We start from the raw sequence: 111,498 nt of genomic DNA on the forward strand, positions 1-111,498 counted from the left end.
GCGCTGGTCGGCGCGATCATCCAGATCGCGTTCGTGATCTGGGCCGGCCAGAACTTCGACCGCACCGTCCAGAACGCGGTGCGCGGCCTGTTCACCGGCCAGTTCCAGATCGCCAACAGCGGGACGACCAGCGCGGCGGTCCTGCTGCAGAAGCTCAACGACGCGATGTGCGGAACCGGCGCCAACCGGGCCTTCACGTTGTTCGACTGCTCGAGCGTGAAGATCGACGTGTCGCTGGCGAGCTCGTTCGCGGCCGGGTCGAGCGCGACGCCGATGAACGCCACCACGAGGACCTGGAACAACGGCTTCGGGACGAGCTACGCCTGCGCGAAGCCGGGATCGATCGTCGTCGTCACCGCGGCCGTGAAGGTGCCGGTGTTCTTCAGCCTGCTCGACCTCGCCCAGATGAGCTTCGCCGACGGGACGCATCTGCTGCAGTCCACGGCCGTGTTCCGCACCGAGCCGTACCAGACCACCGCCTCGACCGGATGCTGAGGGCCGGGATGGTGCGGTGTTCCCCTCTTCATAGCTCAGGCGCGTCCGAGCGGGCCTTCGCCCGGTTCGCACGCGCGTCCGGCGGCGTCTCCGCGATCGAGTTCGCGTTGATCCTGCCCGTGCTGCTCGCGATCTTCGTGGGCCTTTCGGAGTACGCCCACGCGGTCGACAACTGGCGGAAGGTCACGCAGCTCGCCCGGACGGTGTCCGACCTGACTGCGCAGGGCGACGCCCAGAACCCGATCGACGCGTCGCTGATGCGCGACATCCTCGCCACCTCGACCCTGGTGCTGAAGCCGTTCGACGCCAGCGGCGTGAAGATCGTGGTGAGCGCGATGGCGGTCGACCTCACGAACCTCAACCTGATCCCGCGGGTCTGTTCCAGCACCGCCAACGCCAACGCGTCGCCCCGCGCCACGGGCGCCGCCTCCGACCTCACCGTGCCGACCGGATTCCGCACCAACGGGGTCCGCTACGTCCTCACCGAGGTGAGCATGCCCTACACGCCGATGCTCGGCTCGGCGCTGGTCAAGCTCGTCAACGGCGCCACGAGCACGATCACGCTCAAATCCAGCATGCCCTGGCCGGCGCGCGGCGGGCAGCCCGCCAAATCCACCTACACCGAAGTCTGGATGCCGGGAGGCGCAGCATGCCCGTGACCCCGGCCCGCTCGACACCTCGAAGGATCTCGATGCGCCGACATCTCGGCCGCTTCGCGCGGCAGCGCGACGGCAACGTCGTCCTGCTGTTCGGGCTGCTCGCGCTGCCGCTCCTCGGCTTCACCGGCGCCGCGATCGATTACGGCTTCGCCACCTACATGGAGACCAAGCTCCAGGCCGCGACCGACGCCACCGCCCTCGCTTTGTGCCAGACGCCGATGGCGACGACGAACCTGGCTCTCCAGGCCCAGGCCGTCGCGATGATGACGGGCTACATGGGCGCGACCGGCCTCACGGTCGACCCGCTGGCGGTGACGGCGAACCCGCGCCAGATCACCCTGACCACGCACATGGTCTCGCCGGTCTTCTACAGCCGCATCACGGGCGTGACGGCCCCGCGCCCGGGCGGGTCGGCGCGCTGCGCCACCCCGGTGCCCAAGACCTTCGAGATTGCCCTGGTGCTCGACAACACCGGCTCGATGGCGGAATCGAGCGGCGGCCAGAGCAAGCTCCAGGCGGTGCAGACGGCGGCGACGAACTTCGTCAACTACGTCTACACGAACACCGCTTTCGCGACGGGAACCAAGATCTCGATCGTACCGTTCGCGGCCTCGGTCGCCTTGAATCCCACGGCCTACCGCTACGCGACCTGGATCGATCAGAACGCAAGATCCTCCTACCATTGGGACAACGTGCTTTCCCCGGCGGGGTCCGGTTTCACCAACCGTTTCGATATCTTCACCAAATTGCAGGCCGCTTATTCCGGTTGGGGTTGGGGCGGGTGCTTGGAGACCTTGCCCTATCCGCTGAACGTGCAGGATGGCGCGCCATCGAGCTCGAATGCCGATTCCTACTACGTCCCGATGTTCGCGCCCGATGAGCCGGGCAATGGCGGTACCGGCTATCGCGACTACAATGGCAGTCGCAGCTACAACAGCTACATCGACGACTCGACGTCGAGCTCATCCTGTCAGAGCCAGTCCAATGCGTCGTTCTTCGATACGGAGGGTCGGGCATGCAAGTACGTCAGCCCGAAGAACGCCTCGCCGACGAATTCCAATTCCTCAACGAAGGTGCCGAACGGGCCGAACTTCGGCTGTACGACGCAGCCGCTCCAACGCCTGACCAGCGACACCTCGGTGCTGAAGACGACGATCAGCGGCATGACCGCCCTCGGCTCGACGAACATTCACGAGGGCATGATGTGGGGGTGGCGTACGCTGTCTCCGATCAGCGTCTTCGCGGACGGCGCCGCTTACTCGTCGAGCACCGTCAACAAGATCATCATCCTGATGACGGACGGCGCGAACAGCTGGGCGACGAATGGGTCCTCCTCCAACGGCTCGCTGTACTTCGCTGCCGGCTACGTCAAAAACGTCGACGGCACCGGACCGGCATCGAGGCTCGTCCCGGGCACGCCGACCGTGAACGATGCCGACAGCGCACGCGATGCCGTCGACGCGTTGACCGCGTCGGCTTGCAGGAACGCGAAAGCCACGGGCATCTCGATCTACACGATCGGTTTCAGCGTCCCGTCGGATCCCATCGATCCGCAGGGCCTGAAGTTGTTGAGCGACTGCGCGACGACGGCGTCCCAATCGTTCGTCGCCAACGATTCGAACAGCCTCATCTCGGCCTTCAACCAGATCGCGGCCAGCATCGGCACGCTGCGGCTCACCCAGTAGTCACGAGGCGCCCGAGGGCGACAGCGCGTGGATCGGACCGAGCGCGCATTGCTGGATCAGCAGCGCAACCAGGCCCGACCAGCCGGTTTGATGCGAGGCGCCGAGGCCCCGGCCCGTGTCGCCGTGGTAGTACTCGTAGCAGAGCACGTGGTCGCGGAAATGCGGGTCCTCCTGCTCCAGCCTGCTCGTCGCCTGGAACGGGCGCGTCCCGTCCGGCCCGCGGGTCGAGAGCCCGATCATGCGGTTCGCCAGCTCGTCGGCGATCTCCTGCAGCGACAGGAAGGTCCCTGAGCCGGTCGGGGCCTCGACCCGGAAGTCGGGCCCGTAATAGCGGTGGAACCGGCGCAGGCCGTCGATCAGCAGGTAGTTGATCGGCAGCCAGATCGGCCCGCGCCAGTTCGAGTTCCCGCCGAACAGCCGCGTCCGCGACTCGGCCGGCTCGTAGGGCAGGGTCAGGTCGGCCCCGTCCCAGACGAAGTGGAACGGCGTGCGCTCGTAGACCTTGGAGACGCCGCGGATACCGTGCGGCGACAGGAACTCGCCTTCGTCGAGCATCCGCCGCAGCAGCGCCTTGAGGCGATGGCCGCGCAGCAGCGACAGCAGGGCCGTGCCGCCTTCGCCCGGCTCCTGCCAGCGCGAGACCAGGGATGCGAGGTCGGGCCGGTTCTCCAGGAAGAAGCGCAGCCGCTTCTGCAGCCCGGGCAGCTTCACCAGGTCGGTCTCGCGCAGCACGGCGACCGCGCAGATCGGGATCAACCCGACGAGGGTGCGGGCGCGGATCGGGATGCGCTCGCCGCCCGGCGTCTCGATCACGTCGTAGAAGAACTGGTCAGCCTCGTCCCAGAGGCCGCCCCTGCGCGCGGCGGCATCGGCGATCAGCAGGAAATGCTCGAAGAACTTTTCCGCCATGTCCTCGTAGGCGGGATCGCGCAGCGCAAGCTCCACCGCAATCCGCATCAGCTCGAGCGCGTTCATCGCCATCCAGGCGGTCGCGTCCGACTGCGTCAGCGCCCCGCCCGCGATCGGCTTCGAGCGGTCGAACAGGCCGATGTTGTCGAGCCCGAGGAAGCCGCCCTGGAACAGGTTGCGCCCGGATGCGTCCTTGCGGTTCACCCACCAGGTGAAATTCATCGTCAGCTTGTTGAACACCCGGAGCAGGAAGTCGTGGTCCGGCCGCCCGGTCAGCGCCTGGTCGAGGGAGAACACCCGCCACGCGGCGAAGGCGTGCAGCGGCGGATTGGCATCGGAGAAGTTCCACTCGTAGGCCGGCACCTCGGCATTGGGGTGGCCGTAGGCGTCGTCGAGCAGCAGCAGGATCTGCCCCTTGGCGAAATAGGGGTCGATCGTCGCGAAGACGAGGCTCTGGAGCGCGAGGTCCCAGGAGGCGAACCACGGGTATTCCCAGGCATCCGGCATCGAGATGATGTCGTGCGCCCGCACGTGGCGCCAATCGGCGTTGCGGCCGGCCTTGCGCGTCTCGGGCGGGGCCGGCTGGGCCGGGTCGCCGTCGAGCCACTCGCGCACGTCGTAATGGTAGAGCTGCTTCGACCACAGCATCCCGGCCAGGGCCTGGCGCTGGACCGCCCGGCGGTCGGCATCCGCGATGTCGGCCTGCAACGCGGCGTAGAATGCGTCGGCCTCGGCGATGCGGGCGGAAAACACCGCGTCGAAGTCGGCGAAGGCGTCGCCGGACGCCTCCGCGATGCGGAAGCGCAGGCGCACGCTTTGCTCGCCGCCCGGCGCGATGGTCAGCCGGTGCACGCCGGCGCATTTGGTGCCGGACCGGTCAGGATTGACCGCGTCCATCTCCCCGTCGACCACGCGACGGCCGATTCCGTCCTTCGGGTATCCGGATTGCGGCGCGCCGAACAGGCGGTGGGCGTTGGTCTCGTTCTCGCAGAACAGCCATTCCGGTGCCCCGTCGGCATGGAGCCGCATCGCCGGCATGGCATGGTGGACGGCGAGCACGGTGCCGTCGGCGGCGAGCCGCAGGTCGGGGCGCGGGCCGTTCGCCCACGACCACGTGTTGCGCGAGAACAGCTGCGGCAGCAGCGCCAGCGTCGCTTCATCCGGGCCGCGGTTGATCGCGGTCACCCGCATCAGCACGTCGTCGGGCCCCGCCTTGGCGTACTCGATGGTGACGTCGCAGTAGCGGCCCGCGTCGAACAGGCCGGTATCGATCAGCTCGAACTCGCGGTCGTCGAGGCCGCGGCGCGCGTTCTCCTCGGTCAGGCGAGAATACGGAAACGCGTCGTGCGGGTACTTGTACAGCATCCGCATGTAAGCGTGGGTCGGGACGCCGTCGAGGTAGTAGTACAGCTCCTTGACGTCTTCGCCGTGATTGCCCTCGGCATTGGTCAGGCCGAATAGGCGTTCCTTGAGGATCGGGTCGCGGCCGTTCCATAGGGCGAGCGACAGGCACCAGTTCAGGTCCTTGTCGGCGAAGCCGCCGATGCCGTCCTCGCCCCAGCGATAGGCGCGCGAGCGGGCATGGTCGTGGGGCAGGTAGTCCCAGGCCTCGCCGTCGGCGCTGTAATCCTCCCGCACCGTGCCCCATTGCCGATCGCTGAGATACGGCCCCCACAGGCGCCAGGCGGGGTCGGTCCGCGTCTCGGCGAGGCGGCGCCCCTCGACGGTCTCGAAGATGCGCGGCGGCCGATGGGTGTGGGACACGTCGAAAATCCCTCGCTTCACGTTCGTCGGATCGAGCCGGACCTGCGGACCGCGCGCAGGTCGGAGCGGTTTCATGGGCGGCGCCGTCCTGCAAGGCTCGCGCCCCACATCGGAGGCGGGGGCTGGTCACGCCGCGTGCGCTGGTTCACACCGCGTCCGGTCATCCGCGCAGCCTGATGGAGCAACCCGGTTTGGACACGGCATCCCTCGCCCCGCACGCCCACCAAGTCCTCGAGGACGCGACGCTGCCGGAATGGCCGAACCATTATCGCGGCAAGGTGCGCGACAACTACGACCTGCCGGACGGGCGCCGCATCCTGATCAGCAGCGACCGGATCAGCGCCTTCGATCGGGCGCTCGCCGCGATCCCCTTCAAGGGCCAGGTGCTGACGCAGACCGCCCGCTACTGGTTCGAGGCGACCGCCGACCTCTGCCCGAACCACGTCCTCGCCTATCCCGACCCGAACGTGCTCGTCGGGCAACGCCTCGACATCCTGCCGGTGGAGATCGTGGTGCGGGGCTACCTCGCCGGCAGCACTGCGACCTCGATCTTGACGCAGTACAAGGCCGGCGCGCGCACGATGTACGGCCATACCCTGCCGGACGGGATGCGCCCGAACGAGCGGCTGCCGCAGGCGATCATCACCCCGACCACCAAGGCCGCCGACGGTGCCCATGACGCGCCGCTGACTGCCGACGCGATCCTGGGCCAGGGCCTGCTCACGCCGGCGCAGTGGCGGACCGTGTCGGAGACGGCGCTCGCGCTGTTCGCCCGCGGCCAGGACCTCGCGGCGCGGCGCGGGCTGATCCTCGCCGACACCAAGTACGAGTTCGGCACCGACGCCGACGGCCGCATCGTGCTCGCCGACGAGATCCATACCCCCGACAGCAGCCGCTACTGGTTCGCGAAGACCTATCCCGAGCGCTTCGCCGCCGGCGCGGCCCCGGAGAGCTTCGACAAGGATTTCGTCCGCAACTGGGTGGTGGCGCGCTGCGACCCCTACAACGACCCGATCCCGGAAATCCCGGCCGAGATCGTGCTGGAGACGGCGGCCGTCTACATCAACGCCTACGAGACGATCACCGGCGCCACGTTCACCCTGCCGGACCAGGCCGAGGTGCCGCTCGACCGCATCCGCCGGAACCTGAAGGCGTATCTGACTTAAGAGGTCGGATCGAACCGGAAGGTCGGGTGCGTTTCCCCCCCGCAAAGGAGGGAGGGAAGACCGCGCCGCCATCACGCCGAGATCACGATCTTCGCGGTCAGCCCGCGGCTGCGAAGCGCGTTGCGGCAATCGACGACGATCCGCGCGCTCCCGCAGATCGCGGGGTAATCGACCGCGTCGTGGTCGGTCACGATCAGCACGGCGTCGAACGATGCCGGCGTCCCGTCCGTCAGCGCGACCGATCTCGCGCCCTGTAGCGTCCTGTATTCCCGCGTCGCGGGAACCGCGGGCACGAACGGATCGTGGTAGGCGACCCGCGCGCCGCGCGCCTCCAGCATCGACCAGAGCCTGAGCGCCGGGCTCTCGCGGATGTCGGAGATGTTCTTCTTGTAGGCCAGGCCGACGATCAGGATCCGGCTGCCCGACAGGCCGCGTCCGGCGTGGGTGTCGAGCGCGCGGATCAGCTTGTCGAGCACGAAGCCCGGCATCTGCTGGTTGATTTCGCCGGCGAGCTCGATGAACTTCGTCGCGATCCCGAACTCGCGCGCCTTCCACGTGAGGTAGAACGGATCGATCGGGATGCAGTGCCCGCCGAGGCCGGGGCCCGGATAGAACGGGGTGAAGCCGAACGGCTTGGTCTTGGCCGCCTCGATGACCTCCCAGACATCGATCCCCATCGCGTCGAAGATCACCTTCAGCTCGTTGACTAGGGCGATGTTGACGGCGCGGAAGATGTTCTCCGTCAGCTTCGTCGCCTCCGCCGTCGCGGTGGACGACACCATCACCGTGCGGGCGACGAACGGCGCATAGAGCGCCTCGGCGAGCCGCGCCGCCGCGGGGCCGTCGCCGCCGACGATCTTCGGGATCGTCGCGGTGCTGAAGGCGCGGTTGCCGGGATCCTCGCGCTCGGGCGAGAAGGCGAGGAAGAAGTCCGATCCGCTGCGATAGCCGGTGAGCGCCTCGAGCAGCGGTCGCACGACCTGATCGGTCGTTCCCGGCCAGGTGGTGGATTCGAGCACGACCAGCTGCCCCGGCCGCAAGCGCTTCGCGATCTCCTGCGTGGTCGTGCGCACAAACGACAGGTCGGGCTCGCGCTGCCGGGTGAGCGGCGTCGGAACGCAGATCAGGATCGCGTCGACCTGCGCCAGGTTGTCGAAATCGGTCGTGGCGCGGAAGCGGCCGCTTCCCGCCATCGCCGCCACCGCCGGCGCCGGAATGTGCTCAAGATAGGTCTCGCCGCGCATCAGCATCGCCGGCTTGTCGGCGTCGATGTCGAAGCCGACGACGGCGAAGCCGGCCTCCGTCGCCGCGAGGCAGAGCGGCAGGCCGACATAGCCGAGCCCGACGACCCCGATGGTGGCGGCGCAGCGCTCGAAGCGCGCGGCGATCGCGTCGATCGAGACGTGGGGGCCGGCGGCTGGGTCTTCGGTCATCGCATGCGTTCCAGCGCCGGGCTCGTCGCAGCGGCCCGGCGATCGTGTCTTACCCGGTCCGCGGCCTCAGGCCAGGGCGTCGGCATCCGCAGGGCGGTTTTCCTGACGTACAGATGGCAATGCCCTTGCCGGTCTTGACCCGTCTTGGCGCCTATGAGTTATGGCCCCCATTCGAGAGTAGAGGCGGCCATGGCAGAAGATCACACCATCACGAAGGCACTTGCGGAAATCAGCCAGCGCCGTGATCTCCTTCAGGCCGAGTACGAGCGGATCGGGACCGAGCTGGCAAAGCTGCAGATGGCCGAGGGGGCGCTGCGGTCGATCGTCGACAACACGCCGCTCGACGCCGCCGTGTCGCTCGGCGATGGCCCGGCCCGAAGGAGCACCGAGCGCGTCGCGACGCCCGGCCAGACCTCGACGCGCGGCCCGCGCGGGCCCCGGGCGAACTCGGCGAAGGGCCGGCTCCGCGCCCTCCTGGAAAGCGCCGGCCCGCAGGGCCTGTCCACCGCCCAGATCGCGCAGCGCCTGCCCGACGTCGCGCCGGCCACGCTGAACGCTTACCTCAGCACCATGGCCTCGGGCGGCGAGGCGATCCGCCGGGGCGACTTCATCAGCATCGCCAAGGCGACGTCCGCCGACGCGGATGCGGAGGCCGATGCGGAACTCGAGAACGAGGACGCGTCCGAGGACGAGGCGGCTTCGGAGACCGACGAAGCGACCGCCGAGAGCTGAGAACGCGCAGCCCGCCATCGTGCCGGTCGCTGGCCGACGCACCGGCGGGTGACGGTCGCCGCGGTCGGCCGATCCGCGCTTCGTCGCGCAGGCCGCCCTGTCCCGGCCGGCGAAGGTCGCCGTCGCGATCAGACCCCGCCCTCCGACGGAGCGTCCGGGCTCTGCCGGTTCGCGGCGCCCGCCGCCGGCAGGGCGATCGCCACGCGCAGGCCGGGCGCGTTGTCCTCCAGCGTCAGGCGCCCCTGATGCAGGCGCACGACGGCGGCGACGAGGCTCAGGCCCAGGCCGAAGCCCGGTGCCGATCGGGCGTCCTCCAGGCGCACGAAGCGGTCGAGGACGCGCCCGCGCTCGGCTTCCGGGATGCCCGGGCCGCGATCGGCCACCGTGACGACGATCTCCGCACCGATCCGCGACGCCGCCATCACGATCCCGCCCGGCGACCCGCCGCGGGCCTCGGCGCCGTACTTGATCGCGTTGTCCAGGAGGTTGGCGAGCGCCTGCCCCGCCAGCTCGCGGTTGCCGTCGACGATCAGGCCGTCCGGCGCCGACACGTCGAGGCGCTGGCCGCGCTCCTCGGCCAGCGCCTCGTAGAGCTCGCCGATCGCCCGCACGGACGGTCCGAGATCGAACGGCGCCATCATCTCGCGGGCGTTGCCCGCCTCGAGCCGCGCGATCATCAGGAGCGCGTTGAACACCCGGATCAGGCCGTCGCTGTCCTCGATCACCCCGTCCAGCGCCGCGCGCAGGGCGTCCGGCGAGCGCTCGCCGCGAAGCGCCTCGTCCGCGCGGTTGCGCAGGCGCGTCAGCGGCGTCTTCAAGTCGTGGGCGATGTTGTCGGAGACCTCCCGCAGGCCGCGCATCAGCTCGCCGATCCGCTCCAGCATCAGGTTCAGATTCTGGGCGAGGCGATCGAGCTCGTCGCCGTTGCCCGCGACCGGCAGGCGGCGGCCGAGATCGCCCGCCATGATGGTGCCGGCGGTCTCGGTCATCGCGTCGACCCGCTTGAGGACCCGGCCGGCGACCACCCAGCCGCCGATCACGCCGAGCAGCACCACGACCGCGAGCGAGGTGCCGAAGGTGCTGGCGATCACCCCGCGCAGGCGGTCGCGCTCCTCGACGTCGCGGCCGACGAGCAGCCGGAAGCCGCCGGGCAGCGTGAAGATGCGCACGATCGCGCGATGGGTCTCGCGCCCTTGCGTCTCGCGGCTGCGGCCGTAGACGGTCTCCGCCTGTCCCGGCGTCGCCAGCACGCTCGCGGGCAGGTCGCCGACGTTGCCGACCACGTGGTCGCCGTTGGCCGTGGTCACGAGGTAGAGCGAGGCGCCGGGCTCGGCCGCCCTTCGCTCGACCGCGGAGATCAGCCGGCGCAGGCCGCCGCCGTTGTACTGCTCGGCGAGCCCGTTGATCTCGGCGTCGATCGTCGAGACGATCTGGTCGTCGAGGACGCGACGGGCGCTCCAGGCGATGGTGCCGAGCGCCACCCCGGCGCAGGCTGCGAACACGACGAGGTACGCGATCGACAGCTTGAACGCCGTCGTCCGGAACAGCTTCTGGATGCGGACGAAGGCGCTGTCCGGGGTCGGGACGTGCGGCGTCACGGGACGAGGATGCCGGCGATCGCGCGGGCTCGATCCGTCCTCGCGGGCATCATGATGGCGGCCGCGCCTCGTCGGCGCGCAGGATGTAGCCGGCGCCGCGGATCGTGTGGATCATCGGCGTGCCGAAACCCTTGTCGAGCTTGGCCCTGAGGCGCGAGACGTGCACGTCGATGACGTTGGTCTGCGGGTCGAAGTGATAGTCCCAGACGTGCTCCAGGAGCATGGTCCGGGTCACGACCTGGCCGGCATGGCGCATCAGGTACTCCAGCAGCCGGAACTCGCGCGGCTGCAGGGCGACGTCCTGGCCCGCCCGCGTCACCCGGTGGGAGAGCCGGTCGAGCTCGAGGTCGCCGACGCGGTAGGCGGTCGCCTCGGCGCTCGCGGCGGACGAGCCGCCGCGCCGGGCCAACACCTCGACGCGGGCGAGCAGCTCCGAGAAGGCGTAGGGCTTCGGCAGGTAGTCGTCGCCGCCGGCGCGCAGGCCCTTCACCCGGTCGTCCACCTGCCCCAGCGCCGACAGGATCAGCACCGGCGTCGTCACCCTCTGCTCGCGCAGGGAGCGGATCAGCGAAAGCCCGTCGAGCTTCGGCAGCATCCGGTCGACGATCAGCACGTCGTAGGCGCCGTCGCAGGCGAGGCCGTAGCCGTCGAGGCCGTCGGTCGCGTGGTCGGCGAGGTGCCCGGCCTCCCGGAACGCCTTGACGAGGTAGGAGACCGCCTCGCGATCGTCCTCGATGATCAGGAGCCGCATGGGTTCGGTCCATAGCGCGGACCGGGACGGGGCGGAATGGGCTTGGACGGTCACGGTCGGGCTGCCCTCCATCATTCGGTCGTCCGCATCCTGCACCCGCCCGGATGACCGGGAGATCGCGAGAAGATGACCGTTCGGACAGGTTCGCCCGCCACGCGTTGCAGCCATGCCGGGAATGGCGGGATCGGATCGCAACCATGCGGCTTGTCCTGCCGCGCACGCCGTCGCCACGCCGACGATCCACCGACGGACCCGGGCCAGGCGACGGCGCAGGACCCATCGCATCCACTGACAGGCCGCATGAACGACATCTCACGCCGTACCCTGATCGCCGCCGGCACCGCGCTCGCCGCCGGCGGTGCCCGCGCCGCCGAAGGGCCGATGCCCGAGCGCGACGGCAAGGGGGCGGACATCCTCGGGCCGCGCAACCCCGCCCGCGAGGCCGAGGATCCCTACACCGTGGCGCCGCCCGCCACCGACCACGGCACGATGCCGAACCTGAAATGGTCGTTCGCCGACAGCCACATGCGCCTGGAGGAGGGCGGCTGGGCCCGGCAGACCACGGTGCGCGAGCTGCCGATCTCGAAGGCGATGGCGGGCGTGAACATGCGCCTGAAGGCCAACGCTGTGCGTGAGATGCATTGGCACAAGGAGGCCGAGTGGTCCTACATGATCAAGGGCCGTGCCCGGATCACCGCCATCGATCCGGACGGGCGGACCTTCGCGGACGACGTCGGCGAGGGCGACCTGTGGTACTTCCCCTCCGGCATCCCGCACTCGATCCAGGCGCTGGAATCCGACGTCGACGGCTGCGAGTTCCTGCTGGTGTTCGACGATGGCGGCTTCTCGGAAGACTCGACCTTCCTGATCACCGACTGGCTGGCGCACACCCCGAAGGAGGTGCTCGCCAAGAACTTCGGCCTGCCGGAAAGCGCCTTCGCGAACATCCCCGAGCGCGAGCTCTACATCTTCCCCGGCCCGAAGCCCGGCCCGCTGGCGGGCGACCGAATGGGGGGCGCCGGCCCGATCCCGAAGTCGTTCAGCCACCGGATGCTGGCGCAGGAGCCGATCCGCACGAAGGGCGGAACGGTGCGGATCACCGATTCGACCAACTTCCCGGCCTCGGAGACGATCGCCGCGGCGCTGGTCGAGCTCGAACCCGGCGCGATGCGGGAATTGCACTGGCACCCGAACGGCGACGAGTGGCAGTACTACCTCTCCGGCAAGGGGCGGATGACGGTGTTCGGCTCGGAGTCGAAGGCGCGGACCTTCGACTACCAGGGCGGCGACGTCGGCTACGTGCCGTTCGCCATGGGCCACTACATCGAGAACACCGGCGACACGCCGCTGACCTTCCTCGAGATGTTCAAGAGCCCGCGCTACGCCGACCTGTCCCTGCGCCAGTGGATGGCGCTGACGCCGCACGCGCTCGTCCAGGCCCACACCAAGCTCGATCCGAAGCTGATCGACGGGCTGTCGGCGAAGAAGGGCCCCGTGGTGCCGCTCTGAAGCGGCGCCCCTACACGTCGTTGCCGAGCCGGGCCGAACGGCCCGGCGTCGGGGCCGGAGCCGGGGGGTTCTGCTGGGCGACGCTCGGCGGCGCGTCCTGGCCGCGGCCGGGCACGACGACGAGGCGCTGGACCTCGCCGCGCAGGTAGGCCTGCAGGAAGGCCTGGTAGTCCTTGAACGACACGCAGCCGTTCGAGGCCCCTGTCGGCCCCAGCATGTAGGTGTGGGCGAGGAGCCCGACCCGGCCGTAGACCGCGGCGGTGCCGCCGACCGGCGTGAGCCGGATCGCGCGGACGCCGTGGAACAGGTCCTCGCGCTCGGTGAGGTCGTAGGTGCCGGGCGGCGTCGCCCCCCGCATTCGCACGTGGACGTTGCGCGGGTCGTCCATCATCTCGCCAAGGCCGGAATGCGCCTCGAGCTTGGTGCCGTTGGGCAGCGTCACGATCCGCGCGCTGATGTCGTAGATCGCGACCGCCGCCGGGTCGGGGTTGGCCGGGGGCACGATCCGCTGGCGCGGCAGGTTCGCGGGGGAGGGCGTCTCCAGCGCGGCATAGGCCAACGCCGGCGTCGCGGTGCGCTCGATGCCGAAGAACTTCTCCAAAAAATTGCGATCGTCGGGGGCGGGCGCCGGGATCTCCGCCGTCCGGCTGCGGCGGGACGCCTGCCGGTCGGCGCGGCGGGTCGTCTCGGGACCGATCGGGCGCCGGAACTCCGGCGGCCGCGGCACCGGCAGCGGCACGGTCTGCGCCAGCAGGTTGGGCTCGGCAGCAGGCGGCGCGCCCGGAGGCGGCGCGTCCTGCGGGACCGGCTCCTGCTGCGCGAACGGGGTCGCCGGCTCCGGCGGCGCCTGCGGGCGCTCGGCGGACCAGTCGGGGAACGCTTCGAGCAGGGCCTCCCGCCACCGCGCGCGGGCTTCCGCTCCGAGCGTCGGCGCCGGGTCCTGAGCGACCGCGCCGGGCACGGCGCCGGCCGAGGCGACGAGGGGGTCCGATGTCGGTGCGGTGCGCAGGCCGCCGAGGACGACGCTTCCCGAGACGAGGGCGGCGACGGCTGCGACCGAGGCCGCCCTCAGCGCGACTCGGCGCAGGCTCGCGCTCGACCGAAACCGTTGCGCCTGTGGGCTGGAGGAGGGATCTTCGACCATGTGGGCACCGCCTGTTTCCAAACGGATGCCGTCGATCCGATCCCGCGACTGCCGGACGTATCCGTGCAAGCGGGCCGATCCGCACCCTCCCGGCCCGATCGGCCGAGCGGTGAGATGGATGAGCCCGCCCGGTTTTTGTGGGGCGGCTTTATGGTTAACCGGCGACGAATCGTGGCCGTTCTCGGCCGGGGTTCGTCGCCGTGGCGGCCTGTCCGATCGCCGAGGTCAGTCCCCGTCGATCTGCCGGCCCATCAGGGCGATGGCGCGCTGGTACACCGAGGCGGCGTTCCAGCCCTGGAGCGCGGCGAAGTTGGGCTCGCCGGGCTGGTATCCGGCGCCGGCCTGCCAGCCGTGACCCTTCAGGAAGTTCGCCGTCGAGCTGAGCGCCGCGCCGACGTTGTTGAGGTCGCCGGTGCCGTAGGTCAGCACGTTCTTCGGCAGGAACTGGGTATGCCCGACCTCGCCGTGGGCCGCGCCGCGCGTGGCGGACGTGATCAGGCCGCGGTCGACCAGGGTGAGGGCCGCGTAGAGCTGGTCGGTGAAGTAGGCCGAGCGGCGGCAATCGTAGGCCAGCGTCGCCACCGCGGACAGCGTGTTGACGTTGCCGCGCACCGCGCCGAACCCGGTCTCCATGCCCCAGATCGCCAGCAGCGGGCCGGGGGGAACGCCGTAGCGCTGCTCGATCTGCGCGAACAGCGCCGCGTTCTGGCGCTTGAGCGCCCGCCCGCGCGACACGATGGTGGTGGCGCCGCGCTTGGCTAGGAACTGATCGAGCGAGAGCTTGAAGCTCTTCTGGCCGCGGTCGGCCGAGATGGTCGGCGTCGAGTAGGAGGTCTCCTGCAGGGCGGCGAGGCTCGCGGCGCTCGCCCGGCCGCGGGCTTCCTCGGCGAACTGGGTCTTCCAGGCCTCGAAGCCGCTCGCCGAGTTGCCGCACTGGGCCGCCTCGGCGCCGCCGGCGAAACAGGCGAGCGCCACCGCGGCAACGGCCGCCAGGGAGGCGCGGCGCTTGGGGTCGGTCACGGAGATCTCCATCGACAGTCGATTGGGTTGGGGGTTGGGTCGGGCTGGGAAACGCGGCACGGTTCGGCCAGAACGGCGCGGTGCCGCCTTCCTGCGGTCTGGCTCGCTATGTAGCGGGCGTTGCAGCCGGACATAACCCCGCGCCCGCCACCGAGGACAAGTTCATGAAGGTTGTTGCAGATCTGTGCATCGTGCCGATGGGCGTCGGCCCCTCGGTCTCGCCCTACGTCCGCGAGATCAAGACGATCCTGGAGACGAGCGGGCTCGACGCCGAGATGCATGCCAACGGTACCAACATCGAGGGCGAGCTCGCCGACATCTGCCGGCTGATCGAGCTGTGCGAGGAGCGGCTGAGCCAGATCGGCGTGCAGCGCGTGTTCTACACGATGGCGTTCTCGTCGCGCCGGGACAAGGCGCAATCGATGGCCGACAAGCTGACCGCGGTCTCGTAGCGCTCGGAGATCCCCACCGCGCGCGGCAACCGGGCCGGCTCAGAGATAGTGGCGGAACACCGTCTGGCCGACCGTCGACTCGTGCTCCGCCGACAGCAGGTCGGCGAGGCAGCGATAGGCCAGCAGCAGGCCGGTCGCGAGGGCGGCCAATGCCAGGAGGAGCGGGTTGGCGAGCGGCGTGACGGCGAAGGCCAGGGCCACGAGGACGACGGGAAGACGCAGGAGCCGGGTCGCGATGGTCATCTGTGCTGCCTCGCCGTCGTCGGGTCATCGAACGCACCCACGGTAGGCGCCGCGGGTTGCACGAATGTTTCCTGCGCCCGACGCAGCCGCTTCGGGGTGCTCCAGCGCACCTCGGCCCTCCGAAGCCGGAAATTTCGTGCCGATGCGCCGGCCCGACGAGCCCTCGTCGGGCCGGCGCATCGGCAGGATGCCATCGCGACGGCTCGGCCAGTCGTCGGCGTCGCTGTTGCTGCCCGCCCCGCCGAGACGTTGTGGATTGCCGGTATGATGCGAGACAAACGCCACGGTCGAGCGACGCTCGAGACCGAGGGCGCCGTGCCCCGGGAGACGGCGAAAAACCGAAAGTCAGCGGTCCGTGGCGGAGGGAGCGGGATTCGAACCCGCGATACCGTTTCCGGTATACACACTTTCCAGGCGTGCGCCTTCAACCACTCGGCCACCCCTCCGTGCCCGGCAAGCGTCGGCGCCGCGCATCGCGCGGGCGGCGGACGGTTCGACCGGGTGGCGTGCTGTACCCGCCGCGTCGCCCGGGTGCAAGCGGCTTAACCGCTGCGCTTTAGGAGCGTGCGCGGCGCGACACGAGCGTGGTGGTGGCGATGGCGAGGCCGGTCCCGAGCATCGCCGCGCCGCCCTTGACGACGAAATCGGCGAGGCGGCCGTGCCGGGTCAGGGTGAGACCCTGCCCGAGCTCCAGGATGGCCGCGAGGGCGACGACGCCGACGAGGACGACGAGCCATCGGCGCGGATAGGCGAGGGCGAACAGCATCCCGAGCGCGCCGTAGGCGAGCGCGCGCTCGACGTTCGCGGGCGCCACGGACGGCCGCAGGTCGATCGGCGACAGGGTGACGAAGACGAGCGCGGCCACCACGAGCCAGGCCGTGACGCGGAAGAAGGATTGCATCGGGTCGTGTCGCCCGAGACCGGCCTGCGGGTCAATGCAGGCGATCGATGAGCTTGGCGTGCGGACGCGAAGCTAAGTCACCGCCCGTGGGCGATCGGCCTCCATGGCTGCCGAGCCTCACGGTTCCCGATGCAGGCGCCCGACGCTCCGGCCGACGCCCACTGTCGCCGGCGAGCCGCCTCGGACGTCGGTGCGGCAGGAGGGGCCGTCTGCCGGACGCGCCGACGGTCGGCGCGCGCTCAGAACCAGGACCGCGTGGCGAAGGAGTAGTCGACCTTCAGGCCGAACAGGAACTGGTCCGGGTTGCCGAACGGGCGCCGCACCAGCGGGCTGTCGCCGGAGGAGCCGAGGATGCGCGAGTAGCCGGCGTAGCCGGTATAGGCCCAGGTCGCGTCCTGGGTGTAGGTGACCGCGCCGAGCACGCCCGCGGAGAAGAAGCTGCCGGGGTCGTAGGCGGCGACGCGACCGTTCACGGCGGCTTCGTCGGCGGTGACGCCGAAGTACTTCCGCGCGTAGGAGGCGTCGCCGATGTTCAGGCGCGGTCCGATCGAGAACTGGAAGCGGTCGACCGGCAGGATGTAGTCCGCCCCGACCGAGCCGACGGTGCCGTGGTGCCCGTACACGCCCTGCCGGACTTCCACCCGCGTGCGGATCGACGGGATCGGGTAGAACTCGATGAACAGGCCCGGCTCGACGGCGAAGCGCGCATCGCGGAAACCGAACAGGTGCCGGCGATCGTCGCCGTAGTAGCGGCCCGGCACGAAACGCGCGGTCGGGCCGATGCGGAACACCGCGTTGTCGTAGAGCGAGAAGCTGAACCCGTCGTCCGGCGCGGAGAAGCGGCGCGGCTCGCCGGCGCGGCGCACGTCGATCGCCGGGTAGCCGATCACCGTGTAGTCCTCCGAGCCGGGATAGCGCGGCGTGAACTGGAGGTTGCCGGTCAGGGTCACGATCCAGGTGTCGGGATCGACCTGCGCGAAGGTCGGCACTGCCCGCGGCATGATCGCGCCGAGGTCGGCGGCGAGGGCCGATCCGCCGAGGGCGATCGCGAGGGGGAGGGCGAGATAAGCCGCACGCGGCTTCGAGGAGGGGCGAACCGCATTGCTCATGGCCGATCTTATAGACACGCCGAACCGCGCTCCGCCCGCGTTTCATCCCGTCGCGGCCGCAAAAACCCCGATTGTGTCCGCGCCGCAACGAACGCTTGCAACCGGCCGAACGGGTGATCGCGTCCGGTGCGTCTCAGGATTGCAGGGCTTCGGGTCGAAGGGTCGGGATCATGCCCCGAGCAGCGGCGGCGGCCGGCGCGAGACCCAGCCGGCCGCCGCGTCGTAGGCGGCGCCGAGCTGCAGGCAAGCCAGCTCGTCCTGGTTGGGGCCGACGATCTGGATGCCGGTCGGCAGCCCGCCGGGGCCGAACCCGGCCGGAACGTTCAGGGAGGGCAGGCCGCTCATGGTCGCCGGGATCACCACCTGCATCCAGCGGTGATAGGTATCCATCGTGCGGCCGCCGACCTCTTTCGGCCAATCGAGGCCGATCGCGAACGGGAACACCTGCGCGCTCGGCATCACCAGGAAGTCGAAGCGCGCCATGAAGGTCAGCACGGCCTCGTACCAGGCGGTGCGGCCCTCCTGCGCCGACCTGATCTGGTCGGCGGTGAGGGCCAATCCCCGCTCGACCTCCCAGATCGCCTCGGGCTTGAGCAGGGCGCGGTGCGCCGGGTCGTCGTAGAGCGGGCGGAGGCTCGACGCATTCATCCAGGCGCGCAGCAGGACGTAGTCCTGCCACAGCCGCTCCATGTCGAAGGCGGGCCGGGCGTGCTCGACGCGGCAGCAGACCGCCTCGAAGGCCGATAGCGCCTCGACCCCGCATTCCAGCACCCCGGGATCGAAGGGCAGCTGCCCGTCGAGGTCGCCGAGCCACGCGATCCGCGTGCCGGAAAAATCGCGCTTCAGGTCCTCGGCGAAGATCGCTGGATCCTGCGGGATCGAGAATGGCACGCGCGGGTCGGCGCCGGCCTGAACCGACAGCATCAGGCCGATATCGGCCGGCGAGCGGCCGATCGCGCCGGAGACGCCGAAGCCCGGCGTGAACACGTCCGGCGCGGCGATCGGGATCCGGCCGTAGCTGGTGCGCAGGCCGAACAGGTTGTTGAAGGCCGGCGGGTTGCGAAGGCTGCCGGCATGGTCGCTGCCGTCGGCCACCGGCTGCATGCGCAACGCCACCGATACCGCGGCGCCGCCGCTCGAGCCGCCCGCGGACCTGCTCTGGTCGTAGGCGTTGGCGGTGGCGCCGTAGACCGGGTTGAAGGTGTGCGAGCCGAGGCCGAATTCCGGGACGTTGGTCTTGCCAATGAACACGGCGCCGCCGCGGCGAAGCCGTCCCGCCATGATCGAGTCGGCCGGCGCGATCCGGTCGCGGAAGATCGGCGAGCCTTGCGTGAACGGCAGGCCGCGGACCGCATCGAAGTCCTTCACCGCCAGGGGAAACCCGTGGAGCGGGCCGGCGCTCTCGCCGCGGGCGAGGCGGGCGTCGCGCTCCGCGGCTTCCGCGATCAGGCGGCCCGGGTCCTGCAGCGCGACGATCGCGTTCACCGCCGGGTTCAGCCGCGCGATCCGCGCGAGCGCGGCTTGCATCACCTCGACGCAGGACACCGCCTTCCGGTGGATCGCGGCGGACAGCGCGACCGCGCTCATTTCGAGGATGTCGGACGGCGCGCTGGATGTCATCGGAACTCCATCGGGCAGGCGGTCAGGTCAGCCGCCCTTCCTGATAGGCGTGGCAGGCGACGCCATCGATCAGCGCCGGCACCTCGGCCCGGCAGCGGTCGTTGGCGAAGGGGCAGCGCGGGTTGAAGCTGCAGCCCGGCGGCGGGTCGATCGGGTTGGGGATCTCGCCGGAGACCGGCGTGCGCTGCCGCCCGGTCAGGCCGATATCGGGCACCGCGTCGAGCAGCATCCGGGTGTAGGGATGCTTCGGATGCGTGAACAGCTCGCGCCCGCCGCCGATCTCGACGACGCGTCCGAGATACATCACGCCGATCCGCGTCGCCATGTGGCGCACCACGGCGAGGTTGTGGCTGATGAACAGGTAGGTCAGCCCGAGCCGGTCCTGCAGGTCGCGCATCAGGTTGAGGATCTGTGCCTGCACCGACACGTCGAGCGCCGAGGTCGGCTCGTCGCCGACCAGGAACTCCGCTTCCGCGGCGAGCGCGCGGGCGATGGCGATGCGCTGGCGCTGCCCGCCGGAGAAGGCGTGCGGGTACTTCACCCGGTCGTCGGGATGCAGGCCGACCATCGTGAGCAGCTCCCCGACGCGGTCGGCGATCGCCGCCTCGCCCCGGATCAGGTCGAAGGCCCGGATCGGCTCGGCGACGATCCGTCCGACACGCCAGCGCGGGTTCATCGACGCGTAGGGATCCTGGAACACCATCTGGATGCGTCGCCGCAGTCGGCGGCGGGCTGCGTTCTGCGCCGGATCGGTCATCGAGACGCCGGTGATGCGGACGTCGCCCGCGCTCGGCGGAAGCAGGCCGACCACCATGCGCGCGACTGTCGACTTGCCGGAGCCGGATTCGCCGACCAGGGCGAAGGTCTCGCCGCGCTCGATCGTGAAGGCGACGCCGTCGACCGCCTTCAGCCACTGCTTCGGCTGCCGCTCGATCATCCGGTTGAGCCACGGCTTCGACACGTCGAACAGCCGTCGCAGGCCCTCGACCTCGACGTACGGCGCGGGCGCGCTCATGCCGCCACCTCGGCGCGATCGTAGAGGTGGCAGGCGACGCGGTGCCCGCCCACCGGGATCGGGTCGGGCCGCTCGACGCGGCAGCGGTCGAACACCTTCGGGCAGCGCGGGTTGAAGGCGCAGCCGGCGGGAATCGCGGTCAGGCGCGGCATCGCACCGGGGATCTGCGCCAGCCGCCCGGTCTCCTGCGTCAGCGTCGGGATCGCGCCCATCAGGCCCTTGGCGTAGGGATGCAGAGGGTCGCCGACCACGGCGCGGACCGGGCCGATCTCGGCGATGCGGCCGGAATACATCACCGCGACCCGGTCGGCCGCCTCGGCGATCACGCCCATGTCATGGGTGATCAGCATCACGGCGGTGCCGTGATCGCGCCCGAGGCGCTTGAGCAGTGTGATGATCTGCGCCTGCACCGAGACGTCGAGCGCCGTCGTCGGCTCGTCGGCGATGATCAGCTCAGGCTCGGCCGCCAGGGCGAGGGCGATCACCACGCGCTGGCGCATGCCGCCGGAGAACTCGTGCGGATAGCCGTCGATCCGCCGCTCGGGCGCCGGGATGCCGACCTCGGCGAGCAGGTCGATCGCCCGCGTCCGCGCGGCCCTGGCTGAGAGGTCGGTATGCGTCTGCACGGTTTCGATGATCTGCCGTCCGATGCGGTAGAGCGGGTTGAGGCTGGTCAGCGGGTCCTGGAAGATCATGCCGATGCGCCGGCCCCGGATGCGGCGCAGCCGCTCGGGCGGCAGGTCGTCGATGCGTTCGCCGCCGAGCCGGATCTCGCCGCCGCTGATCCGGCCGGGCGGGTCGATCAGGCCGATCACCGCCGCGCCGGTCACCGATTTCCCGGCGCCGGATTCGCCGACGACGCCGAGGATCTCGCCGCGGGCGATGTCGAAGGACACGCCGTCGATCGCCTTCAGGATGCCGCGCCGCGTCGCGAACTCGACGCGCAGGTCGCGGACGGAGAGGACGGGTTCTGTCATTGCAGCTTCGGGTTCAGCGCGTCGCGCAGCCAGTCGCCGAGCAGGTTGATCGCCAGCACCAGCCCGGCGAGCGCCAGGCCGGGGAAGGCGACGATCCACCACTCGCCGGAGAACAGGAAGCGGTTGCCGGTGCGGATCAGCGTGCCCAGCGACGGCATGGTCTCCGGCAGGCCGGTCCCGAGGAACGACAGCGTCGCCTCGGTGATGATCGCCAGCGCGAGGTTGATCGTCGCGATGACGAAGACCGGTCCCAGCACGTTCGGCAGGACATGGCGGACCATGATCACGGGCGACGACAGCCCGATCAGGCGCCCGGCCTGGACGTAGTCCTTGTTCTTCTCGACCATCACCGAGGAACGGACGGTGCGGGCGTACTGCACCCAGAACGAAAACCCGATCGAGACGACGATCAGCCCGATGGTCGCGTTGGTGTCGAGGCCGCCGCCGGCCGCGGCCTTCGCCACGCCGTCGACGACCAGCGCGATCAGGATCGCCGGGAAGGTCAGCTGCACGTCGGCGACGCGCATGATGACCGTGTCGACGAGGCCGCCGAAGTAGCCGGCGATCAGCCCGAGCGCGAGGCCGAGGCCGCCCGAGACGAGCACGCCGAGAAGGCCGACGACGAGCGAGAGGCGCAGCCCGTAGAAGACGGCCGAGAGCACGTCGCGGCCCTGGTCGTCGGTGCCGATCAGGAACGGCGCCTGCCCCTCCGCCGACCAGATCGGCGGCAGGTTCGAGTTGATCAGGTCGAGTTCGGCCGGATCGTAGGGATTCTGCGGCGAGATCCACGGCGCGGCGATGGCGAGCGCGAAGAACAGCACCGTGACGGCGAGCGCCGCCATCGCCAGCTTCGAGCGGCGGAAGCTCGCGAAGACGTCGGAATCGAGGAACCGCGCCCAGCGCGAGGGCGTCGCGGCGAGGGCGCTCATGCGGTGCGCCCCGCCAGCCGCAGGCGCGGGTCGACGATCGTGTAGAGCACGTCGACCGCGAGGTTGATCGCCACGAAGATCGCCGCGACCAGCAGCAGGTAGGCGGCCATGATCGGGATGTCGACGTTCTGCACCGCCTGCACGAAGAGCAGGCCCATGCCCGGCCACTGGAACACCGTCTCGGTGATGATCGAGAAGGCGATCACCGAGCCGAGCTGAAGCCCGGCGATGGTGATGACCGGGACGAGGGTGTTCTTAAGCGCATGCCCGAAATGGATCGAGCGGGTGGTGAGGCCGCGCGCCCGGGCGAAGCGGATGTAGTCGGCGCGCAGCACCTCCAGCATCTCGGCGCGGACGAGCCGCATGATCAGGGTCATCTGGAACAGCCCCAGGGTGATCGAGGGCAGGATCAGGGCGCGGAGCCCCGGGACCGTGAGGAAGCCGGTGGTCCACCAGCCGAGGCGCACGGTGTCGCCGCGGCCGAACGACGGCAGCCAGCCGAGCGTCACCGAGAACAGGAAGATCAGCAGGATGCCGATCAGGAAGGTCGGCAGGCTGACGCCGGCGAGCGAGATCGCCAGGAAGAGCTTGGCCAGCGCCGTCTCGCGGTGCAGCGCGCAGTAGACCCCCATCAGGATCCCGACGACGAGGGCGAAGATCGTGGCGCACAGCGCCAGCTCGAGGGTCGCGGGCATCCGCTCCGCCAGCAGGTGCGAGACCGGCTGGCGGAACTGGTACGAGATCCCGAAATCGCCTCGCAGCACGTTGGCGGCGTAGCGCGCCGCCTGCACCGCGACGGAATCGTCGAGCCCGAGGTTCCTGCGGATCTCGGCCCGCTCCGAGACCGGGGTGTCGACGCCGACGATCTGGTTCACCGGGTCGCCGGCGAAGCGGAACATCGAGAACGCGATCACCCCGACGACGGCCAGGACCACGACCGATTGCAGCAGGCGGCGGAGGATGAAGGCGAGCATCGGGTCAACCGTTCACGCCGCGCCTCAAGGCTTCTTCGACACCCAGTAGAGCAGCAGGAGGTTGTCGGGCCGCTGCGTCAGCGTCACCGTCTTCGAGACGCCCCAGGCCAGCGCCTGCTGGTGCAGCGGGATGACGGCCCAGTCCTTCTGCAGGATCTCGAAGCCCTCCTTGATCTCCGCGTCGCGCTTGGCCTGATCGGTCTCGCCCTCGACCTGGTCGGCGATGGCGTCGAGCTTGGTGTTGCAGTAGCCGCCGAGGTTCCAGCCGCCGCGGCTCGACTTCGGATCGGTCCGGCAGCCGACCATCTCGTAGAGGATGTTGTGGCTGTCCTGCGACGACGGCGTCCAGCCCAGCAGGTAGAACGCGGTGTCGTAGTTCGGCGCCAGCACCTTGGCGAAGTACTTGGCCTTCGGCTGGGCGTTGAGGTTCACCTTCACGCCGACGCGGGCCAGCATCGACACGACCGCCTGGCAGATCGCCTCGTCGTTGACGTAGCGATCGTTCGGGCAATCCATCGGGACGGTGAAGCCGTCCGGGTAGCCGGCCTCGGCGAGCAGCGCCTTGGCCCGCTTCGCGTCCGTCGTCGGGCGCTTGAACTCGGCCGAGCGCGCGTAGAGCGAGGGCGCGATCATCAGGGCGGTCGGCGTCGCCTGCCCGCGCATGACGCGTTTGGCGATCGTGTCCTCGTCGATGGCGAGGTACATCGCCTCGCGCACGCGCACGTCCTTGAACGGGTTCTTGCCCTTGATGCTCGAGTCCTTGAGCTCGTCGCGGACCTGATCCATTCCGAGGAAGATCGTGCGCAGCTCCGGCCCGGTCATCACCGTGGCGTTGCCGCTGGCGTTGACGCGCTGCTGATCCTGCAGCGGCACCGGGTCGATCCAGTCGACCTCGCCGCCGAGCAGGGCCGCGACGCGGGTGGCGTCGTTCGAGATCGTGGTGAACACCGCCTCGTCGAGGTTCGACTCGACCTTGCCCCAGTAGCCGGGGAACTTCTTGAAGATGGTGCGGACGCCGGGCTGGTGCTCGGTGATGACGAACGGGCCGGTGCCGTTCTCGTGCAGGGTGGCGTAGCTCGGCGACGCCGCGCTCACGGGCGAGGGCGCGACGGCGTTGTTCTTCTCCGCCCAGGCCTTCGACATGATGTACCAGGTCGAGAACTGGTAGACCGCGATCGGGTTGGGCTTCGACAGCACCATGTCGACGGTGTGGTCGTCGACCTTCACGAATTTGGCGTCAGACGGGATGTTGGTGGTGAAGCTCGATCCGGCGGCCCGGACCCGGTCGGCGGAGAACAGCACGTCGTCGGCGGTGAAGGGCGAGCCGTCGTGGAAGCTGACGTTCTTGCGCAGGTGGAAGCGCCAGCGCGTCGGCTCCGGCGTCTCCCACGATTCGGCGAGGCCGGGCGCGAGGTTGAGATCCTTGTCGCGGGTGATCAGCGCCTCATAGACCGCGGCGTGCATGCCGATCGTGAAGCTTTCCTTCAGCGAATACGGATCGAGGGACTTGATGTCGCCCTGGAAGGCGAAGCGGAAGACGTTGGCCGCCTGGGCCGGCGCCATCCCGAAGGCCAGGGCAAGGCCGGCGGCGGCCGCGAACGTCCGGATCCGTGACATCGACAAACGCAACTCCCTGAAGCGACCGGTCTCGGCGGGATCGACGACCCTTGGATGCCTAAGAAAACGGCACCGGGTCAACCGCCCGTCATATCATTCGGGATGATCCGTCGTTTCGGCGCCCGCCGCGAGGGCGCGCACGCATGGATCGCCATGCACCATGCGGGACTCGTGCCAGCGGTTGCGGATCGCCGACCGCGCCGGATCGATCTCGGCGGTGCATGACCCTTCCGAGGCCCCTCGACTCTCGATGCAACGTCGTCCACGGCTCTTCGCGCGCGCCGCGATCGGCGACGGGGGAGGTTGTCTTGAGAAACATCATTGCGACGACGGCGGTTCTTGGATTCCTTTTCGCAAACCCAGCATCCACCGCGTCGGCGAAGCCGTTCGAGCTGCCCGACACCAAGCCGATCGTGACGATCGACCTCCCGAACGCGTGGTCGCCCGAGGAAATCGAGAAGGGTGCCCAGGCGACGTCCCCGGATACGTCGATCTACGTTGCTTTCGAGGTGCAGAACCTTAAGAACCTCGAGAACGCCATCGTCGAAGGCGTGAAGTTCTTCGCCGAGAGCGGTGTGAAGATCGATCCGAAGTCGCAGAAGAAGTCCGAAGCCAAGATCAACGGCTTCGACGTGGTCGATCTCGGCTGGGACGGCGTCGACAAGGACGGCCCGACCAAGGTGAGCCTGTCGATCATCGTGCTGTCGGAGACCAAGGTCGGCATGCTGTCCTATTGGGGCTCGCCCGCCGGCGAGACGAAGTACGCGGCGCAGCTCAAGGCGATCGCCAACAGCATCCAGCCGCTCGGCCGATAGGCGACTCGCTGTCGCCGGGCCGGACCTAGCTCGCCGGGGCGGACCTAGCTCGCCGGGCCGGACCTGCCCTCGCGGCGGTCCGGCCCGGCGCCGCCGCACAGGTGCTGGGAATCGCCGAGCGTCCGGAAATCCTGCATGCGCAGGTTGGTCGTCGTGAAGACCTTGCCGCGGTCGTCGCCCTTCGGGATCGAGACCGGGCAGGTCTCCCTAGGGTCGCCGACCTTCGCGTTCGCGACCGCCGGGTCGAAGTCGTACGACACGCCGTGGACGCCGTTTCCAAGCTCGACGCCGGTGCCGTCGTCGGTGGCCTTGCTCTTGGGTCTCATCAGCGGAGCGCCGAAGCGCCTCCCGATCGCGGGAATCACCGTCGTCGCGCAGGCCCCGACCCGCCTCGGCATCGCATCGCCGGCGACGGCGGGTCCGGCAAGGCGTGCGGCGATCACGACGGCGACGGCGAGGGGCGTGGGCGTGCCCGCAGCGTATCGCCCGCGGCTATCGTGTTCAGCGGCTCCGAACGGCGCCGCGTCAGTGTGTTGGGATCGGGGCGAGCGCGTCGGCTTCGTCCTCGTCGGCCTCGATCTCCGCATCGGCCTCGGTCTCGTGCCCGGTCAGCCCGCCGGCCTCGGCGAGTCCCTTGGCGGCCTTGCGCAGGAGCTTGCGCAGGCGCCGCCGCTCCTTGTTGTCGAGGCCGGCGAGCAGCTCCGCCTCGACCGCGTCCCAGATGCCCTCGATCGCCTCCGCCTTGGCGAGCCCCGCCTCGGTGAGGCGCACGCGCACGATGCGGCCGTCGCCGGCCTCCGCGCGCCGCTCGACGAAGCCGAGGGCGGCGAGCCGCGAGATCGTCTTCGATGCGGTCGGCGGGCGCACGCGCAAGGTCGCGGCGAGGTCGCCCATCGTCATCGTGCCGGAGGCCGCGAGCACCTGCACGACCTGCTCCTGGCCGGCGAACAGGTCGAGCGTCGCCAGCCGGTCGCCGATGCGGGCGCGATGCAGGCGCGCCGCCTGGACCAGCGCCCAGCCGACGCTCTTGGCGCCCGGCGGCTTCGATCCGGGCCGCTTCGCGGCCGCCGTTTCGGGGCTCGGAGCCGGGACCTCACCGGGGCGCTCAGCCCACGCGTCGCGGCTCTTGCGCTTGATCCGCGCCGCGTCGGGAGCAGGCCGCCCGTCCTTCCGGTTCTTCGCCTTGCCGTTCACGGGCAGCCCCGGGTTCTCGATGACCGGCGCGGCTGCCGGGATCTCGTCCGCCGCTGACATCCCATACCCCGCGCTGCACGACCGAACATGTCGAAAATCCGGCCCCGGAAACGGGACCGGCCTCGTTCGCGGCCGGCTGTGCCTTGGGCGTGTGAAGCTGGGATGACGGTCGGGGCGGCGATCCCCTGCTCAGCAGGGCATGAGGCCTCAGCAGGGCATGAGGCGGCGGAGCTGGTGGAGGATGTCCTCGCCGCTGCACGGGCGGGCGATGAAGTGCGCGCCGGCCGGCATCCGGGCCGGGTCGGGCGCGGCGCGGCCCGAGACGATCAGGATCGGCAGCTTCGGCCGCGCCTCGGCGACGGAGCTGGCGAGGTCGAAGCCGTTGGCCTTGCCCGAGAGCTCCACGTCGGTGACGAGGCCGCAGATGTCCGGCCGCGCCTGAAGGATGCTCATCGCCCGCTCGGCCGATGCGCATTGCACCGTCTCGTAGCCGCCACCCTCGAGAACGTCGCCGAGATCCATGATGGTCAGCGCTTCGTCCTCGACGAGGAGGATCACGGGCCGGTCTTCCTGGGGACTCGTCTGCTCGCTCGTCACGATATGCATCTCCAGCGTTTCGGTCCGGGAGCGTCGCCGGGACACGCCCCCGCCGCACCCTCATCCTGGATGTCCAACGGCAGAGGGGCGTTCCGGTTGCAGCGACGCTGGCCGGTCCTCGAGGCGTCCGTGGCAGGTCGAATGCCACCGACATCGGGTCGGAAAGTCTTTCCCATGGATGACGGCCGAAGGTCGTCGCTCCGCCCTGCAACGATCCGCCGCCGATCCGGCGATATCCCCCCTTCGTGCCGGCGACCCGGAGCGCGGCGTTCGGCGACACGGGCGGCCGCGATCTCTGTCGCTAGGTAATTATTCCGTGATAATGGAGCGCCTCCGGATCGTCGATCTCGGCGCGGTTCCGGCCCCCGACCTCGACGACGGATCGGAGGATGCCATGCGACGGCGTGACCTCGAGCAACTTCTCCCCCTCGCCATTCTCAGCGTTTCCACAGTGCTGGCCGTACGACTCGACTCGCGGCCTGGAGCGCTGGCGACGGCCGCGAGCGCCGCTTGTTCGCCTCTGATGAAATGGTGGCTGGAAACTCGGCTAACGCCATCGGCATCCGATGACGGACGGGCGATCAGGAAGAGGCCTATCATCATCGCAGCGGGTTGGACGCTCCTCGGTACGGCGATCGCCGCGCGGCCGCTCTACGACCTCGTCGCCGCGCTTGATGGCGGAGTCGCGATCGGATCGGCCGTTTGCATGGTCTGGAGCGGCACGCTGTACTGGATCCTGAGATGATGACGGTCAGCGCGGTACCGCACGTCCGTGCGGGCCGGCGAGATGCGACATCCGGCGCGGCCTTGAGTGGGTGGGATCCCATTCCTTCGCGAAGCACCGCCCTCCTCGCCGCAGCCCGCGTCATGGTGCCCATCAAATCGCCCTGTGCGACGCGACCCCCGTGGATACCGAGACGACGGATTCGATGAGGTGGTCGAGGTCGTCCCGGCCGATGGTCAGCGCCGGCGTCAGGTAGACGACGTCGCCGAACGGGCGCACCCAGACGCCGCGCTCCACGAGCCGCGCCTTGAGCGTCGCGAGGTCGGGCGGCTCGGCGAACTGCACCACGCCGATCGCGCCGAGCGTGCGGATGTCGGCGATGCCCGGCCGCCCACGGAGCGGTTCGAACCCCTCCGCGAGGCGCGTGCCGATCGCGCGGGCCTGCTCGAGCCGCGGCTCGCGCGCGAACAGGTCGAGGCTGGCATCGGCGGCCGCGCAGGCGAGCGGGTTGGCCATGAAGGTCGGGCCATGCATCAGCGCGGCGCCGGGATCGTCCGACCAGAAGGCGGAGAACACCTCGCCGGTGGCGATCGTGGCCGCGAGCGCCATCGTGCCGCCAGTCAGCGCCTTCGACAGGCACAGGATGTCGGGCACGATGCCGGCCTGCTCGCAGGCGAACAGCGTGCCGGTGCGGCCGAAGCCGGTGAAGATCTCGTCGACGATCAGCGGCAGGCCGTGGCGGCGGGCGAGGCGCGCGATCGTCGCCAAGACCTCGGGCGGATGCATCCGCATGCCGCCCGCACCCTGCACCAGCGGCTCGACGATCACCGCGGCGAGCTCGGTGCGGTGGCGCGCGAGGATGCCGTCGAGGGTGGCCGCCTCCGCCTCGGTCCGCGGCAGGTCGGAGAAGAGCTGGCTCGGCAGGAAGGCGCCGAAGCGGCGGTGCATGCCCTCCTCGGGGTCGCAGACCGACATCGCCCCGACCGTGTCGCCGTGGTAGCCGCCGCGGAACGCGAGGATGCGGGTGCGGCCGGCCTCGCCGCGGTTCAGCCAGAGCTGCACCGCCATCTTCAGGGCGACCTCGACGGCGACCGAGCCGGAATCGGTGAAGAACACGTGGTTTAGGTCGCCGGGCAGTAAGCCGGCGAGCCGGCGCGCCAGACGCTCGGCCGGGGCGTGCGTAAGGCCGCCGAACATCACGTGCGGCATGGTGCCGAGCTGCTCGGAGACCGCCGCGGCGATGTGGGGATGGTTGTAGCCGTGCACCGCCGTCCACCACGAGGCGATGCCGTCGACCAGCGCCCGCCCGTCGGCGAGCACGATGCGCGAGCCGTGCGTGCGCACCGCTTCCAGCGGGGGCGCCGCATGCTTCATCTGCGTGTAGGGGCGCCACAGGGGCGCGGCGCTCGGATCGTCGGTCGGCATCCGCAGATCGATGCGGGCATGCCGCGCGACGGTCAACCGGGCGCGAAGCCGGACTTGACTCCGGCCGGCGCCGCGGGGCTTTGAGGCCCGATGTCGAGCCTCGAATCCTTCGCCCGCGACAAGCTTTCCGGCCTGGATGCCGCCGCCCTCCGCCGCCGCCTAGTGCCGACGATCCGCGCCGCCGACGCGATGGCCGAGCGCGGCGCGCGCCGGCTCGTCTCGTTCTCCTGCAACGATTATCTCGGCCTGAGCCACGACCCGCGGGTGATCGCGGCAGCGCAAGCTGCCGTCGCCGCCTACGGCGCCGGCTCCGGCGGGTCGCGGCTGGTGACCGGCAACCATCCGCTGCTGACCGCGCTCGAAGCGCGGCTCGCCGCGCACAAGGGCACCGAGGCGGCGCTGGTGTTCGGCAGCGGCTACCTCGCCAACCTCGGGATCACCCCGGCGCTGGTCGGTGCGGGCGACCTCATCCTCGTCGACGAACTCGCCCATGCCTGCATGTGGGGCGGTGCGCGGATCTCGGGCGCGACGATCCTGACGTTCCGGCACAACGACGTCGCCGACCTCGGCCGCCTGCTTTCGGCGCATCGCGCGCAGCATCGCCGGGCGATGATCCTGACCGAGCGGGTGTTCAGCATGGACGGCGATCGCGCGCCGCTCGGCGACATCCTCGGGCTCGGCGACGCCCACGACGTCTGGACGCTGGTGGACGACGCGCACGGGCTCGGCGTCGTCGAAGGCGGCCCGCGGGCGCCGCTGGAGATGGGCACCCTGTCGAAGTCGCTCGGCTCCTACGGCGGTTATCTCTGCGCGTCGCAGGCGGTGATCGACCTGCTCACCAGCCGCGCCCGCAGCTTCGTCTACACCACCGGGCTGCCGCCGGCCTCCGCGGCCGCCGCCCTCGAAGCGCTGGCGATCCTGGAGGCGGAGCCGGAGCGGGGTGCCAAGCCCCTGGCGCTCGCCCGCCGCTTCACCGCGCGGCTCGGATTGCCGGAGGCCGAAAGCGCCGTGGTGCCGGTGATGGTCGGCGAGGCGCAGGCCGCGCTCGCGCGCTCGGCCGCCCTCGAAGCGCAGGGCTTCCTCGTCGTAGCGATCCGCCCGCCGACCGTCCCGGCCGGCACCGCGCGGCTGCGGGTGGCGTTCTCGGCGGCGCACGACGCAGCGCAGGTGGACGCGCTGGCCGACGGCATCGCAGCCCTGCGCTCGGCGTGAGTGGACCTAAGAGGCGACGGCACCCGATCGCGGCGAGGCGCCCCATGGATCGGCCGCGCCGCTCGCGCGCGACCGGGCGACGATCAGCTGGGACATGCGGATCGTCTGGCTCAGGCGATCGATCGAGTCGGAGACGGCTGCGCGCAGATGCACCGCCCGCACCATCTCGCGGCGCTGCGTGCCCGACGAGACGGGAAGAAGCCGGCGCCTGCTTCGGAGACCCTTGCTCAGCATCTCGCGGAACGGGACGTCCATGAGCAGGAGGCCGTCGGCATCCGTGATCTCGAAGGCGTAGGGCATCGGGTCGTGGCCGGACCGTGCCAGCTCCGCCGCCATGTCGAGGATGGCGCGGCAGACCTCGAGATACGCCGCATCGAGGTCGGCGAATTCCAGCCCGATCTCGTCGCGTTCATAACCGCTCGGGCCACGTAGATGACAGTAGAAGTACGGCATCCGACGAAGTGTGACAGGTTTCGAGCGCCGGCGCCATGGGTGTTCCTCGGTCCGATAGCGGCAAAGGTCGTCAGTTTCCTGTCGCTTTCACCCTACGGTCTTGGTTGTCTCGGCTGTTCGCGCGGTGGTGGTCATCGCGATCCGAAACGAAGAACGCCGCGCTCTCGCGCGGCGTTCTTCGTTCGAGCAAACCCCGGGCTTCAGTTGAACAGCGAGCCGACGCCGCCCTGCACCCGGCCGAGGCCCTGGCGGGCGATCGGGTTGCTCGGGTCGATGGTGGAGGCGCGCTGGTAGTTCTCCATCGCTTCCTTCTTGCGGTTCGATTTCTCGTAGGCGAGGCCGCGATAGGCCCAGGAGGTCGCGTCCTTGTTGTTCACGTTGAGGGCCGCGTTGTAGTCCTCGATCGCCTTGTCGTACTGGTTCGTGGCGATCAGGCTCTGGCCGCGGGCGGCGTAGGGCGCGCTGACGAAGGGATTGCGGTCGATCGCGGCGTCGAAGTCGCCGATGGCGGCGGTGTTCTGGCCCTGCTTCTGCCGGACCAGGCCGCGGGCATGATACGCCTCGGCCGATTCGGGCATCAGGCGGATCGCCACGTTGAGGTCGCTCATCGCGCCATCGAGGTCGCCCTGCGCCCGCAGCACGTTGGCGCGGCCGATATAGGCGGGGCCGTAATTCGGGTCGGAGGCGATTGCCTTGGTGAAGTCCTGCAGCGCCGCGTCGTTGCGGCCGGTCTGGCGATAGGCCAGCGCGCGGTTGTTGTAGGCCGAGCCGGAATTCGGGTCGATCTGCACCGCCTTGGTGAAGTCGCCGATCGCGTCGTTGAACTGGCCCGCGCGGGCATAGGCCGCGCCGCGGGTGTTGTAGGCGGCGGCGTCGTTCGGGTTGCGCTGCACCACCTCGGTCAGCGAGGCGATGTTGACGTTGGTCGCGCCCGTGGTGTCCGCCTCGAGCACCGCGAATTGCCGTGGGCCGGCAGCGCTCCCCACGGTCTCGCAGCCGGCGAGCGCCACGCTCGCGAGCGCAGCGAGGCCGAGCAGGGCCGACCGTTGAAACCGCACGCTGTCTGACGTCATCGCCCCATTCCCCTCGGCACGGTGCTCAAGTCTGCAGCACGCCCGAACCTTGATCCACGCACCCCGAGCGGCGCGGCCGACACGGAACCGGTCCGATCCGGTCGCGTAGGCTCCGGCACGTTCGCGCATCGCGGTGAACGCCCGATTAAGCACGGGCGACGGACCCGTTGATGCGGGCCGATGTGGCGAACATATGGCTCGACTGGAAAAGACCTTGCGATCTTGGGAGCAGGGCGCACGCGAAGCATCCGCTGTTGTGCGGATGCATCGGATTTCAGGGCTCGAGGCGGGTGACGTGGCCCATCTTGCGGCCGGGCCGGGCTTCGCCCTTGCCGTAGAGATGCAGATGCGCGCCGGGCTCGGCCAGCAGCGACCGCCAGCCCGAGACCTCGTCTCCGATGAGGTTGCGCATCTCGGCACGCAGTCCGCCGGGGCGGGACGGATCGCCGAGCGGCCAGCCGCAGACCGCGCGCACGTGCTGGGCGAACTGCGAGGTCGCGGCGCCCTCGATCGTCCAGTGCCCGGAATTGTGCACCCGCGGCGCGATCTCGTTGACGACGAGCCGCTCGCCGCCGTCGGCCTCGCGCACCAGGAACATCTCGACGGCGAGCACCCCGACGTAGTCGAGGGCGTCGGCGATCGTCCTGGCGATGGCGAAGGCGGCCTGCGCTGTCTCCGGCGCGATCCCCGGCGCCGGCGCGCGGGTGACGGCCAGGATGTGGTTGCGGTGCTCGTTCTCGCACAGGTCGAAGGCGGCGAAGCTTCCGTCGGCCGAGCGCGCGGCCACCACCGAGACCTCGCGCTCGAACGCGACGAAGCCTTCGAGGATCAGCGCCGCGCCGCCGAACTCGGCGAAGATCGCGTTGCGATCCGATTCGGCCTCCGTCCGGATGATGCGCTGGCCCTTGCCGTCGTAGCCGAAGCGGCGGGTCTTCAGCACCGCCGGGCGGCCGATGGCGTCCAGCGCGCGGGCGAAGTCGTCCGGCGTGTCGACGGCGCGGAACGGCGCCGTCGGGATGCCGAGGCGGTTGATGAAGTCCTTCTCCGACAGCCGGTCCTGCGTCGTCGCCAGCGCCGAGGCGCTCGGGTGGAGCGGCGCGTGCGCCGCCAGCAGGTCGGCGGTCTCGCGCGGGATGTTCTCGAACTCGTAGGTGACCACGTCGACGCTTCGCGCGAACCGCGCCAGCGCCTCGGCGTCGTCGTAGGCCGCGCAGGTGGTCGCGGCCGCGACGTCGAAGGCCGGGCTGTCGGCGTCCGGGCAGTAGACGTGGACCTTGAGGCCGAGATTCGCCGCCGCGAGCGCGATCATGCGGCCGAGTTGGCCGCCCCCGACGATGCCGAGGGTGCTGCCAGGCGCGATTGTCGTCGTGGTCACGGGGTCTCGGTCTCCGGCCGTTCGGCGACGGATGCGGTCTGGGCCGCGCGCCACGCATCGAGGCGGGCGGCGAGGTCGGCATCGGACAGCGCGAGCACGGCGGCCGCCAGGAGCGCGGCGTTGATCGCGCCGGCCCGGCCGATCGCCAGCGTCCCCACCGGAATGCCGGCCGGCATCTGCACGATCGAGAGCAGGCTGTCCTGTCCTGACAGCGCCTTGGATTCGACCGGCACGCCGAAGACCGGAAGGCTCGTCATCGCGGCGGCCATGCCAGGCAGGTGCGCGGCACCGCCGGCGCCCGCGATCACCACCTGGAAGCCGGCCGCCTTCGCGCCCTTGGCGAAGGCCACCAGCCGGTCCGGCGTGCGATGCGCCGAGACGATGCGCGCGTCATGGGCGACGCCGAGCGCGTCGAGCGTTTCGGCGGCGTGCCGCATGGTCGCCCAGTCGGACTGGCTGCCCATGATGATCGCGACCGCAGGCGCCGACACCATCCGCGTCAAACCCATTCTCTGCGCGAAGGAAGCCCGTGAGCCCGAATCCGCCGCTGGCAAGCTCGCCGCTTACAGGCGCGGGCCCGACGCGGCAAGGCGAGGCGCGGCGGCATCCACCGGCATCAGGCGATGATGTCGGGGGTGATCTGGTCCTCGACGAAGGCGATCCGGTCGCGCAGCGTGAGCTTGCGCTTCTTCAGCCGCTGGATCTGCAGCTGATCGCCGGCGACGTTGCGCTCGAGAGCGTCGATGGCGTCGTCGAGGTCGCGGTGCTCCTGCCTCAGCCGCGCCAGCTCGACGTCCAGTTCGGACTGCTCATCCGGGACCAACTCAACCGTCATCGTCGCCTTCGAAACCCGCCGCGTGCCTGGAGCGAGCATGCGTCAGGCACGCCCGAGCGGCAAGCATTCGTGAGGCATAGGCTGAGGATTGCCTTCGACAGCCGGCTCGACATGTGCGAGATTCGACCGGTCGGAACGATGACAGGAGACACGACTCATGTCGCTGCAGACGCATCTGAGCCAGCTCACCCGGAAGCACGAAGCCCTCGAACGGGAAATCCACCAGGCGACGCTGAGGCCGTCCGAGGACGACCTTCGCATCGCGGAGCTGAAGCGGCGAAAGCTTCTCCTGAAGGACGAGATCAACCGGTTGCAGGCCGACGTCGACACGCTGCACTGACGCGCCTGATCCCCAGCACGGCACCGAGGTCCGCCGCGCCGTCCCTGACGGCGCGGCTTTTTTGTGCGGTCCGCCGATCCTGCGGCGAGCGCGAGTCTGCTAGGCTCGCCCCGTAAGGCGCCCCGTGAAGAGGTCGCCCCGAGGAGCCGCCATGCCGACCGACCCCTCCGCCGATGCGCCGTTGCGCTATGCCGACGTGCACGCCGCCGCGATGCGCGATCCCGAGGGGTTCTGGCTCGACGCGGCGTGGGCGATCGATTGGGCGACCCGGCCGACGCGGGCCTTCGACGCCGCCTCCGGCCCCTACGGCCGCTGGTTCCCGGACGGATCGCTGAACGCCTGCTGGAACGCGGTCGACCGCCACGTCGCGGCCGGCCGGGCCGACCAGGTCGCGATCCGGTACGATTCGCCGGTGACCGGGACCAAGCGCGCGATCACCTACGCGGAGCTGCTCCGCGAGGTCTCCGCCCTGGCGGCGGTGCTCGGCGACCTCGGAGTGGTGCGCGGCGACCGGGTGATCCTCTACATGCCGATGGTGCCCGAAGCCCTGTTCGGCATGCTGGCCTGCGCCCGGATCGGCGCGGTGCATTCGTTGGTGTTCGGCGGGTTCGCCGCCAACGAGCTCGCCGTCCGGATCGAGGACGCGGCGCCGAAGGTGGTGCTCGCCGCCTCCTGCGGCATCGAGCCGAGCCGGGTGGTCGCCTACAAGCCGCTGCTCGACGCGGCGCTCGCCGCGGCCAAGCACAAGCCCGCCGCCTGCCTGATCCTCCAACGTCCGCAAGCGGCCGCGAGCCTCGTCGAGGGGCGCGACCGCGACTGGGCCGAGGCGGTCGCCGCGGCCTCGGGACGGTCGACGGACTGCGTCGCGATGGCGGCGACCGACCCGCTCTACGTGCTCTACACCTCCGGCACGACGGGCAAGCCCAAGGGCGTGGTGCGCGACACCGGCGGCTACCTTGTCGCGCTGGCCTGGTCGATGCCGAACCTCTACGGCGTCCAGCCCGGCGAGACCTACTTCTGCGCCTCCGACATCGGCTGGGTGGTCGGGCATTCCTACATCGTCTACGCGCCGCTCCTGCACGGCTGCACCACGGTGCTCTACGAAGGCAAGCCGGTCGGCACCCCCGATCCCGGCGCGTTCTGGCGGGTCGTCGCCGAGACGGGGACCGTCTGCCTGTTTACCGCGCCGACCGCGCTGCGGGCGATCAAGAAGGAGGACCCGAAGGGTACCCACGTCGCCGGCCACGACCTCTCGCGCTTCCGCACCCTGTTCCTGGCCGGCGAGCGCGCCGACCCGGATTCGGTCGCCTGGGCCGAGCGGGTGCTCGACCGGCCCGTCATCGACCACTGGTGGCAGACCGAGACCGGCTGGCCGATCGCCGGCAACCCGGTCGGCCTCGGGATGCTGCCGGTCAAGCACGGCAGCACCTGCGTGCCGATGCCGGGCTACGACGTGCAGGTGCTCGACGAGGGCGGCAAGCCGGTGCCCGCCGGCACGATGGGCACCATCGCGATCCGCCTGCCGCTGCCGCCGGGCTGCCTGCCGACCCTGTGGGGCTCCGACGCCCGGATGCGCACGAGCTACCTCGAGACCTTCCCGGGCTGGTACGACACCTCGGACGCGGGCGTGATCGACGCCGACGGCTACATCACCGTGCTCGGGCGGACCGACGACATCATCAACGTCGCCGGCCACCGTCTCTCCACCGGCGGAATGGAGGCGGTGCTCTCCGCCCACCCCGACGTCGCCGAATGCGCCGTCATCGGCATCCGCGACGCGCTCAAGGGCGAGGCGCCCTGCGGCTTCGTCGTGCTCAAGGCCCAGGTCGCGCGCGATCCGGCTGAGATCGAGCGTGAGCTCGTCGCCAAGGTCCGCGACGAGATCGGGCCCGTGGCCGCGTTCAAGCTGGCGCTGACGGTCCAGCGGCTGCCGAAGACGCGCTCGGGCAAGATCCTGCGCGCCACGATGAAGCGCATCGCCGACCACGAGCCCTGGACCATGCCGGCGACCATCGACGATGCCGGCGTGCTCGACGAGATCGGCGAGAGCCTGAAGGCCCGCGGGATCGGGGAGGGGTGAGCCGCCCCCTGCTACGGCGCAAAGGGCCGGCATGAGGCGGCGAGCTGGCGTCCGTCCCGAGAGTGCGGCACACAGCCGATGCCCCCGCAACCCGGAGTTGCCGATGACCGCCCGCCTGTTCGAACCGCTGACGCTCGACGACTTGACGCTAGAGAACCGCATCCTGATCGCGCCGATGTGCCAGTACTCGGCCCGCGACGGCGAGGCGACCGACTGGCACATGATGCATCTCGGCCAGCTCGCGATGTCGGGCGCCGGGCTGCTGACGCTGGAGGCGACGGCGGTGTCGCCCGAGGCGCGGATCACCGCGTGGGACCTCGGGCTGTACTCCGACGGCTGCGAGCGCGCGCTCGGTCGGGTTCTGGCGGCGATCCGCGAGTACGCGCCGATCCCGGTCTGCATCCAGATCGCCCATGCCGGCCGCAAGGCGTCGAGCCGAGCGCCCTGGGACGGCGGCCAGCAGATCGCGCCGGATCATCCCTACGGCTGGCGCACCGAAGCCCCGTCCGCCCTGGCACACGGCGACGGCGAGGTGGCCCCGCACGCCCTCGACGGCGCGGACCTCAAGCGCATCCGCGCCGACTTCGTCGCGACCGCCAAGCGCGCGGTGCGCCTCGGGATCGAGGCGTTCGAGCTGCACGGCGCCCACGGCTACCTGCTGCACCAGTTCCTCTCGCCGCTGGCCAACCAGCGCACCGACGCCTACGGCGGCAGCCTCGAGAACCGGATGCGGTTCCCGCTCGAGCTGTTCGAGGCGGTGCGGGCGGTCGTCCCGGCAGGCCATCCGGTGTGGATGCGGGTCTCGGCGACCGACTGGGTCGAGGACGGCTGGGACCTCGAGGAGACCGTGGAGCTCGGCCAGCGCTTGAAGCGCGCCGGCGCCCCCGCCATCCACGTCTCGACCGGCGGCGTCTCGCCGAAGCAGGCGATCAAGCTCGGACCGGGCTATCAGGTGCCCTATGCCGAGCGGATCAAGGCCGAGACCGGGCTCGCCACCATCGCCGTCGGGCTGATCACCGAAGCGGACCAGGCCGAGGCGATCCTCGCCGAGGGCCGGGCGGACGCGATCTCGCTCGCGCGCGCCCTGCTCTACGATCCGCGCTGGCCCTGGCACGCGGCGGCCGCGCTCGGCGAGACGGTGCGCGCGCCCAAGCAGTACTGGCGCTCGCAGCCCCGCGAGTACAAGGACCTGTTCAAGGATCCGACCTTCGGCCAGCGTTGATCGCACCTATACCTGAGCCTGGGCCCGAGCCTCGGCTCGGGCCTCGCCTCGGGCGTGCGTTTCCGTTATCGGCTCGGGCCGCAGGCCGGCCGCGGCCTGTCTTGGATGTGCGTGATGCTGGCCATCGGCCTGACCCTGTTCCACCCGAGCCGAGACCAGGTCGACGACATCGTCCGACGCTATGCCGGCAGCCGGCATCCGGTCCTCGCCTTCGACAATGGCGGCCTCGGCCCCGTGGATCGGATGAAGCTCGAGGCGGCTGGCGTGCGCTTGCTGTCGGCCGGGAGCAACGTCGGCATCGCGGCCGCCCTCAACGGCGTCGTCGAGGCCGCGACGCGGGTCGGCGCGGACGGCGTCCTCCTGCTCGACCAGGATGCGCAGGTCGGGCCGGAGATGATCGGCGCGCTCGCCGATGCCCGCACGCGGCTCCGTGCGGAGAATCGGCCCTGCGCGGTGATCGGACCGGTGCCGGGCCGCGCAAACGCCGAGGCCAAGCCGCCGCGGTTTCGGCGCCGGCCCGGGCAGGAGGCCGTCGGCACGCTGGTGCCGGTGGAATTCCTTGCGACCTCGGGCTCGCTCGTCGACGTGGCGGCGTTCCGCGCCGTGGGGCCGTTCCGGGCGGACTACTTCATCGACGGGGTCGAGCTCGAATGGTGCTTTCGCGCCTGGGATGCGGGCTACGGCTGCTGGATGGCGCAGGACGCCGCGATCGGCCACCGCGTCGGCGGCGGCACGATCCGCGCCCTCGGCATCGAGACGCCGCGCCAGCCGCTGTTCCGCATGGCGACCTACCTGCGCAACTCCGTCTACGGCTGGCGCCTGCGGCACATCCCGCTGCCGTGGAAGTTGCGCCAGGTCGCCTACCTCCCGGTGCAGACGCTCCTGTACTGGCGCGACAGCGGCTACCGCCCGGCGGTGCTGCGGCGGCTGGCCGGGGCGGTGCTCGATGGTCTCCGCGGCCGCCTCGGCCGCCCCTTCGACGCGCCATGACGACGCCCCGCACCGATCGACGGCCTGCGATCGACGTCGTGATCGTCAACTGGAACGGCGGCGCCCTGGTGCGCGCCTGCCTTGCCAGCCTGGCCGCCGCCGGCGACGATCCCGCCACGGACGTGGTCGTGGTCGACAACGCCTCGACCGACGGCTCCGCCGACGGCCTGGAGCGGCCGGACCTGCGCCTCACCGTCATCGGGAACGCCGACAATGCCGGGTTCGGGCGCGCCTGCAACCAGGGCGCGGCGGTCGGCCGGGCGCCGGCGATCCTGTTCCTCAACCCCGACACCGAGGTCGGGCCGGATGCGCTGCGTCTGGCGCTGGCGGCGCTCGACGCCGATCCGACGGTCGGCGTCGTCGGCGCACAGCTGGTCGACGAAGCCGGCCGTGTGCAGCGGATGTGCGCAAGGCGCCCGACCGCGGGCAGCCTGATCGGCCAGGAGCTTCATCTCGACCGGGTGATGCCGAGCCGGGTGCCGACGCATTTCATGACGGAGTGGGACCATGCCGCGTCCGGTCCGGTCGACCAGGTGATGGGCGCCTTCCTGCTGATCCGCCGTTCGCTGTTCGAACGGCTCGGCGGCTTCGACGAGCGCTTCCACGTCTATTACGAGGATGTCGATCTCTGCGCCCGCGCCTGGGATGCGGGCTTCACGGTGCGCCACGTCGCCGAGGCGACGGTCCGGCACGACGGTCAGGGGACGACCCGGCAGGTGAGGGCGCGGCGCCTGTTCTACATCCAGCGCAGCCGCATCCTCTACGCGGCCAAGCACCAGGGTGCGGCGACCGCCCTCGCCCTGCTGGCGGCGACCTTCGCGGTCCAGATCCCGTTGCGCCTCGGCCTGGCGCTGCGTCGCCGGTCCCTGCGCGAGGCCGGGCAGGTCGTCCACGCCGCGGCGCTGCTCGGCGGCGCCGTTCCCGCCCTTCTCGCGCGGCTGCGCCGCGCCGATTGACCCGACCACAAGCGCGACGGACCGTCCCGAAGCGCGCCGACGTCAGCAGGATCCATGCTTCACGGACAGAAGATCGCCGTCGTCCTCCCGGCCTACAACGCGGCCGCGACCCTTCAGAAGACGTTCGACGACATCCCCAAGGACATCGTCGACGACATCATCCTGATCGACGACGCGAGCCGCGACCGGACCGCCCTCATCGCCGAGAGCCTCGGCATCCACACCATCCGGCACGAGCGCAACCGCGGCTACGGCGGCAACCAGAAGACCTGCTACGAGGCGGCGCTGGCGCGGGGCGCCGACATCGTCGTCATGCTCCACCCCGACTACCAGTACGCGCCGCGCCTGGTCACCGCGATGGCCTCGATGATCGTCTCGGGCGAGTACGATGCGGTCCTCGCCTCCCGCATCCTCGGCAAGGGCGCCCTCGTCGGGGGCATGCCGCGGTACAAGTACGTCGCCAACCGCGTGCTGACGCTGTTGCAGAACCTCCTAATGGGCCAGAAGCTCTCGGAATATCATTCCGGCTACCGCGCCTGGAGCCGCACGGTGATCGAGACGATCCCCCTCGACCGCTGCTCGGAGGACTTCGTGTTCGACAACCAGATGCTCGCCCTGGCGATGCAAGCCGAGTTCCGGATCGGCGAGATCTCCTGCCCGACGCGGTACTTCCCCGAAGCCTCGTCGATCAATTTCCGCCGCAGCGTCGTCTACGGCTTCGGCGTGCTGCGGACGGCCTTCGCCTACCGCCTGCACCGCCTCGGGATCCGCCGGGAACCGCTCTTCGCCCCCACCGGGACGCCGCGGCGATGAACGCCGCACGCACCCGCCTCGTCCTGGCGGGCGGGGTGCTGCTGGCTGCGATCGCGGTCCCGATCGTGCTCGGAGCGGTCTTCCCCGGAACGATCCTCGACCTGCTCAACGCAGCGATGAGCGCCGGTGCGGCCTTCGGCGTGGCCGGATGGGCCTGCCTCGTCCTCGCGCAGACCCTCGTCGCCACCGTCGGGATCCTGCCGGCCTCCCTCATCGGCGTGGCGGCGGGCGCGCTCTACGGGCCCGGCCTCGGTTTCGGCCTCGCGACGACGGGGACGCTGCTCGGCGCGGGCGCGAGCTTCGCCATCGGCCGGTCGTGGCTCCGCCCGCACCTCGCGGGCTGGGTTTCGGGCGGCCGCCGGCTGGCTGCCATCGACCGGATGATCGTTGCCGACGGCTGGAAGGCGGTCGGCCTGATCCGACTGTCGCCGATCCTGCCGTTCGCGCCGACGAGCTTCGCCCTGAGCCTCACCACCGTGCACGCGGGTGCCTACGCCATCGGCACGCTCGCAGCCTTGCCCGGCCTCTTCGTCTGCGTCCTCACGGGCGCGGCCGGGCGCAGCGGCGTCCTGGCCGCGACCGGCGGAACGGCATGGCTCTCGCCGATCCTCCTCGGGATCGGGATCGCGGCGACCCTCGGCCTGACGATGAGGCTGCGCAGCGCGCTCGGGCCGTTCGAGGGCGCCGACCGATGACCCTCGGCTCGGTTTCCGGCCGCGCAGCCGACGAGCTCCGTCTCTGGCTCGGTGCGTTCCTGCTCCTGGCGATGCCGCTCTGCCTGGTGCTGGCGCTGGCGATCCCCCTCGGCGAGGTGGCGGACGAGCCCGCCCACCTCATGCGCGCGGCGAGCCTCGTCGACGGGCAGATCGTCGGGCATCGCGAGACCATCGTCGGCCCCGACGGGCGATCCGCGATGGCGGCGGGCGTCCGGGTCGATCCCGTCTGGGAAGCGCTGGTGCGCACCCGCATGCCGGACAACGCCAAGATCGCGGCGCCGCCCGTCGATCCGGCCGTCGGCACCGGCCCTTGGCGCCGGACCGGCGTCTTCGCGCCGCTCTACACGATCGCCACCTATTTCCCCGTCTTCTACCTGCCGGCGGCCGCCGGCCTCGGGATCGGTCATGCCCTCGACCTGTCGGCGCGGGCCTCCGCCCGGCTCGGGCGCCTGTTCGACGTGGCGGCCTACGCGCTGATCGGCCTCTGCGCCCTCGCGGTGGCACGCCGCGGCCGGGCCTGGCTGTTCGCCCTCCTCGCGTTGCCGATGACCCTGTCGCTCGCCGCCTCGTTCAACCAGGACGGGCTGATCGTCGCCGTCGCGATCCTGGCCGTCGCGCTGCTCACCCATGAGCCGGACGACCCGCGGGCGCGGCAACGCTTCGCCGGCGCCGCCATCCTGATCGCGCTGATCCTCCTGGCGAAGCCGCCCTACGCTCCGATCGCGCTGATCCTGCTCCTGCCGCTCCCGCGCGGAAGCGGGCGCCGGATCGGCGCCAGCCTGCTTTCGCGCCTGGCTGCGGTCGCGGCGGTCGTCCTGCCGGCCGTGCTCTGGACCGCATACGCCACCGCGACGATCGCGACCCCGGTTCCCCAGCCGCCCTACGAGGCCGGCCCGCTCTGGCCCGGCGACCGTCCGGCCACCTTCCACGGCACCGACCCGGCGGCGCAGCTTCGGGTGCTGATCGCGGAGCCGATGCGCTTCCTGACCGTGCCGGCGCGCTTCCTGCTGACGGTGAAGCACGCCGCGACGATGACCGAGGGCGTCGTCGGCATCCTGCGCTGGCACGACCGCCACCTTCCGGTGGTGCTGCACGCGCTGTGGATTCTCGCCCTCGCGGCGGCCCTGGCCGGCACCGGGCGAGCCCCCGGAAGCGGCGCCACGCTCGCGCTGCTGGTGCTCGCCGCCGCGCTCGCCCTATGGCTCGTCCTGATCTCGCAGTATCTCAGCTGGACCAATGTCGGCGATCCGCGCATCGACGGGCCCCAGGGACGCTACCTGCTGCCGATCCTGCCGATCTTCGCGCTGGTCCTGAGGCCCGATGCCCAGGCGGGCGTCGCGCCCCCCCGACGCCTCGTCCGCTACGCGGCGGTCGCCGTCGCGGCCCTCGGCCTCGTCGTGGTCCCGATCGTAGCCTTGTGAGCGGCGGCTCGGGTCAGGCCGCGCGCCAGCGCAGGGCGGCGCCGTTGCCGAAGGCGCGGCCGTAGAGGGTGCCGTAATTGGCCGCGGCATCGTCCCAGCCGAAGGTGCGCGACATCGCCGTGCGGCGCATGGCGTTCAGGCGCTTCTTCTGGCCGAAGGTGTCGAGCGCCCGGCGGACGGCCCCGGTGAACCCCTTCGACGAGGTGTCGGCGAAGGTGAAGCCGGTGACGCCGTCCTCGACCGTGTCGGCGAGGCCGCCCGTGCGGCGCACGATCGGCAGCGAGCCGAAGCGCTGGGCGTACATCTGCGCGAGACCGCAGGGCTCGAAACGCGACGGCATCAACAGGAAGTCGCTTCCGGCGAACATCCGCCGCGCGTCGCGCTCCTCGAACCCGACATGGACGCCGACCGAATCGGGGTGCCGCCGGGCGAGGCCGCGCAGTGCATCCTCGAACCGCGCCTCGCCCTGGCCGATGGCCACGAGCTGTCCGCCTTCCGCGACGATGGTCTCGGCCGCCTGGATCGAGAGGTCGATGCCCTTCTGGTGCACGAGCCGCGAGACGATGGCGAAGAGCGGCCCGCGCGAGACCGCGAGCCCGAACTGGCGCCGCACCGATTCCGCGTTGGCGCGCTTGCCCTTCCAGTCGTCGGCCTCGAACCGCGTCGCGAGGTGCGGATCGGTGCGCGGGTCCCAGCTCTCGTCGATGCCGTTGAGGATGCCGGCGAGCCGCCCCTGCGCGGCGCGCGTGCGCAGCAGCCCGTCGAGGCCGCAGCCCGAGTCCGGCGTCAGGATCTCGCGAGCGTAGGTCTCGCTCACGGTGGTGACGTGGGTGGCGTAGTACAGGCCGGCCTTGAGGAACGAGAGCTGCCCGTAGAACTCGACGCCGTTCATGTCGAAGGCGTCCTCGGGCATGCCGAGGCGCGCCATCGTCTCGCGCGGGAACAGGCCCTGGTAGGCGAGGTTGTGGATCGTCAGCACGCTCGGCACGCGGATCCGGCGCCAGGCGAGATAGGCCGGGGCGAGGGCCGACTGCCAATCGTTGAGGTGGAGGAGATCGGCCGCCCAGGCCGGGTCGGCGCCCTGCGCGATCTCGGCGGTGGCGAGGCTCAGCCGGGCGAAGCGCAGGTCGTTGTCGGGGAAGTCGCCGTCGGCGTTGCCGTAGGGAGTTCCGTCGCGCTCGTAGAGGCCGGGGCTGAGCAGGACGTAGATGCGAAGTCCGTCGCCGGTCTCGACGAGGCCGAGGTCGCAGGGCGGGACGCCGGCGAAGCCGTCGAGCCGCGCCACGACGGGCATGTTTGGAAACGCGTCGACCACCTGCCGGTAACCGGGGATCAGGACGCGGACGTCGTAGTGCTTGCGCAGCGCCCGCGGCAGCGCGCCGGCGACCTCGCCGAGACCGCCGGTCTTCACGAAGTCGGCCATCTCCGGCGTCGCGTAGAGGATGCGGGGCTGGAGTGCGGTGCGAAGGTCGGGCAGGGCATGCGACGGCGTCAGGATCGGCCGATCGAGGTTCGCGGCGGCCGGGTGGTACGCGTGGGGCTCGACCATCGATGGGTTTCCGCGCCGTGCGGATCGGTCCTGGCGCACCGTTCCATCCGCAGCCGATCTCGACATTGCCAACGCCCTCGTGCTCCGCCGGGTTTCCGCTGCGACGCACAATCTAGGCCAGGCAGATCGTTAATGCGCGGTTCATCGCATTGCACTGCGGCATTTAGGTTCGCGGTTTCAGCACTTCTGCAGGATCAGCCCCTCGTCCGGCCCGAGCGCGATGGAAGCGACCGCGCTATCGCCGCCACGATGCCCGCGGGTCGAGAGAAGCACCGTCCAGGTCTCGTCGGCGGGCAGGGCCAGCGTGTGCGAGGCGCCGCCGAAGTTCAGCAGGATGCGGAACGCGCCGTCATCGCCGAACCGCTCATAGGCGAACACGTCGGCCGCTTCGGTCGCGATGCCGCGATACGCGCCCACCGAAAGCGCCGCGTGCTCGCGCCGCAGCGCGAGGAGGCGCCGGTACAGGGTGAGGATCGAGGTCGGATCGTCGCGGAGCGCGTCGACGTTCCGGGCCGCCGCATCGTCGGAGAGCGGCAGCCACGGTTCCACCGTCGAGAAGCCGGCATGGACCTCGCCGTCCCACTGCATTGGCGTCCGCTCGGGATCGCGGCCGTGTCCGGGCTCGTTCCGCTCCCACGGATCGCGGACGCGGTCGGCCGGGATCGGCACGTGGGCCAGGCCGATCTCGTCGCCGTAATACAGCGTCGGCGTGCCGCGCAGCGTCAGCAGCAGCATCGCCGCGATCCGCGCCTGATCCGCCCCGACGCGGGCCGCGATGCGCGGCTGGTCGTGGTTGCCGAGCACCCAGTTCGGCCAGCCGCCGTCGGGCAGCGCGGCTTCGTAGTTCTCGACGAGGTCGGACACCGCCTCCGCGCTCCACGGCGTCTGGATCAGCTGGAAGTTGAACGGCATGTCGGCGCCGGAGAGGTCCGGGCCGTAATAGGCCATCAGCCGCTCCATCGGCAGGTAGATTTCGCCGATCAGCACCCGCTCGCCGTAGGGGCGCAGCACCGCGCGCATCTCGGCGATGACGTCGAGCACCTCGGGGCGGTCGGCGGAGTAGACCTGGGCGAAGCGGTTGATCTCCGGCTGCTCGGGCGAGAAGTCGGGATTGGCCGGATTGTCGCGGAATCCGGCATCCTTCATCAGGTGCCAGATCACGTCGACGCGGAACCCGTCGACGCCGCGATGGAGCCAGAACCGGAGGGCGTCGTGCATCGCCGTCCGCACCGCCGGGTTGCGCCAGTTCAGGTCGGGCTGCTCCCTCAGGAAGGCGTGATAGTAGTATTGCCCGGTGGCCGGATCGAGGGTCCAGGCCGGTCCGCCGAAGTTGCTGAGCCAGTTGTTCGGCGGCCCACCATCCGGGGCCGGATCGCGCCAGATGTACCAGTCGCGCCGCGGGTTCGTGCGCGACGCGCGGCTTTCCGCGAACCAGGGATGCGTGATCGCGCTGTGGTTCGGCACGAAGTCGAGAATCACCTTCAGCCGCCGCCGATGCGCTTCCGCGACCAGGGCGTCGAAATCGGCCAGCGTGCCGAACAGCGGATCGATTCCGCAATAGTCGGACACATCGTAGCCGTAGTCGGCCATCGGCGACGGGTAGATCGGCGAGATCCAGACCGCGTCGACCCCGAGCCAGGCGAGATGCTCGAGCCGGGCGGTGATGCCGGGCAGGTCGCCGATCCCGTCGCCGTCCGTGTCCTGGAAGGAGCGCGGATAGACTTGGTAGACCGTGCCGCGCTTCCACCAGACCGTGCCGGCCATGAGCGATATCCCCGAAGTTGACAGGCTCGGCTTTAGCGTTTTCGCCGGCGGGAGGCGACGGGGGTACGGTTCACCCGGAGTTCAACACCGGCGTGACAAAGTCCTGTCGGGTTTCGGTGCGACGGTGCTTGTGTCTGAAAGGACACAAAGGCGAATCAGATCGCCGCCATCGACGGGATCGAGCCCCAGCGACGCCTCGACAAGATTGGTGAGCGACCGCAGGATCGTCGATCCGAGACAGGGGTCGATCGCCGCCGACGAACGCAAGCGGCGCTCCCGAGACGCGAAGACGCGCCGGGGCCGACGATGGGGGATTGCACGTGCTGAAAGACGCTATCTTGGCACCCGTACCCGGCGACGAGCGATCCGACGCGCCGGATCGGACGAGCACCGTGCCGTTCCGTAAACCGCAGGTGTGGGACAAGCCGGCGCAGCCCGCCTCGGGCGATGCCGTCGCCGACCTCCGCGAAGCGATCCGCGCCAAGCTCGCCTACGCGATCGGCAAGTCTCCCGAGACGGCGCGGGAGCGCGACTGGTTCGCGGCCACCGCCCTCGCGCTGCGCGACCGGATCGTCGACGCCTGCCAGGCCGCAGACCCGTCGGTACCGAACAAGCGGGTCTACTATCTCTCCCTCGAATTCCTGATAGGCCGGCTCCTGTCGGACGCGATGAACAATCTCGGCCTGGTCGAGACCACGCGTGCCGCCCTGCAGAGCCTGGGCGTCGACCTCGGCACCGTCGAGGGCGCCGAGCCCGACGCGGCTCTGGGCAATGGCGGCCTCGGCCGCCTCGCCGCCTGCTTCATGGAGAGCATGGCGAGCATCGGCATCCCGGCGATCGGCTACGGCATCCGCTACGACCACGGCCTGTTCCGCCAGACCTTCGAGGACGGCTGGCAGCGCGAGGCACCCGAGACCTGGCTCGCGGAGGGCAACCCCTGGGAGTTCGTGCGTCCGGACGCGACCTACGCGATCGGCTTCGGCGGCCACGTCACCATGGCGGCGGTCTCGGACGGCGTGATCCGCCGGCACTGGCATCCGGCCGAGACGGTGCTCGCGGTGGCGCACGACGTGCCCGTCGTCGGCTGGCGGGGAAAGACCGTGAACACGCTCCGCCTGTGGAAGGCCGAAAGCGAGGCGCCGGTCGATCTGGCGCAGTTCAACGGCGGCGACCACGTCGGCGCGGTCTCCAGCCGGATGCGCGCCGAGGCGATCTCGCGGGTGCTGTACCCGAGCGACTCCTCGACCGCCGGCCAGGAGCTGCGCCTGCGCCAGGAATACTTCTTTACCTCAGCCTCGCTGCAGGACCTCGTCCGGCGGCACGTGGCCGAGCGCGGCGACGTCCGCTCGCTGCACGACCACGCCGCGATCCAGCTCAACGACACGCACCCGGCCATCGCCGTGCCGGAGCTGATGCGCATCCTGCTGGAGGATCACGGGCTGCAGTGGGACGATGCCTGGCACGTCACGACCAACACGCTGAACTACACCAACCACACCCTGCTTCCGGAGGCGCTCGAGACCTGGCCGGTGGAGCTGATGGAGCGGCTGCTGCCGCGCCACATGCAGATCATCTACCTGATCAACTGGATGCACCTCGAGGAGCAGGGCCGCCACGGCCGCCACGATGCCGCCCACCTCGCCTCGGTCTCGCTGATCGACGAATCGCAGGGGCGCCGGGTGCGGATGGGGCACTTGGCCTTCCACGGCGCGCGTCGGGTGAACGGCGTCTCGGCGCTTCACACCGATCTGATGCGCTCGACGGTGTTCCGCGACCTGCACGCGCTCGACGGCGACAAGATCGTCAACAAGACCAACGGCATCACCTTCCGCCGCTGGCTGCACAACGCCAATCCCGGCCTGACCCGCCTCGCGGTGGAAGCGGTCGGGCCCGGCGTCCTCGACGATCCCGGCCTGCTGCGCGGGCTCGACGCCTTCGCCGAGGATCCTGCCTTCGTGAAGCGCTACGCGGCGGCCCGCTTCAGCCGCAAGCAGGCGCTGGCCGGGATCATCGCCGAGCGCACCGGGATCGACGTCGACCCCTCGGCGCTGTTCGACGTGCAGATCAAGCGCATCCACGAATACAAGCGCCAGCTTCTCAACGTCATCGAGACGGTGGCGCTCTACCAGGCGATCAAGGCCGAGCCCCACAAGGACTGGACGCCCCGCGTCAAGATCTTCGGCGGCAAAGCGGCGCCGAGCTACAGCCAGGCCAAGCTGATCATCAAGCTGGCGCTGGACGTGGCCAAGGCCGTCAACGACGACCCCGAGGTCGCCGACCGCCTGAAGGTGGTGTTCCTGCCGAACTACTCGGTGAGCCTCGCCGAGGCGATCATCCCGGCCGCCGACCTCTCCGAGCAGATCTCGACCGCGGGCATGGAGGCGTCGGGCACCGGCAACATGAAGCTGGCGCTCAACGGCGCGCTCACGGTCGGCACGCTCGACGGCGCCAACATCGAGATCCGCGACCATGTCGGTGCGGACAACATCTTCATCTTCGGGCTCGACGCCGCCGGCGTTCAGGCCCGCATCGCCGAGACCAACTACGCGCGCGACGCGATCCAGGCCTCGCCGCGCCTGGCCGCCGCCCTCGACATGATCGCCTCGGGCCGGTTCTCGCCGGACGAGCCGAACCGCTTCCGGCCGCTGACCGACGACCTGCGCCACCGCGACCAGTACCTGCTCACCGTCGACTTCGACGATTACTGGCGGGTCCAGCGCGAGATCGACGCCGCCTGGAAGGACCAGGCCGGCTGGTGGGCCAAGGCGATCCGCAACACGGCGCGGATGGCCTGGTTCTCGTCGGACCGGTCGATGCGGGAATACGCGCAGGAGATCTGGCGGGTGCAGGTCTAGGGGGACGCCTCTCGCCGCGGTTTTTCCCTCCCCCCGCTAAAGGGGGGAGGGAAGGGCGGGCCCCTTCAAGAGAATCGCTGCACAGGCCAGCCGCTCAGGCTCAGGGTGGCTCGTGTCGCAAAGCAAGAACGAGGCGGGCGTCTGGGCGATCTACGCGTCGACCAGGACCGGATAGCATCGTGCGCCTACGGCAGCCGCGAGAACCTGCACCGCGCCGACCGTCGAGCTGTCGCCGGCCACGTGCACCACGTCCGTGGCGCGCAAAGCCGGCAGGTGGGCGGTGAGCGGTCCGGGCCGCACGTCCGGCGGCCGCTGGCGGCTGCGGTCGGCGCTGAGCACGATGCGCCCGACGCCCGTGGCCCGCAGCCATTCCAGGCTCTCGCGCATGTAGAGATCCAGCGGATCGCGCGCGCCGACGACGACGCAGAGGTCGCGGGTCGGCTCGATGTAGCGGGCGGCGCGGGCGATCGACCAGATCTGCCCGAAGCCGCAGCCGGCCGACACCAGCACGAGGCGCCCGCCGCCGGGGCGGTACTGCGCGCGTCCGACCGGGCCGCGAATCTTCACCTCGGAATGCAGCGGCAGCGAATCGGCGAGCGACCAGCCGTCCTCGTCCCGTGCGAGGTGGAACACCAGCTCGTTGAGTTCCGCCGAGCCGTCGACGCGCAGCGTCGGGCACAGGGTGCGTAGGCCGACGCCGTCGAGCGCGAGCGCGACCTGGGCGCCGGGGCCGAGCGGCAGGTCCTTGCTCACCGTGAGCACGAGCTCGATCACATGCGCGGTGAGCGCGCGGACCTCGGTGACGGTGCCGGTGCGCATCGCGACCGCCGGGGCCGGCTCCTCCGCGTGCGCGTGGATCGACGGGCCGGCCGGAAGAGCCAGCTTGATCGGGTCGACCCGCTCGCGGCGGCCCGGGACGCGGCGCGCTCCGGGAGTCGCTCCCTGTCCCGGAACGGCGGCGCCGTGGGTCGCCTGGGCGGTCGCGATCATGCCGTCGGCGACCGCCGCATCGAGCGGGGTGTCGCCGGTGGCGATGCGGACGGACTTGCCGTTGACGACGAGCGAGCAGCGCGCGCTCATGGTCGTCTCCCGAATGTCATGAGGATGGCGGCGATCAGCGCGGGGACATCAGCAGGCGATCGACCATGCCGGCCCAGCGCTCGCGGGTGGCACGCGCCTCCGCGCCGATCGGCTCCGGCTCGACGTGCAGCGCCATCCGGGCGCGCAGGGAAGCCGCCTCGGCCCGCTCGGCCATCAGGATGGCCTTCATCACCGCCATCTCGGCCTGAAGCCGCTCGACGACGTCCTCCTCGGGCTCGTCGTCGAAGGTCTCGTCCTGGAATTCAAGGTCTTCGAGGGCTGCCATCTCGTGCTCCGAGGTGGCGAACGCGGCCTCGAGCCGGGCGTCGGCCGGCTCATAAGCCGGCATCGCGTACGCGGTCGGCGCGGCGCTGCGCGGCGCGTCGAGGCGGATCGGGCGCGCGATCAGCCGGCGTACCACATCGGATCCGCTCGTCTCGCGAAACCGCCTTGCCGCTTCGGCCATCACCGTTCTCCAGCACGCGGCAGGGGCGTCGTGCGCCCTGCCATTTCTCCACACAACCTTCCGTCGGCATGGTTAAGGGAGGCTTAAATCGCGGTTGTCACGCACCGATTCCTCCGGGCGGCGGCGAGCGAGCATGGCGTCCGTCCGCCTCAGGTAATTCGGCTGCGCACCCGACTTCGACCGAAATGGGTGCGCATCGTCGCGCGGAAACGCTGCGACGTCACTGATTCGGGATCGTCGCAGCGTCGATCGCGCGGCGTCAGATCGCCAGAGACAGGCCCGCGGACGTCGCGAGGCCGCGGCCGCGCGGGTCGGGGCCGAACGTGTTCGGGCCGACCGTGCCCCGCAGGAACCCGGTCTCGATAAAGTACCAGAGGTTGCCGAGCGGAATGAGCGAGAGCAGCACCCAGACGCCGGGCTTGTCGCGGTCGTGGTAGCGCTTGATCCCGAGGCAGACCGACGACCAGACGATGAAGACCGTGGTGAGGAGGTTCAGGATTACGAACGGGATCGCTGCCGGCCCATCGACCTTGAAGCCTTCCCCTGCGGCGGCCTCGTTCGGGATCATCTGGGCCAGCACGTAGTTCAGCGCGGACGCGACGATGACGGCGCCGAGCACCGAGCCGAGGATGCCCTTCCAGAAGGTCGCGCGCCCGATCCGGCCTTCGGCGGAGAAGAGAAGTTTTTTCATGATGTCGACAGCCCCATCGGCCCTCCGTCCGCGCATGGTTCTGCGGGATCGGCCAGCGATCGAGCGTTAGGGTGCCGAAAGCTTGGCTTCAACGCGAAGGGCGACCGCGGGACGGGGGTGCAAGAGTTCGGGACGCCGGAGCAATCGACCTGGGGATGAAACCCCGATCAGGCGGCTTCCGGTGCCGCCCCCACGAGCTGGCGGGCCTGCAGCATCGTCATCGGCTCGCCGAAGGCGTAGCCCTGCGCGTAGTCGCAGCCGAGCTCGGCCAAGGCCTGGGCGTCGGCCTCGGACTCCGCACCCTCGGCGACGATGGCGAGGTTGAGCTCGTTGGCCATCCGCACGATCGAGCGCAGGATCGCCGTCTTGCCCGAGGCCATCTGGCGGACGAAGGACTGGTCGATCTTGATCGTGTCGAAGGGGAAGCGCTGCAGGTAGGACAGCGCCGAGTAGCCGGTGCCGAAATCGTCGAGCGAGAGCCCGGCGCCGAGATCGTGGATGCGGGTCAGCATCTGCGCGGCGTATTCGGGGTTCTCCATCACCAGGCTCTCGGTGAGCTCGAGCTTGAGCGAGCCCGGGATCACGCCGGAGCGGGCGAGCACCGTCTTCACGTCGTGCAGCAGGTCGTGCCGCAGCAGCTGGCGCGACGAGACGTTGACCGAGGCGAAGATCGGCGGGTCGACCTCGAGCGAGCGCTGCCATGCGGCGAGCTCCAGCGCGGTCCGTTCGAGGGCGAAGATCCCGAGGTTGACGACGAACCCGCTCTCTTCCGCAACCGGCATGAAGGTGGCCGGCGGGATGCGCCCGAGCTTGGGGTGATCCCAGCGCAGGATCGCCTCGAAGCCGGCCACCGTGCGGTCCTCCAGGCGGACGACCGGCTGGAACAGCACCTTCATCTCGTTGCGCTCGAGCGAGCGGCGGAGGTCGCTCTCCAGCATCAGCCGGTCCGAGCGCTCGGCGCGCATGTCGGCGCGGAACACCTCGATGCGATCGCCGCCGCCGCGCTTGGCCTGGACCATCGCGGTTTCGGCGTTCTTGAACACCTCGTCGCGCTTGAGGCTGGCGCCGGTCTCGTGCAGCGCCAGGCCGATCGAGACGGTGAGGAAGATCTCGCGGTCGGCATAGGTGATCGGCGTCGCGATGGCGCGGCGGATCATCTCCGCGAAGGCCAGGATGCGGTCCGAATCGCGTTCCGACAGCAGGATGACCGCGAACTCGTCGCCGGCCACGCGCGCCAACGTGTCCTGCGGCCGCAGCAGGCGGCCGAGGCGGCGCGACAGGGTGAGCAGGATCGAGTCGCCGGCCGAGAGGCCGATCGCGTCGTTGATGCCCTTGAACCGGTCGATGTCGAGGACGATCACCGTCGGCTTCAGCCGCGGGTCCTGGCTCGCGAAGGCGATCGCGGCATCGAGACGGTCGCCGAACAGCTCGCGGTTCGGCAGGCCGGTTAGGCTGTCGTGCACGGCGTCGTGCAGGAGGCGCTCCTCGGCGGTCTTGATCTCGGTGACGTCGGCGATGGTGCCGACGATGCGGATCACCTCGCCGTCGTTGCCGATCACCGGGCGGGCCTTGAGGCGGTACCAGTAATAGGCCCCGCCCGAGGTGCGCAGGCGGAAATCGTGCACGATGCGGCCGCGCCGCTCCTCGATCATGGTGTCGAGGGTGGCCGAGTAGCGCTCGATGTCGAACGGGTGCAGCAGCCCGAGCCAATTCGCGGCCGGCCCCTCCAATGCGCCGCGCTTGAGGCCGAGCTGGACCTCGATCTCCTGGCCGGCGAAGACCCGGTCGCCCGGCACGTCCCAGTCGAACACCACGTCGCCGGCGCCGGTGAGCGCCAGCGCCCGCCGCTCGGTGTCGGAGACGAGGGCGTGGGTGAGGCCGCCGCCGGCGAAGGCGTGCTGCATCACCGTGAAGCCGATCAGCATGACGATCAGCACGAGGCCGCCGATCAGCGCCGGCTGGGTCAGCTCGCTACCGATCTGGCCGGTCACCGCGAAGCCGGCGGCCGTGACCCAGACGACGAGCAGCGTCCAGGTCGGCACGAGCAGGATGGCGCGGTCGTAGCCGTTATGGGCGGCGAGGTAGGCGATCAGCAGCAACCCGACCCCGGCGACCGCGGCGATCGAGATGCGCGCGACGCCCGCCGCCACCGGCGGATCGAACAGGGCGAGGCCGACGAGCCCTGCCAGGAAGGTCAGCCAGAAGAACGCGACGTGGCTGTAGCGCACGTGCCAGCGCGAGAGGTTGAGGTAGGCGAACAGGAACACCAGCAGCGTCGCGGCCAGCACCGCCTCCGCCGAGGCGCGGTAGACCCGCTCCGCCAGCTCGGTGACCGGGAAGACCCGCTGCAGGAACCCGAAATCGATGCAGGCATAGGCGAGGACCGACCACGCAAGCGCGGCCGCCGCGGGGAAGATGATCGCGCCCTTGACCACGAAGACGATGGTGAGGAACAGCGCCAGCAGGCCGCTGATGCCGATGATGATGCCCTTGTAGAGCGTCAGGCCGGCGGCCTTCTTGCGGTAGGCGTCCTGATCCCAGAGGTGCACCTGCGGGATGTTCGGGCCGCGCAGCTCGGCGACGTAGGTGATCGTCGTGCCGGGATCGAGGGTGATGACGAACTCGTCGGCTTCCGGGTTCTCGTTGCGCTCGGGCCGGATGCCCTGGCTCGCGGTGATCGCCGCGATGCGCGAGCCGCCGAGATCGGGCCAGACCACGCCGGAATCGACCAGCCGGAAATGCGGCGCGACGAGGATGCGCTCGATCTGCTCGTCGGTGTCGTTGGTGAGCGCGAACACCATCCAGTCGGGCTGCGCGCCGGCATCGCGCGCCTTCACGACGATGCGGCGGACGATGCCGTCCTTGCCCGGTGCCGTCGAGATCTGGATCAGGTCGCCGTCCGAGCGGTAGCGCTCGATCGCCGTCGTCAGGTCGATCACCGGCGCGTCGAGGGTGACCCGCACCGCTTCCACGGCCCGAGCGGAACCGCTGAGCAGAAGGCCGCAGAAGAGTGCGAGATAAAGGGCGAGGATGCGCAACGGGCGAGTGTTCCGGCCGGGTACGGCGGCGAGTACGGCTCAGGTTCCGCGTAGTGGTAGAGGCGGGATTAACCTGGAGCAAGGCGGCAGAGGCCCGGCGGCCGGCGTCACCCACCGCTGGCATACGCGATCGTCCGGGCCGGGGATCGCCCGCTTTTGCGGCCAAAACAAGTTTTCGGTCGCAGCGTAGGCGTGTCGTCCCCGGTCTCGCTCAGGCGGCGCGCAGCACCGCCGTGATCCGGTCGAGGGACGGGAGCTTCTTGATCGGGCCGATGGCGGCGAGCGTCGGCGCGCCGGCGAGGACCGCGAGCCCGGCCGCGCGCACGTGGTCCACCGTGACGGCGTCGACCTTGGCGATCACCTCCTCGGCCGGGATCACGCGGCCCCAGGCGAGGATCTGGCGCGCGTTGCGCTCGATCCGGCCGCCGGGCGTCTCCAGCGCAGAGAGCAGCGAGACCTTCAGCTGCGCCTTGGCGCGGGCGATCTCGACGGTGTCGAGGTCGCGTGCCGCGCGCGCGGTCGCCGACAGCGTCACCTCGACGAGCTCGGGCAGGTCCGCGCCGGAGGTCGCCGCGCCGATGCCGAACAGCCCGCAATCGGAGAACGGCCAGTGAAACGCCTGGATCTCGTAGGCGAGGCCACGGGTCTCGCGCACCTCCTGCCAGAGCCGCGAGGTCAGCCCGCCGCCGAGCACCTGCGAGAACATGTGCAGCGCGTAGTAGGCGTCGTCGCGGAACGACAGGCCGGGCAGGCCGATCACCACGTTGGCCTGCTCGAGCTTCTTCGGCATGCGGCGCTCGCCGCCGGCATAGGTCCCGGGGATCGCCTCGGGCGCGCTCGACCTCGGCATGGCGCCGAAATGGCGCTCGGCCGACGCGACGAAGGCCTCGTGCTCGACGGCGCCGGCGGCGGCGACCACGAAGCGGTCGGGGGTGTATTCGCGGGCGAGGTAGGCGCGGATGCCGGCCTCGTCGAAGCTCCGGATGGTCTCCGGCCGGCCGATGATCGGGCGCCCGATCGGCTGCCCGGGGAAAGCGGCCTCGGTGAAGGCGTCGTAGACCACGTCGTCCGGCGTGTCCTCGATCCCAGCATGTTCCTGCAGGATCACGCCCTTCTCGCGGGCGAGCTCGCCCGCGTCGAACACGGAATCGGTCAGGATGTCGCCGAGCACGTCGAGCGCGGTGCCGACATCCTCGCCGAGCACCCGCGCGGTGTAGCTCGTGCCCTCGGCCGAGGTCGCGGCGTTGATCTCGCCGCCGAGGTTCTCGATGTCCTCGGCGATGGCCCGGGCCGAGCGCGTGCGCGTGCCCTTGAACGCCATGTGCTCGATGAGGTGGCTCAGGCCGTTCTCGTCCGGGCGCTCGTGGCGCGATCCCGCCCCGACCCAGACGCCGAGCGTCGCGGTGGCCACGCCCGGCATCGCTTCGGTCGCGACGGTGACGCCGTTGTCGAGGGTGGTGATGCGCAGGCCCGGGGAGGCGGCGTGGGTGGCGAAGTGCTGGTTCATGCGCCCCTCGTGATGCGCGCGCGGTCGCGGATCAGGGCCTCGACCGCGGCCTGGTCGTTGCCGACCCGCGTCATGCGCTCGGGCCGGTCCATCAGGTCGGCGAGATGCGGGGGGAGGGCGGGGCGAAGGCCGCCGGTGGCGCGGCTCACCGCATCGGGGAACTTGGCGGCGTGCGCGGTCGCCAGCGCCACCACCGGGGTCGCCGGGTCCTGCCGCAGCAGGCGGCGGGCGGCCCGAACGCCGATGGCGCTGTGGGGATCGAGCACGTTCCCGGTGGCGGCGTGGGTCTGGGCGATCTCGTCCATCACGTCGGGCTCCGACACGGCGGTGGCGTCGAACTCGGCACGCACCTTGGCGAGCACCCCCTCGTCGAGGTTGAAGCCGCCGGACTGCTTGAGCCCGGACATGAGGCGGCCGAGCGAGGCGGCGTCGCGATCGAGCGCCTCGAACAGCAGCCGCTCGAAGTTCGACGAGATCTGGATGTCCATCGAGGGCGAGGTCGTGGCCTGGACGCCGCGCAGCTCGTAGGCGCCGTGCTCGAGGGTGCGCGCCAGGATGTCGTTGGCGTTGGTGCCGATCATCAGGCGCTCGATCGGCAGCCCCATGCGCTTGGCGACCCAGCCGGCCAGCACGTCGCCGAAGTTGCCGGTCGGCACCGCGAACGACACCTTGCGGTGCGGTGCGCCGAGCGCGACCGCGCTGGTGAAGTAGTACACGGCCTGCGCCGCGACGCGGGCCCAGTTGATCGAGTTGACGCCCGAGAGCTTCACCGCGTCGGCGAAGTCGGCGTGCTGGAACATGGCCTTCACCATGTTCTGGCAGTCGTCGAAGTTGCCGTCGACCGCGAGCGCGTGGACGTTCGGCGCGTCGACCGAGGTCATCTGCCGGCGCTGCACCTCCGACACGCGGCCGTGCGGGAACAGGATGAAGATGTCGACCTGGTCCAGCCCGCCGAAGGCCTCGACCGCGGCGCTGCCGGTGTCGCCCGAGGTCGCGCCGACAATGGTGGCGCGGCTGCCGCGGGCGCGGAGCACGTGGTCCATCAGCCGCCCGAGCAGCTGCATCGCCACGTCCTTGAACGCCAGCGTCGGGCCGTGGAAGAGCTCGAGCAGGAACAGGTTGTCGTCGAGCTGGGTCAGCGGGCAGATCGCCGGGTGGCGGAAGGTGGCGTAGGCCTCCTCGATCATCCGGTCGAGGTCGGCATCCGCGATCTCGCCGTCGATCAGGGGGCGCAGCACCAGCTTGGCGGCGTCGGCGTAGCGCTTGCCGGCCAGACCCGCGATCTCGCTCGCGGACAAGGTCGGCCACGCCTCCGGCACGTAGAGGCCGCCGTCGCGGGCGAGCCCGGCGAGCAGGGCATCGGAGAACGAGAGCGGCGCGGCGGATCCGCGGGTTGAGACGTGCAGCACGGGGGCCTCCGGGGAAGGCGCCCCCTCTACACGATGCGGTCGGGCGTGTCGAAGACCGCCGAGGCGGGTTCAGGCGTTCGTGCCCTCGGCCTTGACCAGCCGGCAGCCGCTGATGCGCCACGTTCCGTCGGCGCCGCGCTCGAGGCTGTAGACGGCGGTCCAGTCGACGCCGTCCTCGTCCTGGATCGCAACGTCCTGCGAAAGCGCCCCGTCGCCGAGGTCCTGCATCTGCCCGAACACGAAGGTGCGGTGCCGATAGACCGGCCGGTAGTTGTTGCGCACCATGCCGAGGAACACGTCGGCGGTCGGGAACATGCCCTGGATCGCCGGGGCGGCCTGGGCGTAGGCGGTGGCGGCGTCATCGCGCACCAGCGCCTCGGCCTGCCGGGTGATCGCCGCGCGGGCCGCCTCGCGGGCGCCGTCGTCGGCAGCGTGCGCCGACGTCAACGCGAGGGCGAGGAACAGGGCGAGCCAGCTGCGCATCGGATCACTCCGCCATAGGACGCAGCGAGTGTAGCCGGCGTCGCCGCCGCCGCAAGCCCGGCCTCAGGCGCCGGAAGGCGCGTCCGGCTCGTGCAGGCGCTTCCAGGCAAACACGGAAAAGACGCCGAGCAGGCAGGCGGCGATGCCGAACCAGGTGAAGGCGTATTGCAGATGGTTGTTGGGCAGGTCGACCCGGAGCTGCCCGCCGCGCGGCCAGGTCCGACTGCCGGGCGCGGCATCCGCCTCGATTAGGTAGGGGGCGGCCTCCGGGAAGCCGCGCGCCGCGGCGATGCCCGGCACGTCGCGGTTGAACCACTCGTTGCGCACCGGATCGGGCGCCGGCACGAACATCGTCCGTGGCTCGCTGCCGCGCATCAGGCCGACGATCGTGGTGTCGCCCTCGACGAGCCCGTCGCGGCGGTCGGCCTGGTTCTTCAGCTCGGTCGGCACGAAGCCGCGGTTGACCAGCACCATCGAGCCGTCGTCGCGCTGGAACGGCGTGATCACATAGTAGCCCTGCAGCGCGCGGCCCGGCGTCTCGCCGGCCGCGAGCCCGTGGACCAGCGTCTCGCGATCGTTGAGGAAGCGGCCGCCGACGCGGACATGCTCGAACTCGTCGCGCGCCGGGTTCCAGTCGGCGGGCGGCGGCACCGGCTCGGCCTGCGAGCGCGAGACGATGCGGGCGATCAGCGCCTCCTTCTCGCCCTTGCGCTCGAGCTGCCACACCCCGAGGCCGAGGAGGATCGCGAGTGCCATCAGCGTCGCGAGCGCCGGCGGGACAAGGTCGCGGATCACGCCGGGGCGCGTCCGCGAGGCGGTCTCGGCCGCGGTCACGGCTCGAAGCGTCCCTGCTCGGCCTTGTTGGTGTATTGCAGGGCCAGCAGCATGCCCTTCAGCGGGCGGACCAGGATCAGGCTGAGGCCGATCGAGAGCGATCCGGCCACCAGCGCGTGGACCCACATCGGCGGCTGGTAGGTGATCTCCATCCACAGGGCGAGGCCGACCACGAGGATGCCGACGATCGACATCACGAAGAAGGCCGGCCCGTCGCCGGAATCGAACGCGCCGTAGTCGAGGCCGCAGACCTCGCAGGCGGGGGCGACGGTGAGGAACCCCTTGAACATGTGGCCTTCGCCGCAGCGCGGGCAGCGGCCGCGCAGGCCGGTCGAGATCGGTGCTTGTGGCGTGTAGGTCCGGGCCAAGCTCAGGTTCCTTGCATGACGTGAAGCCCCGCAGCGATGCACCACGTGTCGGCCTCACCGAGGATATGGGTGCCCGGACACGAAAAAGGGCGGCCGGAGCCGCCCTTCGATGCATGTCCCCCCTGCGTCACAGGGGATCCTGCCCGATCGCGCTCAGTGCGCCGCGTGCCCGGCGCCCGAGCCCCAGACGTAGATCGCCGCGAACAGGAACAGCCACACCACGTCGACGAAGTGCCAGTACCAGGCGGCGAACTCGAACCCGAGATGCTGCTTGACCGTGAACTGGCCGAGATAGGCGCGGTACAGGCAGATCCCAAGGAAGATCGTGCCGATGAGGACGTGCGCGCCGTGGAAGCCCGTCGCCATGAAGAAGGTCGACGAGTAGATGCTGCCGGCGAAGCCGAAATGCGCGTGGCCGTACTCGTAGGCCTGGCAGGCGGTGAACAGCACGCCGAGGATCACGGTCAGCCACAGGCCGTACTTCAGGCCCTTGCGGTCGTCGTGGAGCAGGGCGTGGTGGGCCCAGGTCACGGTGGTGCCGGAGGTCAACAGGATCAGGGTGTTGAGCAGCGGCAGGTGCCAGGGGTCGAACGCCTCGATCCCCTTCGGCGGCCAGACGCCGCCGGTGAAGCCGACGCGCGAGGCCTGGATCGGGTCGGCGGTGTAGAGCGCCGCCTCGAAATAGGCCCAGAACCACGCGACGAAGAACATCACCTCGGAGGCGATGAACATCATCATGCCGTAGCGGTGATGAAGCTGCACCACGCGGGTGTGGTCGCCTTGGTTGGCCTCGTGGACCACGTCCTTCCACCACGAGAACATGGTGTAGAGCACGCCGAGCGAGCCGGCGCCGAAAATGTAGGGGCCGGGGGTGAGCGTGCCGATCTGCAGGCTCTTCATCCAGAACACGGCGCCGAAGGCCATCACGAAGCCGGAGAAGGCGCCGATGAGCGGCCAAGGGCTCGGTGCGAGGATGTGGAAGTCGTGATTCTTGGCGTGCGCCTCGGCCATCTTACCCGTCTCTCCTCGACCCCGTCGGTCCTGCGCCGTCGCCGGCTCGCGGTCCGCTTACCCTGAACGCCGAATTCGGGCCGTCCGGCCCGTCCGGTCTACCCGCACCCTTAGCGGAGGCGGGCGCGTGTTGTCACGCTTCGCGCACCGGGAAATCCCGGCACGGTCAGAAATCCCGCTTGTTTCCGGCCGTGCTCGTGTTGGCGACCGCAGCCGTGACCGGCTCGCCGTTCTTCGACGCGAAGTAGGTGTAGGACAGCGTCATCTCGGAGAGATGCGCGGTGTTCGAATCCTTCCGCACCTCGGGATCGATGTAGAACACCACCGGCACGTCGAGCGTCTCGCCCGGCTGGAGCGTCTGCTCCTTGAAGCAGAAGCACTCGATCTTGACGAAGTAGCTGCCCATCAGCCCGGGCTGCACGTTAAAGGTCGCCACGCCGGTGGACGGCGTCGTGCCGGTGTTCTTGACCTGGAAGAACACGGTCTTCGTCTCGCCGAGATGCGCCTCGACCCGGCGCGACTCGGCCTTGAACCGCCACGGCAGCGAGGAAGACACGTTGGTGTCGAAGTGGACGACCATGCTGTCGTCGGTGGCGACGCCGGCGGTGAGCACCGGGCCCTGGCGCGGCGTGCCGTCGTAGCCGGTCGCCTTGCAGAACGCGTCGTAGAGCGGCACCGACGCGAAGGCGAGGCCGATCATGCCCACGGCCATGCCGCCGCAGGCGAAGGCGGTGCGCAGCATCGTCCTGTCGGTGTTCGGTGTGCTCATCAGAGCGGCCGGTTCAGGATCTGCGGCCCGAGCTTGGCGATCGTCAGGACGAAGAACAGCAGCACCATGGCGCCGAGCGCCAGGGCGATCGCGATCGAGCGCTTGCGCCGGCGCGCCTCCTCCTCGGGGGTGAGGGGGCGCATCTCGATCTTGGGAAAGCCGTGCGGATCGTATTCCATCAGGCGAAGACCGGGCGGAACAGGCCGAGGCTCTGCTCGGCGAGCAGCGCCGAGAACAGAACGAACAGGTAGAGAATCGAGAAGCCGAACATCCCCATGGCGGCCTTCTTCTCGGCCTCGCCCTCGCGGTTGCGATAGACCTGCACGCTGAAGGCCAGCATGCCGAGGCCGCCCAGCACGCCGACCACCGCGTAGAGCAGGCCGGCGAAGCCGAGCCAGACCGGCAAGAGGCCGAGCGGCGCGAGCAGCAGCGTGTAGTAGATGATCTGGCGGCGGGTCGAGGTCGGGCCGGCGGTGTTCGGCATCATCGGGATTCCAGCCTTGGCGTACTCGCCGGCCTTCACCAGCGCGAGCGCCCAGAAGTGCGGCGGCGTCCAGATGAAGATGATCGCGAACAGCACTAGCGACTCGATGCCGACCGAACCGGTCACCACCGCCTGCCCGATCACCGGGGGGAGGGCGCCGGCGGCGCCGCCGATGACGATGTTCTGCGCGGTCGCCCGCTTGAGCCACATCGAGTAGATCACCGCGTAGAACACGATGGTGAAGGCGAGCAGCCCGGCCGAGAGCCAGTTCGCCGCAAGCCCGAGCACCATCACCGAGCCGACCGAGAGCACAAGGCCGAAGGCCAGGGCCTCGTTCGGCTGGATGCGGCCGTCGGGGATCGGGCGCTTGGCGGTGCGCGTCATGATCGCGTCGATGTCGGCGTCCCACCACATGTTGAGGCAGCCCGAGGCGCCGGCGCCGATGGCGATCATTAGCAGCGAGATCACCGCGACGGCCGGCGGCACGTGGCCGTGCGACACCACCATGCCGACGAGGGCGGTGAAGATCACCAGCACCATCACCCGCGGCTTCAGCAGGGCGAAGTAGTCGGGCACGTCTCCGCCGACGACCGAGACCGGCGTCGCGCCGGCGGGCAGGCTGTTCGACAGGGTGGTCATGGACACCGTAACCATTCTGCTTTTCGCGCTCGGGCCCGCGCGGCGGGAGCGCTCGATCCGGCACGGGAAGTCGCGAACCGGAACAGTTCCAAACGTCCGGGCGTCGTACGCCGGAAAAAGGGGGGGCCTGCCGAGCGCCGCTCAGACCAGACCGTCGCACCGCCCTTGCCGGGACCCTTCGCGGGAAGGATCCGGGGAAGGGCGGGGGCCGCGCGATGCGGCCCCCGCGAAGTTGTTAGTGGTGACCCGGCTCGTCGACGATGCGGGGCAGTGTCTCGAACTGGTGGAAGGGTGGCGGCGACGACAGCGTCCACTCCAGGGTGGTCGCGCCGGGACCCCAGGGGTTGTCCGCGGCCCGCTCCTTCGAGCGGAAGGCGAGGATAACGCCGATCACGAACACCATCATGCCGAGGCCGAAGATGTGGCCGCCGTAGGTCGAGACCTTGTGCCAGCCCGCGAACGCCTCCGGGTAGTCGGCGTAGCGACGCGGCATGCCGGCGAGCCCGAGGAAGTGCATCGGGAAGAACAGGATGTTCGCGCCGATGAAGGCCAGCCAGAAGTGCAGCTTGCCGGCCCATTCGGGGATGATGTGGCCGGTCATCTTCGGGAACCAGTAGTAGATGCCGGCGAAGATGATGAACACGGCGCCGAGCGAGAGCACGTAGTGGAAGTGCGCAACGACGTAGTAGGTGTCGTGCAGGTACTTATCGACCGCCGAGTTCGCGAGCACGACGCCGGTGACGCCGCCGACGGTGAACAGGAAGATGAAGCCCACCGCCCAGTGCATCGCCGCGGTGAAGCGGATCGAGCCGCCCCACATCGTCGCGATCCAGGAGAAGATCTTCACGCCGGTCGGCACCGCGATCACCATGGTGGCGAACACGAAGTAGGACTGCGTCTGCAGCGACAGGCCGACGGTGTACATGTGGTGCGCCCACACGACGAAGCCGACGACGCCGATCGCGACCATCGCGTAGGCCATCGCGAGGTAGCCGAAGACCGGCTTGCGCGAGAACGTGGCGATGATGTGCGAGACGATGCCGAAGGCCGGCAGGATCATGATGTACACTTCGGGGTGACCGAAGAACCAGAACAGGTGCTGGTACAGGATCGGGTCGCCGCCGCCGGCCGGGTCGAAGAAGGTCGTGCCGAAGTTGCGGTCGGTGAGCAGCATGGTGATCGCGCCGGCGAGGACCGGGAGCGACAGCAGCAGCAGGAAGGCGGTGACGAGCTCGGCCCAGGCGAAGAGCGGCATCTTGTGCAGCGTCATGCCGGGGGCGCGCATGTTGAGGATGGTCGTGATGAAGTTGATCGCCCCGAGGATCGAGCCGGCGCCGGAGAGGTGCAGCGCGAAGATCGCGAAGTCGACGGCCGGGCCGGGATGGCCGGCGGTGGAGAGCGGCGGGTAGACGGTCCAGCCGGTGCCGGCGCCGGACGCGCCGGGCGCGCCCTCGACGAACAGCGAGCAGATCAGGCTGCAGAAGCCCGCCACCGTCAGCCAGAACGAGATGTTGTTCATGCGCGGGAAGGCCATGTCCGGCGCGCCGATCATCAGCGGCACGAACCAGTTGCCGAACCCGCCGATCAGCGCGGGCATCACCATGAAGAACACCATGATGAGGCCGTGGCCGGTGACGAAGACGTTGTAGGTCTGCGGATTGGAGAAGTACTGGAGGCCGGGCGCCTCCATCTCCATCCGGATGCCGAAGGACAGGAACGCGCCGATCATGCCCGCGCAGAACGCGAACAGCAGGTAGAGCGTGCCGATGTCCTTGTGGTTCGTCGACAGGAACCAGCGGGCGAAGAACGAGGGTTTGTGGTCGTGGGCCTCGTGGGCCCCTGCATGCGCTGCGGCGGTTGCCATCTGAGCTGAGCCTTGTGCGTGTCTCTCGAGATCTCGGTGGGTCGGGCCGGCGCCGTCGCGGCGCCGGCCCGAGGCGCGCCCGCTACCGGGCGTCGGCGAGCTTGGACCCGTCGTCGATGCGGGCGTACTTGGTCTTGGCCTCGCCGAGCCAGGCTGCGTAGGCCTCGTCGTTCACGACGCGGACGACGATCGGCATGTAGGCGTGGCGCTGGCCGCAGAGCTCGGAGCACTGGCCGTGATAGGTGCCCTCGCGGTCGGCCTTGAACCAGAACTGGTTGAGGCGGCCGGGGACGGCGTCGATCTTGAAGCCGAAGGACGGCATCGCCCAGGAATGCATGACGTCGGCGGCGGTGACCTGGATCTTGACGATCTTGTTCACCGGAACGACCATCTCGTTGTCGGTCTGCAGCAGCCGCGGCTGCTTGTCCTCGTCGATGTTGGCATCAAACGAGAAGCCGCCGCCCTGGTCGGCGGGGTACTCGTAGGACCAGTACCAGGCGTGGCCGGTGACCTTGATCATCACGTCGGACTTCGGATCCGACAGCTGCACGCGCAGCAGGCGGAACGACGGGATCGCGACGGCGACGAGGATGAGCACCGGGACGATGGTCCAGGCCACCTCGATCAGGGTGTTGTGGGTGGTTTTCGAGGGCGTCGGGTTCCGCTTTTCGCTAAAGCGGTAGATGCACCACAGGATCAGGCCGAGCACGAACACGCAGATGGCCAGCGACAGCCAGTGCACCCACGACTCGAACTGGAGGATGTCGCGGGCGTTCTCGGTCACGGGGACCTGGCGGTCCATCTGCCAGGGCTCGGGCTGGCCGATGCCGGCGGCCAGGGCCTGCGACGACGTCAGGAGCAGCGCGCCGAACGCGGCGAGCCCCCTCATGGAGCGGTGTTTCGTCTGCGCCGTCCGCATGTGCCTCTCGTGGCTCCCCTTGGTCACGTTACGCTCCGTCGACCGCCCGCATCTTGCTTGAACGAGGTTTGCGGTGTCGCTCGACGGAATGGACGCCCCGAAGGCGCGAGGCCCGGGTATCCGATCGCGGTGTCAGACCACAAGGTCGTGAAAGGCGCAACCGCACAAGCGTCGCATCGCACGCTTTCCGGACGCTCCGCTCCGTCACCCGGGCGATCGCCGCAGGGGCGGCTCGGCCCGCGGCCTGCTATAGGGCGTGCTCGGGTCGAGCGGCGGGAACAGCCCATGACGGACGGACGGCGGCCGGTTCAGGCCACTTCGGAGACGGGCCTGCGTAAGACGGCCTTGCAGGAGACGGCCTTGCAGGTGGCGACCCGCGTCGTCGCCTACGCCGCGCCGGAGCCGCGCGACGATCACCGCGCGCTCGCCGTCGAGATGCCGGTGAACCTCGTCTACGGCAGCGTGCCCTATGCGGTGATGATGGCGACGCCGGCCGACCTGGAGGATTTCGCCTACGGCTTCAGCCTGACCGAAGGCATCGTCGCGGCGGCCGACGAGATTCGCGGCGCCGCGGTCGAGCCGGGCGACGGCGGGCTGCGCCTGCTGGTGGATTTGGCGCCCGGGCGCCTGCGCGAGCATCTCGCCCGCAAGCGCGCGATCAGCGGGCGCACCGGCTGCGGCGTCTGCGGGATCGAGGATCTCGCCGCCCTGCCGCGGGCCGAGACCCGGGCCGCGTCGGGCCGCGTGCGCGTCGGGGCGGAGGCGATCGCGCGGGCCTTGTCGGATCTCGGCGATTCCCAGGTGCTCGGGCGCGAGACGCGGGCCGTGCACGCCGCCGCCTGGGCGCGCCTCGACGGGAGCCTCGTGGCGGTCCGCGAGGATGTCGGCCGGCACAACGCGCTGGACAAGCTGATCGGGGCGCTGATCCGGACGGGAACCGACCCGGCCGCGGGCTTCCTCGTGATCACCAGCCGGTGCTCGTTCGAGATGGTCGAGAAGGCTGCGCATTTCGGCGCGTCGGTCCTGGTCGCGATCTCGGCCCCGACCTCGCTCGCGATCGAGCGGGCGCGCCTGCACGACATGACGCTCTGCGCCATCGCCCGGGCCGATTCGTTCACGCTGTTCTGCGGGGACGAGCGCGTGGTCGGCCGCGCAGGGTAGGGGCCGATCAGGGTGTCGGCGCGTCCTTGTCCGGCGCGCCCGGCACGAGGGTCGCACCACCGATGACGCGGACGTTGCGCTTGGCCTCGGGCGGATTCTTCCAGCTCTGGTCGGCGGGTTTGACTTCCGAGGTCTTCACGTCCGCCGCCTTCGATTCGACCGACTTGGCCAAGGTCCCGTCGGCGGGCGACTGGACCGCTGCCGGAGTCGGCGTGACGCCGGGAACCGGCGCGGCCTTCGGCTGATCCACGGCGGCGACGGGAGCCTCCGGCTTCGCCTCGGGCTTGGCGGCGTCCACCGGGCGGAGCTTGGGCGCCTCGGGAACGGTGCGCGCCTGCGCTTTTCCTTCGATCGCCTTGCCATCGCGCGCCTTCTCGTCGAGCGCTTTGGTGTCGGACAACCGTGGCGGGTTGGCGACGCGGGCGAGCTTGCGCGGCGATTCGGCGGGGCCGCGCCGATCGGGGTTGATGCCCTGCGGGTTCGGGTCCGCGAGCGTGCGCCCCGGCATGCCGTTCGATCCGTCGGGTCGGGCATAATCGGCCTCGGCCGGCGCACGGCGCAGGGGCATTCCGCGCGCCTCGGGCAACGGGATGTCGGCCGGCGGGAGCAGGCGCTCTGCCTGCCGCATCGGCTGGCGCGGCATCTCGTCCTCCTCGGTCCAGCCGTAGCCGGGCGCCGGGCGGGCAAGGGCGATCGGGCCGTCGTCGAGGCGCTGGCGGCCGAGGATCGCGCCGTCCCGGGCATCGACGAACAGGCGCACCCGGGCGCCCATCGGGTTGAAGGCCTCGACGATGTAGGCGCGTCCGTCGAAGCGCGGGCGGCTCATGCCGCTGAAGCTGCGCTCGCCCAGGCGCCATGCGACGGCGCGCGGCGGCATGATCGCCTCGTCGTACGCGTATTGCGCCCGCGCCGCGTCGGCGGCACCGATCAGCAGGGCGCAGGCGGCGAGGCCCGCACGGAGACGACGATAGGATCGGTTCACGGCTGACCTCCCGGTCGCATTCTCGAGATCGCCCGAATCTCCGCAGGCGCTCGCCCCGCGCCGGGGAGTCCCGATCGGGACCTGCCGACGATCCGGCCCGGGCCCCGCGCCGAAGGACCGCGTCCCGCGTGTCCTTCGGCCATTCCGGCAGGGTCGTTGCCCCGCATGCCGCTTGTGCTCGGCGCTCGCCTTTGAGCGGAGGATTTGGGCGCAATTGCGGGAGAAAGCGGGCGGCGAAGGGCCGATCTCGACGCCGATCCCTCCGTTCGCATCGCCCCTCGCACGACGGGGAATTGGGTCGCCTGCCGATCCGGCATCGGGGCGGACATGGGACCGGACATGGGATCCGGCATGGGATGCGGCATCAAAACGCCGCTTTTGGTCCCGCGGGGCCCTTGCTGGAATTTTTGAAATCTGCCAGTTTGCAGCGTTAGGACAGTATGACTGTCCCATTTCCGGTGCGCGCGTGCGAACGATGCCGCGCGGTGGGGCCGTTCAGGCCTGGGCAGAGGGTTTCGGGACGTGACCATCGTGACGTCGAAACGAGATCGCAAGCCGGTCGCCGCAGAGGCGATCCGGGCCCACGCCGGCTGACATCGGGCCGGTGCGAGCCCGCGGGTAGCGGGCGCTTCCTCCACCGAGGACCCTCCCGAGACCCGACGAGAAAAGATGACTGGCCCGGCCTCGCTTGAGCGCCGGGCATGAAACATGCTCGCCTGGCGGGCATGGGCGTTCGAACGGGTCTGGTCGATCTTTCGGGGATGGTGGGCATGGCGGCTTTCGGGAATGCGGACATGGCCGTGAGCGGGAACCTCAACGCCGACACGGCGCCGGCGGCCCGCGACGGCGTCGCGCCGCTGGTGGTGCGCGATCCGGCGATGCCGGAGGCGCAGGGCGCCTACGATCCCCGCAACGAGCGGGACGGCTGCGGCGTCGGCTTCGTCGCCGACATGCACGACCGGCGCACCCACGCCATCGTCGAGCAGGGCCTGAAGATCCTGGAGAACCTCGACCATCGCGGCGCGGTCGGAGCCGACCCGAAGATGGGCGACGGCTGCGGCATCCTCACGCAGATCCCGCACGCCTTCTTCGCCGAGGAATGCTCGCGCCTCGGCTTCGAGCTGCCCCCGGCCGGCGACTACGCCATCGCGCAGCTGTTCATGCCGAAGGCCGACGAGCCGCGGGCGATCATCGAAGCCATCGTCGAGGAAGCGCTCGCGTCGGAAGGGCTGCCCCTGCTCGGCTGGCGCGACGTGCCGGTCGACCCCGAGGATCTCGGCATCGCCGTGAAGGCGACCGAGCCGCATCACCGCCAGCTCTTCATCGGGCGCCCGGCCTCGGCGGCCGATGGCGACGCGTTCGAGCGGCGCATCTACGTCGCCCGCAAGGTGATCTCCGGCCGCGTCTACGGCCTGAAGGACCCGCGGGTGATGGAGTTCTACCCCGTCTCCGTGTCGAGCCGGACCATCGTCTACAAGGGCATGGTCCTGGTGAACCAGCTCGGGAACTACTTTCTCGACCTGAAGGACCAGCGCTTCGTCTCGGCGATCGCGCTGGTGCACCAGCGCTTCGCCACCAACACCTTCCCGACCTGGCGCCTGTCGCACCCCTACCGGATGGTGGCGCATAACGGCGAGATCAACACGCTGCGCGGCAACGTGAACTGGATGTCGGCGCGCCAGGCGAGCGTCGATTCGGAGCTGTTCGGCAACGACATCTCGAAGATCTGGCCGATCTCCTACGAGGGCCAGTCCGACACCGCGTGCTTCGACAACGCGCTCGAGTTCCTCGTGATGGGCGGCTACCCGCTGGCCCACGCGATGATGATGCTCATCCCCGAGGCCTGGGCCGGCAACCCGCTGATGGGCGAGGATCGGCGCTCGTTCTACGAGTACCACGCCGCGCTGATGGAGCCGTGGGACGGGCCCGCCGCCGTCGCCTTCACCGACGGCCGCCAGATCGGCGCGACCCTCGACCGCAACGGCCTCCGCCCCGCCCGCTACGTCGTCACCGACGACGGCCTCGTCGTGCTCGCCTCCGAGATGGGCGTTCTGCCGATCCCGGACGAGAAGATCGTCCAGTCCTGGCGCCTGCAGCCGGGCCGGATGCTGCTGATCGACCTCGAGAAGGGCCGCATCGTCGACGACGAGGAGATCAAGGGCGAGCTCGCCGCCGCGCACCCCTACGCGGAGTGGGTGAAGAACACCCAGATCGTGCTCGAGGACCTCAAGCCGGTCACCGCCCGCGAGAGCCGCACCGACGTGTCGCTGCTCGATCGGCAGCAGGCCTTCGGCTACAGCCAGGAAGACCTCAAGCTGCTCATGGCGCCGATGGCCGTGACCGGCCAGGAGGCGGTCGGCTCGATGGGCACCGACACGCCGCTCTCCGCTCTGTCCGACAAGTCGAAGTCGCTCTACACCTACTTCAAGCAGAACTTCGCGCAGGTCACCAACCCGCCGATCGACCCGATCCGCGAGGAGGCCGTGATGAGCCTCGTCTCGTTCATCGGCCCGCGCCCGAACCTGCTCGACATGGAAGGCGCCTCGCGCCGCAAGCGCCTGGAAGTCCGCCAGCCGATCCTGACCAACACGGATCTCGAGAAGATCCGCTCGATCGGCCATTTCGAGGACCGCTTCGACACCAAGACGCTGGACATCACCTACCCGGCCGAGACCGGCGCGGCGGCGATGAACGGCGCGCTCGACCGGCTCTGCGACCGCGCGGAAGTCGCGGTGCGCGGCGGCTACAACATCATCGTCCTGTCCGACCGCGCGGTCGGCCCCGACCGCATCCCGATCCCGGCGCTGCTGGCCACGGCGGCCGTGCACAACTACCTGATCCGCAAGGGGCTGCGCACCTCGGTCGGGCTCGTGGTCGAATCGGGCGAGCCGCGCGAGATCCACCACTTCGCGTGCCTGGCCGGCTACGGCGCCGAGGCGATCAACCCGTATCTCGCCTTCGAGACGCTGGTGGCGATGAAGCACGAGTTCCCGCCGGACCTCGTCGACGAGGAGATCATCTACCGCTACATCAAGTCGATCGATAAGGGCCTGCTGAAGGTCATGTCGAAGATGGGCATCTCGACCTACCAGTCCTATTGCGGCGCGCAGATCTTCGACGCGATCGGGCTGAACTCGGCCTTCGTCGCGCGCGACTTCTTCGGCACCGCGACGATGGTCGAGGGCGTCGGCATGGCCGAGATCGCCGAGGAGACCGTGCGCCGCCACGCCGACGCGTTCGGCGACGCGCCGATCTATCGCAACGCCCTCGATGTCGGCGGCGAGTACGCCTACCGGCTCCGCGGCGAGGCCCATACCTGGACCCCGGACACCGTCGCGACGCTGCAGCATGCGGTGCGCCTCGGCGTGCCCGAGCGCTACCGCGAATACGCCAAGCTGGTGAACGACCAGGAGCAGCAGCTCAAGACCCTGCGCGGCCTGTTCCGGATCAAGCTCGCTGGCGAGATCGGGCGCGAGCCGGTGCCCGTGGAGAGCGTCGAGCCGGCCGCCGACATCGTCAAGCGCTTCGCCACCGGCGCGATGTCCTACGGCTCGATCTCGAAGGAGGCGCACGAGACCCTGGCGATCGCCCTGAACTCCTTCGGCGGCCGCTCGAACTCGGGCGAGGGCGGCGAGGAGGTCGAGCGCTTCAAGCCGCTGCCGGACGGTCGCTCGCGCCGCTCGTCGATCAAGCAGGTCGCGTCCGGCCGCTTCGGCGTCACGACCGAGTACCTCGTCAACGCCGACATGATGCAGATCAAGGTCGCGCAGGGCGCCAAGCCCGGCGAGGGCGGACAGCTGCCCGGCCACAAGGTCGACGCCAAGATCGCCAAGGTCCGCTACGCCACGCCCGGCGTCGGCCTGATCTCGCCGCCGCCGCACCACGATATCTACTCGATCGAGGATCTGGCGCAGCTGATCTTCGACCTGAAGAACGTGAACCCGGCGGCCGACGTCTCGGTCAAGCTCGTCTCCGAGGTCGGCGTCGGCACGGTCGCGACCGGCGTCGCCAAGGCGCGGGCCGACCACATCACCATCTCGGGCTTCGACGGCGGCACCGGCGCGGCGCCGCTGACCTCGCTCAAGCATGCCGGCGGCCCGTGGGAGACCGGCCTCGCCGAGACGCAGCAGACGCTGGTGATGAACCACCTGCGCGGCCGCGTCGCGCTGCAGGCCGACGGCGGCATCCGCACCGGCCGCGACGTGCTGATCGCGGCCCTGCTCGGCGCCGACCAGTTCGGCTTCTCGACCGCGCCGCTGATCGCGGCCGGCTGCATCATGATGCGCAAGTGCCACCTCAACACCTGCCCGGTCGGCGTCGCGACCCAGGACCCGGTGCTGCGCAAGCGCTTCAAGGGCACCCCCGAGCACGTGGTGAACTACTTCTTCTACGTCGCCGAGGAGTTGCGCGAGCTGATCGCGGCGATGGGCTTCACCAAGCTCGAGGACCTCGTCGGGCGTTCCGACTTCCTCGACAAGGTCGAGGCGATCCAGCACTGGAAGGCGCGCGGGCTCGACTTCTCGAAGCTGTTCCACCGTCCCGACGTCGGGCCGGAGGTCGCCATCCGCTGGGTCGAGACGCAGAAGCACCCGATCGACCACGTCCTCGACCGGCGCCTGATCGCCGGCGCGCAGAACGCGATCGACACCGGCGAGCCGGTGGTGCTCCACGACGTGATCCGCAATTCCGACCGCACCGCGGGCGCGATGCTCTCGGGCGCCGTCGCCAAGGCGCACGGTCACGAGGGCCTGCCCGACGACACCATCGTGGTGAAGCTCTCCGGCACGGCCGGCCAGAGCTTCGGCGCCTGGGTCGCGGCCGGCGTGACGATCGAGCTCACCGGCCACGGCAACGACTACGTCGGCAAGGGCCTGTCGGGCGGCAAGTTGATCATCCGGCCGAGCGACGCGCTGAAGGCGCCCGCCGACAGGACCATCATGGTCGGCAACACCGTGCTCTACGGCGCCATCGCCGGCGAGTGCTACGTCCGCGGCTCGGCCGGCGAGCGCTTCGCCGTGCGCAACTCCGGTGCGATCACCGTCGTCGAGGGCATGGGCGACCATGGCTGCGAGTACATGACCGGCGGCGTGGTCGTGTCGATCGGCGAGACCGGGCGCAACTTCGCCGCCGGCATGTCCGGCGGCATCGCCTACGTGCTCGACGAGGACGGCTCGTTCTCGGCCCGCTGCAACCTCTCGATGGTCGATCTCGAGCCGGTCGAGGAGGAGGACGACCTGATGCGCCGCTTCCACCAGGACGGCGACCTGGAGACCAAGGGCCGCGTCGACATCCTGGCCGACATGTCCGGCCACGACGAGGAGCGCCTGTCGCAGCTCATCACCAATCACCTGAAATACACGGGCAGCCCGCGTGCCAAGGCGATCCTCGACGACTGGGCGGGCTACCGCACCAAGTTCGTCAAGGTGATGCCGGTGGAGTACCGCCGGGCGTTGCGCGAGATGGAGATGGCACGGATGCCGGTGGCGGCCGAGTAGGCGCGCGCCGGCCTCGTGCCGGTCGATGGAGATCACGTTCGATCCCGCGAAGCGTCTGGTGACGTTGCGCGAGAGGGGCCTCGATTTCGCACGCACCCCTGAAGTCTTCGCCGCCGCGGTGACGACCTTCAGGGACGAGCGGATGGACTACCGCGAGGCGCGATCGATCACGGTGGGAATGCTCGACGGACGGATGGTGGTCGTCGTTTGGACCGAACGGGATCATACTCGCCGGATCATCAGCATGAGGAAGGCCAATGACCGAGAGCAAGCGCGCTATCGCGAACGCGGCTGACCGACCGCTGAACCCCGACGAGATCGGCTGGGATCCGGACGACGCGCCGGAACTGGACGAGGCTTGGTTCGAGAAGGCCGATCGTTTCGTCGGGGGCCGCCTGATCGAGCGCGGGCACCGTCCCGGCGAGACTGAACGGGTGGTGCTTCCCACCGATCTCGTCGAGCGGTTCCGAGCCGGAGGGCCAGGCTGGCAGATACGGATCGAGACCGCGCTCAAGGAATGGTTGCGCGAGCATTCCGACCGGCTCTGAGCCGGCCGACGGACGGCCCGGACGAAACACGCGAGCGATGGCGGACATCGCGAGGGGGGACGACATGACGGCGACGCTTGCGACGATCCCACCTGCCGCCATGCGGATCTACGGCGATCTCACCTCGGGCAATTGCCTGAAGATCAAGATCGTCGCCGATCGGCTCGGCCTCGCCTACGAATGGGTTCAGGTCGACGCGCTGAAGGGCGAGAGCCGGACGCCCGCCTACCTCGGCCTGTTTCCGGCGGGCCAGATCCCGGGCGTGGCGTTCGCGGACGGGCGTCGGCTCGCGCAGTCGAACGCGATCATCCGCTACCTCGCCCGCGGCAGCGCGTTGCTGCCGGACGATGCCTTCGCGGCGGCGACGGTCGACCAGTGGCTGTTCTGGGAGCAGTACAGCCACGAGCCGGCGGTCGCGGTCTGCCGGGCGGAGATGAAGTTCCGCGGCGTGCGGCGCGAGGCCCGCGATCCCGCCAGGGTCGCGCGCGGCGAGGCGGCGCTCGACCTGATGGAGCGGCATCTCGCCGGAACGGGCTGGTTCGTGGGCGACGACGCGACCATCGCCGACGTCGCCCTGTTCGCCTACACCCAGTGGGCCGACGAGGGTGGATTCGATCTGGCCGCGAGGCCCGCGATCCGGGATTGGCTCGACCGATGCAAGGTCGCGTTCCGGATCGAACCCGACGCTATCGCCACCGCCGCCGGTCGCTGACCCGATCGCGGCACCACCGATTTTTCGCTACCGACGCTGAGCATCCCGATGGGCAAGATCACCGGCTTCCTCGAATTCGACCGGCAGGACCAGAAGTACCAGCTCGCGGCCGACCGCGTGCGACACTTCCGCGAGTTCACCCTGCCGCTCGACGAGCACGACCTGAAGAAGCAGGCCGCCCGCTGCATGGATTGCGGCATCCCGTTCTGCCACGGGCCGACCGGCTGCCCGGTGCACAACCAGATCCCGGACTGGAACGACCTCGTGTTCCAGTCGGATTGGGAAGAAGCCGCGCGCGATCTGCACTCCACCAACAACTTCCCGGAATTTACCGGCCGCATCTGCCCGGCGCCGTGCGAGGAAGCCTGCACGCTGAACCTCGAGAACCAGCCCGTCGCGATTAAGACGATCGAGCAGGCCATCGCCGACCGCGCCTGGAACATGGGCTGGGTCAAGCCCGAGCCGTCGTCGATCCGCACCGGCAAGAAGGTCGCGGTGATCGGGTCGGGCCCGGCCGGCCTCGCGGCGGCGCAGCAGCTCGCCCGGGTCGGGCACGCGGTGCACGTCTACGAGCGCGAGCCGAAGGCCGGCGGCCTGCTCCGCTACGGCATCCCCGACTTCAAGATGGAGAAGCGCCACATCGACCGACGCGTGAAGCAGATGGAAGCCGAGGGCGTGGTCTTCCACTACAACCAGAACGTCGGCGTGACGAAGCCGGTCGAGGAGCTGACCGCGGAGTTCGACGCGGTGCTGTTCTCCGGCGGCGCCGAGGACCCGCGCAACCCGCAGCTGCCGGGGCAGGAGATGGAGGGCGTGCACTACGCGATGCCCTACCTGATCCAGTCGAACCGCCGCGTCGGCGCCGAGCCGATGCGCGGCAACGGCGAGGCGCCGATCCTGGCATCGGGCAAGAACGTGGTGGTGATCGGCGGCGGCGACACCGCGTCCGATTGCGTCGGAACCGCCTTCCGGCAGGGCGCCCTGTCGGTGACGCAGCTCGACATCCGGCCGCGGCCCCCCGAGCGCGAGGACAAGCTCTCGGTCTGGCCGTACTGGCCGACCAAGATGCGGACCTCGTCGAGCCAGGCCGAGGGCGCCGAGCGCGAGTTCCAGGCGGCGACGCTCCGGCTCGAAGGCAACAAGAAGGGCCGGCTCACCGGCGTCGTCTGCGCGCGCGTCGACGCCAAGCGCCAGCCGATCGAGGGCAGCGAGTTCGTGCTGCCGGCCGACCTCGTCTTCATGGCTATCGGTTTCGCCGGCTCGATCCAGAAGGGCCTGCTCGAGCAGTCCGGCATCACGGTCGACAAGCGCGGCAACGTCACCGCCAACGAAGAGGATTACCGCACCTCCGACCCGAAGATCTGGGCGGCCGGCGACATGCGGCGCGGCCAGTCCCTCGTCGTCTGGGCGATCCGCGAGGGCCGTCAGGCCGCCCGCTCGATCGACGAGACGCTGATGGGTGCCTCGATCCTCCCGCGCTGAGGTTTTCGCCGGGCATTCAGTCCGGCGGCCAGCGGAAATCGTCGGCGCGGCCGGGCTGCGGCAGCGGTGCCGCCCCGCGCTGGAGCGCGCGCTCGACCGTGCCGGTGGCGTCGCCGTCGCGCGGTCGGCCGCTGACCAGGACGCCGCCGGGCGACAGCTCGATCCGGCCGAGCGGGACGACCGGCCCCGCCGCCGGCTTGACGGGGAGGGCCGGGACGCCGGGCGGCTCGGGCAGGCTCGGTAGCATCGCCGTGATCTGCCGGTCGATCGCAGTGACGTCGTCGAGGGTCGTCGTCGGTGCCCCGTCGAGCGGCGTCGCGGGCAGGGCCGAGACGGCGGCAGCCGGCTGCTCGGGCGCGGTGGGCGCCGTCGCACCCATCAGGCGCTTCAGCTCCACGTCGGCAAAATGCGCGAGCTTGCGGGCGCCGGCATGGGTGAAGTGCACGCCGTCGGCGGTGCGGAGCTTGGCGCTCTGCCCGTCGAGGTCCGGTCCCGTGGCGGTGTAGTGGTTGCGGTCGTCGGAGAAGCCCGGCCCGACATCGACGTAGGTGCCCCCCGCCTTGGTGACGGCATCCCGGACGATCTCGTTGAGGCTGCCGAGGTCGCGCGTCAGGCTCTCGCTGCGCATCGGCGGGGCGCCGACCCAGACGAGCGGGATCTTCCGGTCAGTGAAGACCTTCACCAGGGCGTCCACGCGGGTGCGGTAGACCTCGCGCCAGCGGTCGGAGAGCGGATCGAGGGTCTGGTCCCCGTCGCGCATCGGCTGGCGATCGTTGGCACCGAGCATGACCACGGCATAGCCGACCTTCGGGTTCGCCTTCAGGTAGTCCTCGGCGGCCTTCGGCCAATCGACGACGTCCCTGCGCACGAGGCCGCTGTCGGCCTTGGCGCGATCGATCACCGCGACGTCGGCGGTGTCCTCGAACACGTCGTCCAGCCCGCGGCTGAGATGGTCGGCCAGCGAATCGCCGAACACCGCGATCTGGACCTTCGCCTCAGTCTTCTTCACGGCCGGCGCCGGCGCCGCGACGGTGGGCGCCGGCCGGGTCTGCGGACGCCGAAGCTGGCGGCCGGTCTCCGCGCTGGCGGGCGGCCGCACGCGCGGCGGGCGATAGGTCGGGGCCGCCTGCCGCGGATCCGGCGGGCTCGGCCGGTCTTCCCACGGCCAGTAGAATTGGCGCTGCTCGGGCTCCGGCGCGGCGCGGCGCGGCGCGCGGGCATAGCCGTCGTCCTCGCGGTAATAGGCGTCGCGGCCGCGTCGGCGCGGCTGGTCGTAGCTGTCGCCCCACTGCGCCTCGGCCGGCGACGGCGGCAGGAGGACGAGCGGAAGCGCGAGGCCGGCCCCGAGCGCCAGAACGAGGCGGCGCGCCTTGGCGGCTGCCGCGTCGGCTCGGTTTGTCGCGTCGCGTCTCATGCGCCCTCCGGTCCCGCGGGCTTCGACCCGCGGGCGACCATAGCGGAGCGGCCGCGCCGCGTCTAAGAGCCTCCCGCGAAACCTCCCGAGCGCCGGCGGTCTCCAGTGCCAGGCATGGCGCGACGGCGGTCCTGCGACGGATGACGGGCGGCCATTCGACCCTGAGAGCGTCGGTCTTCCGACGATCGTTCGTCCCCCTCATCCTTCGCAGCCGCCGAAGTGGCACCGCGAGGATGAGGGAAACGGGCCGACGAACGCGTCGACGGGGTTTCAGGCGGCGCGGACGGTGGCCAGGAAGTGCGCGACCTCTGCGCCGAGGCGTTCGGATTGGCGCGACAGCTCGGAACTCGACGCTAGGACCTGGGTCGCGGCAGCGCCCGTGTCCTCCGACGCGCGCGCCACGCCCGCGATGTGGGCCGTGACCTCGCTCGCACCGGCCGAGGCCTGCGCAACGTTGCGCACGATCTCCTGGGTCGCCGCTCCCTGCTCCTCGACGGCCGCCGCGATCGTTGCGGCCACCGCGTTGATCTCGCGGATCCGGGTCGTGATGCCGCCGATCGCGCTCACGGCCTGATCGGTCACGTGTTGCACGTGCCCGATGCGCTGGCTGATCTCCTCGGTGGCCTTGGCCGTCTGGCCGGCCAACTCCTTCACCTCCGTCGCGACGACCGCGAAGCCGCGGCCAGCCTCGCCGGCACGCGCGGCCTCGATCGTGGCGTTCAGGGCGAGCAGGTTGGTCTGCGAGGCGATGTTGGAGATCATCCCGACCATGGCCCCGATCTGCTCGGCGGCGTGGCTGAGCTCCTGCACAAGCCGCGCCGTCTGATCGGCGTCCACCACGGCGGCTCGTGCCAGCTCGGACGAGCTGGACATCTGCCGTCCGATCTCCTGCACCGAGGATCCGAGTTGCTCGGCGGCGATGGCCACCGTGCTCACGTTGTCCGCCGCCTGCGTGGCCGCCGCTGCCACGGTGCCCGACTGCGCCGCCGTGTCGCCGGCGGTCGCGGTCATCTGCTGGGCCGTCGCCTGCAACTCGGTGGCCGCCGACGAGACCTGCCCGACGATGCCGCCGACGGCCGCTTCGAAGGCGTCGGCCATCTGCCGCATCCCGGCCTGGCGCTGCCGCTCCGCCGCCAACCGCCCCTGGGACATCTCCTCCTCCAAGGCCTGCGTGCGGATCAGGTTCTCCTTGAACACCTGCACCGAGACGGCCATCGCCCCCAGCTCGTCGCCGCGCCGGGTCGCGGGCACCTCGGCCGCCGTGTCGCCCCGCGCGATGGCGCTCACACAGGCGGCGAGCTGGCGGATCGGGCGGCCGATCGAGAGGGCCGAGAACACGGCCGAGCCGATCAGGACGAGGATGACGGTGCCGCCGATGGCGAGCCCGATCCGGTTGGCGGACTCGGCGGTCGCGACCGTGTTCCGCCGCGCCTCGTCCGCGAAGCGCTGGGCATTGGCGACCGATTCCGTTCCCGCCTCGTTCAACAGCGTGTTCACGCGCTGCTGCTCGGCGACGATCCGCGACAGCCTGTTCCCGTCGACGGACCGCGCGCCATTCTCGAAGCGGATGATGTCGGCCAGCGATGCCGCGAGGTCGGCGTAGGTGACGAGATTCGTCCGAAGGTCCTGAAGAACGCCCGGGATCAGCGCGATCCGGATCGGCTCGTCGAGCGCCGCTGCGCCGGTTGCCTTGCCGGCGCGGATGCGCTCGGCGACGCGGGCGACCTGCTCGGTGGTTTCCGCGGTGCGGATGTCGCCGACTGCCGCTTGAAGCTCCGCGTGCGAGAGGCGGGTCTGCTGGATGCCTGCAAGGATGATCTGCTCGCGTCCGGCCGCGGCGTTCGCGTCGATGATATGCTGGGCGCTGATCCACTGGTTCATGACGAGGGCCGTGGCGAGCAGGACTCCGATTACGCCCGAAGCACCAAGTGTCTTTCCGATCGTCCAACGCATGATGACAAATCCCCCGAATTCTTGAGAAAATCAACAATCCGGACGACAGACCTACGACGCGACATCGCGACGACCATCACGGACGTCTTGGAAGATAGAAGAGTTTCATGGATGCATGATTGACCACACGTCTCACAATGCGCGTTTCCGGCTTGCGAACGACACCGTCCGAGAGCGCAAACCGCTCGGTTCCACTCCGAGCAATGAATAAAAGAGCGATATGCACTCTTTCGCCCCGGCTCGACGTTGCGTTCCGACGGAGCGTCTGGCCAAGTCGGGCGATGCCCGCCCGACGCCATGCATCCTCCTACCAGTTGCTCAACCTTCTCGAGGCGACCGGCCAGGTCGGCGTCTGGTCCCTCAACCTGCGGACCGGCGAAATGAGCGGCTCGCTGGGCCTCGCCCACATCACCGGCCTGCCTTCGGACGAGAGCCTCCTCGGCCTGCTCGACCGACTTCTCCACCCGGACGATCGCGAAGCCCTCGGCGAGCTGTTCGACATGCTCTACAGCGGCCGGGCGATCGACCGCACGGTCCGGCTTGTGCGTCCCGACCACACCGTGCGCTGGGTTTCGGTCAAGGCCCAGATCGTTCTCGACGACGCCCATCGGCCGATGCGTGCCGAGGGCATCGCCTTCGACGTGACCGGCCCGCACGAGGCGCGTCTGCTCGCCGAGCAGAGCACCGCACGCTATCGCGGCCTCGTTCATGCCATCGCGGCCGTGGTCTGGACGACGGCTCCGGACGGGAAGGCGCGGCCAAGCCCGACATGGCAGGTCCTGACCGGGCAGACGGGACCGGAGATGCAGGGCGACGGTTGGCTCGCCGCGATCCACCCGGAGGATCGGGCACGGATCGAGTCGGCATGGCGAACGGCGATGGAGCACGGCACGCCTTACGAGGCGGATCACCGCGTTCTCTGCGCGGACGGGACGGTCCATTGGTACAGCAACCACACCATACCCCTCCACGATGCCGATGGTTCGGTGCGCGAGTGGATCGGGATCATGCAGAAGATGCCGCCCAGCGGTCGATTCTCGTCGCCTGAGATCACCGGGACGCTCGTGCGCGGAGCCCGCGCGATGCTGCGCTGGTCCGTCGTGGATCTGGCTCGGGCCGCCGGCGTCTCGGTCTCGAGCATCCGGCGCCTGGAGGAGGAGGTCGGGACGCTGCAGCCGCGAACCCGCTTGGCGATGCGTCGAGCCCTGGAAGGCGCCGGCATCGATTTCATCGGGACCCTCGACGGCATGACGGGGGTGATCTTGACCAAGGATCGGCGTGGCGCCTGATCGTGTGGATCTCGAGCCGACGCGCCGTCGGGGCCGGCGATCGATGATGCCGCGCCCTTGGCGGCCGGCATCGCCGGACGGTTCGACGTCATGCCCGCTCGGATCGGACGTGTCTTGAGAGCGCCTTCAGGCGAGGTGGATGCCGGCTCGCGCGAAGCACGGTCGACGATGCAACACGCGGGCGCCCCTCATAAAACGCCCGATCATCGGAGCCTCCTCCTGTGTCTAGGACGGCGCGACGGACGTTTCGTGACGGCTGTCATGCCGGATCGCATAGACCGGAATCCCTGAGGCCCGGCGGAACGCCGCCGCCGTGCGGCGCGAGGTCCGGGCCTCGACGGGTCGGCCTCAGCGAGGCCTGGCGTCGGTCCGGCCCGCGAGACGGTCGCGCAGGGCGGGCGTGGCGTAGCCGTCGGCGGTCAGGCCTTCGCGGATCTGGTAGCGCCGGATCGCCTCGCGCAGCTTCGGCCCGGCGCGGCCGTCGGCCTCGCCGGCATAGAGGCCCTGCGCGGCGAGGCCCGTCTGCAAGGCCTGGAGGCCGGCCTTGTCGAGGCGGGACGCCGCGCTCGGCCAGGGTGCGACGAGGGGCGGCCCGCCGGCCAGGCGGTCGGCGAGATGGCCGACCGCCAGCGCGTAGGAATCCGAGGTGTTGTAGCCGCGGATCACCTCGAAGTTGTCGGTGATCAGGAAGGCCGGCCCGCCGGCGCCGCCGGGCAGGAACACGGACGCTCCGCCCTTGTCCGGCAACGGGCCGCCATCGATCCGGCTGACGCCGCGGCGCGAGAATTCAGGCAGGTCCGCGGCGTAGCGCGTCAGGTCGAAGCCCTCGGGCAGGCGGACGGCGTAGCCCCACGCGATCGCGGGATTCCAGCCGAGGTCCTTGAGGTAGGCGGCGATCGAGGCGAGGGAATCGGCGTCGCTCGCCCAGATGTCGCTGCGGCCGTCCCCGTCGAAGTCGACCGCGTGCGCCAGGAACGTCGAGGGCAGGAACTGCACCTGTCCCATCGCGCCGGCCCAGCTGCCGAGCATCCGGTCCGGCGCGACGTCCCCGCGCTGCTGGATCGCGAGGGCGGCGAGCAACTCGTCGCGAAACAGCGTGCCGCGGTGCCGGGCGGCGGCGAGCGTCGCCAGCGCGCGGATCGTCGGCACCGAACCGCCGCTCGCGCCGAAATCCGACTCGATGCCCCAGATCGCGAGGAGCACCGAGGCCGGAACGCCGTAGCGCGCCTCGATCGCCGGGAGGGTCGGCCCGAGCGCCGCTCCGCGGGCCCGGCCGCGGGCGATCCGCGCCGGCGAGACCGCCCCGACGAGATAGTCCCACACCGGCCGCCCGAACTCGCTCTGGCCCTTGATGCGGGCGAGCACCGCGGGGTCGGGCACGACGCCGCGGAACGCCGCATCGAAGGTCGCCGGCGCGATGCCCTTCGCGAGCGCATCCGCGCGGAGAGCCGCGACGAAGCCGGCAAACGCGTCCGCCCGGCCGGCTTGCCCGACGGCGGCAGGCTCGGCGAGGGAGCCGCCCGGAGCGGCGGAGAGGCAGAGGGCCAGGAGCGCGGCGCGGATCGGGCGCACGGCCTCAGTGCCGGTTGCGCTTGGGCAGGGCGTCTTCCCAGTCGAGCGCCTGGCGCACGATCGCGTCGAGGTCGTCGTGCTTCGGGCGCCAGCCGAGCTGCTCGCGGATCCGCGACGCCTCGGCGACGATCCGCGCCGGATCGCCGGGGCGGCGGGGCGAGAGGCGCACCGGGAAATCGCGACCGGAGACGCGCTTCACCGTGTCGATCACCTCGAGCACCGAATAGCCGGTGCCGTAGCCGCAATTCAGCGTCAGGCTCTCGCCGCCGGCGCGCAGGTGGTCGAGGGCGACCCGGTGCGCCTCGGCGAGGTCGGAGACCTGGATGTAGTCGCGCAGGCACGATCCGTCCGGCGTCGGGTAGTCGGTGCCGAACACCTCGAGATGCGGGCGCTGGCCGAGGGCCGCCTGCGTCGCGACCTTGATCAGGTGGGTGGCGTTCGGCGTGGACTGCCCGGTGCGCCCGCGCGGGTCGGCACCGGCGACGTTGAAGTAGCGCAGGATGACGTAGCTGAAGCCGTGCGCGGCCGCCGCGTCGCGGATCATCCACTCGCTCATCAGCTTCGAGCGGCCGTAGGGGTTGATCGGGTTGGTCGCGAGGTCCTCCGGCACCGGCACGGTCTCCGGCTCGCCGTAGACCGCGGCGGTCGAGGAGAAGATGATGTGCTTCACGCCGGTGCGCACCGCGGTCTCGATCAGCGCGCGCGTCTTCACCGTGTTGGCGAGGTAGTAGTGCAGCGGGTCGGCGACCGAGTCCGGCACGACGATGCGGGCGGCGAAATGGGCGATCGCGTCGACGCGGTTCTGCAGGATCGTCTCGGTGACGAGGCCGGGGTCGCCGACGTCGCCGCGCACGAGCTTCACCTCCGGCGGCAGGGCCCAGTCGAACCCGGTGGAGAGGTCGTCGAGGACGACCGTCTCCTCCCGCCCGGCATCCTGCAGGGCGAGAACCATGTGACTGCCGATATAACCGGCACCACCCGTGACCAGAACCGCCATCGTTGCCCCTGAAAGAAACCGCGCCAACCAGCAAGCGGAAGCTTGCTTTTAACCGTTAATGCTCAATCGTGCCGCGCAACGGCGCGAAGCCGTCCGCTTGCCGTGCTAGTGTTGCCCGGAACGCCCGGCCCGTCCAACTCCCACGTTTGGGTTTTTGCTAGATGAAACCGATCCGAAAGGCCGTCCTCCCCGTCGCGGGCCTCGGCACCCGCTTCCTGCCGGCCACCAAGGCCGTCCCGAAAGAGATGCTGACGGTGGTCGACCGGCCGGTCGTCCAGCACGTGGTCGACGAGGCGCGGGAAGCCGGCATCGAGCACTTCATCTTCGTCACCGGCCGCGGCAAGGCGGTGATCGAGGACCATTTCGACATCGCGTTCGAGCTCGACCGGATGCTGCAGGAGCGCGGCAAGTCCGCGGCCTACGAGGAGCTGAAGCGCGACCTGCCGGCCGCCGGCCAGACCAGCTTCACCCGTCAGCAGGCGCCGCTCGGCCTCGGCCACGCGGTGTGGTGCGCCCGCGAGATCGTCGGCGACGAGCCCTTCGCCGTGCTGCTGCCGGACATGCTCAGCCGCGGCTGCATGGGCCAGATGCTCGCCGCCTACGAGCGCCACGGCGGCAACGTCGTCGCCGTCGAGGAGGTCGCGCCGGAGGAGACGCATCAGTACGGCATCGTCAGCGTCGGCGAGACCTTCGGTCAGACCTTCGAGGTCACCGGCATGGTCGAGAAGCCGAAGCAGGGCACCGCGCCTTCGAACTTCATCATCTCGGGCCGCTACATCCTCCAGCCGGAGATCTTCGGCATCCTCGAGCATGGCGAGAAGGGCGCGGGCGGCGAGATCCAGCTCACCGACGCGATGATCAAGCTGATGGCCGAGCAGGACTTCTTCGGCATGAACTACGAAGGCCGCACCTACGACACCGGCTCCAAGCTCGGCTTCCTCACCGCCAACATCGCCTACGCGCTCGACCGCAAGGACCTGGCCGGCCCGCTCAAGGCCGAGATCGCGAAGCTCCTGGCGGACGGTTAGGCGGCTGCGGACGTGCAGCCGGAGCGGGCGGGGTATGCGCAACCGGTAGGGGTATTCCGCTTGCGTTTTGTGCGCCGCAATTTACTTTGTGCATTGCGGGATCGCGATGGCGTCGCGGTCCGGCAGCCCTTCTTGGGCGTTTCCTCCCTAGACTTCGGGCCGCTCCTTCGGGGGTGGCCTTTTTTCTTGGTCGCAGGACGGCCCGACGTGTCTGGTCGGGCCCGGGGTCATCGGTTTCACGCAACCACGGTTCTGCACGCTCCCCGGCATCCCGGGGCGCCGAAGGCGAATCCGGGACCCGGAACCGCAGATCGTTCTCGATCCTGCCGTCGTCGGCGGCTCTGGATCCCGGGTTCCGCTGCGCGGACCCGGGATGACGGGGACGGGCTGACCGGCCATGCCCGCTCGCGGGCGAGGATTGCCGAAGAACGACCGGCAACCTCGGAAGGACCTGCGGCGCCCTGCGCCCGATCCGACGAGGGGCCGTTATCGGCCTATTCGGCGGCGATGCCGATCGGCGTCTCCGAGCCGAGGTCGTCGGCGACCTCGACGATCGCCTCGCCGAGCGTCTTGGCCAAGTCGAAGAAGCCGGGCGTGATCGCGAGGCTCGCCTCGTTCATGTAGAGGGCGCGGTTGATCTCGATCTGCAGCGCGTGCCGGCCGATGTTCGGCTCGCCATAATGCTCGGTGATGAAGCCCCCGGCATAGGGCTTGTTGCGTACCACCTTGTAACCGCGGGCGCGGAAGGCCGCCTCGAAGGCGTCGATCAGCGCCGGGTCGCAGGCGGTGCCGAAGCGGTCGCCGAGCACGAAGTCCGCCCGCGCATCTTGATCGCGTCCGAGGCTCGACGACGGCATCGAGTGGCAGTCGATCAGCATGCAGCGCCCGAATTCCCGCACCGTGCGCAGGATCAAGCCGCGCAAAGCCCGATGATACGGCTTGTACAGCCCGTCGATGCGCGCCACCGCCTCGTCCACCGGCATGCGCGCGGCATAGATCTCCTGCCCGTCCGAGACGACGCGCGGCACCGTGCCGAGGCCGCCGGCGACGCGCATCGAGCGCGTGTTGGCGAAGGGCGGCAGGCGGCCCTCGAACATCCGCGGGTCGAGCTCGTAGGGCTCGCGGTTCACGTCGAGATAGGCGCGCGGGAAATTGCAGCGCAGCAGCGGCGCGCCGAGCTCGACCACCTGGGCGAACAGCCGGTCGACATGCGCGTCCTCCGACCGGCGCAGCGACAGCGCGTCGAGCCGCGAGGCCTTCAGGAAGCTGTCCGGGTAGACCGACCCGGAATGGCCGGTGTTGAACACGAACGGCAGCGTGTGCCGCGTCGGCTCGTCCACGGCGAAGGCGGGCGAGAAGCCGAAGGCGTCTGTCTGATGCGGAAAGGGGAGCGTCATCGGCGGGGAGGCGCACCGTCGGGAATGGGAACGGCCAACGTCAAGGCCGCACTGTGGGGCGGCGGCGGCGGCCTGTCCACCGTGCCGGCGGGCTCCGGCATGGCCGCGCGGTGCGGCCTGTCACCTCGCAGGGGCGGCAAATCCTAACGTCTTGTTTACCGTTGGCTCCCTTTATGAAAAGAACGTTGCGATTCGAGGGTCCGGAACCGTCCGATGAAAATTCTCTTGGCGGAAGACGACAACGACATGCGCCGGTTCCTGGCCAAGGCGTTGCAGAATGCCGGCTTCGACGTGCTGTCGTTCGACAACGGCCTGTCGGCCTACAATCGCCTGCGCGAAGAGCCGTTCGAGCTGCTGCTGACCGACATCGTGATGCCGGAGATGGACGGGATCGAGCTCGCCCGCCGGGCGACCGAGCTCGACCCGGACATCAAGGTGATGTTCATCACGGGCTTCGCCGCCGTGGCGCTCAACCCGGATTCGAAGGCTCCCAAGGACGCGAAGGTCCTGTCGAAGCCGTTCCACCTGCGCGATCTGGTCAACGAGGTCGAGAAGCTGCTCGCCGCTTGAGGCGGCCGGCGTGACGTTCCGGCCATAGGCGATCGGGACCGCCGACCCCTATATGGTCGTGTCATCCGCGGGACGCGAACACGCCCATGAATCCGGTTACGATCTACACGACGGCGTGGTGCCCCTACTGCTCGGCGGCCAAGAGCCTGCTTAAGGAGAAGGGCGTCGCATTCCGTGAAATCGACGTCGAGAAGACGCCCCCCGAGCGCGCTACCATGATGGCGCGCGCGGGCGGACGCACCAGCGTGCCGCAGATCTTCATCGGCGAGACCCATGTCGGCGGCTGCGACGACCTCTACGCCCTCGACAAGGCCGGCAAGCTCGATGCGCTGCTGAAGGCCTCCGCGAATGCCTGAGACCCGCTTCGTCGCCGCCTGCGTGCAGATGCGCTCGGGTCGCGACCCGGGCGCGAACCGCGACGCGGCGGTGGCCGGCGTGCGGGAGGCGGCATCGCGCGGCGCGCAGTTCGTCCAGACCCCGGAGATGACCTCGCTGGTCGAGCGCGACCGCGCACGGCTCTTCGCGGTGGTGCGCGGCCAGGACGAGGACGAGACGCTGGCCGCGCTCCGCGACGCGGCACGCGAGACCGGGACGGTGGTGCAGATCGGCTCCCTCGCGATCCGCGCCGGCGAGAAGATCGCCAACCGCGCCTTCCTGATCGGCGCGGACGGCGCGATCGTCGCGGCCTACGACAAGCTGCACCTGTTCGACGTTGACCTGCCGAGCGGCGAGCGCTGGCGGGAATCCTCGACCTATACCGGCGGCGCCTGCGCCGTCGTCGCGCCGACGCCGTGGGCCGAGATCGGGCTCGGCATCTGCTACGACATCCGCTTCCCCGCCCTCTACCGGGCGCTCGCCGAGGCCGGCGCCTCGGTGCTGACGGCGCCGGCGTGCTTCACCCGGCAGACCGGCGAGGCGCATTGGCACGTGCTGCATCGGGCACGCGCGATCGAGACCGGATCGTTCATGATCTCGGCCGCCCAGGGCGGGACGCACGAGGACGGTCGCGAGACCTACGGGCACTCGCTCATCGTCGATCCGTGGGGCCGGGTGCTGGCCGATGCCGGCGGCGCCGAACCCGGCGTGATCCTGGCCGAGATCGACCTTTCCGCGGTCGCGGATGCGCGCGCGCGAATCCCCTCGCTGCAACATGGGCGCCCGTTCACGATCGAGCGGGTCGGCTCCCCAGGAACCGCCCCGTCGTGACGGCATGATCCGGTACAGTCTCGTCTGCGAGGCCGGGCACGGCTTCGAGAGCTGGTTTCCCTCGTCCGAGTCCTTCGACGCGCAGGCGGCGCGCGGCCTCGTGACCTGCCCGGTCTGCGACACGTCGCGGGTGGTGAAGGGCCTGATGGCGCCGAGCCTCGCCCGCACCGACCGCGGGCGCCCGGTGGGCGGCGCGGACGCGGATCTGCCCGTGCCCGTCGCACCCGCCCCGGTGCCGATGATCGCCGAGCCGCAGCGGCGCATCCGCGAGATGCTACGGAGCCTGCGCGAGCACGTCGTCGCATCGGCCGAGCATGTCGGGACGCGGTTCCCGGAAGAAGCGCGCAAGATCCATTACGGCGAGACGCGCGAGCGCGCGATCTACGGGCAGGCCAGCCCGGACGAGGCCCGCGCTCTGATCGACGAGGGCATCGACGTCGCGCCCCTGCCGCCGATGCCCGACGATCGCAACTGATCGATCACGCGGTCGAAGCGGCCGGGCGTTCGGAAGCGATCGCGTCGGATCGCTCAGGGCTTCGCTGCGGCCGTGCCGGCGATGCCGGCGAGCACGAAGGCGACGACCGCGTTCCAACCGGCGAGCGAGACGCCGAGCACCCGCATCGCCGCGGTCGAGCAGTCGACGACCTTCGTCGTCTGCAACGCGTACAGAAAATCGCCGACGGCCGCCGGGTTCGCGCCCGTGCCGCCGCCGCAATCGGTCGGGCCCGGCCAGAACCCCCACTCCGCGCCGGCGTGGTAGGCGCCGAGCCCGGCGCCGTAGAGCAGGCCGGCCGCGGCCAGCCCGAGGGCGAGGCGCGAGAGCCGCTCGGGCAGGAACAGCGCGAGGACGGCGAGCGGTACCGCCGCGTAGTAGGGCAGGCGCTCGGTCAGGCAGAGCTTGCACGGTGCGTAGCCGTAGCCGAACTGCAGCACCAGGGCGGCGCCGACCGTGAGGATCGAGCCGATCAGGACGGCGAGCGCGGCGCGGCGCAGGCGCAGCAGGGCGGCGTAGCTCATCTAGAGGATCACCTTGAACAGGACGAAGCCGAGGACGATCACCGCGACCGAGATCGCGACGACCGCGTTGAGATGGCGGTCGAGCACGCCGCGGATCTGGACGCCGTAGCGCCCGAGCAGCCCGGCGAGGATGAAGAAACGCGCGCCGCGGGTGACGATCGACAGCAGCGTGAACCAGAACAGGCTGTAATGGGCGAAGCCCGAGGTGATGGTCACGAGCTTGTAGGGGATCGGCGTCAGCCCCTTGAGCAGGATCACCCAGTGCCCGTACTCGGCATAGGATTGCTGGAAGGTCGCCGCCTTGTCCTGCAGGCCGTAGAGCCGGATCAGCCAGGTTCCGAGCGAATCGAACAGCAGCGCGCCGATGGCGTAGCCGACGAGGCCGCCGAGCACCGAGCCGACCGTGGCGATCAGCGCGTAGAACCACACCCGGTCGGGCCGGCTCACCGCCATCGGCACCAGCATCGCATCGGGCGGGACCGGGAAGAAGGAGCTCTCGGCGAACGCCACGGCGCCCAGGACGTAGGGCGCGGAGGGCTTGCCCGAAAGTGCGAGTATCCACTCGTAGAGGCGGCGGATCATCGGGCCTGTCTGTGCATCGGGTTCCTCGGGGCAGGGCGCCCTTTGAGCACAGCCGGCCCGACCGCACCAGCGTGCCGGCGATCCGCCGCACGCCGTGCGCGACCCCGGGAAAGGGCTTGGCCCGGCCACGGGACCTGTGCGAAAAGGCTCCCCGTCGCGGGTATGGTGGAACTGGTAGACGCGGGCGACTCAAAATCGCCAGCCGCAAGGCGTGGGGGTTCGATTCCCTCTACCCGCACCAACCTTCTCATTCCTGCTCCAGGAATCGTCGGATCCAGCCCGCCACCCGGTGCCGGTCGTCCGGTGCGTCGAGCGAGGCGAGCGCCGCTTGCGCCCGCTCCGGATCGTCCTGCGCATCGGCATGGCCGGCGATCAGGGCGCGGGTGTAGTCGGGCTCGAATTCCGGGTGGAACTGCACCGACAGCGCGGCGCGGTCCCGGTATTCCAGCATCGCGTAGGGCGTGAAGGCGCTCGCCGCGAGCACGCGGGTCGCGGGCGGGGCCGCGACGACCTGATCCTGATGGAACGCCGCCACCGCGATCCGCGTCGCGTCGTCCATGAACGGCGCCCGCTCCGTCACCGCGTAGCCGTGCAGGCCGAGGGCGCGCCCCTTCTCCGAGCGGATCGCGCGGCCGCCATAGGCCTCCGCCATCACCTGATGCCCGAAGCAGATGCCGACGAGGCGCTTCTCCGGCGGGAGCGCGCGCAGGGCCGCGATCAGCGGCGCGATCCACGGCAGCGGATCGTAGACGCCGGCCGCCGAGCCGGTGACGGCGTAGCCGTCGAACGCCTGCCAATCGGTGGGCATCCGTCCTGCGCGGACGTCGAAGATCGTGCTGTCGTGCGCCGGCCCGATCATCCGGGCCGTCATCGCGCCGTAGGAGGGGAAGCGGTCGAGCCGCGCCGGAGGCGATCCGGCTTCGAGGATGGCGATGCGCACGTGACCGACCGCTGCTGATGATCCGCGACCGGCATCGCGCCGTTCGCGCCGCGATGCAACCGGGTCAGGCGGGGCGCGCCGTCCGCCCGACCCGTCGCGGCCGGACGACGGGCTTGAGGCGGATGTCCATGGCGTTGCCGCGCCAGACGATCGCGCGATGGGTCCAGGCCGCGCACCAGACCAGCGGGATCAGCGCGTCGCGCAGAACGAAGGCGAGGAGCAGGCGGGGGGCGTGGAACCAGCCGGCGCGCGTCGCCAGCCGGAGCTCGGCGGCGTAGCCCAGAGCTGCGAGAGCGGCGAGGCCGGCCGCCGCCGTCCAGGTTCCGGCCAGGAGCCCTGCGAGCAGGAACGGCAGCAGCGTGCCGCTGGCGATCTCGGGCGCGAAGAACAGCGGGAACGTCACCCGGCGCAGGCGCGCCCAGCGGATCTGGCGGGACCAGACCTCGAACGCCCTGCGGCGCCCCAGCGGCTGCTCGAACGGCGCCGCGACGAGGTGGACGCGGCGGCCGGCCGCGCGCACCAGCTTCGTCGCCGCCGCGTCCTCGGCGATCTCGGCGGCCAGCGCCCGGATGCCGCCCTGCGCCTCGAGGAACGGGCGATGCCAGAGCATGCTCTTGCCCTGCGCGAAGCCGAGCCCCACCGCCTCGCCGGCATATTGCCAGCGCGCCTGGAGGGTGTTGAGGAAGGCGCACTCGACCGCGGCCCAGATCCCGTCCGGCCGCGCGCCGATCGGCGTCGAGCAGACGAGGCCGGTGTCGGCGCGCCACGCCGCCTGCATCCGCTGCAGGTAGTCCGCCGGCATCAGCACGTTCGAGTCGGCGATGACGATCCAATCGTGTCGCGCCGCCTCCCAGCCCCGCACGCAGTTGTTGAGCTTCGGGTTGTCGCTGATGCGCTCGTCGCCGATCAGGATGCGGGCCGGAACCTGCGGATGTGCCGCGACCAGGCGGCGGACCAGCGGCAGCACCGGATCGGCGGCATCGGCGACGCAGAACAGGATCTCGTAGGCCGGGTGGTCGAGCGCGAAGCCGCGGGCGAGGGTCTCCTCGCTGAAGGTCTCGAGGCCGCAGACCGGGCGCACCAGGGAGATCGGCGCGCCGGCGGGGAACGTGGTCTCGCCGGGCGAACGGCCGATCCGCCGACCCGCCACGATCAGGCTCGCGAGGTGGACGATCGTCAGGAGCGCGCACGGCGCGAGGGCGAGCGCGGTGCCGTCGAGGGCCGGTAAGGTGCTGGCGAGACCCATGCGGCACGCATCTCCGAACCGGCCTGTCCCGCGGCGTGCGGCCGCGCCGGCGGACTGCCCCTAACAGGGTGCGCATTTCAGCCGTATGACAGCCTCGGGCGCACCCAGGGGAGCGAAGCTTTGGCCGAAGGCGGAACCGTCGCGATCCTCGGAGCCGGCATGGCGGGCGGCGCCGCCGCCCAACGCCTTGCCCAAGCCGGCCTCGCCGTCCGCATCTTCGACAAGGGCCGCGGCATCGGCGGGCGCATGGCGACGCGGCGCACCGGGACGGGCCAGCGCTTCGACCACGGCGCGCAGTTCTTCCGCGCCAAGGGCGACGCGTTCCGCGCGCAGTGCGCAACCTGGATCGCGTCCGGCGTCGCTGCGCCCTGGGGCGAGGACGGCCGCACCGTCGGCCTGCCCGGCATGCCGGCGCCGGTCCGGGCCCTGCTCGACGGCTTTCCGGTCTCGCTCGAGACCACGATCATCCGCATCGCGCGCTCGGAGGCCGGCTGGATGCTGACGGATGCGGACGGCGTCGCCAGCGGTCCGTTCGCCGCCGTCGGCCTGACCTTTCCGGCGCCGCAGGTCGTGGCGTTGATTGCGGCGAGCGGTCTCGTCCTTCCCGGGCCGGAGCGGGCGACCTACGCGCCGTGCTGGTCGCTGCTCCTCGACCTCGACGAGCACCCCGGCTTCTCGAAGGCGCATCTGGCGTTCGCGGACGGTCCGATCGCGCTGATCGTGCGCGAGGAGACCAAGCCCGGACGCGCGGCCGGTCACGCCCTGGTGGCGCATGCCGCGCCGGACTGGTCCCGCACGCATCTGGAGGATCCGCGCGAGGCGGTCCGGGCCGCGCTGATCGGCGCGCTCGAAGCCCGTCTTGGCCGGGCGGTCCGCCCGGCCTACGCCGCCGTCCATCGCTGGCGCTACGCCATGGTCGAGACGGCGCTCGGCGAGCCCTGCCTCTATGATCCGGCGCAGCGGCTGGGCGCGGCCGGCGATTGGTGCCTCGGCCCGCGGATCGAGGCGGCCTTCGACAGCGGCCGGGCGCTGGGCGAGCGCATCGTCGCGGACCTGAAGGGCGCGCGGTGATCCCGCCGATCGTGTTCCACCCGGCCTACGAGGCGAGCCTGCCGGCCGGGCACCGGTTCCCGATGCGCAAGTACGGACGGCTCGCCGAAGTCCTGACGGAGCGCGGGCTGGCGCCGCGCGGGTTCGTGACGCCGGAGCCGGCCTCGCCCGAGCTGCTGCGGTTCGCCCACGATGCGGCTTACGTCGAGGCCGTCCTCGCTCTTTCGGTCCCGCGGGCGATCGAGCGGGCGATCGGCCTGCCGGTGGACGCGAGCGTTGTCCGCCGCTCGCGCGCTTCGGTCGGCGGCACGCTGCTCGCGGCGCGCCTCGCCCTCGCGCAGGGTCTCGCCGGAAGCGCCGCAGGCGGGAGCCATCATGCCCGGCGCGAGCAGGGGGCGGGGTTCTGCGTCTTCAACGACGTCGCGGTCGCCGCCCGCGCCCTGCAGGCCGAGGGTGCGATCCGGCGGGCGCTCGTGGTCGATTGCGACGTGCACCAGGGCGACGGCACCGCCGACTGCCTCGCGCGCTCGCCGGACCTCTTCACCCTCTCGATCCACTGCGAGAAGAACTACCCGACCGCCAAGATCGCCGGCGACCTCGACATCGGCCTGCCCGACGGGCTCGACGATGCCGGCTACCTCGCCGTGCTCGAGGCGCGGCTTCCGCCCCTCCTCGACGCGCTGGCGCCCGACCTCGTGTTCTACAATGCCGGCGTCGACCCGCATCGCGACGACCGCCTCGGCCGGCTCGCGCTCAGCGACGACGGGCTGCTTGCCCGCGACCGCTTCGTCGTCGGACAGGCGCGCGCCCGCGGCATCCCGCTCGTCGCGGTGATCGGCGGCGGCTACACGCACGATGTCGACGCGCTCGCGGGCCGCCACGCCCTGGTGTTCCAGGCGCTGGCGGCCAACGCCCTCTACTGATCCGCGGGCAGCGCCCGCGCCTGGGTCTCGAGGGCGTCGAACAGGCAATTCAGCGCCGCGCCGTCGAGGCGGTGGAAGTCGAGCGAGCGGCTCAGCATCAGGCCGAGGATCGAGAAGGTCAGCGCCGCACCCTGGCCCGCGCGCCCCTCGATCGCGCCCATCGCCGCGAGCTGCTCGGCCAGGAAGTCGGAGAAGGCCGCCACGGCCTCGGGGTTGTCGGCCGACGCGATCAGCAGGGCATCCGGAAACCCGCATTCCTCGGCGTACATCTCACGGGCATGGGCGATCACCGCCAGCGGCAGCGCGGCGGGCCCTCGCGGGCCGGCGGCGAGGCAGGCGGCGATGCCGGCGCGAAGCCGGCCGACCTTGCGGACCGCCAGCGCGGTCACGAGCGCATCCTTCGAGGCGTAGTGGTGCAGCACGCCGCCCTTGCTCAGCCCGGCTTCCACCGCGACGGCGTCGATCGTCAGCGTGCGGCTGCCGGAGCGTCGCAGCAGGGCTTCGGCCGCGTCGAGGATCACCTCGGCGCGATCCTGTCGCCGGCTACGCGTCTTCGCCGTCCCATCGTCCATCGACACCACCCGTAAAAACCGTCTGGACGGTCGGTAAGATAGCGGATAAGTTTCGGCCGCGATAGATCGAGTCGGGACCATGCACGCCGTGAACCGAGGTTTTTCCATCGTCCTCGCGTCGACAATGCTGGCGGCGACCGCCGTCCGTGCCGATCCGGTGCCGCTGATGGCGCAGACCCTGGTGCGCACGGTGATCGCGGCGGAAAGCCCGATCGCCGGCGACGTCATCTTCACCGGCGACGTCCAGGCGCAGGGGCAGACCAGCGTCTCGTTCCGCACCGCCGGCAAGATCGAGACCCGCCTCGTCGAGGTCGGCGACCATGTCGCGGCCGATCAGGTCCTGGCCCGGCTCGACCCGCGCGAGCAACGCTCGAACCTCGCCAACGCGCAGGCGGCGCTCGCCTCGGCCGAGGCGCTTTCGACCCAGGCCAAGCTCGGGTTCAAGCGCCAGGAAGCGCTGATGGCGAGCGGCTACACCACGCGGCCCTCCTACGACAACGCCGAGCAGCAGCTGCGTACGACCCAGGCCGCGGTCGATTCGGCCAAGGCGGCCCTCGGCACGGCGCAGGAACAGCTGTCCTACACCGAGCTGAGGTCGGGCGTGGCCGGCATCGTGCTCAGCCGCTCCCTGGAGACCGGGCAGGTGGTGCAGGCCGGCCAGTCGGTGCTGACGCTGGCGCAGGACGGGCCGCGCGATGCGGTCTTCAACGTCTACGAGGCCTTGCTGGCGTCCCCTCCGCAATCCGGCACCGTCGACGTGACGCTCCAGGGCGACCCGTCGGTGACCGCCGTCGGCAGCGTCCGCGAGATTTCGCCCAGCGTCGATCCGGCCTCCGGCACCGTCCGCGTCAAGGTCGGCCTCAAGCAGACGCCGCCCGCGATGACCCTCGGCGCGGTGGTGATCGGCCGCGGCCGATTCCAGAGCCACGCGGCGATCGTGCTGCCGTGGTCAGCGCTCTACCGCTGGAAGGATAAGCCCGCGGTCTGGGTACGCGATCCCGCCGGCGGCACGGTGGCGCCCCGCATCGTGACGATCGACCGCTACGGCCCCGACAGCATCGCGCTGTCGAGCGGGGTCGCGTCGGGCGAGGAGGTCGTCATCGCCGGCATCCAGTTCCTTCGCCCCGGCCAGACCGTGACGGTGGCCGAGCAGGTCGCGACGGGAGCCGCGAAGTGACGGTGTTCGAGCGTTTCTTCGCCGCCGCCCTCCCTTCCTCCTCCCGCGCAGGGGGGGGAGGGGGGCGGTTTCAGACCCCTTCCATCCTCGTCGGAACGTCGCTGCTCGCGCTCGCCGCCTGCAAGCCCGCCGAGGAGGCGAAGGCGCCGCCGGTGCGGCCGGTCCTGTACGCCGTCGCCAAGCCGATCGCGTCGGTGCGGTTCGGGCCGTTCGCCGGCACGGTCGAGCCGCGCTACCAGTCGCAGCTCGGGTTCCAGATCGCCGGCCGGGTGGTCGCGCGCGACGTCACCGTCGGCGACCTCGTGAAGAAGGGGCAGCGGCTCGCCGCCCTCGACACCGTGGTGCCGCGCTTCGCGATGACCCGTGCCGAGGCCGACGTGGCGGATGCCAAGGCGCAATTCGAGAACGCCGCCGCCACCGAGGCGCGGACCCGGCGCCTGATGGAAGGCGGCAACGTCACCCAGGCGCAGCTCGACAGCACCGTCGCCAACCGCGACACCGCGCAGGCGCGGCTGACCCAGGCGCAGGCGAGCCTGGAAAAGGCCCGCGACCAGATGGGCTACACCGAGCTCCATGCCGACTTCGACGGCGTCGTCACCCAGCGCAACGCCGAGATCGGGCAGGACCTCACCGCCGGGCAGACGGTGGTGACCGTGGCGCGGCCCGAGGTGCGCGAGGCGGTGGTCGACATCCCCGACGACCTCGTCGCGGCCATGCCGAAGGACGGCCGCTTCACCGTGGCGCTGCAGAGCGCCCCCGAGATCACCGCCGTCGGCACCGTGCGCGAGACCGCGCCCTTCGCCGATGCGAGCACCCGCACCCGGCGCATCCGGATGTCGCTCGACAACCCGCCGCGCGCGTTCCGGCTCGGGGCGACGATCACCGTGTCGCTGGTGCGCAGGATCGCGCCGCGCTTCGTGCTGCCCGCCACCGCCATCCTCGGCGCCGAAGGCCGCGATTCCGTGTGGATCGTCAACGCCGCCGGCGACGCGGCGAAGCGGTCCCCGGTCACGGTCTCGGACCGGAAGGGCGACTATGTCGGCGTCGCGAGCGGGCTGGCGGCGGGCGACCGCGTCGTCGTCGCCGGCGTCCACTCCCTCGCCGACGGCCAGACGATCCGCCTCGCGGATGCGCCTATCGTCGTTCCCGGCACGCAGGACTTCTGATCGTGGGTCGCTTCAACGCATCGGAATGGGCGCTCTCGCACCGCTCGTTCGTGTGGTTCCTCATGGCGATCTGCCTGGTGGCCGGCACGCTCGCCTATCGCGGGCTCGGCCGCGAGGAGGACCCGCCCTTCGCGATCAAGACGATGGTGGTTCAGGCAGTATGGCCGGGCGCCACCATCGGCGACACGCTCGAGCAGGTCACCGACCGGATCGAGAAGGAGCTGCAGCAGGTTGCGACCCTGGACTACGTCCGCAGCTACACCACGCCGGGCAACGCGACGGTGTTCGTGCAGCTGCGCGACACCACGAAGGCGTCGGAGATCCAGCCGTCGTTCTATCAGGTCCGCAAGCGCCTCGGCGACATCCAGGGCACCTTCCCGCAGGGGATGCAGGGGCCGTTCTTCAACGACGAGTTCGGCGACGTCTACGGCAACGTCTACGGCTTCACCGCCGACGGCCTGAGCCACCGTCAGCTGCGCGACTACGTCGAGGGCGTGCGCACCGAGATCCTGAAGGTGCCCAACATCGGCAAGACGCTGCTGCTCGGCACGCAGAAGGAGACGATCTTCCTCGACTTCTCGACGCGCAAGCTCGCCGGCTACGGCATCGACATCCAGTCGCTGATCAAGACGCTGCAGAGCCAGAACGCGATCTCGCCCTCGGGCGTCGTCCAGGCCGGGCCGGAGCGGGTCTCGGTGCGGGTGAGCGGGCAGTTCTCGTCCGAGACCTCGCTGGAGACCATCAACCTGCGGGTCAACGACCGCTTCTTCCGCCTGTCGGACGTCGCCGAGATCAGCCGCGGCTACGAGGACCCGCCGGCCGCGCTGTTCCGCGTCGACGGCAAGCCGGCGATCGGGCTGGCGATCGCCATGCGGCCGAACGCCAACCTGCTGCATTTCGGCGAGGACCTGAAGGCGCGCATGCGCCTGATCGAGGCGAAGCTGCCGATCGGCGTCGGCATCCACCTCGTCTCGGACCAGCCGCGGATCGTCGAGGAGGCGGTCGGCGGCTTCACCCAGGCGCTCCTCGAGGCGGTGGTGATCGTGCTTGCGGTGAGCTTCCTCAGCCTCGGCATCCGCGCCGGCCTCGTGGTCTCGATCTCGATCCCGCTGGTGCTCGCCATCGTCTTCGTCGTGATGCAGATCATGGGCGTCACCCTGCAGCGCATCTCGCTCGGTGCGCTGATCATCGCGCTGGGCCTGCTCGTCGACGACGCGATGATCACCGTCGAGATGATGGTCGCGCGGCTCGAGCTCGGCGATTCGCTGAAGAAGGCCGCGACCTTCGCCTACACCTCGACCGCCTTCCCGATGCTGACCGGCACCCTGGTGACGGTGGCCGGCTTCCTGCCGATCGGCTTCAACGGCTCGTCGGCCGGCGAGTACACCTACTCGCTGTTCGTGGTGATCGCCGCCTCGCTCCTGGTCTCGTGGGTGGTGGCCGTGCTGTTCGCGCCGCTAATCGGCGTGACGCTGCTGCCCAAGACCATGAAGAAGCACAGCCACGAGCCCGGCCGGATGGGGCGGCTGTTCCTGCGCGCGCTGGTCGCCGCGATGCGCTTCCGCTGGCTCACCGTCGCGGGCTGCGTCGCGCTGCTCGGCCTGTCGATGTACGGCATGACCTTCGTGCAGCAGCAGTTCTTCCCGGCCTCCGACCGCACCGAGATCCTGGTCGACTTCACCCTGCCGCAGAACGCGACGGTCACCGAGACGCAGGCCCAGATGGACCGTTTCGAGGCGACCCTGACGGGCGACCCCGACGTCGAGCGCTGGTCGTCCTATGTCGGCCAGGGGGCGGTGCGCTTCTACCTGCCCCTCGACCAGCAGCTCGCCAACAGCTTCTTCGGGCAGGTCGTCGTGGTGACGAAGTCGCTGGAGGCGCGCGACCGCCTGTTCCCCAAGCTCGAGGAGCGGGCGAAGCGCGACTTCGTCGGCACCGACGTGTTCGTGAACCCGCTCTCGCTCGGCCCCCCGGTCGGCCGGCCGATCCAGTACCGCTTGAGCGGGCCCGACCTCCAGGTGGTCCGCGCGAAGGCGCTCGCGCTCGCCGACATCGTTGCCAAGAGCCCGCATGTCGGCGTGCCGACCTTCGACTGGAACGAGCCCGGCAAGGTGCTGCGGGTCGAGATCCTGCAGGACAAGGCACGCCAGCTCGGCGTCACCAGCCAGGACATCGCCGGCATCCTCAACGGCGTCGTCGGCGGCACGGCGATCACGCAGGTGCGCGACTCGATCTACCTCGTCAACGTGATCGGGCGGGCGCAGGCGGCGGAACGGACCTCGCTCGACACCCTGCAGAGCCTGCAGGTGACGCTCGCCAACGGCTCGGTGGTGCCGTTGCTCGCCTTTGCGCGGATCGCCTACGACCTGGAGCAGCCGATCGTCTGGCGCCGCGACCGGGTCGCGACGCTGACGGTGCGCGCCCCGATCATCGACGCGACGCAGCCGCCGACCATCGTGGCGGCGCTCGCCGCCGACATCGACGCGTTCGCCGCGGCCCTGCCGGAGGGTTACGCGCTCGCCACCGGCGGCGCGGTCGAGGAGGCGGCCAAGGGCCAGGGCCCGATCGCCGCGGTGGTGCCGGTGATGCTGCTGACGATGGCGGTGTTCCTGATGATCCAGCTGCAGAGCGTGCAGAAGCTGTTCCTGGTGTCGAGCGTGGCCCCGCTCGGGCTCATCGGCGTCGTCGCGGCTCTGCTGCCCTCGGGCAAGCCGATGGGCTTCGTCGCGATCCTCGGCATCCTGGCGCTGATCGGCATCATCATCCGCAACGCGGTGATCCTGGTGAGCCAGATCGAGGAATGCGAGGCCGACGGCCTCGGGCCCTGGGACGCGGTGGTGGAGGCGACCCGCCACCGCATGCGCCCGATCCTGCTGACGGCCGCGGCGGCGAGCCTCGGCATGGTCCCGATCGCCCGCGAGGTGTTCTGGGGGCCGATGGCCTACGCGATGATCGGCGGCATCATCGCGGCGACCTTCCTGACGCTGTTCTTCCTGCCGGCGCTCTATGTCGGCTGGTACCGGATCCGGCCGCCGGCCCCGAGCCGCCCGGCCGCTACCGCGGCTTGATCGGCCGGCGCGGCGATGTCGGCGGCGCGGTCTCGTCGGGGGCGACCGCCTCGGGCGGGATCGCCACCGGCTTCGAGAACGCGCCGAGGTTGTCGACCAGCTTCGTCAGCAGGCGGATCGTCTCGGCGACCTCGTCCGCGCTGAGCGCGGCGAGGAAGTTGCGCTCGCGCTCCAGCGCCACGACGGTGATGCGGTCGTGCAGGTCGAGGCCGGCGGGCGACAGCGCCAGCAGGCGGCGGCGGGCGTCCTTCGCGTCGCCCTGGATCAGCACCAGGCCGCGGCTCTCCATCCAGGCGATGCTGCGGCTCACCACGGCCTTGTCGAGGGCCGACAGCTCGCAGATCCGGTGTGCGGTGATCCACGGCTCGGAGGCGAGCCGGTACATGATCCGCCAGTCGGTCAGGCCGACCCCGAAATGCTGCCGGTAGAAGATCGAGGCGTTGTTGGTCAGCGTGTTCGACAGGTGCGTCAGCAGTGCCGGCACGTAGACGTCGGGATCGACGATGGCGGGCTCGTCCCGGCTCACCGCGGGGGATTCCTGTGCGCCGGCGATCGATCCACCCATTGACCATGCCCCGCCGAGACGTGTTCCGCCGCGCATCCGCTCGCGCGTTGCCGGATCGTCCCGGTATCCGGAATACTTAGACCCGATCGCACCCGTCGCGCACCTGCCGGCTGGAAACTTGTCTCCGCCGACACAACCTTTTTGGCCGTGCGGGGATCCGATCAGGGCGGCGTAGGGTCGCACAGGGCCGGCGCGAGCGCGCCGAGCACGGGCCGGTAGGCCGCAAGGTGAAGCCCGTCGCGCATCGTGCCGGGCTTGGCGAAGCCCGTCGCCCCGTCGCGGATCGCGGCGAAGGGATCGGCGAAGCGGCAGCCGAGCCGCGCGCACAGGGTTTTGAGCCGATCCGAGTAATCCGCGACCGCGAGCGGGTCGAGGCGCCCGTCGAGCGCGCGACCGATCGGCGGCAGCGCCGTCACGACGAGGCGATCCGTGTTCGCCGTCATTTGTTGGATGATCCGCGTCGCCGCCGCCTCGTAACGCGCCGTCGCCGCGGCCTCGCGCGGGTGGTTCTTGGCCAGGATGTCGTTGGTGCCGATCGTCAGCACCGCCGCCCGCGGCCGGACCGGAAACCGCAGGGTCGCGACGAGGTCGGCGTAGACCGGCGCGCTGGCGCCGCTGACGCCGCCGTTCACCAGTTCCAGGCCGCAGGGTCGCTGTGCCGGCGTTTCCAACTCGGCGTGGGAGTCGCCGGCCAGGAAGACGTAGTCGGCGGGCGCCTCGTCGAGATGGACCTGCACCGCGGTGAGCCGGCCCTGCGCGTAGGCGCGGACGTTGACCGGCGCGACCGCGAGCATCCGCCCGATCAGGATGCCGGTGCCGACGAGGGCGAGGGCGGCGAGGCCGGCGACGATGCGGCGCCTCATGCGCGGGCGGTTCCGGCCCGGTCCACCGTCGCGTCGGGCCGGGAATCGGTCGTCGCGTAGTAGGGCTTGATGTCGAGGAGCGGGGTGCCGTCGAGGCAGTCGAGACCGCGCACCGTCAGGGTCGCGCCGTCGCGTCCGAGCAGCTCCACCACCGAGAGCGCGATCGGGTTCGGCCGCGCCGGCGAGCGCAGCGAGAACGTGCCGCGGCTGCCGTCGGCGTGGCGCGGGCGCTGCACCAGCAGGCCGCGCTCGGCCCGGTCCATCCAGTACAGCAGGATCAGGTGGCTCGCGCCCTCGACGTTCTGCAGGCCCGGCGCGTAGCGCGGATCGACCGCGACGGTGCAGGCCGCGTCGGTCTGCAGCCCGTTCTTCGGGCAGTCTCCGCGAACCGTCCACGGCGTGCGGATGCGGCCGATGAAGTGGAGCCCGGCATCGGCGCGATCGGGGAGGGCGACGGCCTCCTCGCCCGCGCGGCGCGCGAACGCGTCGCCGGCGGCGTCCATGCTGGTCGCGTTCTTATCATCCCGATCGGTCATCCGCCGGCTTTCGGGCAACGCGACGCCGACCGCAAGCCCCGCCTCGCGCGCACGGGCGCCGGGGTGTAGAGCCGGGTGGGACGGGCGAGGCAGGATCTGAACGGGGAACGCGCGTGATTGAGAACGAACTGCGCCCGATGGAGGCGGTGGCCGACGTCGCGACGGCCGTCGACCGGCTGGTCGAGCTGCATGCCGGCGCGACCCAGGCCCTGCGCACCGCGCTGACCCGCACGCTGGACGGCGGCAAGCCGCCGGACGCCGCCGAGCGGCTGCAGTTCCGCTACCCGGAGCTTCGCGTGACCTACCGGCCCGCCGGCCCGGTCCCGCGCATCAGCCGCGCGACCGCCAAGATGCAGGCGCCGGGCACCTACAGCACCACCGTCACCAGCCCCGCCGATTTTCGCGCCTACCTGACGGCGCAGCTCGAGCCGCTGGTGGCCGATTACGGGGTCGGGCTCGAGGTCGGCCTGAGCGCGCAGGAGATCCCGTATTCCTACGTGCTCGAGCCCGGCACCGACCTCGGCGCGGGACGCGTCAGCCCGGCCGAGCTCGCGACCTGGTTCCCGGTCCCGCTGCTCTCGCTCGTCGGCGACGAGATCGCCGACGGGACCTGGCAGCCGATGGCCGACGAGCCGCGCCCGCTCGCCCTGTTCGACGCCGTGCGGGTCGATTACTCGCTCCGTCGCCTCGTGCACTACACCGGCTGCGACTGGCGCGAGGTCCAGCCCTGGATCCTGCTGACCAACTACCACCGCTACGTCGACCAGTTCGTCCGCCACGGGCTGGAGCGCCTCGCCTCCGGCGCGGAGGGCTTCACCAAGCTGGTCATGCCGGGGGGCATCACCGTGACGCGCGGCGAGGCCGCCTCCGCTGACCCGGCGGCGCTGATGGCCGCCTCGCCCTGGCACCGCTTCCAGATGCCGGCCTACCACCTCGCGTCCGAAGGTGCCGACGGCACCGCGCAGGGCACGACGCTGGTCAATATCGGCGTCGGCCCCTCGAACGCGAAGACGATCACCGATCACCTCGCGGTGCTGCGCCCGCATTGCTGGCTGATGGTCGGGCATTGCGGCGGCCTGCGGCAATCGCAGACCATCGGCGACTACGTGCTCGCCCACGGCTACATGCGCCGCGACCGCATCCTCGACGAGCTGGTGCCGCCGGACGTTCCGGTGCCGGCGCTCGCCGAGGTGCAGCTCGCGCTCCAGGCCGCGGCCGCGCAGGTCACGGGGGAGAAGGCCGACGCGCTGAAGCGGCGCCTGCGCACCGGCACGGTCGTCACCTACGACGACCGCAACTGGGAGCTGCGCTTCAGCCAAGAACGCCGCCGGATCAACCTCAGCCGCGCCATCGGCGTCGACATGGAGAGCGGGACGATCGCCGCGCAGGGCTACCGCCTGCGGGTGCCCTACGGCACGCTGCTCTGCGTCTCCGACAAGCCGCTGCACGGCGAAATCAAGCTGCCGGGCGCGGCCAACGCGTTCTACGAGCGAGCGGTGGCCGAGCACTTGCTGATCGGGCTCGCCGCCCTCGACATCCTGCGCGGCGACCGCCACGGCCTGCACTCGCGCAAGCTGCGCAGCTTCGACGAGCCGCCGTTCCGGTAGGCCGCGCCGCTACTTCAGCCTGCCGGCGATCCATCCGATGATCGCGTCGGCGACCTCGCCGTTGTTGGTCTCCAGCATCATCATGTGGCCGTTGCCGTGGATGCCGTGCTCGGCCAGCGCCAAGCGGTCGGGCTTGGCGCCCGCCTGCTCGAGGAAGGCGCCGGTGCAGTCGTCCATCGTCGCGCGGAACGAGGCCTCGGCCGTCACGATCACGGCCGGTACGCGGGCGAGATTCGGCAGCTTGCGTGCCGGCTCGGCCTGGATCCAGCAGCGGATCTGGCCGGGACGGAGCGGCGCCTCGGACTGCGCTACGACGAGGTCGGTCGGGGTCGAGACCGGCGGATCGAAGGTGAGTGGCACGCGGGTGATGCCGTAGGGCCGGGCGCGCGCCTCGCCGACCTTCTCGTACCAGTCCGCTCCCCCCTTGAAGCGGATGTCGTAGAAGGTCGGCCCGTTCGGCTCGACCGCGACATGCGCCTTCACCAGGTCGGGGCGCCGGTCCGACACCGCCCATCCGAATACGCCGGCCTGCGAATGCGTCAGCAGGACGGACGGCCCGATCTTCTCGAGCAGCGCGATCAGCGCGGGGTCGACGAGCTCCTCGCTGCGCAGGGCGCTGGCGATGAACGGCACCTGCGAGAAGTAGAACTGGTCGAACGCCGCGTTGCCCCTCACGCCGGCCCCGCCCGGCCAGCGGGTGTGAAGCTTGGCCTGCGGAAACAGGTCGAAGCGCTCCTGCCCGGTGAAGATCGTCTCCAGGTCGTTCGGTGCGAGCCGCGCATAGGGGCCGTAGGCGTCCGGATCGTCGCCGGACCGGCCGCGGCCGACCTGATCGACGACGTAGACGGCAAACCCCTTCTCGACGAACCGATCGACCCAGCCGGGACGCCCGTCCGGCGTGCCGAGGAAGTTCACGCCGGTCTGCGCCGTGCCGTGCACCATCACCACGGGATAGGGCTGCGCCACCTCGACCGGCGCGTGATACTGCACGAACATCTGCCCGACGGCGGCACCCTTGCCCGCGACCGTCTCGTAGGCGCCGCCGACGAAGAAGTAGCCCTCGCGCTGCGCCGGCTTGAAGGTCGCCGGATGGTCGGGCGCAGGCTCGGCCAGAGCCGGTGACCCGAAGCTCAGCAGCGCCCAGGCGAGACCCAGGACGGGTTTCCGCATCGTGACCTCCCGCAGACGTTCTTGTTCGCGTCGGATCGGACGCTAGCAGCCGCCGGCGACCGCGTCAGGCCGTTTGGCTCGCGGACCGATAGGGCGACGGTCGTCTGTCGCCGAACCCGACCCTCGAAGGCTTGGGCGCCACCGGACGAGAGAATCAACGCGGCGGGGTCGCCGCCGCCGATGCGGCAGCGGGGGGCCTTCCGTTTCCGCTCGCATCGGGGTCCCTCGGCATCCTGCGCGGTGACCGCCACAGCACGCGCCGCATGTTCCGGCGCCGTCCGATCATGCCGCAGGGGACGCCGTCGAGCGCTGACGGCGCCCGTCACCGACGCCAGTGAATCCACGGGTGCGATGGGGTGGCGTCAGGCCGCCTCCGCGCGCGCATCGTACGATGCCTGTGCCGCGTCGATCCGGGCGAGGTTGTCGAACGCCCATCGCCCGAGCGCCTGGATCGGCTCCGCGAGGGAATGCCCGATCTCCGTGAGTTCGTAGTCGACGCGCGGCGGGATGGTCGGCGTCACCGTCCGGGTCACCAGACCGTCCCGCTCGAGATGGCGCAGCGTGAGGGTCAGCATTCGCTGCGAAATTCCGTCGACGCCGCGCTTGAGTTCGCTGAAACGGCACGCGCGCTCACGCAACAGCATGATCACGAGCACGGTCCACTTGTCGCCGATGCGCGACAGCAGTTGCGAGACCCGCAGGCACTCGGGCGAGTGCTTCGCCTGGGACGCAGTTACATCCATGTAACCTCGGTATCCGGTTTGTGCCGTCTTGCGACGGTTCCGCGAACTCATATCATGACCCGGTCACTTAGCGAAACCGAGTCACGAGACGGAACCCCGTGCATCGGCGCGCGCGACCGGCGATCGCTCCGGCTTCACCGTCCAGCAAGGAGATCGCGCATGTCGCAGACCCTGGTCGCTCCTGCAGCTGCGCCCGCGCGCGCTCGCGACATCACCATCCCGATCCTGACGGCGTTGCTCGTCGTCGCCTGCCTGGGGGCCGGCGGTGCCAAGCGCGCCGGCGTTCCGATCATGATCCAGTCCTTCGATCAGATCGGCCTCGGGCAATGGCTCGGGATCGTCACGGGCGTGATCGAGGTCGTCGGAGCCGCGACCCTCCTGGTGCCGGGCTACGGGTTCTTCGGTGCCGTCAGGCTCGCGGCGAACATGACAGGTGCGATCCTCGCCCACCTCCCGGTGCTGCCGTCCTCGCCCTCGCCGGCGATCCTGCTGCTGGTCGCGAGCCTCGCCGTCGCCCGGCTGTGCTGATGCCTCTCAGGATAGCGGCGGACGTCGTTTGCTCCGGCCGCATCGACCTTTCGAGCCCGCATCGAACAGGAAACCCGACGATGACCGATACCCCGTTCAAGCCCGTCATCTACCTGATGGCCGGCTGCCCGTTCTGCTTCAAGGTCCGCCTGTTCCTCCTGGAAACCGGGCAGCTCGACCACGTGACCTTGCGGGAGTTCGTCCCAGGCACGAAGGAGCAGACGGCGATCGGCAGCCTTCTCGCACGAACCGGAACCCGGGTCGCCTATCCGACGGCCGAGCTGACGCCCGGCGTCCTCACCGCCGAGTCCGATGCCATCGTCGCGCATTTCGCGACACGCGCGGGCCTCGCCGCAGACACCCTGCCGACCTACGCGTCGTATCTCGCCGGCGTCTTCAAGAGCCTCCAATTGCTCTACATCGAGAACATGGAGCTGAAGAGGCGCCAACCGGCGGGCTGACGCGGAGGCGCGAACCCGGTCCCTCGCCCTTCCCACGAGTTCCGAAGCGAAAGCCTGCCCGCCATGACGGTCGAACCCATCCTGACCCTGGAAGGGATCCCCTTCCTCGACGACGCGACCCGGCCCAGTGCACCGGCCATCCCCGGCGTCACCCCGATGCAACGCGCCCGAGGGCGGCGCCTGGGCCTGTATCACCGGCACCACCTCGCCGAGCTTGCCGCCGTCCGCGCTGCGCTCGACCGGTTCCGGTCGGGGACCGGCACCGTCGAGGCCGTGTCCGAGGGCGTCGCGTCCCTGTCGATGGTCGCGAACTACCGCGCGTTCGGCAACCTGTGCGGGCAACAATGCCAGATGCTCCAGATGCATCACGACATCGAGGAAGGCAGCGTCTTCCCGGCCATCAGGTAGGACGCAAGCATGCGCCCGGTCCTCGACCGCCTCGGCGCGGAGCACCGGACCGTTCACGCCCTGCTCGAACGCATCCTGCAGATCGCGCGCGCCATCGCCGTGGATCCGCGCCGGGACTACGCCCTCGCCCTGGGCAGGATCTACGAGACCTTCGAGCAGATCGTGATCTCGCATTTCGGCTACGAGGAGCGCGAGCTCGAGGAGGCGATCGGGTTCTACAACGCGTTATGAACGGCCGCCTCCAACCGGAGCGCTTCGTCGATCGCCGCGGGCCCGGATCGCATGCAAGGCCCCGGGTAAGCCGGGACGTTTCCTCAGCGGCGCCCACCCCACATCCCGGTGCGTTCCGACCGCGCCTGCTCCTCCGCCGCGAGCAGGTCGGGCGGCGCGTCCTCGCTGGCGCGGGCGCCGCCGGCCGAGAGGATCAGCGCGGCGAGGTCGTCGCCGTCGATGCGGCAGCGGGTGCCTTGGGTTCCGCCGGCATCGGGTGCGCACACCACCTCGCGGCGGCGCAGGTAGCGCGCGAGCTGGCGGGCGAAATGGCCGCCCTGGCCGTCGACGCCGGCGAGCCGCACGGTGCGGCCGCGGAACGACAGGGTGCCGGTGTCGATCACCTCGGGCACGCCGCGCGCCTCGGGGCCGGCGGCCGGCGCGGCGGCTGCGGGCGCGGGCGGCACCGCTTCGGCCGGCTGCGGCTCGGCCTTGACCGCGGAGGGGCGCTTGCGGCCCTTGGCCATCTGCGCCGAGGCCCGCTGCACGAAATCGCGGAAGATCGAGGCCGGGACGTCGCCGCCGCCGACGCGATTCATCGCGGAATTGTCGTCGTTGCCGACCCAGACGCCGACGACCATGTCGGGCGTCATCCCGATGAACCAGGCGTCGCGGTAATCCTGCGTCGTCCCGGTCTTGCCGCCGACGGCCAAGCCGGACACGCGCGCGCCCTTGCCGGTTCCACCGTCGACCACCGCCTGCAGCGAATCGAGCATCATCGTGCGGCTGTCGCCCGGCAGGCCGGCGGCGGGCTTGGCGTCGGGGCGCAGATAGAGCGGGGCCGGCGCTCCGCCGCGGATCGCGTGGATGTCGAAGCTCTCCACCGGCGTGCGGTTGGCCAGAATGCCGGCATAGGCGCGTGTCATCTCCAGCAGCGTGACCTCGGCCGAGCCGAGCGCGAGGCTCGGCACGTTCGGCAGATCGGACTGCACCCCGAGGGATTTTGCCGTCGCGATCACGGCCGGGATGCCGAGCTCCTCGCCGAGCTGGGCCGCCACCGTGTTGATCGAGAGCGCGAAGGCGGTCCGCAGCGGCACGGCGCCGCGGAACCGGTTGTTGGCGTTCTGCGGCTCCCAGTCGCCGATCTGCACCGGGCGGTCGACCAGCACGGTCTCCGGGGTCAGCCCGTTCTCGTAGGCGGTGAGGTAGACGAACAGCTTGAACAGCGAGCCGGCCTGGCGCTTGGCCTGGGTCGCGCGGTTGAACTGGCTGTCCTCGTAGTCGCGCCCGCCCACCATCGCGAGGATCGCGCCGTCCTTCGACATCGCGACGAGCGCGCCTTGGCCGATCTTCTTCTTGCCGCCCTCGGCGTCGAGGCGGCGTGCGACGATTCCCTCGGCGAGGCTCTGGAGATCGAGGTTGAGGGTCGAGCGCACGGTGAGGTCGCCCGGCGCGTCTGTGAGCTTCTTGGCGTCGGCGGCGAGGAGGTCGAGAAAGTAGTTGCTGCCCGGCGGCGTCTCCGGCGGCGTGCGCAGCGTCACGGTCTTGGCCCGCGCCGCGTCGGCGGCCTCCGCGGTGATCGCGCCGGTCTCGACCATGGTCTGCAGCACCACGTCGGCGCGCTCCTTGGCGCCGCCGAAGTTGCGCGTCGGGGCGAGCTGCGAGGGCGCCCGCACCAGCCCGGCGAGCATCGCCGCTTCCGGCAGGGTCAGCGCCTTCGCGCCCTTGCCGAAGTAGCGCCGCGCCGCCGCGTCGGCACCGTAGGCGCCGGCCCCGAAATAGGCGGTGTTGAGGTAGCCGAGGAGGATGTCGTCCTTGCTCATCTCGGACTCGACCCGCAACGCCAGGAAGGCCTCCTGGATCTTGCGGCGCAGGGTCTTCTCCTGGTTGAGCGAGGTCAGCCGGACATATTGCTGCGTGATCGACGAGCCGCCCTCGCGCACCCCGCCGCCGACGGCGTTGCGCCAGGCCGCGCGCACCAGCCCGCGCAGGTCGATGCCCCAATGGCTGTAGAAGCGCCGATCCTCGATGGCGACGATCCCCTGGGCGAGATGGGGCGGAAGCTCCGCCTTGGTGATCGGCTGCCCCCGGAACGCGCCGCGGGTGGCGAAGACCCGGCCGTCGTCGGCCTCGACGGTGAGCGCGCGCTGGCCCTGGTCGATCACCACGCCGCCGAGCGGCGGCAGCGTCAGGAACGCGAACAGGACGTAGCCGGCCAGCGCAACGAGCGGCAACGCGACGACGGCGCCGGCGACCAGGAGGGCGGGGCGCAGCGAACGCCCGCGGATGGCGAAGCGCGACGGCGCGGACCCGGCGGTCGCCGGACCCGCGATGGGGGCGTCAGCCTCGGCCGGAGCTTTGGATCGGCGGCGTGCCGCGAGGCCCCCGACGAGCGATCCGGTGGCGCGCGCCGCCTCCCGGCCCCTGCGCCCGGCGCCGCGCGCGGCACCGGCTGCGAGGATGCCGAGCTGGCGCGCCAGCACCTTGGCGGCGGCAGCCGCCTCCCGCGCCGCGGCACCGGCATCGGGCGAGGCGTCGTCGGGGGGGCGTCGATCCGGATCGGGTGGAGGCATCGTGTTCCTGAACGGCGGCCCGTGCGACGCCACAGCCCCGCCGGCGCTGCCGTTCTAGAACGATCGGGCGGAGCGAAGCTATGCCGTGTGGCGTCCGCCGAGACGTCCGGTCTCTTAGACGCCGTGGCGGAAGGGCATCGGCGAGCCGGCCGCCTCGTGGCGGTCGCGCAGGCGGAAGCCGAGGACGACCAGCAGGACGCCGAAGGCGACGGCGTAGGCGCCGAGCCACCAAGTGAGCACCAGCGCCGACATGCCCGGCTCGACGAGCAGCACCGCACCGAACAGGATGGAGACCAGTCCGCCGAGGCCGAGCCACCAGCGTCCGAAATGCAGATGCAGGCGGAAGGCGGCCGCGATCATGAGCGCGCCCGTGACGATCGCCCAGATCGCGACGAGCAGGACGAAGGCCCAGACGGCGGCGCCGGGCACGAAGAAGGCCGCGACGCCGACCAGGATGTCGAGCAGGCCCTCGATCAGCAGGAAGCCCCAGCGCTCGTGGGCTTGTGCCGCCCGGACCGAAGCGACGATCGCGAACACGCCGTCGACGACCATGTAGGCGGCGAAGAACCACACCAGCGACAGGACGAAGGCGGCCGGCGCCACGAAGGCCATCACGCCGAACAGGATGGCGACGACGCCGCGCAGGGCGACGAGCCACCAGTTGCGCGCCAGCGTCCGGCTCATCGCGTCGAGGCGCGCGGTCCCGACGAGCGGGACGCCGGTCGGATGGGTTCGGGAGAAGAGGGCCATCGCATCGGCTCGCTGGTGATCGGTACGGTACTCCGGCGCGAAAACGCCGCACCGCAACACCCGTTCCCCTCGGCCCTGTTCCGCGGGGGCGAACGGCGCGGCGAAGCGCAGCGGAACTTTGCCGTCGCATCGCCTTTTTAGTCGGTGAGGCGGGTTATTCGTTCGCTCCGGCCGCTTCGGCAGTGTTCGGCGCGGGCGCAGGCGGTTTCTTTTCGATGCTAGACGATCAGCGCCAGGCGACGGCCCTGGACCCGCAGACGCGCCCCGACGACCGGGAGGCGCCCGACCGACGCGACATCATCGATCTCAAGCCGCAGGAGAAGGATCCTCCTGCGGGCGACGAGGCCGACGAGAGCAAGGCCGAGCCCGATCAGGACGCGTCGTCCGAGGGCGAGGACGACGAGAACCGGCCGGTTATCCTCAAGCGCCATCCGTGGTGGTTCGTCCTCGGCGGGATCGCGATCGTGCTCCTTGGGATCGCCGGGTTCTTCTACTGGCAGATCTACCTGCACCCTTACGAATCCACCGACGACGCCTTCGTCGACGCGCGCCAGTTCTCGATCGCGCCGAAGGTGTCCGGCTACGTCGTCGCGCTCTCGGTCACCGACAACCAGCACGTCGACACCGGCGCGACCCTGTTCCAGATCGACCGGCGCGATTACCAGGTCGCCCTCGAGCAGGCCCAGGCGCAGATCGCCTCGGCCAAGGCGTCGATCCAGAACGTCGACGCGCAGGTCGAGGCGCAGAGGGCGCAGATCGACGTCGCCAAGGCGCAGGTGACGCAGAACCAGGCGGCGCTCGACTTCGCGAAGGCGGATGCCGCCCGCTACAAGGATCTCGCCAGCCGCGGCGCCGGCACCGTGCAGCAATCGCAATCCTCGACCTCGACCCTCGAGCAGCGCCAGGCCGCGCTGACGAGCGCGAACGCCAGCGTGGTGCAGGCGCAGAAGCAGATCGGCTCGCTCCAGGCGCAGCGGGCATCGGCCGAGGCCAGCCTCGCCAACGCCGATGCGCAGGCGGCGCAGGCCGTGCTGAACCTCGGCTACACGACGGTGACGGCGGCGCAGCCGGGCCGGGTCGTGCAGCTCACCGGCGCAGTCGGGCAGTACGCTCAGGCCGGCCAATCGCTGGCGATGTTCGTGCCCGACGAGAAGTGGGTCGTCGCCAACTACAAGGAGACGCAGATCACCGACATGCGCCCGGGCCAGTCGGTGAGGATCGAGATCGACGCCTATCCCGACCGCAAGATCAACGGGAAGGTAGCCTCGGTTCAGCCCGGCTCGGGCACCGCCTTCAGCCTGCTGCCGGCGCAGAACGCCACCGGCAACTACGTGAAGGTGGTGCAGCGCGTGCCGGTGAAGATCGTCGTCGACGAATGGCCGCAGGACGTGTCGATCGGCCCCGGCATGTCGATCGTGCCGACGGTGCGGGTGCGATGAGCGCCGGGGCCGCCGCGGCGGGCGGCGGTTCGCGCAAGGCCGGCGGCAAGGATGCGGGAAAGGCAAAGGCGACGTCCGGCGGCCTGCCGCGCACCGCGGGCGGCCACAGCCCGTGGGCGGTGGCGCTCGTCGTCGCGCTCGCGACCTTCATGGAGGTGCTCGATACCACCATCGCCAACGTCGCGCTCCGCTATATCTCGGGCGGGCTCGCGGTCGGGCCGGACGAGGCGGCGTGGGTGGTCACGAGCTACCTCGTCGCCAACGCGATCGCGCTCACCGCATCGAGCTTCCTGGCCAAGCGCTACGGCCGCAAGGCGTTCTTCATCGCCAGCGTCGCGCTGTTCACCGTCGCCTCGATCGCCTGCGGCTTCGCCTGGGACCTGAACTCGCTGCTCGTGTTCCGCGTGATCCAGGGGCTCGGCGGCGGCGGCATGGCGCCCCTGGCGCAGTCGATCCTCGCCGACTCGTTCACCCCCGCCAAGCGGGGCCAAGCCTTCGCGCTCTACGGGCTCGCGATCGTCGTCGCGCCGGTCGTCGGCCCGACGCTCGGCGGCTGGCTGTCCGACAACGTCTCCTGGCACTGGTGCTTCCTGATCAACGGCCCCGTCGGCGTTATCGCGCTGGCGCTGATGTGGTGGCTCCTGGAAGATTCCGAAGCCGCGGTGAAGGAGCGCAAGGCGCTGCGGAAGAAGGGCATCCGGTTCGACATCGTCGGCTTCCTCCTGGTGGCGACCTTCCTTGGCTCGCTCGAGGTCTGCCTTGACGAGGGCCAGCGCAAGGACTGGTTCGGCTCGCCGCTGATCCAGGTCTTCGGTGTTCTCGCCGTGGTGTCGTTCGTCGCGATGATCCCGTGGCTTCTGAGGGCGAAGAACCCGGCCGTCGACCTGCGCCTTCTCGGCAAGCGCCAGTTCGGCTCGTGCTTCCTGGTCATGCTCGCCACCGGTGCGATCCTGATCGCGACGACGCAGTTCATCCCGCAGATCACGCAGGACTATTACGGCTACACCGCCACCATCTCGGGGCTCGTGCTGGCGCCCGGCGGCCTCGTCACCGTGGCGATGATGCTGGTGATCGGGCAGGTGTCCGGCTACTTCCAGCCGAAATGGCTGATCGCCACCGGCGCGACGATCGTGGCGCTGGCGATGTACGACCTGACCCGGATCTACGGCGATTCCACGTTCTGGTTCTTCGCCTGGTCGCGGATCTACATCGGCATCGGCCTGCCGATGATCTTCATCTCGATCACCGCCGCCTCGTACGAGGGCATCGAAAAGTCGCAGACCGACCAGGCCTCGGCCTTGATCAACGTCGCCCGCAACGTCGGCGGGTCGATGGGCGTGTCGCTGGCGCAAAACATCCTGGCCTATCGCAGCCAGTTCCATCAGAGCCGGCTGTCGGAGAGCGTCACCACCACGAGCCCGGCCT

General features: G+C 70.4%; 103 protein-coding genes and 2 tRNA genes (1 of these 105 only partly in view). 45 read left to right on the plus strand and 60 right to left on the minus strand.

Going from position 1 to position 111,498, the window contains the following annotated elements; translation table 11 throughout:
- The 3 genes from MKK55_RS13630 to MKK55_RS13640 all read left to right on the plus strand — a co-directional run.
- On the plus strand, positions 1-495 hold a 495-nt coding region (locus MKK55_RS13630; RefSeq protein ID WP_243935247.1), incomplete at its 5' end, for a pilus assembly protein.
- An 8-nt stretch (positions 496-503) separates the two neighbouring features.
- Positions 504-1,154 (plus strand): TadE/TadG family type IV pilus assembly protein, encoded by a 651-nt coding sequence (locus MKK55_RS13635; protein WP_243935249.1) that lies wholly within the window; start codon positions 504-506, stop codon positions 1,152-1,154.
- Positions 1,155-1,186: 32 nt separating this feature from the next.
- Positions 1,187-2,839, plus strand: a complete 1,653-nt coding sequence (locus MKK55_RS13640) for a pilus assembly protein TadG-related protein (RefSeq protein WP_243935250.1) — start codon at positions 1,187-1,189, stop codon at positions 2,837-2,839.
- On the opposite strand, the gene MKK55_RS13645 is transcribed toward MKK55_RS13640, so the two are convergent.
- Positions 2,840-5,512, minus strand: a complete 2,673-nt coding sequence (locus MKK55_RS13645; protein ID WP_243935252.1) for an MGH1-like glycoside hydrolase domain-containing protein — start codon at positions 5,510-5,512, stop codon at positions 2,840-2,842. It abuts the gene before it with no gap.
- 191 nt (positions 5,513-5,703) lie between these two features.
- Between MKK55_RS13645 and MKK55_RS13650 the strand changes: the two genes are divergently transcribed.
- The gene (locus MKK55_RS13650; RefSeq protein ID WP_243935253.1) at positions 5,704-6,678 is read left to right on the plus strand and encodes a phosphoribosylaminoimidazolesuccinocarboxamide synthase; all 975 of its coding nucleotides are present in this window, start codon (positions 5,704-5,706) and stop codon (positions 6,676-6,678) included.
- 71 nt (positions 6,679-6,749) lie between these two features.
- Here the strand turns inward: MKK55_RS13650 and MKK55_RS13655 are convergent, their stop codons facing one another.
- Positions 6,750-8,111 carry a nucleotide sugar dehydrogenase gene (locus MKK55_RS13655; RefSeq protein WP_243935255.1) on the minus strand — a complete coding sequence of 454 codons (1,362 nt, stop codon included), beginning with the start codon at positions 8,109-8,111 and terminating at the stop codon, positions 6,750-6,752.
- A 189-nt stretch (positions 8,112-8,300) separates the two neighbouring features.
- Here MKK55_RS13655 and MKK55_RS13660 point away from each other — a divergent pair, with 189 nt between their 5' ends.
- A complete protein-coding gene (locus MKK55_RS13660) occupies positions 8,301-8,843 on the plus strand; it encodes a hypothetical protein (protein WP_243935257.1) in 543 nt (180 codons plus the stop codon).
- Positions 8,844-8,971: 128 nt separating this feature from the next.
- Here MKK55_RS13660 and MKK55_RS13665 read toward each other — a convergent pair whose 3' ends face one another.
- Entirely contained in the window at positions 8,972-10,441 is a 1,470-nt protein-coding gene (locus MKK55_RS13665; RefSeq protein ID WP_243935260.1) for a sensor histidine kinase, read from the minus strand.
- Between the two features lie 49 nt (positions 10,442-10,490).
- Positions 10,491-11,192: a response regulator transcription factor gene (locus tag MKK55_RS13670; protein ID WP_243935262.1), complete on the minus strand. Its 702-nt coding sequence runs from the start codon at positions 11,190-11,192 to the stop codon at positions 10,491-10,493.
- Between the two features lie 300 nt (positions 11,193-11,492).
- On the opposite strand from MKK55_RS13670, the gene MKK55_RS13675 reads away from it, so the two are divergent.
- Positions 11,493-12,701 (plus strand): oxalate decarboxylase family bicupin, encoded by a 1,209-nt coding sequence (locus MKK55_RS13675; protein ID WP_279596175.1) that lies wholly within the window; start codon positions 11,493-11,495, stop codon positions 12,699-12,701.
- 10 nt (positions 12,702-12,711) lie between these two features.
- On the opposite strand, the gene MKK55_RS13680 is transcribed toward MKK55_RS13675, so the two are convergent.
- Complete coding sequence (locus MKK55_RS13680) at positions 12,712-13,845, minus strand: DUF2778 domain-containing protein (protein ID WP_243935264.1); 1,134 nt, start codon at positions 13,843-13,845, stop codon at positions 12,712-12,714.
- A gap of 225 nt (positions 13,846-14,070) precedes the next feature.
- Complete coding sequence (locus MKK55_RS13685) at positions 14,071-14,865, minus strand: lytic transglycosylase domain-containing protein (protein WP_405042327.1); 795 nt, start codon at positions 14,863-14,865, stop codon at positions 14,071-14,073.
- Between the two features lie 164 nt (positions 14,866-15,029).
- Here MKK55_RS13685 and MKK55_RS13690 point away from each other — a divergent pair, with 164 nt between their 5' ends.
- Positions 15,030-15,317, plus strand: coding sequence for an MTH1187 family thiamine-binding protein (locus MKK55_RS13690; protein WP_147725575.1), 288 nt, complete (start codon positions 15,030-15,032; stop codon positions 15,315-15,317).
- Between the two features lie 39 nt (positions 15,318-15,356).
- On the opposite strand, the gene MKK55_RS13695 is transcribed toward MKK55_RS13690, so the two are convergent.
- From MKK55_RS13695 to MKK55_RS13740, 10 genes are all read right to left on the minus strand, one after another.
- Positions 15,357-15,560 (minus strand): hypothetical protein, encoded by a 204-nt coding sequence (locus MKK55_RS13695; RefSeq protein ID WP_147725574.1) that lies wholly within the window; start codon positions 15,558-15,560, stop codon positions 15,357-15,359.
- Between the two features lie 356 nt (positions 15,561-15,916).
- Positions 15,917-16,006 (minus strand) — tRNA-Ser (locus tag MKK55_RS13700).
- A gap of 110 nt (positions 16,007-16,116) precedes the next feature.
- Entirely contained in the window at positions 16,117-16,461 is a 345-nt protein-coding gene (locus MKK55_RS13705; RefSeq protein WP_147841394.1) for a hypothetical protein, read from the minus strand.
- A 239-nt stretch (positions 16,462-16,700) separates the two neighbouring features.
- Positions 16,701-17,570 carry a MipA/OmpV family protein gene (locus MKK55_RS13710; RefSeq protein ID WP_243935265.1) on the minus strand — a complete coding sequence of 290 codons (870 nt, stop codon included), beginning with the start codon at positions 17,568-17,570 and terminating at the stop codon, positions 16,701-16,703.
- Positions 17,571-17,738: 168 nt separating this feature from the next.
- Positions 17,739-19,190: an amidase gene (locus MKK55_RS13715; RefSeq protein WP_243935267.1), complete on the minus strand. Its 1,452-nt coding sequence runs from the start codon at positions 19,188-19,190 to the stop codon at positions 17,739-17,741.
- 22 nt (positions 19,191-19,212) lie between these two features.
- Positions 19,213-20,205, minus strand: a complete 993-nt coding sequence (locus MKK55_RS13720; protein WP_243935269.1) for an ABC transporter ATP-binding protein — start codon at positions 20,203-20,205, stop codon at positions 19,213-19,215.
- Positions 20,202-21,182, minus strand: coding sequence for an ABC transporter ATP-binding protein (locus MKK55_RS13725; protein ID WP_147858105.1), 981 nt, complete (start codon positions 21,180-21,182; stop codon positions 20,202-20,204). The genes MKK55_RS13720 and MKK55_RS13725 overlap by 4 nt, the downstream gene beginning before the upstream one ends.
- A complete protein-coding gene (locus tag MKK55_RS13730) occupies positions 21,179-22,111 on the minus strand; it encodes an ABC transporter permease (protein WP_243935271.1) in 933 nt (310 codons plus the stop codon). The genes MKK55_RS13725 and MKK55_RS13730 overlap by 4 nt, the downstream gene beginning before the upstream one ends.
- Complete coding sequence (locus MKK55_RS13735) at positions 22,108-23,085, minus strand: ABC transporter permease (protein ID WP_243935272.1); 978 nt, start codon at positions 23,083-23,085, stop codon at positions 22,108-22,110. Before MKK55_RS13735 ends, MKK55_RS13730 begins: the two co-directional genes overlap by 4 nt.
- 24 nt (positions 23,086-23,109) lie before the next feature.
- Positions 23,110-24,702: an ABC transporter substrate-binding protein gene (locus MKK55_RS13740; RefSeq protein ID WP_243935273.1), complete on the minus strand. Its 1,593-nt coding sequence runs from the start codon at positions 24,700-24,702 to the stop codon at positions 23,110-23,112.
- Between the two features lie 308 nt (positions 24,703-25,010).
- Here MKK55_RS13740 and MKK55_RS13745 point away from each other — a divergent pair, with 308 nt between their 5' ends.
- Positions 25,011-25,517: a hypothetical protein gene (locus MKK55_RS13745; RefSeq protein ID WP_147725565.1), complete on the plus strand. Its 507-nt coding sequence runs from the start codon at positions 25,011-25,013 to the stop codon at positions 25,515-25,517.
- Between the two features lie 44 nt (positions 25,518-25,561).
- Here the strand turns inward: MKK55_RS13745 and MKK55_RS13750 are convergent, their stop codons facing one another.
- From MKK55_RS13750 to MKK55_RS13760, 3 genes are all read right to left on the minus strand, one after another.
- On the minus strand, positions 25,562-25,843 hold the full coding sequence (locus MKK55_RS13750) for a hypothetical protein (protein WP_243935274.1): 282 nt from the start codon (positions 25,841-25,843) through the stop codon (positions 25,562-25,564).
- 199 nt (positions 25,844-26,042) lie between these two features.
- Positions 26,043-26,771 carry a MarR family winged helix-turn-helix transcriptional regulator gene (locus tag MKK55_RS13755; RefSeq protein ID WP_243935276.1) on the minus strand — a complete coding sequence of 243 codons (729 nt, stop codon included), beginning with the start codon at positions 26,769-26,771 and terminating at the stop codon, positions 26,043-26,045.
- A gap of 147 nt (positions 26,772-26,918) precedes the next feature.
- On the minus strand, positions 26,919-27,317 hold the full coding sequence (locus tag MKK55_RS13760) for a response regulator (RefSeq protein ID WP_243935277.1): 399 nt from the start codon (positions 27,315-27,317) through the stop codon (positions 26,919-26,921).
- 313 nt (positions 27,318-27,630) lie between these two features.
- Here MKK55_RS13760 and MKK55_RS13765 point away from each other — a divergent pair, with 313 nt between their 5' ends.
- Positions 27,631-28,053, plus strand: coding sequence for a hypothetical protein (locus tag MKK55_RS13765; protein ID WP_243935279.1), 423 nt, complete (start codon positions 27,631-27,633; stop codon positions 28,051-28,053).
- 132 nt (positions 28,054-28,185) lie between these two features.
- Here the strand turns inward: MKK55_RS13765 and MKK55_RS13770 are convergent, their stop codons facing one another.
- The gene (locus tag MKK55_RS13770; protein WP_243935281.1) at positions 28,186-29,457 is read right to left on the minus strand and encodes an adenosylmethionine--8-amino-7-oxononanoate transaminase; all 1,272 of its coding nucleotides are present in this window, start codon (positions 29,455-29,457) and stop codon (positions 28,186-28,188) included.
- 90 nt (positions 29,458-29,547) lie between these two features.
- Here MKK55_RS13770 and MKK55_RS13775 point away from each other — a divergent pair, with 90 nt between their 5' ends.
- Positions 29,548-30,669 carry an aminotransferase class I/II-fold pyridoxal phosphate-dependent enzyme gene (locus MKK55_RS13775; protein ID WP_147841384.1) on the plus strand — a complete coding sequence of 374 codons (1,122 nt, stop codon included), beginning with the start codon at positions 29,548-29,550 and terminating at the stop codon, positions 30,667-30,669.
- A gap of 6 nt (positions 30,670-30,675) precedes the next feature.
- Here the strand turns inward: MKK55_RS13775 and MKK55_RS13780 are convergent, their stop codons facing one another.
- The 4 genes from MKK55_RS13780 to purE all read right to left on the minus strand — a co-directional run bounded on the left by MKK55_RS13780 (position 30,676) and on the right by purE (position 34,064).
- The gene (locus MKK55_RS13780) at positions 30,676-31,122 is read right to left on the minus strand and encodes a DUF6894 family protein (RefSeq protein ID WP_243935282.1); all 447 of its coding nucleotides are present in this window, start codon (positions 31,120-31,122) and stop codon (positions 30,676-30,678) included.
- A 200-nt stretch (positions 31,123-31,322) separates the two neighbouring features.
- Positions 31,323-32,195 (minus strand): tetratricopeptide repeat protein, encoded by an 873-nt coding sequence (locus MKK55_RS13785; protein WP_147725558.1) that lies wholly within the window; start codon positions 32,193-32,195, stop codon positions 31,323-31,325.
- A 274-nt stretch (positions 32,196-32,469) separates the two neighbouring features.
- Complete coding sequence (locus tag MKK55_RS13790; protein WP_243935283.1) at positions 32,470-33,570, minus strand: 5-(carboxyamino)imidazole ribonucleotide synthase; 1,101 nt, start codon at positions 33,568-33,570, stop codon at positions 32,470-32,472.
- Entirely contained in the window at positions 33,567-34,064 is a 498-nt protein-coding gene (purE, locus tag MKK55_RS13795) for a 5-(carboxyamino)imidazole ribonucleotide mutase (protein WP_243935285.1), read from the minus strand. Before purE ends, MKK55_RS13790 begins: the two co-directional genes overlap by 4 nt.
- On the opposite strand from purE, the gene MKK55_RS13800 reads away from it, so the two are divergent.
- Positions 34,033-34,197: a hypothetical protein gene (locus tag MKK55_RS13800; protein WP_243935604.1), complete on the plus strand. Its 165-nt coding sequence runs from the start codon at positions 34,033-34,035 to the stop codon at positions 34,195-34,197. The genes purE and MKK55_RS13800 overlap by 32 nt on opposite strands.
- On the opposite strand, the gene MKK55_RS13805 is transcribed toward MKK55_RS13800, so the two are convergent.
- On the minus strand, positions 34,187-34,405 hold the full coding sequence (locus tag MKK55_RS13805) for a YdcH family protein (protein WP_147725555.1): 219 nt from the start codon (positions 34,403-34,405) through the stop codon (positions 34,187-34,189). The genes MKK55_RS13800 and MKK55_RS13805 overlap by 11 nt on opposite strands.
- Positions 34,406-34,562: 157 nt before the next feature.
- Here MKK55_RS13805 and MKK55_RS13810 point away from each other — a divergent pair, with 157 nt between their 5' ends.
- The 8 genes from MKK55_RS13810 (at position 34,563) to MKK55_RS13845 (ending at position 42,943) form a co-directional block, all read left to right on the plus strand.
- A complete protein-coding gene (locus MKK55_RS13810; protein ID WP_147725554.1) occupies positions 34,563-34,745 on the plus strand; it encodes a YdcH family protein in 183 nt (60 codons plus the stop codon).
- A 151-nt stretch (positions 34,746-34,896) separates the two neighbouring features.
- On the plus strand, positions 34,897-36,825 hold the full coding sequence (locus tag MKK55_RS13815; protein WP_279596178.1) for an AMP-binding protein: 1,929 nt from the start codon (positions 34,897-34,899) through the stop codon (positions 36,823-36,825).
- A gap of 103 nt (positions 36,826-36,928) precedes the next feature.
- Positions 36,929-38,047, plus strand: coding sequence for an NADH:flavin oxidoreductase/NADH oxidase (locus MKK55_RS13820; RefSeq protein ID WP_243935287.1), 1,119 nt, complete (start codon positions 36,929-36,931; stop codon positions 38,045-38,047).
- 114 nt (positions 38,048-38,161) lie between these two features.
- Positions 38,162-39,037: a glycosyltransferase family 2 protein gene (locus MKK55_RS13825; protein ID WP_243935288.1), complete on the plus strand. Its 876-nt coding sequence runs from the start codon at positions 38,162-38,164 to the stop codon at positions 39,035-39,037.
- On the plus strand, positions 39,034-39,993 hold the full coding sequence (locus tag MKK55_RS13830; protein ID WP_243935290.1) for a glycosyltransferase family 2 protein: 960 nt from the start codon (positions 39,034-39,036) through the stop codon (positions 39,991-39,993). Before MKK55_RS13825 ends, MKK55_RS13830 begins: the two co-directional genes overlap by 4 nt.
- Positions 39,994-40,047: 54 nt before the next feature.
- Entirely contained in the window at positions 40,048-40,806 is a 759-nt protein-coding gene (locus tag MKK55_RS13835; protein ID WP_243935292.1) for a glycosyltransferase family 2 protein, read from the plus strand.
- Complete coding sequence (locus MKK55_RS13840) at positions 40,803-41,501, plus strand: TVP38/TMEM64 family protein (protein WP_243935294.1); 699 nt, start codon at positions 40,803-40,805, stop codon at positions 41,499-41,501. The genes MKK55_RS13835 and MKK55_RS13840 overlap by 4 nt, the downstream gene beginning before the upstream one ends.
- Positions 41,498-42,943, plus strand: a complete 1,446-nt coding sequence (locus tag MKK55_RS13845; protein ID WP_243935296.1) for a DUF2142 domain-containing protein — start codon at positions 41,498-41,500, stop codon at positions 42,941-42,943. Before MKK55_RS13840 ends, MKK55_RS13845 begins: the two co-directional genes overlap by 4 nt.
- Before the next feature lie 13 nt (positions 42,944-42,956).
- On the opposite strand, the gene glgA is transcribed toward MKK55_RS13845, so the two are convergent.
- A complete protein-coding gene (glgA, locus tag MKK55_RS13850) occupies positions 42,957-44,492 on the minus strand; it encodes a glycogen synthase GlgA (protein WP_243935297.1) in 1,536 nt (511 codons plus the stop codon).
- 177 nt (positions 44,493-44,669) lie between these two features.
- The gene (locus MKK55_RS13855) at positions 44,670-46,256 is read right to left on the minus strand and encodes an alpha-amylase family glycosyl hydrolase (protein ID WP_243935299.1); all 1,587 of its coding nucleotides are present in this window, start codon (positions 46,254-46,256) and stop codon (positions 44,670-44,672) included.
- A gap of 392 nt (positions 46,257-46,648) precedes the next feature.
- Between MKK55_RS13855 and MKK55_RS13860 the strand changes: the two genes are divergently transcribed.
- A complete protein-coding gene (locus tag MKK55_RS13860) occupies positions 46,649-49,111 on the plus strand; it encodes a glycogen/starch/alpha-glucan phosphorylase (RefSeq protein ID WP_243935507.1) in 2,463 nt (820 codons plus the stop codon).
- A 150-nt stretch (positions 49,112-49,261) separates the two neighbouring features.
- On the opposite strand, the gene MKK55_RS13865 is transcribed toward MKK55_RS13860, so the two are convergent.
- The 15 genes from MKK55_RS13865 to coxB all read right to left on the minus strand — a co-directional run bounded on the left by MKK55_RS13865 (position 49,262) and on the right by coxB (position 64,673).
- Positions 49,262-50,191 (minus strand): ferredoxin--NAD(+) reductase, encoded by a 930-nt coding sequence (locus MKK55_RS13865; protein WP_243935301.1) that lies wholly within the window; start codon positions 50,189-50,191, stop codon positions 49,262-49,264.
- Positions 50,192-50,225: 34 nt separating this feature from the next.
- Positions 50,226-50,612, minus strand: coding sequence for a hypothetical protein (locus MKK55_RS13870; RefSeq protein ID WP_243935303.1), 387 nt, complete (start codon positions 50,610-50,612; stop codon positions 50,226-50,228).
- Positions 50,613-50,916: 304 nt separating this feature from the next.
- Positions 50,917-51,348, minus strand: a complete 432-nt coding sequence (locus MKK55_RS13875; RefSeq protein ID WP_243935305.1) for a DUF805 domain-containing protein — start codon at positions 51,346-51,348, stop codon at positions 50,917-50,919.
- A gap of 167 nt (positions 51,349-51,515) precedes the next feature.
- Positions 51,516-54,386, minus strand: coding sequence for an EAL domain-containing protein (locus MKK55_RS13880; RefSeq protein ID WP_243935307.1), 2,871 nt, complete (start codon positions 54,384-54,386; stop codon positions 51,516-51,518).
- 211 nt (positions 54,387-54,597) lie between these two features.
- Positions 54,598-55,893 (minus strand): M16 family metallopeptidase, encoded by a 1,296-nt coding sequence (locus tag MKK55_RS13885; protein ID WP_147841369.1) that lies wholly within the window; start codon positions 55,891-55,893, stop codon positions 54,598-54,600.
- A complete protein-coding gene (thrC, locus tag MKK55_RS13890) occupies positions 55,890-57,302 on the minus strand; it encodes a threonine synthase (RefSeq protein WP_243935310.1) in 1,413 nt (470 codons plus the stop codon). Before thrC ends, MKK55_RS13885 begins: the two co-directional genes overlap by 4 nt.
- A 69-nt stretch (positions 57,303-57,371) precedes the next feature.
- On the minus strand, positions 57,372-57,785 hold the full coding sequence (locus tag MKK55_RS13895; RefSeq protein WP_243935312.1) for a DUF4864 domain-containing protein: 414 nt from the start codon (positions 57,783-57,785) through the stop codon (positions 57,372-57,374).
- 63 nt (positions 57,786-57,848) lie between these two features.
- Positions 57,849-58,541 carry an SURF1 family protein gene (locus MKK55_RS13900; protein ID WP_243935516.1) on the minus strand — a complete coding sequence of 231 codons (693 nt, stop codon included), beginning with the start codon at positions 58,539-58,541 and terminating at the stop codon, positions 57,849-57,851.
- Positions 58,542-58,615: 74 nt separating this feature from the next.
- Complete coding sequence (locus MKK55_RS13905) at positions 58,616-58,987, minus strand: DUF983 domain-containing protein (protein ID WP_243935313.1); 372 nt, start codon at positions 58,985-58,987, stop codon at positions 58,616-58,618.
- A gap of 153 nt (positions 58,988-59,140) precedes the next feature.
- On the minus strand, positions 59,141-59,998 hold the full coding sequence (locus MKK55_RS13910; protein WP_147725199.1) for a cytochrome c oxidase subunit 3: 858 nt from the start codon (positions 59,996-59,998) through the stop codon (positions 59,141-59,143).
- A gap of 166 nt (positions 59,999-60,164) precedes the next feature.
- A complete protein-coding gene (locus tag MKK55_RS13915; RefSeq protein ID WP_243935315.1) occupies positions 60,165-60,767 on the minus strand; it encodes a cytochrome c oxidase assembly protein in 603 nt (200 codons plus the stop codon).
- Positions 60,767-60,946, minus strand: coding sequence for a hypothetical protein (locus MKK55_RS13920; protein WP_147725195.1), 180 nt, complete (start codon positions 60,944-60,946; stop codon positions 60,767-60,769). The genes MKK55_RS13915 and MKK55_RS13920 overlap by 1 nt, the downstream gene beginning before the upstream one ends.
- Entirely contained in the window at positions 60,946-61,890 is a 945-nt protein-coding gene (locus MKK55_RS13925) for a heme o synthase (RefSeq protein ID WP_243935525.1), read from the minus strand. The genes MKK55_RS13920 and MKK55_RS13925 overlap by 1 nt, the downstream gene beginning before the upstream one ends.
- Positions 61,891-62,125: 235 nt before the next feature.
- On the minus strand, positions 62,126-63,754 hold the full coding sequence (ctaD, locus tag MKK55_RS13930; protein ID WP_147725193.1) for a cytochrome c oxidase subunit I: 1,629 nt from the start codon (positions 63,752-63,754) through the stop codon (positions 62,126-62,128).
- Positions 63,755-63,836: 82 nt separating this feature from the next.
- Positions 63,837-64,673, minus strand: coding sequence for a cytochrome c oxidase subunit II (gene coxB / locus MKK55_RS13935; protein WP_147725192.1), 837 nt, complete (start codon positions 64,671-64,673; stop codon positions 63,837-63,839).
- A gap of 285 nt (positions 64,674-64,958) precedes the next feature.
- On the opposite strand from coxB, the gene fdhD reads away from it, so the two are divergent.
- The gene (gene fdhD, locus MKK55_RS13940; RefSeq protein WP_243935320.1) at positions 64,959-65,834 is read left to right on the plus strand and encodes a formate dehydrogenase accessory sulfurtransferase FdhD; all 876 of its coding nucleotides are present in this window, start codon (positions 64,959-64,961) and stop codon (positions 65,832-65,834) included.
- 7 nt (positions 65,835-65,841) lie between these two features.
- On the opposite strand, the gene MKK55_RS13945 is transcribed toward fdhD, so the two are convergent.
- On the minus strand, positions 65,842-66,816 hold the full coding sequence (locus MKK55_RS13945) for a hypothetical protein (RefSeq protein WP_243935322.1): 975 nt from the start codon (positions 66,814-66,816) through the stop codon (positions 65,842-65,844).
- Between the two features lie 794 nt (positions 66,817-67,610).
- On the opposite strand from MKK55_RS13945, the gene gltB reads away from it, so the two are divergent.
- The 5 genes from gltB (at position 67,611) to MKK55_RS13970 (ending at position 75,053) form a co-directional block, all read left to right on the plus strand.
- A complete protein-coding gene (gene gltB, locus MKK55_RS13950) occupies positions 67,611-72,311 on the plus strand; it encodes a glutamate synthase large subunit (RefSeq protein ID WP_243935324.1) in 4,701 nt (1,566 codons plus the stop codon).
- 25 nt (positions 72,312-72,336) lie between these two features.
- Positions 72,337-72,606, plus strand: a complete 270-nt coding sequence (locus MKK55_RS13955) for a BrnT family toxin (protein WP_147725184.1) — start codon at positions 72,337-72,339, stop codon at positions 72,604-72,606.
- Positions 72,569-72,859 (plus strand): BrnA antitoxin family protein, encoded by a 291-nt coding sequence (locus tag MKK55_RS13960; protein WP_243935327.1) that lies wholly within the window; start codon positions 72,569-72,571, stop codon positions 72,857-72,859. Before MKK55_RS13955 ends, MKK55_RS13960 begins: the two co-directional genes overlap by 38 nt.
- 100 nt (positions 72,860-72,959) lie before the next feature.
- Positions 72,960-73,571 (plus strand): glutathione S-transferase family protein, encoded by a 612-nt coding sequence (locus MKK55_RS13965; RefSeq protein ID WP_243935535.1) that lies wholly within the window; start codon positions 72,960-72,962, stop codon positions 73,569-73,571.
- A gap of 48 nt (positions 73,572-73,619) precedes the next feature.
- Positions 73,620-75,053: a glutamate synthase subunit beta gene (locus MKK55_RS13970; protein ID WP_243935330.1), complete on the plus strand. Its 1,434-nt coding sequence runs from the start codon at positions 73,620-73,622 to the stop codon at positions 75,051-75,053.
- A 16-nt stretch (positions 75,054-75,069) separates the two neighbouring features.
- On the opposite strand, the gene MKK55_RS13975 is transcribed toward MKK55_RS13970, so the two are convergent.
- On the minus strand, positions 75,070-76,467 hold the full coding sequence (locus tag MKK55_RS13975; protein ID WP_243935332.1) for a DUF459 domain-containing protein: 1,398 nt from the start codon (positions 76,465-76,467) through the stop codon (positions 75,070-75,072).
- A 270-nt stretch (positions 76,468-76,737) separates the two neighbouring features.
- Positions 76,738-78,420, minus strand: coding sequence for a methyl-accepting chemotaxis protein (locus MKK55_RS13980; protein ID WP_243935335.1), 1,683 nt, complete (start codon positions 78,418-78,420; stop codon positions 76,738-76,740).
- Positions 78,421-78,701: 281 nt separating this feature from the next.
- On the opposite strand from MKK55_RS13980, the gene MKK55_RS13985 reads away from it, so the two are divergent.
- A complete protein-coding gene (locus MKK55_RS13985) occupies positions 78,702-79,709 on the plus strand; it encodes a PAS domain-containing protein (protein ID WP_243935337.1) in 1,008 nt (335 codons plus the stop codon).
- A 348-nt stretch (positions 79,710-80,057) separates the two neighbouring features.
- On the opposite strand, the gene MKK55_RS13990 is transcribed toward MKK55_RS13985, so the two are convergent.
- Together MKK55_RS13990 and galE are read right to left on the minus strand one after the other, a co-directional pair.
- Positions 80,058-81,281: a lytic murein transglycosylase gene (locus MKK55_RS13990; protein WP_243935339.1), complete on the minus strand. Its 1,224-nt coding sequence runs from the start codon at positions 81,279-81,281 to the stop codon at positions 80,058-80,060.
- A gap of 4 nt (positions 81,282-81,285) precedes the next feature.
- Positions 81,286-82,278: a UDP-glucose 4-epimerase GalE gene (gene galE / locus MKK55_RS13995; RefSeq protein WP_243935341.1), complete on the minus strand. Its 993-nt coding sequence runs from the start codon at positions 82,276-82,278 to the stop codon at positions 81,286-81,288.
- 161 nt (positions 82,279-82,439) lie between these two features.
- Here galE and MKK55_RS14000 point away from each other — a divergent pair, with 161 nt between their 5' ends.
- Complete coding sequence (locus MKK55_RS14000) at positions 82,440-83,306, plus strand: UTP--glucose-1-phosphate uridylyltransferase (protein ID WP_243935343.1); 867 nt, start codon at positions 82,440-82,442, stop codon at positions 83,304-83,306.
- 494 nt (positions 83,307-83,800) lie between these two features.
- Here MKK55_RS14000 and MKK55_RS14005 read toward each other — a convergent pair whose 3' ends face one another.
- Positions 83,801-84,703, minus strand: coding sequence for an N-formylglutamate amidohydrolase (locus MKK55_RS14005; protein ID WP_243935345.1), 903 nt, complete (start codon positions 84,701-84,703; stop codon positions 83,801-83,803).
- A gap of 213 nt (positions 84,704-84,916) precedes the next feature.
- Here MKK55_RS14005 and cpdR point away from each other — a divergent pair, with 213 nt between their 5' ends.
- From cpdR to MKK55_RS14025, 4 genes are all read left to right on the plus strand, one after another.
- Positions 84,917-85,273: a cell cycle two-component system response regulator CpdR gene (cpdR, locus tag MKK55_RS14010; RefSeq protein WP_147727374.1), complete on the plus strand. Its 357-nt coding sequence runs from the start codon at positions 84,917-84,919 to the stop codon at positions 85,271-85,273.
- 86 nt (positions 85,274-85,359) lie between these two features.
- Entirely contained in the window at positions 85,360-85,629 is a 270-nt protein-coding gene (gene grxC, locus MKK55_RS14015; protein ID WP_147727375.1) for a glutaredoxin 3, read from the plus strand.
- A complete protein-coding gene (locus tag MKK55_RS14020) occupies positions 85,622-86,479 on the plus strand; it encodes a carbon-nitrogen hydrolase family protein (protein ID WP_243935347.1) in 858 nt (285 codons plus the stop codon). The genes grxC and MKK55_RS14020 overlap by 8 nt, the downstream gene beginning before the upstream one ends.
- 4 nt (positions 86,480-86,483) lie before the next feature.
- Complete coding sequence (locus tag MKK55_RS14025; protein WP_243935349.1) at positions 86,484-86,954, plus strand: DUF1178 family protein; 471 nt, start codon at positions 86,484-86,486, stop codon at positions 86,952-86,954.
- A gap of 53 nt (positions 86,955-87,007) precedes the next feature.
- Here MKK55_RS14025 and MKK55_RS14030 read toward each other — a convergent pair whose 3' ends face one another.
- Positions 87,008-87,496 carry a disulfide bond formation protein B gene (locus tag MKK55_RS14030; RefSeq protein WP_243935350.1) on the minus strand — a complete coding sequence of 163 codons (489 nt, stop codon included), beginning with the start codon at positions 87,494-87,496 and terminating at the stop codon, positions 87,008-87,010.
- The gene (locus MKK55_RS14035) at positions 87,497-88,078 is read right to left on the minus strand and encodes a YqaA family protein (protein WP_147727379.1); all 582 of its coding nucleotides are present in this window, start codon (positions 88,076-88,078) and stop codon (positions 87,497-87,499) included.
- A gap of 156 nt (positions 88,079-88,234) precedes the next feature.
- On the opposite strand from MKK55_RS14035, the gene MKK55_RS14040 reads away from it, so the two are divergent.
- A tRNA-Leu gene (locus MKK55_RS14040) sits at positions 88,235-88,319 on the plus strand.
- A gap of 6 nt (positions 88,320-88,325) precedes the next feature.
- Here the strand turns inward: MKK55_RS14040 and MKK55_RS14045 are convergent.
- Together MKK55_RS14045 and MKK55_RS14050 are read right to left on the minus strand one after the other, a co-directional pair.
- Positions 88,326-89,018, minus strand: a complete 693-nt coding sequence (locus MKK55_RS14045; protein ID WP_243935351.1) for a glutamine amidotransferase-related protein — start codon at positions 89,016-89,018, stop codon at positions 88,326-88,328.
- A 64-nt stretch (positions 89,019-89,082) separates the two neighbouring features.
- A complete protein-coding gene (locus MKK55_RS14050; protein ID WP_243935353.1) occupies positions 89,083-90,264 on the minus strand; it encodes a ceramide glucosyltransferase in 1,182 nt (393 codons plus the stop codon).
- Positions 90,265-90,384: 120 nt separating this feature from the next.
- Between MKK55_RS14050 and MKK55_RS14055 the strand changes: the two genes are divergently transcribed.
- Complete coding sequence (locus MKK55_RS14055; protein ID WP_243935355.1) at positions 90,385-91,335, plus strand: NAD(P)/FAD-dependent oxidoreductase; 951 nt, start codon at positions 90,385-90,387, stop codon at positions 91,333-91,335.
- Positions 91,332-92,237: a histone deacetylase gene (locus MKK55_RS14060; RefSeq protein WP_405042385.1), complete on the plus strand. Its 906-nt coding sequence runs from the start codon at positions 91,332-91,334 to the stop codon at positions 92,235-92,237. The genes MKK55_RS14055 and MKK55_RS14060 overlap by 4 nt, the downstream gene beginning before the upstream one ends.
- Here MKK55_RS14060 and MKK55_RS14065 read toward each other — a convergent pair.
- Positions 92,231-92,809, minus strand: coding sequence for a TetR/AcrR family transcriptional regulator (locus MKK55_RS14065; protein ID WP_147726499.1), 579 nt, complete (start codon positions 92,807-92,809; stop codon positions 92,231-92,233). The two genes, MKK55_RS14060 and MKK55_RS14065, sit on opposite strands and share 7 nt — an antisense overlap.
- Positions 92,810-92,933: 124 nt before the next feature.
- On the opposite strand from MKK55_RS14065, the gene MKK55_RS14070 reads away from it, so the two are divergent.
- From MKK55_RS14070 to MKK55_RS14080, 3 genes are all read left to right on the plus strand, one after another.
- Positions 92,934-93,986: an efflux RND transporter periplasmic adaptor subunit gene (locus tag MKK55_RS14070; RefSeq protein WP_243935545.1), complete on the plus strand. Its 1,053-nt coding sequence runs from the start codon at positions 92,934-92,936 to the stop codon at positions 93,984-93,986.
- An 83-nt stretch (positions 93,987-94,069) separates the two neighbouring features.
- A complete protein-coding gene (locus MKK55_RS14075) occupies positions 94,070-95,152 on the plus strand; it encodes an efflux RND transporter periplasmic adaptor subunit (RefSeq protein WP_243935547.1) in 1,083 nt (360 codons plus the stop codon).
- Between the two features lie 2 nt (positions 95,153-95,154).
- The gene (locus MKK55_RS14080) at positions 95,155-98,220 is read left to right on the plus strand and encodes an efflux RND transporter permease subunit (RefSeq protein ID WP_313898969.1); all 3,066 of its coding nucleotides are present in this window, start codon (positions 95,155-95,157) and stop codon (positions 98,218-98,220) included.
- Here MKK55_RS14080 and MKK55_RS14085 read toward each other — a convergent pair.
- The 3 genes from MKK55_RS14085 to tsaA all read right to left on the minus strand — a co-directional run bounded on the left by MKK55_RS14085 (position 98,207) and on the right by tsaA (position 100,184).
- Complete coding sequence (locus MKK55_RS14085) at positions 98,207-98,746, minus strand: MarR family winged helix-turn-helix transcriptional regulator (RefSeq protein ID WP_243935357.1); 540 nt, start codon at positions 98,744-98,746, stop codon at positions 98,207-98,209. The two genes, MKK55_RS14080 and MKK55_RS14085, sit on opposite strands and share 14 nt — an antisense overlap.
- A gap of 200 nt (positions 98,747-98,946) precedes the next feature.
- Positions 98,947-99,648 (minus strand): SGNH/GDSL hydrolase family protein, encoded by a 702-nt coding sequence (locus MKK55_RS14090; RefSeq protein ID WP_243935358.1) that lies wholly within the window; start codon positions 99,646-99,648, stop codon positions 98,947-98,949.
- Positions 99,645-100,184 (minus strand): tRNA (N6-threonylcarbamoyladenosine(37)-N6)-methyltransferase TrmO, encoded by a 540-nt coding sequence (gene tsaA / locus MKK55_RS14095; protein WP_409566056.1) that lies wholly within the window; start codon positions 100,182-100,184, stop codon positions 99,645-99,647. Before tsaA ends, MKK55_RS14090 begins: the two co-directional genes overlap by 4 nt.
- 113 nt (positions 100,185-100,297) lie before the next feature.
- Here tsaA and MKK55_RS14100 point away from each other — a divergent pair, with 113 nt between their 5' ends.
- Positions 100,298-101,791 (plus strand): AMP nucleosidase, encoded by a 1,494-nt coding sequence (locus tag MKK55_RS14100; protein ID WP_147728275.1) that lies wholly within the window; start codon positions 100,298-100,300, stop codon positions 101,789-101,791.
- 9 nt (positions 101,792-101,800) lie between these two features.
- Here MKK55_RS14100 and MKK55_RS14105 read toward each other — a convergent pair whose 3' ends face one another.
- Positions 101,801-102,961, minus strand: a complete 1,161-nt coding sequence (locus tag MKK55_RS14105) for an alpha/beta hydrolase (protein ID WP_243935360.1) — start codon at positions 102,959-102,961, stop codon at positions 101,801-101,803.
- A 362-nt stretch (positions 102,962-103,323) separates the two neighbouring features.
- Positions 103,324-103,704: a winged helix-turn-helix transcriptional regulator gene (locus tag MKK55_RS14110; RefSeq protein WP_147841832.1), complete on the minus strand. Its 381-nt coding sequence runs from the start codon at positions 103,702-103,704 to the stop codon at positions 103,324-103,326.
- Between the two features lie 159 nt (positions 103,705-103,863).
- On the opposite strand from MKK55_RS14110, the gene MKK55_RS14115 reads away from it, so the two are divergent.
- From MKK55_RS14115 to MKK55_RS14130, 4 genes are all read left to right on the plus strand, one after another.
- Positions 103,864-104,232: a DoxX family protein gene (locus MKK55_RS14115; protein ID WP_243935361.1), complete on the plus strand. Its 369-nt coding sequence runs from the start codon at positions 103,864-103,866 to the stop codon at positions 104,230-104,232.
- A gap of 80 nt (positions 104,233-104,312) precedes the next feature.
- Positions 104,313-104,693, plus strand: coding sequence for a glutathione S-transferase N-terminal domain-containing protein (locus tag MKK55_RS14120; protein ID WP_147841834.1), 381 nt, complete (start codon positions 104,313-104,315; stop codon positions 104,691-104,693).
- A 63-nt stretch (positions 104,694-104,756) separates the two neighbouring features.
- Positions 104,757-105,101 (plus strand): hypothetical protein, encoded by a 345-nt coding sequence (locus MKK55_RS14125; protein ID WP_243935362.1) that lies wholly within the window; start codon positions 104,757-104,759, stop codon positions 105,099-105,101.
- A 9-nt stretch (positions 105,102-105,110) separates the two neighbouring features.
- The gene (locus MKK55_RS14130; RefSeq protein WP_243935363.1) at positions 105,111-105,332 is read left to right on the plus strand and encodes a hypothetical protein; all 222 of its coding nucleotides are present in this window, start codon (positions 105,111-105,113) and stop codon (positions 105,330-105,332) included.
- An 83-nt stretch (positions 105,333-105,415) separates the two neighbouring features.
- On the opposite strand, the gene MKK55_RS14135 is transcribed toward MKK55_RS14130, so the two are convergent.
- Both MKK55_RS14135 and MKK55_RS14140 read right to left on the minus strand, forming a co-directional pair.
- Entirely contained in the window at positions 105,416-107,884 is a 2,469-nt protein-coding gene (locus tag MKK55_RS14135) for a PBP1A family penicillin-binding protein (RefSeq protein ID WP_243935368.1), read from the minus strand.
- 114 nt (positions 107,885-107,998) lie between these two features.
- On the minus strand, positions 107,999-108,634 hold the full coding sequence (locus MKK55_RS14140; RefSeq protein WP_147727066.1) for an HdeD family acid-resistance protein: 636 nt from the start codon (positions 108,632-108,634) through the stop codon (positions 107,999-108,001).
- Between the two features lie 215 nt (positions 108,635-108,849).
- Between MKK55_RS14140 and MKK55_RS14145 the strand changes: the two genes are divergently transcribed.
- Positions 108,850-110,073, plus strand: coding sequence for an HlyD family secretion protein (locus MKK55_RS14145; protein ID WP_243935370.1), 1,224 nt, complete (start codon positions 108,850-108,852; stop codon positions 110,071-110,073).
- Positions 110,070-111,498, plus strand: partial view of a DHA2 family efflux MFS transporter permease subunit gene (locus MKK55_RS14150; RefSeq protein WP_243935383.1) — the 5' portion only. The gene runs 233 nt beyond the window's last position; 1,429 of the gene's 1,662 nt are visible here — the first part of the coding sequence; the start codon lies at positions 110,070-110,072; its stop codon lies beyond the right edge, outside the window. The genes MKK55_RS14145 and MKK55_RS14150 overlap by 4 nt, the downstream gene beginning before the upstream one ends.

The organism is Methylobacterium sp. J-059, from assembly GCF_022829485.1.
Taxonomy (GTDB): domain Bacteria; phylum Pseudomonadota; class Alphaproteobacteria; order Rhizobiales; family Beijerinckiaceae; genus Methylobacterium.

What these genes read in the sequence shown, in the direction of transcription:
- MKK55_RS14135 (WP_243935368.1), bottom strand. Translation starts at nt 107,884, where the DNA reads ATGCCTCCACCCGATCCGGATCGACGCCCCCCCGACGACGCCTCGCCC.
- gltB (WP_243935324.1), top strand. Translation starts at nt 67,611, where the DNA reads ATGGCCGTGAGCGGGAACCTCAACGCCGACACGGCGCCGGCGGCCCGC.
- MKK55_RS13845 (WP_243935296.1), top strand. Translation starts at nt 41,498, where the DNA reads ATGACCCTCGGCTCGGTTTCCGGCCGCGCAGCCGACGAGCTCCGTCTC.
- MKK55_RS14125 (WP_243935362.1), top strand. Translation starts at nt 104,757, where the DNA reads ATGACGGTCGAACCCATCCTGACCCTGGAAGGGATCCCCTTCCTCGAC.
- MKK55_RS13855 (WP_243935299.1), bottom strand. Translation starts at nt 46,256, where the DNA reads ATGGCCGGCACGGTCTGGTGGAAGCGCGGCACGGTCTACCAAGTCTAT.
- MKK55_RS13785 (WP_147725558.1), bottom strand. Translation starts at nt 32,195, where the DNA reads ATGACGTCAGACAGCGTGCGGTTTCAACGGTCGGCCCTGCTCGGCCTC.
- MKK55_RS14105 (WP_243935360.1), bottom strand. Translation starts at nt 102,961, where the DNA reads ATGCGGAAACCCGTCCTGGGTCTCGCCTGGGCGCTGCTGAGCTTCGGG.
- MKK55_RS13970 (WP_243935330.1), top strand. Translation starts at nt 73,620, where the DNA reads ATGGGCAAGATCACCGGCTTCCTCGAATTCGACCGGCAGGACCAGAAG.
- MKK55_RS13635 (WP_243935249.1), top strand. Translation starts at nt 504, where the DNA reads ATGGTGCGGTGTTCCCCTCTTCATAGCTCAGGCGCGTCCGAGCGGGCC.
- MKK55_RS13805 (WP_147725555.1), bottom strand. Translation starts at nt 34,405, where the DNA reads ATGACGGTTGAGTTGGTCCCGGATGAGCAGTCCGAACTGGACGTCGAG.
- MKK55_RS13985 (WP_243935337.1), top strand. Translation starts at nt 78,702, where the DNA reads ATGCCCGCCCGACGCCATGCATCCTCCTACCAGTTGCTCAACCTTCTC.
- MKK55_RS13730 (WP_243935271.1), bottom strand. Translation starts at nt 22,111, where the DNA reads ATGAGCGCCCTCGCCGCGACGCCCTCGCGCTGGGCGCGGTTCCTCGAT.
- MKK55_RS14065 (WP_147726499.1), bottom strand. Translation starts at nt 92,809, where the DNA reads ATGGACGATGGGACGGCGAAGACGCGTAGCCGGCGACAGGATCGCGCC.
- MKK55_RS13725 (WP_147858105.1), bottom strand. Translation starts at nt 21,182, where the DNA reads ATGACAGAACCCGTCCTCTCCGTCCGCGACCTGCGCGTCGAGTTCGCG.
- MKK55_RS14090 (WP_243935358.1), bottom strand. Translation starts at nt 99,648, where the DNA reads ATGAGGCGCCGCATCGTCGCCGGCCTCGCCGCCCTCGCCCTCGTCGGC.
- grxC (WP_147727375.1), top strand. Translation starts at nt 85,360, where the DNA reads ATGAATCCGGTTACGATCTACACGACGGCGTGGTGCCCCTACTGCTCG.
- MKK55_RS13770 (WP_243935281.1), bottom strand. Translation starts at nt 29,457, where the DNA reads ATGCCGACCGACGATCCGAGCGCCGCGCCCCTGTGGCGCCCCTACACG.
- MKK55_RS13815 (WP_279596178.1), top strand. Translation starts at nt 34,897, where the DNA reads ATGCCGACCGACCCCTCCGCCGATGCGCCGTTGCGCTATGCCGACGTG.
- MKK55_RS13820 (WP_243935287.1), top strand. Translation starts at nt 36,929, where the DNA reads ATGACCGCCCGCCTGTTCGAACCGCTGACGCTCGACGACTTGACGCTA.
- MKK55_RS14050 (WP_243935353.1), bottom strand. Translation starts at nt 90,264, where the DNA reads ATGGGTCTCGCCAGCACCTTACCGGCCCTCGACGGCACCGCGCTCGCC.
- MKK55_RS13775 (WP_147841384.1), top strand. Translation starts at nt 29,548, where the DNA reads ATGTCGAGCCTCGAATCCTTCGCCCGCGACAAGCTTTCCGGCCTGGAT.
- MKK55_RS13900 (WP_243935516.1), bottom strand. Translation starts at nt 58,541, where the DNA reads ATGGCACTCGCGATCCTCCTCGGCCTCGGGGTGTGGCAGCTCGAGCGC.
- MKK55_RS13680 (WP_243935264.1), bottom strand. Translation starts at nt 13,845, where the DNA reads ATGGTCGAAGATCCCTCCTCCAGCCCACAGGCGCAACGGTTTCGGTCG.
- ctaD (WP_147725193.1), bottom strand. Translation starts at nt 63,754, where the DNA reads ATGGCAACCGCCGCAGCGCATGCAGGGGCCCACGAGGCCCACGACCAC.
- MKK55_RS13800 (WP_243935604.1), top strand. Translation starts at nt 34,033, where the DNA reads ATGATGATCGCGACCGCAGGCGCCGACACCATCCGCGTCAAACCCATT.
- MKK55_RS13915 (WP_243935315.1), bottom strand. Translation starts at nt 60,767, where the DNA reads ATGAGCACACCGAACACCGACAGGACGATGCTGCGCACCGCCTTCGCC.
- MKK55_RS13955 (WP_147725184.1), top strand. Translation starts at nt 72,337, where the DNA reads ATGGAGATCACGTTCGATCCCGCGAAGCGTCTGGTGACGTTGCGCGAG.
- MKK55_RS13810 (WP_147725554.1), top strand. Translation starts at nt 34,563, where the DNA reads ATGTCGCTGCAGACGCATCTGAGCCAGCTCACCCGGAAGCACGAAGCC.
- MKK55_RS13655 (WP_243935255.1), bottom strand. Translation starts at nt 8,111, where the DNA reads ATGACCGAAGACCCAGCCGCCGGCCCCCACGTCTCGATCGACGCGATC.
- MKK55_RS13825 (WP_243935288.1), top strand. Translation starts at nt 38,162, where the DNA reads ATGCTGGCCATCGGCCTGACCCTGTTCCACCCGAGCCGAGACCAGGTC.
- MKK55_RS14115 (WP_243935361.1), top strand. Translation starts at nt 103,864, where the DNA reads ATGTCGCAGACCCTGGTCGCTCCTGCAGCTGCGCCCGCGCGCGCTCGC.
- glgA (WP_243935297.1), bottom strand. Translation starts at nt 44,492, where the DNA reads ATGGTCGAGCCCCACGCGTACCACCCGGCCGCCGCGAACCTCGATCGG.
- MKK55_RS13695 (WP_147725574.1), bottom strand. Translation starts at nt 15,560, where the DNA reads ATGACCATCGCGACCCGGCTCCTGCGTCTTCCCGTCGTCCTCGTGGCC.
- MKK55_RS13710 (WP_243935265.1), bottom strand. Translation starts at nt 17,570, where the DNA reads ATGAGCAATGCGGTTCGCCCCTCCTCGAAGCCGCGTGCGGCTTATCTC.
- MKK55_RS13865 (WP_243935301.1), bottom strand. Translation starts at nt 50,191, where the DNA reads ATGAGCGCGCGCTGCTCGCTCGTCGTCAACGGCAAGTCCGTCCGCATC.
- MKK55_RS13705 (WP_147841394.1), bottom strand. Translation starts at nt 16,461, where the DNA reads ATGCAATCCTTCTTCCGCGTCACGGCCTGGCTCGTGGTGGCCGCGCTC.
- purE (WP_243935285.1), bottom strand. Translation starts at nt 34,064, where the DNA reads ATGGTGTCGGCGCCTGCGGTCGCGATCATCATGGGCAGCCAGTCCGAC.
- MKK55_RS14005 (WP_243935345.1), bottom strand. Translation starts at nt 84,703, where the DNA reads ATGACGCTCCCCTTTCCGCATCAGACAGACGCCTTCGGCTTCTCGCCC.
- MKK55_RS13830 (WP_243935290.1), top strand. Translation starts at nt 39,034, where the DNA reads ATGACGACGCCCCGCACCGATCGACGGCCTGCGATCGACGTCGTGATC.
- MKK55_RS13910 (WP_147725199.1), bottom strand. Translation starts at nt 59,998, where the DNA reads ATGGCCGAGGCGCACGCCAAGAATCACGACTTCCACATCCTCGCACCG.
- MKK55_RS13750 (WP_243935274.1), bottom strand. Translation starts at nt 25,843, where the DNA reads ATGAGACCCAAGAGCAAGGCCACCGACGACGGCACCGGCGTCGAGCTT.
- MKK55_RS13965 (WP_243935535.1), top strand. Translation starts at nt 72,960, where the DNA reads ATGCGGATCTACGGCGATCTCACCTCGGGCAATTGCCTGAAGATCAAG.
- MKK55_RS13835 (WP_243935292.1), top strand. Translation starts at nt 40,048, where the DNA reads ATGCTTCACGGACAGAAGATCGCCGTCGTCCTCCCGGCCTACAACGCG.
- coxB (WP_147725192.1), bottom strand. Translation starts at nt 64,673, where the DNA reads ATGCGGACGGCGCAGACGAAACACCGCTCCATGAGGGGGCTCGCCGCG.
- MKK55_RS14130 (WP_243935363.1), top strand. Translation starts at nt 105,111, where the DNA reads ATGCGCCCGGTCCTCGACCGCCTCGGCGCGGAGCACCGGACCGTTCAC.
- MKK55_RS13660 (WP_243935257.1), top strand. Translation starts at nt 8,301, where the DNA reads ATGGCAGAAGATCACACCATCACGAAGGCACTTGCGGAAATCAGCCAG.
- MKK55_RS13715 (WP_243935267.1), bottom strand. Translation starts at nt 19,190, where the DNA reads ATGACATCCAGCGCGCCGTCCGACATCCTCGAAATGAGCGCGGTCGCG.
- MKK55_RS14030 (WP_243935350.1), bottom strand. Translation starts at nt 87,496, where the DNA reads ATGAGCTACGCCGCCCTGCTGCGCCTGCGCCGCGCCGCGCTCGCCGTC.
- MKK55_RS13735 (WP_243935272.1), bottom strand. Translation starts at nt 23,085, where the DNA reads ATGCTCGCCTTCATCCTCCGCCGCCTGCTGCAATCGGTCGTGGTCCTG.
- MKK55_RS13740 (WP_243935273.1), bottom strand. Translation starts at nt 24,702, where the DNA reads ATGTCACGGATCCGGACGTTCGCGGCCGCCGCCGGCCTTGCCCTGGCC.
- MKK55_RS13690 (WP_147725575.1), top strand. Translation starts at nt 15,030, where the DNA reads ATGAAGGTTGTTGCAGATCTGTGCATCGTGCCGATGGGCGTCGGCCCC.
- MKK55_RS13895 (WP_243935312.1), bottom strand. Translation starts at nt 57,785, where the DNA reads ATGCGCAGCTGGCTCGCCCTGTTCCTCGCCCTCGCGTTGACGTCGGCG.
- MKK55_RS13875 (WP_243935305.1), bottom strand. Translation starts at nt 51,348, where the DNA reads ATGAAAAAACTTCTCTTCTCCGCCGAAGGCCGGATCGGGCGCGCGACC.
- tsaA (WP_409566056.1), bottom strand. Translation starts at nt 100,184, where the DNA reads ATGACCGATCGGGATGATAAGAACGCGACCAGCATGGACGCCGCCGGC.
- MKK55_RS14025 (WP_243935349.1), top strand. Translation starts at nt 86,484, where the DNA reads ATGATCCGGTACAGTCTCGTCTGCGAGGCCGGGCACGGCTTCGAGAGC.
- MKK55_RS13675 (WP_279596175.1), top strand. Translation starts at nt 11,493, where the DNA reads ATGAACGACATCTCACGCCGTACCCTGATCGCCGCCGGCACCGCGCTC.
- MKK55_RS14120 (WP_147841834.1), top strand. Translation starts at nt 104,313, where the DNA reads ATGACCGATACCCCGTTCAAGCCCGTCATCTACCTGATGGCCGGCTGC.
- MKK55_RS13885 (WP_147841369.1), bottom strand. Translation starts at nt 55,893, where the DNA reads ATGAACCAGCACTTCGCCACCCACGCCGCCTCCCCGGGCCTGCGCATC.
- MKK55_RS14070 (WP_243935545.1), top strand. Translation starts at nt 92,934, where the DNA reads ATGCTGGCGGCGACCGCCGTCCGTGCCGATCCGGTGCCGCTGATGGCG.
- MKK55_RS13755 (WP_243935276.1), bottom strand. Translation starts at nt 26,771, where the DNA reads ATGTCAGCGGCGGACGAGATCCCGGCAGCCGCGCCGGTCATCGAGAAC.
- MKK55_RS14000 (WP_243935343.1), top strand. Translation starts at nt 82,440, where the DNA reads ATGAAACCGATCCGAAAGGCCGTCCTCCCCGTCGCGGGCCTCGGCACC.
- MKK55_RS13765 (WP_243935279.1), top strand. Translation starts at nt 27,631, where the DNA reads ATGGAGCGCCTCCGGATCGTCGATCTCGGCGCGGTTCCGGCCCCCGAC.
- MKK55_RS13780 (WP_243935282.1), bottom strand. Translation starts at nt 31,122, where the DNA reads ATGCCGTACTTCTACTGTCATCTACGTGGCCCGAGCGGTTATGAACGC.
- MKK55_RS13840 (WP_243935294.1), top strand. Translation starts at nt 40,803, where the DNA reads ATGAACGCCGCACGCACCCGCCTCGTCCTGGCGGGCGGGGTGCTGCTG.
- fdhD (WP_243935320.1), top strand. Translation starts at nt 64,959, where the DNA reads ATGACGGACGGACGGCGGCCGGTTCAGGCCACTTCGGAGACGGGCCTG.
- MKK55_RS13720 (WP_243935269.1), bottom strand. Translation starts at nt 20,205, where the DNA reads ATGAGCGCGCCCGCGCCGTACGTCGAGGTCGAGGGCCTGCGACGGCTG.
- MKK55_RS13920 (WP_147725195.1), bottom strand. Translation starts at nt 60,946, where the DNA reads ATGGAATACGATCCGCACGGCTTTCCCAAGATCGAGATGCGCCCCCTC.
- MKK55_RS14140 (WP_147727066.1), bottom strand. Translation starts at nt 108,634, where the DNA reads ATGGCCCTCTTCTCCCGAACCCATCCGACCGGCGTCCCGCTCGTCGGG.
- MKK55_RS13960 (WP_243935327.1), top strand. Translation starts at nt 72,569, where the DNA reads ATGACCGAGAGCAAGCGCGCTATCGCGAACGCGGCTGACCGACCGCTG.
- MKK55_RS13925 (WP_243935525.1), bottom strand. Translation starts at nt 61,890, where the DNA reads ATGACCACCCTGTCGAACAGCCTGCCCGCCGGCGCGACGCCGGTCTCG.
- MKK55_RS13670 (WP_243935262.1), bottom strand. Translation starts at nt 11,192, where the DNA reads ATGCGGCTCCTGATCATCGAGGACGATCGCGAGGCGGTCTCCTACCTC.
- cpdR (WP_147727374.1), top strand. Translation starts at nt 84,917, where the DNA reads ATGAAAATTCTCTTGGCGGAAGACGACAACGACATGCGCCGGTTCCTG.
- MKK55_RS13975 (WP_243935332.1), bottom strand. Translation starts at nt 76,467, where the DNA reads ATGAGACGCGACGCGACAAACCGAGCCGACGCGGCAGCCGCCAAGGCG.
- MKK55_RS14035 (WP_147727379.1), bottom strand. Translation starts at nt 88,078, where the DNA reads ATGATCCGCCGCCTCTACGAGTGGATACTCGCACTTTCGGGCAAGCCC.
- MKK55_RS14110 (WP_147841832.1), bottom strand. Translation starts at nt 103,704, where the DNA reads ATGGATGTAACTGCGTCCCAGGCGAAGCACTCGCCCGAGTGCCTGCGG.
- MKK55_RS14020 (WP_243935347.1), top strand. Translation starts at nt 85,622, where the DNA reads ATGCCTGAGACCCGCTTCGTCGCCGCCTGCGTGCAGATGCGCTCGGGT.
- MKK55_RS14145 (WP_243935370.1), top strand. Translation starts at nt 108,850, where the DNA reads ATGCTAGACGATCAGCGCCAGGCGACGGCCCTGGACCCGCAGACGCGC.
- galE (WP_243935341.1), bottom strand. Translation starts at nt 82,278, where the DNA reads ATGGCGGTTCTGGTCACGGGTGGTGCCGGTTATATCGGCAGTCACATG.
- MKK55_RS13640 (WP_243935250.1), top strand. Translation starts at nt 1,187, where the DNA reads ATGCGCCGACATCTCGGCCGCTTCGCGCGGCAGCGCGACGGCAACGTC.
- MKK55_RS13980 (WP_243935335.1), bottom strand. Translation starts at nt 78,420, where the DNA reads ATGCGTTGGACGATCGGAAAGACACTTGGTGCTTCGGGCGTAATCGGA.
- MKK55_RS13760 (WP_243935277.1), bottom strand. Translation starts at nt 27,317, where the DNA reads ATGCATATCGTGACGAGCGAGCAGACGAGTCCCCAGGAAGACCGGCCC.